At 66.1% G+C, this 109,302-nt stretch carries 123 protein-coding genes, 2 tRNA genes, 1 other RNA gene and 3 pseudogenes (1 of these 129 only partly in view); 54 read left to right on the top strand and 75 right to left on the bottom strand.

Translation table 11 applies throughout. The features are described 5' to 3' along the window. The 5 genes from DTA15_RS26565 to DTA15_RS26585 all read right to left on the bottom strand — a co-directional run. Window positions 1-976: iron chelate uptake ABC transporter family permease subunit (locus tag DTA15_RS26565; RefSeq protein WP_146774348.1), on the bottom strand; the 976-nt coding region annotated here is incomplete at its 3' end. Next, entirely contained in the window at window positions 973-1,821 is an 849-nt protein-coding gene (locus DTA15_RS26570; protein WP_006486076.1) for an ABC transporter ATP-binding protein, read from the bottom strand. The genes DTA15_RS26570 and DTA15_RS26565, both read right to left, overlap by 4 nt. Beyond that, window positions 1,821-2,828 (bottom strand): TauD/TfdA family dioxygenase, encoded by a 1,008-nt coding sequence (locus DTA15_RS26575; RefSeq protein WP_006486082.1) that lies wholly within the window; start codon window positions 2,826-2,828, stop codon window positions 1,821-1,823. The genes DTA15_RS26570 and DTA15_RS26575 overlap by 1 nt, the downstream gene beginning before the upstream one ends. Window positions 2,829-2,873: 45 nt before the next feature. After that, window positions 2,874-3,116 carry an MbtH family protein gene (locus DTA15_RS26580; protein WP_006476052.1) on the bottom strand — a complete coding sequence of 81 codons (243 nt, stop codon included), beginning with the start codon at window positions 3,114-3,116 and terminating at the stop codon, window positions 2,874-2,876. Between the two features lie 85 nt (window positions 3,117-3,201). Continuing rightward, the gene (locus tag DTA15_RS26585) at window positions 3,202-3,870 is read right to left on the bottom strand and encodes an RNA polymerase factor sigma-70 (RefSeq protein ID WP_006486089.1); all 669 of its coding nucleotides are present in this window, start codon (window positions 3,868-3,870) and stop codon (window positions 3,202-3,204) included. A gap of 293 nt (window positions 3,871-4,163) precedes the next feature. Between DTA15_RS26585 and DTA15_RS26590 the strand changes: the two genes are divergently transcribed. Both DTA15_RS26590 and DTA15_RS38705 read left to right on the top strand, forming a co-directional pair. Continuing rightward, the gene (locus DTA15_RS26590; protein WP_006491479.1) at window positions 4,164-4,409 is read left to right on the top strand and encodes a hypothetical protein; all 246 of its coding nucleotides are present in this window, start codon (window positions 4,164-4,166) and stop codon (window positions 4,407-4,409) included. A gap of 46 nt (window positions 4,410-4,455) precedes the next feature. Beyond that, entirely contained in the window at window positions 4,456-4,593 is a 138-nt protein-coding gene (locus DTA15_RS38705) for an HHHH-motif protein (protein WP_006486072.1), read from the top strand. Window positions 4,594-4,668: 75 nt separating this feature from the next. Here DTA15_RS38705 and DTA15_RS26595 read toward each other — a convergent pair whose 3' ends face one another. Next, the gene (locus tag DTA15_RS26595; RefSeq protein ID WP_006486069.1) at window positions 4,669-6,048 is read right to left on the bottom strand and encodes an ATP-binding protein; all 1,380 of its coding nucleotides are present in this window, start codon (window positions 6,046-6,048) and stop codon (window positions 4,669-4,671) included. Beyond that, window positions 6,045-6,710: a response regulator transcription factor gene (locus DTA15_RS26600; protein WP_006486077.1), complete on the bottom strand. Its 666-nt coding sequence runs from the start codon at window positions 6,708-6,710 to the stop codon at window positions 6,045-6,047. Before DTA15_RS26600 ends, DTA15_RS26595 begins: the two co-directional genes overlap by 4 nt. A 293-nt stretch (window positions 6,711-7,003) precedes the next feature. On the opposite strand from DTA15_RS26600, the gene DTA15_RS26610 reads away from it, so the two are divergent. After that, on the top strand, window positions 7,004-7,531 hold the full coding sequence (locus DTA15_RS26610; protein WP_006486086.1) for a DedA family protein: 528 nt from the start codon (window positions 7,004-7,006) through the stop codon (window positions 7,529-7,531). Window positions 7,532-7,573: 42 nt separating this feature from the next. Continuing rightward, complete coding sequence (locus DTA15_RS26615; RefSeq protein ID WP_006486085.1) at window positions 7,574-8,338, top strand: class I SAM-dependent methyltransferase; 765 nt, start codon at window positions 7,574-7,576, stop codon at window positions 8,336-8,338. A gap of 178 nt (window positions 8,339-8,516) precedes the next feature. Here DTA15_RS26615 and DTA15_RS26625 read toward each other — a convergent pair whose 3' ends face one another. The 9 genes from DTA15_RS26625 to DTA15_RS26665 all read right to left on the bottom strand — a co-directional run bounded on the left by DTA15_RS26625 (window position 8,517) and on the right by DTA15_RS26665 (window position 21,504). Then, entirely contained in the window at window positions 8,517-9,866 is a 1,350-nt protein-coding gene (locus tag DTA15_RS26625) for a hypothetical protein (RefSeq protein ID WP_006486079.1), read from the bottom strand. An 84-nt stretch (window positions 9,867-9,950) separates the two neighbouring features. Beyond that, window positions 9,951-10,976, bottom strand: coding sequence for a fimbrial protein (locus DTA15_RS26630; RefSeq protein ID WP_006486070.1), 1,026 nt, complete (start codon window positions 10,974-10,976; stop codon window positions 9,951-9,953). After that, window positions 10,973-11,719: a fimbrial biogenesis chaperone gene (locus tag DTA15_RS26635; protein ID WP_006486088.1), complete on the bottom strand. Its 747-nt coding sequence runs from the start codon at window positions 11,717-11,719 to the stop codon at window positions 10,973-10,975. The genes DTA15_RS26630 and DTA15_RS26635 overlap by 4 nt, the downstream gene beginning before the upstream one ends. 15 nt (window positions 11,720-11,734) lie before the next feature. Beyond that, window positions 11,735-14,221 carry a fimbria/pilus outer membrane usher protein gene (locus DTA15_RS26640; RefSeq protein WP_012492600.1) on the bottom strand — a complete coding sequence of 829 codons (2,487 nt, stop codon included), beginning with the start codon at window positions 14,219-14,221 and terminating at the stop codon, window positions 11,735-11,737. An 89-nt stretch (window positions 14,222-14,310) separates the two neighbouring features. Further along, window positions 14,311-14,823 (bottom strand): fimbrial protein, encoded by a 513-nt coding sequence (locus DTA15_RS26645; protein WP_006486075.1) that lies wholly within the window; start codon window positions 14,821-14,823, stop codon window positions 14,311-14,313. 523 nt (window positions 14,824-15,346) lie between these two features. After that, window positions 15,347-15,583 (bottom strand): hypothetical protein, encoded by a 237-nt coding sequence (locus DTA15_RS38710; protein ID WP_020979812.1) that lies wholly within the window; start codon window positions 15,581-15,583, stop codon window positions 15,347-15,349. A 102-nt stretch (window positions 15,584-15,685) separates the two neighbouring features. Further along, window positions 15,686-17,146, bottom strand: coding sequence for an efflux transporter outer membrane subunit (locus DTA15_RS26655; protein ID WP_034178594.1), 1,461 nt, complete (start codon window positions 17,144-17,146; stop codon window positions 15,686-15,688). Next, window positions 17,146-20,286 carry a multidrug efflux RND transporter permease subunit gene (locus DTA15_RS26660; protein WP_006487247.1) on the bottom strand — a complete coding sequence of 1,047 codons (3,141 nt, stop codon included), beginning with the start codon at window positions 20,284-20,286 and terminating at the stop codon, window positions 17,146-17,148. The genes DTA15_RS26655 and DTA15_RS26660 overlap by 1 nt, the downstream gene beginning before the upstream one ends. Window positions 20,287-20,301: 15 nt before the next feature. Then, window positions 20,302-21,504: a MexX/AxyX family multidrug efflux RND transporter periplasmic adaptor subunit gene (locus DTA15_RS26665; RefSeq protein WP_006487246.1), complete on the bottom strand. Its 1,203-nt coding sequence runs from the start codon at window positions 21,502-21,504 to the stop codon at window positions 20,302-20,304. A gap of 151 nt (window positions 21,505-21,655) precedes the next feature. Between DTA15_RS26665 and DTA15_RS26670 the strand changes: the two are divergent. Beyond that, a pseudogene (locus DTA15_RS26670) lies at window positions 21,656-22,302 on the top strand (TetR family transcriptional regulator). Window positions 22,303-22,640: 338 nt separating this feature from the next. Next, window positions 22,641-23,906, top strand: coding sequence for a M23 family metallopeptidase (locus DTA15_RS26675; RefSeq protein WP_012492598.1), 1,266 nt, complete (start codon window positions 22,641-22,643; stop codon window positions 23,904-23,906). A 162-nt stretch (window positions 23,907-24,068) separates the two neighbouring features. Here DTA15_RS26675 and DTA15_RS26680 read toward each other — a convergent pair whose 3' ends face one another. The 18 genes from DTA15_RS26680 to DTA15_RS26775 form a co-directional block, all read right to left on the bottom strand. Next, entirely contained in the window at window positions 24,069-24,794 is a 726-nt protein-coding gene (locus DTA15_RS26680; protein ID WP_006483962.1) for an amino acid ABC transporter permease, read from the bottom strand. A gap of 2 nt (window positions 24,795-24,796) precedes the next feature. After that, window positions 24,797-25,519, bottom strand: a complete 723-nt coding sequence (locus DTA15_RS26685) for an amino acid ABC transporter permease (RefSeq protein WP_006483961.1) — start codon at window positions 25,517-25,519, stop codon at window positions 24,797-24,799. A 94-nt stretch (window positions 25,520-25,613) separates the two neighbouring features. Beyond that, window positions 25,614-26,429 carry an ABC transporter substrate-binding protein gene (locus tag DTA15_RS26690; protein WP_006483955.1) on the bottom strand — a complete coding sequence of 272 codons (816 nt, stop codon included), beginning with the start codon at window positions 26,427-26,429 and terminating at the stop codon, window positions 25,614-25,616. Window positions 26,430-26,886: 457 nt separating this feature from the next. Further along, a complete protein-coding gene (locus DTA15_RS26695; RefSeq protein ID WP_006483959.1) occupies window positions 26,887-28,191 on the bottom strand; it encodes an MFS family transporter in 1,305 nt (434 codons plus the stop codon). Window positions 28,192-28,423: 232 nt separating this feature from the next. Continuing rightward, complete coding sequence (locus tag DTA15_RS26700) at window positions 28,424-30,103, bottom strand: SpoVR family protein (RefSeq protein ID WP_006483958.1); 1,680 nt, start codon at window positions 30,101-30,103, stop codon at window positions 28,424-28,426. Next, a complete protein-coding gene (locus tag DTA15_RS26705) occupies window positions 30,100-31,368 on the bottom strand; it encodes a YeaH/YhbH family protein (RefSeq protein ID WP_006483957.1) in 1,269 nt (422 codons plus the stop codon). The genes DTA15_RS26700 and DTA15_RS26705 overlap by 4 nt, the downstream gene beginning before the upstream one ends. 125 nt (window positions 31,369-31,493) lie before the next feature. Continuing rightward, window positions 31,494-33,416: a PrkA family serine protein kinase gene (locus DTA15_RS26710; protein ID WP_006483964.1), complete on the bottom strand. Its 1,923-nt coding sequence runs from the start codon at window positions 33,414-33,416 to the stop codon at window positions 31,494-31,496. Window positions 33,417-33,967: 551 nt separating this feature from the next. After that, a complete protein-coding gene (locus DTA15_RS26720; RefSeq protein WP_020979830.1) occupies window positions 33,968-35,734 on the bottom strand; it encodes a methyl-accepting chemotaxis protein in 1,767 nt (588 codons plus the stop codon). A 291-nt stretch (window positions 35,735-36,025) separates the two neighbouring features. Further along, window positions 36,026-36,955: a ribokinase gene (rbsK, locus tag DTA15_RS26725; RefSeq protein ID WP_006495210.1), complete on the bottom strand. Its 930-nt coding sequence runs from the start codon at window positions 36,953-36,955 to the stop codon at window positions 36,026-36,028. Next, window positions 36,952-37,983 (bottom strand): LacI family DNA-binding transcriptional regulator, encoded by a 1,032-nt coding sequence (locus tag DTA15_RS26730; protein ID WP_006484167.1) that lies wholly within the window; start codon window positions 37,981-37,983, stop codon window positions 36,952-36,954. The genes rbsK and DTA15_RS26730 overlap by 4 nt, the downstream gene beginning before the upstream one ends. Window positions 37,984-38,017: 34 nt before the next feature. After that, a complete protein-coding gene (locus tag DTA15_RS26735; RefSeq protein WP_006484124.1) occupies window positions 38,018-39,037 on the bottom strand; it encodes an ABC transporter permease in 1,020 nt (339 codons plus the stop codon). Beyond that, the gene (locus tag DTA15_RS26740; protein WP_006484138.1) at window positions 39,034-40,647 is read right to left on the bottom strand and encodes a sugar ABC transporter ATP-binding protein; all 1,614 of its coding nucleotides are present in this window, start codon (window positions 40,645-40,647) and stop codon (window positions 39,034-39,036) included. Before DTA15_RS26740 ends, DTA15_RS26735 begins: the two co-directional genes overlap by 4 nt. Before the next feature lie 145 nt (window positions 40,648-40,792). Beyond that, window positions 40,793-41,743 carry a sugar ABC transporter substrate-binding protein gene (locus DTA15_RS26745; RefSeq protein ID WP_006484190.1) on the bottom strand — a complete coding sequence of 317 codons (951 nt, stop codon included), beginning with the start codon at window positions 41,741-41,743 and terminating at the stop codon, window positions 40,793-40,795. Between the two features lie 727 nt (window positions 41,744-42,470). Beyond that, window positions 42,471-43,397: a CysB family HTH-type transcriptional regulator gene (locus DTA15_RS26755; protein WP_006484201.1), complete on the bottom strand. Its 927-nt coding sequence runs from the start codon at window positions 43,395-43,397 to the stop codon at window positions 42,471-42,473. 75 nt (window positions 43,398-43,472) lie between these two features. Beyond that, a complete protein-coding gene (locus DTA15_RS26760; RefSeq protein ID WP_006484184.1) occupies window positions 43,473-44,531 on the bottom strand; it encodes a sulfate/molybdate ABC transporter ATP-binding protein in 1,059 nt (352 codons plus the stop codon). A 13-nt stretch (window positions 44,532-44,544) separates the two neighbouring features. Beyond that, window positions 44,545-45,489, bottom strand: a complete 945-nt coding sequence (gene cysW, locus DTA15_RS26765) for a sulfate ABC transporter permease subunit CysW (protein WP_006484215.1) — start codon at window positions 45,487-45,489, stop codon at window positions 44,545-44,547. Beyond that, complete coding sequence (gene cysT / locus DTA15_RS26770; protein ID WP_006484116.1) at window positions 45,486-46,379, bottom strand: sulfate ABC transporter permease subunit CysT; 894 nt, start codon at window positions 46,377-46,379, stop codon at window positions 45,486-45,488. The genes cysW and cysT overlap by 4 nt, the downstream gene beginning before the upstream one ends. A gap of 123 nt (window positions 46,380-46,502) precedes the next feature. Beyond that, complete coding sequence (locus tag DTA15_RS26775) at window positions 46,503-47,540, bottom strand: sulfate ABC transporter substrate-binding protein (RefSeq protein WP_006484165.1); 1,038 nt, start codon at window positions 47,538-47,540, stop codon at window positions 46,503-46,505. 264 nt (window positions 47,541-47,804) lie between these two features. Between DTA15_RS26775 and lexA the strand changes: the two genes are divergently transcribed. The 3 genes from lexA to DTA15_RS26795 are packed head-to-tail and all read left to right on the top strand — an operon-like array spanning window position 47,805 to window position 49,563. Beyond that, window positions 47,805-48,452, top strand: coding sequence for a transcriptional repressor LexA (lexA, locus tag DTA15_RS26785; RefSeq protein ID WP_006484226.1), 648 nt, complete (start codon window positions 47,805-47,807; stop codon window positions 48,450-48,452). A 26-nt stretch (window positions 48,453-48,478) separates the two neighbouring features. Continuing rightward, window positions 48,479-48,814 carry a hypothetical protein gene (locus DTA15_RS26790; protein ID WP_006484149.1) on the top strand — a complete coding sequence of 112 codons (336 nt, stop codon included), beginning with the start codon at window positions 48,479-48,481 and terminating at the stop codon, window positions 48,812-48,814. A 29-nt stretch (window positions 48,815-48,843) separates the two neighbouring features. Next, window positions 48,844-49,563, top strand: a complete 720-nt coding sequence (locus tag DTA15_RS26795; RefSeq protein WP_006484209.1) for a DUF2939 domain-containing protein — start codon at window positions 48,844-48,846, stop codon at window positions 49,561-49,563. Between the two features lie 87 nt (window positions 49,564-49,650). Here DTA15_RS26795 and DTA15_RS26800 read toward each other — a convergent pair whose 3' ends face one another. Continuing rightward, window positions 49,651-50,148, bottom strand: coding sequence for a universal stress protein (locus tag DTA15_RS26800; protein ID WP_006484144.1), 498 nt, complete (start codon window positions 50,146-50,148; stop codon window positions 49,651-49,653). Between the two features lie 330 nt (window positions 50,149-50,478). On the opposite strand from DTA15_RS26800, the gene nodI reads away from it, so the two are divergent. Together nodI and DTA15_RS26810 are read left to right on the top strand one after the other, a co-directional pair. Continuing rightward, window positions 50,479-51,393: a nodulation factor ABC transporter ATP-binding protein NodI gene (gene nodI / locus DTA15_RS26805; RefSeq protein WP_006484213.1), complete on the top strand. Its 915-nt coding sequence runs from the start codon at window positions 50,479-50,481 to the stop codon at window positions 51,391-51,393. 6 nt (window positions 51,394-51,399) lie between these two features. After that, window positions 51,400-52,233, top strand: coding sequence for an ABC transporter permease (locus DTA15_RS26810; RefSeq protein ID WP_006484127.1), 834 nt, complete (start codon window positions 51,400-51,402; stop codon window positions 52,231-52,233). Window positions 52,234-52,270: 37 nt separating this feature from the next. Here the strand turns inward: DTA15_RS26810 and DTA15_RS26815 are convergent, their stop codons facing one another. From DTA15_RS26815 to DTA15_RS26830, 4 genes are all read right to left on the bottom strand, one after another. After that, complete coding sequence (locus DTA15_RS26815) at window positions 52,271-52,693, bottom strand: hypothetical protein (RefSeq protein WP_006484198.1); 423 nt, start codon at window positions 52,691-52,693, stop codon at window positions 52,271-52,273. Window positions 52,694-52,794: 101 nt separating this feature from the next. Next, window positions 52,795-53,853 carry a permease gene (locus DTA15_RS26820; protein ID WP_006484180.1) on the bottom strand — a complete coding sequence of 353 codons (1,059 nt, stop codon included), beginning with the start codon at window positions 53,851-53,853 and terminating at the stop codon, window positions 52,795-52,797. Continuing rightward, window positions 53,850-54,980 carry a tRNA 2-selenouridine(34) synthase MnmH gene (gene mnmH, locus DTA15_RS26825; protein ID WP_006484185.1) on the bottom strand — a complete coding sequence of 377 codons (1,131 nt, stop codon included), beginning with the start codon at window positions 54,978-54,980 and terminating at the stop codon, window positions 53,850-53,852. The genes DTA15_RS26820 and mnmH overlap by 4 nt, the downstream gene beginning before the upstream one ends. Window positions 54,981-55,044: 64 nt before the next feature. After that, window positions 55,045-55,998: a LysR substrate-binding domain-containing protein gene (locus tag DTA15_RS26830; RefSeq protein WP_006484145.1), complete on the bottom strand. Its 954-nt coding sequence runs from the start codon at window positions 55,996-55,998 to the stop codon at window positions 55,045-55,047. Between the two features lie 162 nt (window positions 55,999-56,160). Here DTA15_RS26830 and DTA15_RS26835 point away from each other — a divergent pair, with 162 nt between their 5' ends. After that, entirely contained in the window at window positions 56,161-57,582 is a 1,422-nt protein-coding gene (locus tag DTA15_RS26835; RefSeq protein WP_006484163.1) for a M20 family metallopeptidase, read from the top strand. Between the two features lie 35 nt (window positions 57,583-57,617). Then, window positions 57,618-58,904 carry an MFS transporter gene (locus DTA15_RS26840; RefSeq protein ID WP_006484153.1) on the top strand — a complete coding sequence of 429 codons (1,287 nt, stop codon included), beginning with the start codon at window positions 57,618-57,620 and terminating at the stop codon, window positions 58,902-58,904. Between the two features lie 77 nt (window positions 58,905-58,981). On the opposite strand, the gene DTA15_RS26845 is transcribed toward DTA15_RS26840, so the two are convergent. Both DTA15_RS26845 and DTA15_RS26850 read right to left on the bottom strand, forming a co-directional pair. Then, entirely contained in the window at window positions 58,982-60,034 is a 1,053-nt protein-coding gene (locus tag DTA15_RS26845) for an NADP(H)-dependent aldo-keto reductase (protein WP_006484151.1), read from the bottom strand. 147 nt (window positions 60,035-60,181) lie between these two features. Beyond that, a complete protein-coding gene (locus DTA15_RS26850; RefSeq protein ID WP_006484216.1) occupies window positions 60,182-60,619 on the bottom strand; it encodes a PaaI family thioesterase in 438 nt (145 codons plus the stop codon). A gap of 187 nt (window positions 60,620-60,806) precedes the next feature. Here DTA15_RS26850 and DTA15_RS26855 point away from each other — a divergent pair, with 187 nt between their 5' ends. Together DTA15_RS26855 and DTA15_RS26860 are read left to right on the top strand one after the other, a co-directional pair. Further along, window positions 60,807-61,295 carry a winged helix-turn-helix transcriptional regulator gene (locus DTA15_RS26855; protein WP_006484121.1) on the top strand — a complete coding sequence of 163 codons (489 nt, stop codon included), beginning with the start codon at window positions 60,807-60,809 and terminating at the stop codon, window positions 61,293-61,295. Between the two features lie 343 nt (window positions 61,296-61,638). Then, window positions 61,639-62,262 carry a phospholipase D family nuclease gene (locus DTA15_RS26860; RefSeq protein WP_006484133.1) on the top strand — a complete coding sequence of 208 codons (624 nt, stop codon included), beginning with the start codon at window positions 61,639-61,641 and terminating at the stop codon, window positions 62,260-62,262. Between the two features lie 160 nt (window positions 62,263-62,422). Here DTA15_RS26860 and DTA15_RS26865 read toward each other — a convergent pair whose 3' ends face one another. Then, window positions 62,423-62,641, bottom strand: a complete 219-nt coding sequence (locus DTA15_RS26865; protein ID WP_006484186.1) for a hypothetical protein — start codon at window positions 62,639-62,641, stop codon at window positions 62,423-62,425. A 264-nt stretch (window positions 62,642-62,905) separates the two neighbouring features. On the opposite strand from DTA15_RS26865, the gene DTA15_RS26870 reads away from it, so the two are divergent. Further along, window positions 62,906-63,877, top strand: coding sequence for a GGDEF domain-containing protein (locus tag DTA15_RS26870; protein WP_006484192.1), 972 nt, complete (start codon window positions 62,906-62,908; stop codon window positions 63,875-63,877). A gap of 77 nt (window positions 63,878-63,954) precedes the next feature. On the opposite strand, the gene DTA15_RS26875 is transcribed toward DTA15_RS26870, so the two are convergent. The 4 genes and pseudogenes from DTA15_RS26875 to DTA15_RS26890 all read right to left on the bottom strand — a co-directional run bounded on the left by DTA15_RS26875 (window position 63,955) and on the right by DTA15_RS26890 (window position 65,422). After that, window positions 63,955-64,428, bottom strand: coding sequence for a VOC family protein (locus DTA15_RS26875; protein ID WP_006484195.1), 474 nt, complete (start codon window positions 64,426-64,428; stop codon window positions 63,955-63,957). Window positions 64,429-64,587: 159 nt separating this feature from the next. Continuing rightward, window positions 64,588-64,812 (bottom strand): annotated as a pseudogene (locus DTA15_RS26880) (hypothetical protein); the annotation flags it as partial. Window positions 64,813-64,824: 12 nt separating this feature from the next. Next, the gene (locus DTA15_RS26885; RefSeq protein ID WP_006484170.1) at window positions 64,825-65,073 is read right to left on the bottom strand and encodes a hypothetical protein; all 249 of its coding nucleotides are present in this window, start codon (window positions 65,071-65,073) and stop codon (window positions 64,825-64,827) included. 40 nt (window positions 65,074-65,113) lie between these two features. Next, window positions 65,114-65,422 (bottom strand): hypothetical protein, encoded by a 309-nt coding sequence (locus DTA15_RS26890; RefSeq protein ID WP_006484174.1) that lies wholly within the window; start codon window positions 65,420-65,422, stop codon window positions 65,114-65,116. A 183-nt stretch (window positions 65,423-65,605) separates the two neighbouring features. On the opposite strand from DTA15_RS26890, the gene DTA15_RS26895 reads away from it, so the two are divergent. Both DTA15_RS26895 and DTA15_RS38385 read left to right on the top strand, forming a co-directional pair. Further along, complete coding sequence (locus tag DTA15_RS26895) at window positions 65,606-66,349, top strand: DUF695 domain-containing protein (RefSeq protein WP_012492591.1); 744 nt, start codon at window positions 65,606-65,608, stop codon at window positions 66,347-66,349. A 404-nt stretch (window positions 66,350-66,753) separates the two neighbouring features. Further along, window positions 66,754-67,104, top strand: coding sequence for a hypothetical protein (locus DTA15_RS38385; protein ID WP_006484222.1), 351 nt, complete (start codon window positions 66,754-66,756; stop codon window positions 67,102-67,104). A 28-nt stretch (window positions 67,105-67,132) separates the two neighbouring features. Here the strand turns inward: DTA15_RS38385 and DTA15_RS26900 are convergent, their stop codons facing one another. Further along, window positions 67,133-67,528 (bottom strand): hypothetical protein, encoded by a 396-nt coding sequence (locus DTA15_RS26900; RefSeq protein WP_006484118.1) that lies wholly within the window; start codon window positions 67,526-67,528, stop codon window positions 67,133-67,135. Window positions 67,529-67,829: 301 nt separating this feature from the next. On the opposite strand from DTA15_RS26900, the gene DTA15_RS26905 reads away from it, so the two are divergent. Next, a complete protein-coding gene (locus DTA15_RS26905; protein ID WP_006484172.1) occupies window positions 67,830-68,294 on the top strand; it encodes a plasmid fertility inhibition factor family protein in 465 nt (154 codons plus the stop codon). An 85-nt stretch (window positions 68,295-68,379) separates the two neighbouring features. On the opposite strand, the gene DTA15_RS26910 is transcribed toward DTA15_RS26905, so the two are convergent. The 10 genes from DTA15_RS26910 to ssuD all read right to left on the bottom strand — a co-directional run bounded on the left by DTA15_RS26910 (window position 68,380) and on the right by ssuD (window position 74,990). Next, window positions 68,380-68,895 carry a GNAT family N-acetyltransferase gene (locus tag DTA15_RS26910; protein WP_006484175.1) on the bottom strand — a complete coding sequence of 172 codons (516 nt, stop codon included), beginning with the start codon at window positions 68,893-68,895 and terminating at the stop codon, window positions 68,380-68,382. 521 nt (window positions 68,896-69,416) lie between these two features. Next, on the bottom strand, window positions 69,417-69,665 hold the full coding sequence (locus DTA15_RS26915) for a DUF6566 family protein (protein WP_006484196.1): 249 nt from the start codon (window positions 69,663-69,665) through the stop codon (window positions 69,417-69,419). A 219-nt stretch (window positions 69,666-69,884) separates the two neighbouring features. Then, window positions 69,885-69,960: transfer RNA gene (locus DTA15_RS26920), tRNA-His, on the bottom strand. Window positions 69,961-70,014: 54 nt separating this feature from the next. After that, window positions 70,015-71,001, bottom strand: coding sequence for a tRNA dihydrouridine(20/20a) synthase DusA (gene dusA / locus DTA15_RS26925; protein ID WP_006491499.1), 987 nt, complete (start codon window positions 70,999-71,001; stop codon window positions 70,015-70,017). A 127-nt stretch (window positions 71,002-71,128) separates the two neighbouring features. Further along, a complete protein-coding gene (locus DTA15_RS26930; protein ID WP_006484161.1) occupies window positions 71,129-71,374 on the bottom strand; it encodes a hypothetical protein in 246 nt (81 codons plus the stop codon). Window positions 71,375-71,429: 55 nt separating this feature from the next. Then, the gene (locus DTA15_RS26935; protein ID WP_006484168.1) at window positions 71,430-71,627 is read right to left on the bottom strand and encodes a hypothetical protein; all 198 of its coding nucleotides are present in this window, start codon (window positions 71,625-71,627) and stop codon (window positions 71,430-71,432) included. A gap of 144 nt (window positions 71,628-71,771) precedes the next feature. After that, entirely contained in the window at window positions 71,772-71,987 is a 216-nt protein-coding gene (locus DTA15_RS26940; RefSeq protein WP_006476104.1) for a TOBE domain-containing protein, read from the bottom strand. A gap of 57 nt (window positions 71,988-72,044) precedes the next feature. Continuing rightward, entirely contained in the window at window positions 72,045-73,007 is a 963-nt protein-coding gene (locus DTA15_RS26945) for an ATP-binding cassette domain-containing protein (RefSeq protein WP_006484157.1), read from the bottom strand. Next, on the bottom strand, window positions 73,004-73,816 hold the full coding sequence (gene ssuC, locus DTA15_RS26950) for an aliphatic sulfonate ABC transporter permease SsuC (protein ID WP_006484131.1): 813 nt from the start codon (window positions 73,814-73,816) through the stop codon (window positions 73,004-73,006). The genes DTA15_RS26945 and ssuC overlap by 4 nt, the downstream gene beginning before the upstream one ends. A gap of 16 nt (window positions 73,817-73,832) precedes the next feature. Beyond that, window positions 73,833-74,990 carry an FMNH2-dependent alkanesulfonate monooxygenase gene (gene ssuD, locus DTA15_RS26955; RefSeq protein ID WP_006495307.1) on the bottom strand — a complete coding sequence of 386 codons (1,158 nt, stop codon included), beginning with the start codon at window positions 74,988-74,990 and terminating at the stop codon, window positions 73,833-73,835. Between the two features lie 341 nt (window positions 74,991-75,331). Between ssuD and DTA15_RS26960 the strand changes: the two genes are divergently transcribed. Continuing rightward, a complete protein-coding gene (locus DTA15_RS26960; RefSeq protein ID WP_006484223.1) occupies window positions 75,332-75,760 on the top strand; it encodes a hypothetical protein in 429 nt (142 codons plus the stop codon). Window positions 75,761-75,892: 132 nt separating this feature from the next. On the opposite strand, the gene DTA15_RS26965 is transcribed toward DTA15_RS26960, so the two are convergent. The 3 genes from DTA15_RS26965 to DTA15_RS26975 are packed head-to-tail and all read right to left on the bottom strand — an operon-like array spanning window position 75,893 to window position 77,918. After that, a complete protein-coding gene (locus DTA15_RS26965; protein WP_006484164.1) occupies window positions 75,893-77,047 on the bottom strand; it encodes an enoyl-CoA hydratase/isomerase family protein in 1,155 nt (384 codons plus the stop codon). Window positions 77,048-77,078: 31 nt separating this feature from the next. Beyond that, window positions 77,079-77,411: a DMT family transporter gene (locus tag DTA15_RS26970; RefSeq protein ID WP_369718844.1), complete on the bottom strand. Its 333-nt coding sequence runs from the start codon at window positions 77,409-77,411 to the stop codon at window positions 77,079-77,081. Window positions 77,412-77,420: 9 nt separating this feature from the next. After that, the gene (locus DTA15_RS26975; protein ID WP_006484123.1) at window positions 77,421-77,918 is read right to left on the bottom strand and encodes a heme-degrading domain-containing protein; all 498 of its coding nucleotides are present in this window, start codon (window positions 77,916-77,918) and stop codon (window positions 77,421-77,423) included. A gap of 197 nt (window positions 77,919-78,115) precedes the next feature. Here DTA15_RS26975 and DTA15_RS26980 point away from each other — a divergent pair. The 7 genes from DTA15_RS26980 (at window position 78,116) to DTA15_RS27010 (ending at window position 83,397) form a co-directional block, all read left to right on the top strand. After that, window positions 78,116-78,192: transfer RNA gene (locus DTA15_RS26980), tRNA-Met, on the top strand. A gap of 174 nt (window positions 78,193-78,366) precedes the next feature. Continuing rightward, a complete protein-coding gene (locus DTA15_RS26985; protein ID WP_006484214.1) occupies window positions 78,367-78,912 on the top strand; it encodes an NUDIX hydrolase in 546 nt (181 codons plus the stop codon). Window positions 78,913-78,923: 11 nt separating this feature from the next. Next, window positions 78,924-79,688 (top strand): leucyl/phenylalanyl-tRNA--protein transferase, encoded by a 765-nt coding sequence (aat, locus tag DTA15_RS26990; RefSeq protein ID WP_006484147.1) that lies wholly within the window; start codon window positions 78,924-78,926, stop codon window positions 79,686-79,688. A 33-nt stretch (window positions 79,689-79,721) separates the two neighbouring features. Next, entirely contained in the window at window positions 79,722-80,552 is an 831-nt protein-coding gene (locus tag DTA15_RS26995; protein ID WP_006484143.1) for an arginyltransferase, read from the top strand. A 98-nt stretch (window positions 80,553-80,650) separates the two neighbouring features. Further along, entirely contained in the window at window positions 80,651-81,688 is a 1,038-nt protein-coding gene (locus DTA15_RS27000; protein WP_012492588.1) for a quinone-dependent dihydroorotate dehydrogenase, read from the top strand. Between the two features lie 99 nt (window positions 81,689-81,787). After that, complete coding sequence (locus DTA15_RS27005) at window positions 81,788-82,582, top strand: cystine ABC transporter substrate-binding protein (protein WP_006476115.1); 795 nt, start codon at window positions 81,788-81,790, stop codon at window positions 82,580-82,582. Window positions 82,583-82,704: 122 nt separating this feature from the next. Continuing rightward, window positions 82,705-83,397, top strand: coding sequence for an amino acid ABC transporter permease (locus DTA15_RS27010; protein WP_006484207.1), 693 nt, complete (start codon window positions 82,705-82,707; stop codon window positions 83,395-83,397). Between the two features lie 51 nt (window positions 83,398-83,448). Here DTA15_RS27010 and DTA15_RS27015 read toward each other — a convergent pair. The 15 genes and pseudogenes from DTA15_RS27015 to DTA15_RS27080 all read right to left on the bottom strand — a co-directional run. Continuing rightward, a pseudogene (locus DTA15_RS27015) lies at window positions 83,449-83,769 on the bottom strand (oxidoreductase); the annotation flags it as partial. Between the two features lie 208 nt (window positions 83,770-83,977). Then, window positions 83,978-85,210 carry a phage head morphogenesis protein gene (locus DTA15_RS27020; RefSeq protein WP_006484205.1) on the bottom strand — a complete coding sequence of 411 codons (1,233 nt, stop codon included), beginning with the start codon at window positions 85,208-85,210 and terminating at the stop codon, window positions 83,978-83,980. Beyond that, a complete protein-coding gene (locus tag DTA15_RS27025; protein ID WP_006484136.1) occupies window positions 85,211-85,471 on the bottom strand; it encodes a hypothetical protein in 261 nt (86 codons plus the stop codon). It abuts the gene before it with no gap. A gap of 44 nt (window positions 85,472-85,515) precedes the next feature. Further along, entirely contained in the window at window positions 85,516-87,051 is a 1,536-nt protein-coding gene (locus DTA15_RS27030) for a phage portal protein family protein (protein ID WP_012492587.1), read from the bottom strand. Beyond that, a complete protein-coding gene (gene terL, locus DTA15_RS27035; RefSeq protein WP_006484219.1) occupies window positions 87,041-88,657 on the bottom strand; it encodes a phage terminase large subunit in 1,617 nt (538 codons plus the stop codon). Before terL ends, DTA15_RS27030 begins: the two co-directional genes overlap by 11 nt. Window positions 88,658-88,663: 6 nt before the next feature. Beyond that, window positions 88,664-89,161, bottom strand: a complete 498-nt coding sequence (locus DTA15_RS27040) for a DUF1804 family protein (RefSeq protein ID WP_006484211.1) — start codon at window positions 89,159-89,161, stop codon at window positions 88,664-88,666. 3 nt (window positions 89,162-89,164) lie between these two features. After that, complete coding sequence (locus DTA15_RS27045; RefSeq protein ID WP_227743223.1) at window positions 89,165-89,440, bottom strand: hypothetical protein; 276 nt, start codon at window positions 89,438-89,440, stop codon at window positions 89,165-89,167. An 11-nt stretch (window positions 89,441-89,451) separates the two neighbouring features. Continuing rightward, the gene (locus tag DTA15_RS27050; RefSeq protein ID WP_012492586.1) at window positions 89,452-89,676 is read right to left on the bottom strand and encodes a TraR/DksA C4-type zinc finger protein; all 225 of its coding nucleotides are present in this window, start codon (window positions 89,674-89,676) and stop codon (window positions 89,452-89,454) included. Beyond that, entirely contained in the window at window positions 89,666-89,809 is a 144-nt protein-coding gene (locus DTA15_RS38715; protein ID WP_006484200.1) for a hypothetical protein, read from the bottom strand. Before DTA15_RS38715 ends, DTA15_RS27050 begins: the two co-directional genes overlap by 11 nt. Then, the gene (locus DTA15_RS27055; protein ID WP_006484148.1) at window positions 89,781-90,242 is read right to left on the bottom strand and encodes a hypothetical protein; all 462 of its coding nucleotides are present in this window, start codon (window positions 90,240-90,242) and stop codon (window positions 89,781-89,783) included. The genes DTA15_RS38715 and DTA15_RS27055 overlap by 29 nt, the downstream gene beginning before the upstream one ends. Beyond that, entirely contained in the window at window positions 90,239-90,910 is a 672-nt protein-coding gene (locus tag DTA15_RS27060) for a transglycosylase SLT domain-containing protein (protein ID WP_006484177.1), read from the bottom strand. The genes DTA15_RS27055 and DTA15_RS27060 overlap by 4 nt, the downstream gene beginning before the upstream one ends. Continuing rightward, window positions 90,907-91,281 carry a putative holin gene (locus DTA15_RS27065; protein ID WP_006491508.1) on the bottom strand — a complete coding sequence of 125 codons (375 nt, stop codon included), beginning with the start codon at window positions 91,279-91,281 and terminating at the stop codon, window positions 90,907-90,909. The genes DTA15_RS27060 and DTA15_RS27065 overlap by 4 nt, the downstream gene beginning before the upstream one ends. 141 nt (window positions 91,282-91,422) lie before the next feature. Beyond that, on the bottom strand, window positions 91,423-92,031 hold the full coding sequence (locus DTA15_RS27070; RefSeq protein WP_012492585.1) for a hypothetical protein: 609 nt from the start codon (window positions 92,029-92,031) through the stop codon (window positions 91,423-91,425). Continuing rightward, window positions 92,024-92,557 carry a hypothetical protein gene (locus tag DTA15_RS27075; protein WP_006484125.1) on the bottom strand — a complete coding sequence of 178 codons (534 nt, stop codon included), beginning with the start codon at window positions 92,555-92,557 and terminating at the stop codon, window positions 92,024-92,026. Before DTA15_RS27075 ends, DTA15_RS27070 begins: the two co-directional genes overlap by 8 nt. A gap of 54 nt (window positions 92,558-92,611) precedes the next feature. Beyond that, entirely contained in the window at window positions 92,612-93,082 is a 471-nt protein-coding gene (locus DTA15_RS27080; RefSeq protein ID WP_012492584.1) for a helix-turn-helix domain-containing protein, read from the bottom strand. An 81-nt stretch (window positions 93,083-93,163) separates the two neighbouring features. Between DTA15_RS27080 and DTA15_RS27085 the strand changes: the two genes are divergently transcribed. The 27 genes from DTA15_RS27085 to DTA15_RS27210 all read left to right on the top strand — a co-directional run. After that, window positions 93,164-93,355, top strand: a complete 192-nt coding sequence (locus DTA15_RS27085) for a DNA-binding protein (protein ID WP_006484183.1) — start codon at window positions 93,164-93,166, stop codon at window positions 93,353-93,355. Beyond that, window positions 93,352-94,404: a hypothetical protein gene (locus DTA15_RS27090; RefSeq protein ID WP_012492582.1), complete on the top strand. Its 1,053-nt coding sequence runs from the start codon at window positions 93,352-93,354 to the stop codon at window positions 94,402-94,404. Before DTA15_RS27085 ends, DTA15_RS27090 begins: the two co-directional genes overlap by 4 nt. Window positions 94,405-94,473: 69 nt before the next feature. Further along, the gene (locus DTA15_RS27095) at window positions 94,474-96,069 is read left to right on the top strand and encodes a Mu transposase C-terminal domain-containing protein (RefSeq protein WP_006484178.1); all 1,596 of its coding nucleotides are present in this window, start codon (window positions 94,474-94,476) and stop codon (window positions 96,067-96,069) included. 9 nt (window positions 96,070-96,078) lie between these two features. After that, the gene (locus DTA15_RS27100) at window positions 96,079-97,071 is read left to right on the top strand and encodes an AAA family ATPase (protein WP_006484208.1); all 993 of its coding nucleotides are present in this window, start codon (window positions 96,079-96,081) and stop codon (window positions 97,069-97,071) included. A gap of 7 nt (window positions 97,072-97,078) precedes the next feature. Beyond that, window positions 97,079-97,267: a hypothetical protein gene (locus DTA15_RS27105; protein ID WP_006484199.1), complete on the top strand. Its 189-nt coding sequence runs from the start codon at window positions 97,079-97,081 to the stop codon at window positions 97,265-97,267. Continuing rightward, window positions 97,264-97,569, top strand: a complete 306-nt coding sequence (locus DTA15_RS27110) for a hypothetical protein (protein ID WP_006484217.1) — start codon at window positions 97,264-97,266, stop codon at window positions 97,567-97,569. Before DTA15_RS27105 ends, DTA15_RS27110 begins: the two co-directional genes overlap by 4 nt. Further along, on the top strand, window positions 97,556-98,143 hold the full coding sequence (locus DTA15_RS27115) for an HI_1489 N-terminal domain-containing protein (protein WP_006484204.1): 588 nt from the start codon (window positions 97,556-97,558) through the stop codon (window positions 98,141-98,143). Before DTA15_RS27110 ends, DTA15_RS27115 begins: the two co-directional genes overlap by 14 nt. After that, on the top strand, window positions 98,140-98,766 hold the full coding sequence (locus tag DTA15_RS27120) for a DUF3164 family protein (protein WP_006484130.1): 627 nt from the start codon (window positions 98,140-98,142) through the stop codon (window positions 98,764-98,766). The genes DTA15_RS27115 and DTA15_RS27120 overlap by 4 nt, the downstream gene beginning before the upstream one ends. Window positions 98,767-98,776: 10 nt before the next feature. Then, a complete protein-coding gene (locus tag DTA15_RS27125; RefSeq protein ID WP_006484203.1) occupies window positions 98,777-99,169 on the top strand; it encodes a hypothetical protein in 393 nt (130 codons plus the stop codon). A 62-nt stretch (window positions 99,170-99,231) separates the two neighbouring features. Then, the gene (locus DTA15_RS27130) at window positions 99,232-99,504 is read left to right on the top strand and encodes an HU family DNA-binding protein (protein WP_006484135.1); all 273 of its coding nucleotides are present in this window, start codon (window positions 99,232-99,234) and stop codon (window positions 99,502-99,504) included. Then, window positions 99,504-99,571: hammerhead ribozyme type II (locus DTA15_RS27135), an RNA gene on the top strand. Before DTA15_RS27130 ends, DTA15_RS27135 begins: the two co-directional genes overlap by 1 nt. A 9-nt stretch (window positions 99,572-99,580) precedes the next feature. After that, a complete protein-coding gene (locus DTA15_RS27140) occupies window positions 99,581-100,414 on the top strand; it encodes a hypothetical protein (RefSeq protein WP_006484140.1) in 834 nt (277 codons plus the stop codon). Further along, window positions 100,411-100,578: a hypothetical protein gene (locus DTA15_RS38720; protein WP_006484220.1), complete on the top strand. Its 168-nt coding sequence runs from the start codon at window positions 100,411-100,413 to the stop codon at window positions 100,576-100,578. Before DTA15_RS27140 ends, DTA15_RS38720 begins: the two co-directional genes overlap by 4 nt. After that, a complete protein-coding gene (locus tag DTA15_RS27145; RefSeq protein WP_006484225.1) occupies window positions 100,578-100,898 on the top strand; it encodes a hypothetical protein in 321 nt (106 codons plus the stop codon). Before DTA15_RS38720 ends, DTA15_RS27145 begins: the two co-directional genes overlap by 1 nt. A 1-nt stretch (window position 100,899) precedes the next feature. After that, window positions 100,900-101,340: a regulatory protein GemA gene (locus DTA15_RS27150; protein ID WP_006484158.1), complete on the top strand. Its 441-nt coding sequence runs from the start codon at window positions 100,900-100,902 to the stop codon at window positions 101,338-101,340. Then, entirely contained in the window at window positions 101,337-101,735 is a 399-nt protein-coding gene (locus tag DTA15_RS27155) for a hypothetical protein (protein WP_006484119.1), read from the top strand. The genes DTA15_RS27150 and DTA15_RS27155 overlap by 4 nt, the downstream gene beginning before the upstream one ends. A 213-nt stretch (window positions 101,736-101,948) precedes the next feature. Continuing rightward, window positions 101,949-103,094, top strand: coding sequence for a hypothetical protein (locus tag DTA15_RS27160; protein WP_006484117.1), 1,146 nt, complete (start codon window positions 101,949-101,951; stop codon window positions 103,092-103,094). A 45-nt stretch (window positions 103,095-103,139) separates the two neighbouring features. After that, the gene (locus tag DTA15_RS27165; protein WP_006484162.1) at window positions 103,140-103,496 is read left to right on the top strand and encodes a DUF2190 family protein; all 357 of its coding nucleotides are present in this window, start codon (window positions 103,140-103,142) and stop codon (window positions 103,494-103,496) included. A 50-nt stretch (window positions 103,497-103,546) separates the two neighbouring features. Further along, window positions 103,547-104,494 carry a hypothetical protein gene (locus DTA15_RS27170; RefSeq protein WP_006484206.1) on the top strand — a complete coding sequence of 316 codons (948 nt, stop codon included), beginning with the start codon at window positions 103,547-103,549 and terminating at the stop codon, window positions 104,492-104,494. 74 nt (window positions 104,495-104,568) lie between these two features. After that, a complete protein-coding gene (locus tag DTA15_RS27175) occupies window positions 104,569-104,958 on the top strand; it encodes a hypothetical protein (protein ID WP_006484139.1) in 390 nt (129 codons plus the stop codon). Then, the gene (locus DTA15_RS27180; protein ID WP_006484126.1) at window positions 104,955-105,458 is read left to right on the top strand and encodes a phage protein Gp36 family protein; all 504 of its coding nucleotides are present in this window, start codon (window positions 104,955-104,957) and stop codon (window positions 105,456-105,458) included. The genes DTA15_RS27175 and DTA15_RS27180 overlap by 4 nt, the downstream gene beginning before the upstream one ends. Beyond that, window positions 105,455-105,886: a phage virion morphogenesis family protein gene (locus DTA15_RS27185; protein WP_012492580.1), complete on the top strand. Its 432-nt coding sequence runs from the start codon at window positions 105,455-105,457 to the stop codon at window positions 105,884-105,886. Before DTA15_RS27180 ends, DTA15_RS27185 begins: the two co-directional genes overlap by 4 nt. Beyond that, complete coding sequence (locus DTA15_RS27190; RefSeq protein ID WP_006484182.1) at window positions 105,886-106,488, top strand: phage protein Gp37; 603 nt, start codon at window positions 105,886-105,888, stop codon at window positions 106,486-106,488. Before DTA15_RS27185 ends, DTA15_RS27190 begins: the two co-directional genes overlap by 1 nt. Continuing rightward, entirely contained in the window at window positions 106,472-106,750 is a 279-nt protein-coding gene (locus DTA15_RS27195) for a hypothetical protein (RefSeq protein WP_006484122.1), read from the top strand. The genes DTA15_RS27190 and DTA15_RS27195 overlap by 17 nt, the downstream gene beginning before the upstream one ends. 43 nt (window positions 106,751-106,793) lie before the next feature. Further along, complete coding sequence (locus DTA15_RS27200; protein ID WP_006484128.1) at window positions 106,794-108,272, top strand: tail sheath protein; 1,479 nt, start codon at window positions 106,794-106,796, stop codon at window positions 108,270-108,272. A 45-nt stretch (window positions 108,273-108,317) separates the two neighbouring features. After that, the gene (locus tag DTA15_RS27205; protein ID WP_012492578.1) at window positions 108,318-108,689 is read left to right on the top strand and encodes a hypothetical protein; all 372 of its coding nucleotides are present in this window, start codon (window positions 108,318-108,320) and stop codon (window positions 108,687-108,689) included. Between the two features lie 82 nt (window positions 108,690-108,771). Then, window positions 108,772-109,302 carry the 5' portion of a phage tail assembly protein gene (locus DTA15_RS27210; RefSeq protein ID WP_006484197.1) on the top strand. The gene runs 24 nt beyond the window's last position, so only the first 531 of its 555 coding nucleotides appear in the window; the start codon lies at window positions 108,772-108,774; the stop codon falls past the right edge of the window.

A 109,302-nucleotide genomic window follows, 5' to 3' on the forward strand; every position in this document is an offset into this window, starting at 1 on the left:
GCGCGATCGCGACGCCGGTCGACAGCGTCGCGTCGAGGCCCGACGCGAGCACCGCGCTGTCGGTGACCAGCACCAGCGCGCCGCCGGCGAGCGCCGACAACGGCACCAGCACGCCGAGCCGCGCCGCGCGCGCGCCGCGCACCTGGCGCAGCAGGTTCGGCGCGACGAGGCCGACGTACGACAGCGGGCCCGCGATGCTGACGGCCACGCTCGTGAACGCGACCGCGACGATCGTCGCGGTGAGCCGCGTCGCATCGACGCGCACGCCGGCCGCGGCCGCCGCATCGTCGCCGAGCGCGAGCGGATTCAGCGGCCGGATCACGAACGGCAGCGCGGCGAGCGGCACGACGAGCCAGCGCGCGGCGAGCGCGAGGCCCGTCGCGCCCGGCTGGTACAGGCTGCCGTTGGTCCACAGCGCGGCGCCCGCGATGTTCTGTTCGAAGAACGCGAGCACGAGCGTCGACAGCGCGGCGAACAGCAGCATGCACACACTGCCGGCAAGCACGAGCCGCAACGGCGTCGCGCGCCAGCCACCCGCCGCGACGATCGCGCACGCAGCCGCCGCGAGCCCGCACACGAACAGCAGCGGCACCGACGCGACGCCGGCCAGCGCCGGCACCAGCATCGCCGCGAGCAGGCCGAGCTGGGCGCCGCCCGTCACGCCGAGCAGGTCGGGCGATGCGAGCGGATTGCGCGTGAGCGACTGGAACAGCGCGCCGGCGATGCCGAGGCAGCCGCCCGCGACGAGCGCGGCCGCGACGCGCGGCAGATTGAGGTCGAACAGGAACACGTGCGCGAGCGACGCGGCATCGCTGCCGGGCGCCGCGCCCCACCACACGCGCAGATCGGGAGCAATCCGCAGCGCCGCGAGCAGCGCGATCAACGCGACGAGGCCGCACGCAATCGCGCCGGCCCGCCCCGTCGTCGCCCCCTTGCCGGTCGCCGCGAGGCGCTTGCGCATCGCGAACGTCGTCATACCGCGAGATCCCGGTCGAAGACGGCGGATGCCTGCGGCGCGCCGTCGGTCGACGGTCCGTAGGCCGGTACGCACATCGGCGCGCCCGTCTGCGGATGCGCGAGCTTCAGCATCTCGACGCCGAACGCCGCGCGCAACCGCGCCGGGTCGAGCATCGCGTCGGGCGTGCCCTGCGCGACGAGACGGCCCGCGCGCATCAGCACGATCTCGTCGCTGTACGCGGCCGCCTGGTTCAGGTCGTGCAGCACCCACACGATCGTCAGTCCGCGTGCGCGGTTCAGCGCACGCAGCGCATCGAGGATGTCGAGCTGGTGATGAATGTCGAGATAGGTCGTCGGCTCGTCGAGCAGCACGATCGGCGCCTGCTGCGCGAGCGCCATCGCGATCCACGCGCGCTGGCGTTCGCCGCCCGACAGCGCGCCGACGTCGCGCTCCGCATCGTCCGCGAGGCCGCTCGTGTCGAGCGCTTCGTCGATCGCCGCCTGATCGGCCCGCGACAGGCCGCGCAGGAAGCCGCCGTACGCATAGCGCCCGTACGCGACGAGCTCACGCACCGTGAGGCCCGACGGAATCTGGTTGAACTGCGCGAGCATCGTCAGCTCGCGCGCGAGCGCGCGACGGCGAAACGACGCGAGCGGTCGGCCGTTCACTTCGACATGGCCGGCACGCGCGGGTTGCAGGCCCGCCAGCGTGCGCAGCAGCGTGCTCTTGCCGCAGCCGTTCGGTCCGCACAGCGCGGTCACGCGGCCGGCCGCGATCGACAGGTCCAGCCCGTCGATCACGACATGGTCGCGATATCCCACCGACAGCCCGCGCGCGGCAAGCGCGGCGGTACTACGCGTCATCAATCCTCCGTTCGGTCGCGCGGGACCGTGTAACTCTGCGCCATCGCGACGACGACCTTGCGCGGCCCCTCGAACGGGTCGCGGGCATGCGCGGTCAGCATGTTGTCGAGCATCAGCACGTCGCCGGTGCGCCACGGGAACACGATGCGCTGCTGGTCGAGCACGCCGCGGATCTGCGCGAGCGCGTCGGCTTCCAGCGGTTCGCCGTCGCCGTAATACACGTTGCGCGGCACGTTCTCGAGCCCGACCGCGTCGACGAGCGCTTCCTGCATGTCGTCGTCGAGCGCCGACAGGTGAAACAGGTTCGCCTGGTTGAACCATACGCGGTCGCCGGTGCGCGGATGACGCGCGACGGCCTGGCAGCGTTCGCGCGTGCGCAGCAGCAGTTCGCCGTCGTCGTCGGTGCGCCACGCGCATTCGATGCCGCGCGCCGCGCACATCCGCTCGACCTCGGCCGGCTCGTCGGTGCCGAACGACTGCTGCCACGGCAAGTCGAGCCCCTGCCCGAAATTGCGCACGTACAGCAGTTCGCGCTTCTCGAAGCGCGCGACGAGCGCCGGATCGAGCGCGCGGTACACGGCACGGCTGTCCGCGATCGGCGTCGCCCCGCCCTTCGGCGCGGCAAGCGCGCAGTGGAACCAGATCCGCAGCGGCCATTCGCGCGTGTACGACTGCTCGTTGTGCAGCGGAATCGCGCGGTGCGGCGGGTATTCGGTCGACGTGTAGACCGCGCCTTCGACCTGGCTACGCGGCGTCGACGCGTATTCATAGCCGATCAGCGGATCGCCGAACGAGGCCGCGAATTGCTGGAACGCATCGATCGACGGCACGTGAAAGCCCGTGAACAGCACGCCGCCCGCCCGTTCGAGCGTGTCGGCCGCGATCTCGCGCGCCAGCGGCGCGACGTCGTCGATCGACATCCCGTCGTTGCCGCGCGGCGACACGACGGTGGGCAGCCCCGGCTCGATACGCAGGTCGTCGAGCGTCGGCAACGAAAGCAGGGTCATGCAACGTCCTCTTCAGGTGGCGCGCCGCACACGCGGCGCAGCAGGTCACGACGCGCGCGTCGCGCGCTCGCCGTCCATCGCGCGGCGCAGGCTCGCGGGGCGCATGTCGGTCCAGACCGTCTCGATGTGCGCGAGACAGTCGGCCTTCGGGCCGCTCACGCCGACTTCGCGCCAGCCGGCCGGCACCGGCCGGAACGTCGGCCAGATCGAATACTGTTCTTCGTCGTTGATGACGACCGTATAGACGAGATCGTCGGTGTCGGCGGAAGGCGTCGGGGCTTGCGTCATGATCGGAAATCGCTGGGCGGTTGAAGGAGGCGAAGCGGCGGATTCGGCCGCTCCTGTCTGATAGACGGTTGGCCGGCGCGTTTTTTTACCGCCGCCGCGCGCGACCGCCCAGGAACACCGGACAGGCGACGCCGCGATGGCACGCGTCGAGGCATTCCGCGCAGTGGCGCTCCGCGTCGCGCACCATGAAATGCACGAGCGTCTGCGACACGTTCAGCGCGCGCGCCGCGGTCTGTAGCGTTTCCTCGCGCAGCCGCACCATCTCGAACGCCGCGCGGCTGCGCGCCGGCAGGTCGTCGAGGGCGGCCCACACGCGCCGCAGCGTGTCGCGCGTCATCAGCGCGGCTTCCGGCGTCGGCTCGGGCGACGGCACGTCGAAGCCGTCGTCCTCTTCCGTGTGATAGACGTTTTCGAGGTTTTGCCGACGGCACGCATCGATCGACGCGTTGCGCACCATCCGCGTCACATAGGCGACCGGCTGGCGCACCGCGTCCTGGTTCGGGAATTCGACGAGCTTCACGAACACGTCGTGCACGACGTCTTCCGCGCGGCTCGCGCAGCCGACGAAGCCGCGCGCGACGTTGACGAGCATCGCGCGATGCGAGATCAGCACGTCGAGCAGCGCGCCCTGCGCGCGGGGCTCGGACGCCCGGCGCGCACGCGGCGCGGCGCGCGGCGGCAGGTCCGGATAACTGCCGAGGAACGGGTTTGCCGCTGCCGCCGCCGGTCGGTCGAGCACTTCCGCCATGGCCATCGATCTGCTCCGTCAAATTCCGAGATAGCGCAATTTAACGTAAACGCAAATCATTCTCAATCCGATTACAGGATGACCCTTTCGGTTGTCAGGATTTGTCTGAACAATGATCCGAATCGTTGCCGGAGCGGACATGGGTGCGTCTGCGCCGCGCGGACGGTTCGCACGGCGCCGACGCATGCTTTCATGTTCCTGACGAACCGCCCGCCCGTGTCATCGGCGGTAGCAACTTCTTACCACGTGAAATTTTGGGGGCTCGTACGATCGACCTGCCGTTTCCAAGGGAGAACGACATGAAAGCCATCGTGTTATCCGCAGTCATGGTGGGCGCGCTGTCGAGCGTGATGCTCGCCGGGTGCGTCGCCTACCCCGGCCCTGCCGAAGTCACGATCGGCTGGCATGGCGATCGTTACTGGGACGGAAATCGCTACTGGGAGCGCCGCGACTGGGAAGCCCGGCATGCCGGCCCGCGTGACGACCGCGACCGCCGCGACGATCGCCCGGATGACCGCCGCGACGATCAGCGGCCGCAGTGGTGATGCCGCGACGCGCCCTTGATCCATCATTCGACGACAGGACCTCGACATGAAGACGCTACTGAAAACCCTTACCGCCGCCGCCATGGCCGCTGCCATACTCGCGCCGGCCATCGCCGAAGCGCATCCGCACCGCGTGTGTCACTTCGAGCATCACCATCACAAGGTGTGCCGCTGGGTGCGTTGAGCGTCGCGCCGCCGATGCGAACAAGCGCCGCTTGCCGGCGCTTTTTTCGTTGCGAACGCCAGGCGGCGTCCGCCGCTAATCCTGCCATCGCTCCGGCGCGAGCCAGATCGGGAACGACAGGATCACCGCGAGCCCGTGCCCGTCGATACCGGCCGTCACGTCGACGGCTCCGCCATGAGACTCGGCGATCCGCGCGACCAGCGACAGGCCGATGCCGCTTCCCGGCTGCGCGGTGCCCGGCACCCGGTAAAAGCGTTCGAAAATCCGCTCGCGCTGGTCGACCGGCACGCCCGGCCCGTCGTCCGCGATCCGCAGCCTGACCCGCCCCGCCTCCACGGCGCCATCGCACGTGATCTCGACCCGTCCGCCTTCACGGCCGTAACGCAGCGCGTTGTCGATCAGGTTGCGCACCGCGATCGCGATTTCGTCGAGATCGCCCCACACGCATACCGGCTCGACCGCCACCCGCACCGTCTGCCGGCGCGCATGCGCGGCCGCATCAAAGTCGCTCGCGATCAGCGCAACGAGCCGCGCCAGGTCGACCGGCCCGTGCTGCTCCGCACGCGAGCCGGCATCCAGCCGCGCCAGTTCGAGCAATTGCGCCGACAGCCGCGCGCTGCGCTCCACGCCCGTTGCCAGCCGGCGCAGCGCGGCGTCCTTGTCCGCCGGACTGTCCGCCCGCAACGCCACTTCCGCCTGCGCCGACAATGCCGCCAGCGGAATGCGCAACTCGTGCGCCGCATCGCCGATGAAACGGCGCTCGGTATCGACGGCCTGACTCAGCCGCGCGAGCAGCCGATTGAACGATTCGACGAGCGGTCGAAGCTCGCGCGGCAGCGTCAGCAGCGGCAACGGCGAGAAATCGAATGCGGCCTTGTGCTGGATCGCCCGCTGAACGTCGCGCACCGGCCCGAACGACCAGCGGATCCCCCACCAGATCGCCACGCCCAGCATCGCGAGCATCACCGCCGTATTGAACAGGCCGAGCTGCACCGCATTGCTGGCCTTCTCCTGCCAGGTCGTGGCCGGCCCGCCGGTCTGCACGTGAATCCGGCCGGTCGAACCCGACAGCGAATAGACCCGCCAGATCTCGTCGTGCGCGATCCCGCGCCCGGCGCTCACGCCGTAGCCGTCGCGCATGTCCGGCTTGAGCGCCGGCCCCGGCGCATCGGCGCTGTGCATGACGTTGCGGCCGTCGACCCAGATCTGGAACGCGACGTCGTATTTGCCGTATGCGGCTTTCGGCGCCACCGCCTGCGCGCGCACTTCCGGCAGGCGATCGATCGTATCGGGCAACGACAACAGCAGCAGTTGCGCGGCGCCCTCGAGCAAGCCGTCGCGCCAGCCGCGCTGTTCGCGCCACAGGGCGATGCCGAGAAACGCGCCCCAGCCGGCCCAGAACACGACGACCGTCGCCATCACGGTCGCGAGCAGGCGGATACGCAGCGACCTCATGCTGTGCCCTCCCCGATGCGATAGCCGAAGCCGTGCACCGTCACGATCAGTTCGTCGCCGAGCTTGCGCCGCAGTTGATGGATGTACACCGCGATCGTGTTGCTTTCGATTGCGCCGTCGTTGCCGTACACGCGCTCCTCGAGCTGCGCGCGCGTGACGACTCGCCCTTGCCGCTCCATCAGCGCGAGCAGCGTCCGGTATTCGTGGATGCTCAGCGCGACCGGTTCGCCGGCGCGCGTGACTTCCCGGCGCGCCGGATCGACGTGGACATCGCGGCAAACGAGCCGCTCCGACACGCGGCCCTGGCTGCGGCGCGTCAGCGCGCGAAGCCGCGCATAAAGCTCGTCCAGCTGGAACGGCTTCACGAGATAGTCGTCGGCGCCGGCGTCGAGGCCGCGGATACGGTCGCTCAACTGATCGCGCGCGGTCACGATCAGCACCGGCGTCGCATCGTAGTTCGCGCGCATCGCGGCCAGCAGCGTGAAACCGGATGCGCCCGGCAGTTGCAGGTCCAGCAGCACCGCGTCGTAGTCGTGCCCGACGAGCGCGAGCCGTGCCGCCGGCACGTCGGCCGACCAGTCCGCGCGCCAGCCGTTCTGCGCGAGGCCGGCCCGCACGGCGTCGGCCAGCATCACATCGTCTTCCACCAGCAGGATATGCATCGGTATCGCTCCTCGAATGGCGAGGTCGCCAGCGTGACGGACCGCGATTAAAAACTTCTTAAAGCCGAAGGGCCACGATGCGTGTCGATCGCCGCATTGCCGGCGCCCTGCATCCGGCGCTTTCCCGAGAGGCCCGCCATGACCGTGTTCTGTTGTTCGATTCCGTTGCTGCGATGCAAGACGGCGCGGCGCCCCCCCTTCGCGCCGGGCCGGTACGGGCCATTCTGGCATGGAAGACCGCACGCGTCGTGCACGTTCCGCGCGTCGTGCACGCGTCGCACGGGAGCGGTGCGATGAACCAGTTCGCCACGCTCGTTCCGTTCGGCCTCGCGCTGAGCCTGGCCAGCGCCAACAGCATCGTCTGCCTCGCCGGGCTGTCGCTGATCGAACGGCTGATTCCCGTGCTGCCGTCGCACGTGCTGCTCGCGATGATCGGCGTCGCCGGTGCGCAAGGTGCGTGGACCTTGCCGGAAGCGATCGTCGTCACGGTGCTCGGCAGTTTCGCCGGCTGCCTCTTTCATTACGCGCTCGGCAATCTGTGGCCGGAAGACGGCGCGCTGACCCTGCTGCGCCGCCTCGCGCCGCTAGGCAGGATGCAGCCCGCGCGAATCGACGCGCTGATCGAAGGTATCCGCGCGCGGCCCACGCGGCTCGCCCTGTGGTCGCAACTGGTGCCGTTCGTCCGGCTCGTCGCGCCGGCGCTCGCCGGATTGCTGGAAACGAGCTTCACGCGTTTCGCATCCGGCGCCGCGGCCGGCATCGCGCTATGGAACACGCTGTTCATCACGGCCGGCTATCTCGCCGCGCAAGCGGCCGCCTAGCCGCGCCCGTCATTGACCGATCGATCCACCAGGAGCCTGCCGATGCGAATCCCCGAATGGATGCTGTTTCTGCGTACGTGGTTGCGCCATCCGCGCCGGGTCGGCGCCCTCGCGCCATCCGGCCCGGCGCTCGCCGCGCTGATCACCGCGCATGTCCCGCGCGACGGCGCGTCCGTGATCGAACTCGGGGCGGGCACCGGCGTGTTCACGCGCGCGCTGCTCGCGCGCGGCGTCGCGAGCGACCGGCTGGTGCTCGTGGAAGCCGACCCTGCGTTCGCGAACGCGCTGCGGCATCAGTTTCCCGCGTTGCGGGTGATGCAGATGGACGCGGCCCAGCTCGGGATGACCGGCGACTTCTTCGGCGGGGAGCGCGCGCATGCGATCGTGAGCGGGTTGCCGCTCGTCGCGATGCCGGTCGAACGGGCCGTCGCGATCGTGCACGGCGCGTTCGTGCGCCACCTGGCTGCCGGTGGCGCGTTCTATCAGTTCACCTATGTGCCGCGCTGCCCGATTCCGGCGCGCTGTCTGGAGGCGATGCGCATGCGCGCCGTCCGGATCGGCGTCGCGTGGATGAATTTTCCGCCGGCCTTCGTGTACCGGTTCGAACGGCTCGACGACGTGGACGGCCGGCACCGGGCTCGTGCGCGGCCGTCGCTGGAGAGGGTTGTCGACGCAACGGCTTTGCGTGGTCGGGACGCGACCCGGCGCCCCGGCGCTGTCGTGCTGTCCCCGAGCGAGGTGCCGTGCGTTGGTTCGGGCCGTGCCGATTCGCATCGGCAGATAAACAGCCGAGCCGTCGAACTGTGAGCGCGGCCACCATGGCCGCCGCACTGCCCGCGCCGGCCATCGGGGAAGCGCAACCGCACTGCGTGTGCCGCAGCGAGCATCACGGGCGCAAGGTGTGCCGCGGCGATGCGGTAAACAAAACGAGGCGCCGTAAAACGGCGCCTCGTTTCATCGCTTCACCTGCATGCGACCCTGCTCGCTAGCGCGCGGCCGGCAACAGCAGCCGGCACGACGCGAGCCGCGCCGGGATGACGGGCAGGCGGCAGGCGCTTCGCTGCATCGCTGCCTTCGGCTGCGCAGCCAGCATGCGCGACACCGCCATCGCCTTCGGCTGCGTCGCCCGCGCCCGCAACGCGTCGGCCCCCGGGCTCGCCGGCCGCAGCGCGCGCAGTGTCGCCGCATCGATGTGCACTTGCCAGAACTGCGGCCGGTAGTCGGGATCGCCGTCGCGATAACCCTGCCCCGTGATGGTCTGCCCGTCGGGGCTCACGCCGATCACGTTGACCAGGTTCAGCGTGCCGGCCGACAGGCCGGCCGCTTCGAGCAACGCAACGAGGCTGCGCATGCCGCTTTGCGGCGTCCACACGAAGACGCGCGCGACACCGGTCTGCCGGTTGCCCGATTCGCCGATGACAACCCGCCCGTCCGTGCTGATCGACGACGCATGGCTATTGTCGTCGCCGTCGAGAAAACCGAGCCGCTGGATGTCGTCGCCGCCGTTCGTCCACAGCACGGCCTCCGAGTCGACCCGTTGCCCATCCGGCGTGACCACCAGGGTGCCGAGCGCGCCGGCGATCGTCCGTTCGTCCTCGGTCACGCCACGGGCCAGATCCATTCTGGCCACGCCCGCGTTGATCGTCGGCAACAGTCGTTCGCCGGCTCGTTCCGACCAAAGAAGCGCACGCGAGCCATACACGCCGTCGACATTGCCGGCGAACCCGACTGCCGCGTTCCCGGACGAGGTCATCGCGAGCAGGTGCACGAGATAGTCGCCGCCCGGCGGCAACTCGCGAAAACCCCTCGGCTGGTCCCACATGAACCGTGCATTCCGGCCGCCGGTCGTCGTCAGGCTGCCCGCCATCCTCGTGCCGGCGAGGTTCGCAACGTCAACCGATGCATCCCGGCCCGCCGTATCCGGAACGAGTTTCTGCGTGCGACCGTCGCCGGGCCATCGCACCGCCCATCGATCGAGGTTGCTGCTGTCCGTCTCGCGCGCACTGATCGACCCGCCGATCACCTGCCCATCGGCCGACACCGTCCGTGCCTGCGAGTCATAGGCATTCGCCGGCGCGGCCAGCCGCTGCCAGCCCGTCGCGGCCGACCACGAGAAGGCCATCGAGCCACCGGGCTGCGCTTCGCTCCAGTAGGAACCGATGATCGTCTTGCCGTCAGCGCTGACGGCATTGCCGTCGTACCGCACGTCGCGCGGCCCGCCCAGGTCGCCGATCACGGTCAGCGAATAACCGCCGGCCGATACCGTCTGCGCGTGAACCGCGCTCGTCGCCGACACGGCCAGCACGGCCGCGACGACATTGCGTCTCGGATGCATCCCCTTCTCCTCCGTCCGTACATCAATGAAAATCCGGTACAGGCAGCATGTTGCGCGGTGCACGCCGCTCATGCCGCACCACGCTCAATACAGGAAAATCCGGATCGTTGCGGCCGCGTCGAACGGCCCGATCTTCGGTGGTCCGAACGACTTGAGCACCGCATCGAGCATCACGGTCTGATTCGCAACGTTGGCCGCGAATTGCGTGAGCGTGAACTGCTTGTTGAAGTCGATCGGCTTGCCCTGGCTGTCCTCGAGACCGATTCCGAAGTTGCTGTCCTTCGCCGGCACCAGCAAACCGTTCTGCACGGCGCCCTTGGTCGCCTCGAAATAGCCGTCGACGCGAATCGGAATGCTGCATTTCTTCGACAGCGACAACGAGAACCGCCGACGCGGCACGGCAGGCAGGAAGCCGTTGCCGGTAGTCTGCACCTGACCGAAATTGACGATGCCGGGCTCGGGCGTCACCAGCACGTCGACGAGGCAGGGTGTCGGCTTCAGACGCGACAACCCGCTCAACCGGTACTGGAAACTCGATCGAGCCGCGTTGAGGCCGCCCTTGCCGTCGAACTGGAAGACCGCATAGATATCGTTCGGCGGCTGCATCCATTGGCCCTTCTTGCGCACCACCACCTGATAGGTGATGCTGAGCGGCACCTTCGGGCACAGCCCCCGGTCGAAGTTCCACTGCGAACACGTGCCGACGGTGGTGGTGGTTTCCACGCGCGCGCCCGGTCCGCTGCCCAGGCCGAAATAGTCGCGGCCACCATAGCGAATGCCGATCTCGAGCCCCCAGGCGGCGGGATCCTGCGATCTCGGGTTCGCGTAGAAGTAAACCTGTTCGGCAAAGTTCAGTGCGGCCCCGCCGTAGTCCTTGTAGCAGTACCCCGTCGTCGTGCGTGGCGGCGATACCCAGATCACGTATCCGTCCGGCGCATCCGTCGGATACGATGCGACGCCGCCGATCGGCTCGGTGAGCGAATCGGCGCCGCCGTCGGCCAGGCAGCGCAGCGCCCACGCCGGCTGCGCGACCGCGATCAGCATCGCGAGCACGGCCCAGCGCAGCCACGTCGCGAACGGCGACACGCGTTGTTTCGCGCCCCCGCTCATTTCTTCACGCTCTTGCACGCACCAGCCTCGCACGCATACTCGACCGCCACCTGGCCGCCGTAGTCGTCGATGTGCGTGACGAACAGCGTCGACGGCGTCGCGGCCTTGAACGGCACCTCGGCCGTGCTCATCGGGCTCACCATCGTCGGCTCGATCGGCACCGGCGTCTTCTGCGTGCCCGCGCTCACGTCGACCACCGTCACGTGGTAAGGCGTCGGGTTGTCGAACACCAGCTTGTGCGCGGCCGCATCGACCCGCAGCGTCATCGGCAGCGTCCAGTCCTCGTCGCGCGCGGGCTGCGCGGCCTTCGGCCGGTAGAACAGCTTCATCTGCGTATGCAGCGCGATCTGCAGCGTGTTCGGCGTGTCGGTCTTCGGCGGCACTTCGCGGATGTTCAGGTAGAACACCGTCTCGCGATCGGCCGGCAGTTGCGCACCGGGCAGCTTCGCGATCCGCAGCACGTTGCGCTCGTTCGCCTCGACCCGCTGCAGCGGCGGCACGACCATCAGCGGCGACGTGATCTTGTTGCCCTTCGCATCCTCGAGCCACGACTGCACGAGATACGGATACGTCGTGCTCTTGTTGGTGATCGTGACGATCGCGGCCTGCTCGCCTTCGTTGAAGATCACACGCGTGCGATCGGGCACGATCGCCGCCTGGGCGGCACCTGCCAGCATCGCGCCGACGGTCGCGAACACGCCCAGCGCGCGCCGCGGGAAAGAACGGGAAAAGGAATGCTTCATCGTGGATCCGTGAAATCATCGTTCGGCCCGCGCGGCCGCTGCATGCGACTCGCCGGGCGGCTGGCACGTCATCGGAATCGGCGTGCCTTCGAGTTGGAGCTGGTTCGGCAGTGCGGCGATCGTGCAGAGCGTGCGTTCGCCCGCCCGCACCGCCAGCGTGGATTTCGGCTGAACCTGGGTCAGGAACGCCGCGCCGGCTTCGCCGACGATGCCGAGTTCCTTGCCGTTCGCCGCGTCCTGCACCGACGCCCCGAACGGCAGCGGCTTGCCGGCCGCGTCGGTCAGCGTCAGGTACAGGTTGCTGCCGCGCGCGGCGGAGAACTTCACGAAGCCGATCGCGCCGTCGGTCAGCACCATGCGCTGGATCGGGTTCGTCACCTGCACTTCGAGCGGCAGCTTCTCGACGTTGACGGTCGCGTCGTACACGTTGTACGGCGAGATGCCGTCGAGCACCGCGTAGCCGCGCGAATCGGTATGCGTGAGCGTGCCGGACAGCGGCACGTCGGGCACGCCGTCGGTCGACACCAGCAGCCGCGTGTCGCCCGCATTGCCGTTGGCGTGCGCGGACACGCCGTACTGCGTCGCGACGAACGAGCCGTCGACTTCGAGCGACGCGGCCGCATACGCGTTGGCGAGCGTCGATGCCTGCGCGGTCAGCTGATACGCCGACGAGCGCTGGCGGTAGCTCGCGTTCGCCGACGCGCGTCCGTCGGTCGCGCCCGCGTTGATCTGGTAGGTGCGGCCATTCGGATCGTCGTAGATGTAGCCCGCGTTCACGCTCGTGCTGCCGCTGCCCGTCGTCAGGTTCGACGTGACGGTGTGACGCCCGCCGATCGGCAACGTCGCGGTGACCGAGACCTGGTTGCCGCTTGCGCCCGCGCTCTGCGTGCGGAAAGCCGACACGCTGACGTTCAGGTTGCGCAGCGTGCCGATCGAAAACGCGCGCGTCAGCGTGAGGCCGACGCGCTGCTCGTTCGCACGTTCCCAGTAGGTCGTCTGGTCGTACGAAAAATAGGTCGACGTGTCGCCGAAACGCTTCGACAGCGTCGCCGAGTAGCGCTGCTTGCTGTTGGCGAGGCCGTATGCGGTCGGGTCGCCGGAGAACTGTGCGAAGTTCGTGTATTCGCGCTCGGAGAAGCGGTAGCCGAAGAAGCGCACGTCGGCATCGAGCCCGTCGAAGTGCTTCGAATAGTTGATGCGATACGAGTTGCCGTTGCGCGTCGCGCCGTTCCACCACAGCTTCGCCCGCGCATGCGTGACGTCGGCCGACACCGCGCCGAACGCGCCGAAATCGCGACCGACGCCGAGCGCGATCGACGTGTAGCCCGACGCGGCGATGAAACCGCCATACGCCGTGACGTCGAACGGCAGGCCGTACGCGATTTCGCCGAAGCCGAAGAACGGCGTGATGCCGGCGCCGCCGAACAGGCGCGGCTTGCCGACCGCGGCCTTGTAGCGCAACTGCCCGGCGCGCGCGAGGAACGGCACGGCGGCCGTCGTCACCTGGAAGCGCTGCACGCTGCCGTCTTCTTCCTCGACCGCCACGTCGAGCGTGCCCTGCACGCTCGTGTTGATGTTCTGCAGCGCGAACGCGCCCGGCGACACGCGCGTCACGTACAGCACGCGGCCGGCCTGCGACACCGTCACGGTCGCGTTGGTGCGCGCGACGCCCGAGATCAGCGGCGCATAGCCGCGCAGCGACGGCGGCAGCATGCGATCGTCGCTGCGGATCGACGCGCCCGTCAGCGCGAACGTGTCGAAAATGTCGGAGGTCAGGTAGTCGTCGCCGAACGTCACCGTCGACTGGATCGATGGCAGCGCGCGAAACGCATACAGCCGGCTGAAGCGGAACGTCCGGTCCGCGTACGCCGTGTTACCCACGTTCGATTGCGCCTGATAGTCGCCGCGAAAGCGCCACGCATCCCAGTTCGCGCCCACCGTCCCGTAGGCCTGGATCGCATTCGTCTGTCCGCCGCCCGCACCGAAGTTGCGGTTCGTGTTCGCGATCACGCGGTAATCGAGCATCGCCCCCGGAATGCCTTCGGACCAGCGCGCCGGCGGCAGGTAGGTCGAATCGGTGAATTCGAGCGCGGCCTGCGGAATCGTGATCTTGAGCCGCCCGTCGCTTTTCAGGTAACGCACGGTCGCGCCCTCGATCGCGCCGAGGTCGACGCAACGCCCGCCCTGGAAGCGCGGCAGATCCTTCACGAGCGACGGCTTCAGCCCGAACTGCGCGACGAGCTCGGGCCGCAGGCACGGCTTGCCGGCGCCCGACGCGTCGACCGCGATGAATTCGATCGCTTGCAGCCCGTAGAACAGGTCGTTGACCTGCACGTCGAGCATGTACTCGCCGGGCAGCGTGAAGTCCGCCTGCGAGAACTGCGACAGGTCGACGTTGCTCGTTCCGTCGATGTCGAGGAACGACGAATTGAATTCCGTCGCCTGGCTCTGGCTGCCGACGACCAGCACGGAGACGCAAAGGAAGGAATGTCTGATTCGCACGCGGCGCTACCGAGAGTCCAGGGAGAAGGAAAACGGGAGGAAAGAGGAAGGAGGAAGGGATGCATGCACCCCTCCTCCGGTACGGACGCTTACTGGTAGCGGACCGTGAAGTTCGCGACGCCGTCGGCGGTACCCGGCGTCACGCCGGCTGCCGTCGCTTCGTACATCGCCGCGAAGCGTGCGGTGTTCGTGCCGTTCTGCAGCAGCGTCGGCGCCTTCTGCTCGGCGCCGTTGTCGAGGTATTCGCCCGACGCGGCTTGCAGGCGGATGCCGACGTTGGTGGCCGAACCGATCGTGGCGAGCAGCTTCGGCTGGCCGGCGCTCGACGTGCCCGTGAACGTGAAGTACGCGTTCTGCGCGATGCTGGTGTCGCAGTCGGTCAGCTTGATGTCGAACGACACCGGGTCCGACTTGTCGCCGGCCTGCTTGAACTTGTTGGTCGGCACCTTGCCGAGCTGCACGGTCTGGTTGACCGAGTTCGAATCGATGCCGCATGCGCCCGCGACGATCTCGCCCGTGAAGTTGATCGTGCCGGTGCCCGCTGCGAAGGCCGAGGTGGACAGGGCCGCGAGTGCGACAGCGGTCAGGATGGATTTTTTCATGACGTTTCCCGTAAGGAGTGCAAATGGAATGGACGACGTGACGGACACAAACGGCAGCGCATGGTGGCTCCCGTCCGACACGAGGCGGCATTATCGAGATAACCATGAAAGATTTCTGTAAATCATTGTCAAATGATTCTGACAATGTTCGATTCCGCACTCCAAAACAGCACTCTTTCTTTTGAATTTACAATCCCAAAATTTTTATCCGCAGTCCTTTTTTATTTTCCGGAACCGATTGAAGATTAAGGGAATTTCTTGCCGATAATCGTCGCCACCCCCGCTCTCCCTTGCCGGCATTGGCTCATGCGGAGCCACCACTCAAAAGACAAAACATTGTCCTGCGCCGCCATCGTTGCCCGATTGCAACACGAATATCGACTCATTTTCAACTGACAGGAAATTAAAGACGGCATTTCATCAATACAGATTTATCGCGCAAACGATTGCGAAAAGCATACAAACGTTTTACCGCGACATTTTGCCGCCACCATTAATTCCAATACATTGATTAATTCTTTCGTCAATTGCCGATCTTGAATCGCATGCATGCGCGGTCGCCGGAACGCGGCTGGCGTGCCGGATTGGACGGGATGAAAACGACGAAGCGCCGCGCATACGTTTGCGCCGGCAGGTGACACGATCGACCCACGGATGCGGGGCGCCGCGAAAGCAGCGCCGCCGCCCCGCCGAGCGATGAAAGAGCGGAGAGCGGGTGCGCTGAACAGCGAAAGGAAATGCCGACGATGATCGGCGGCATGGCGGGCACGGCACGCCCTGTTGAAATGGCGGCCGCACGTAGAATCGCGCGGCCGCCGTCGTGTTGCCTGGCACGCTGCCGTGCCACGCAACACATCGCCGATTACACGGAAGCCGCGGCCTCCGCCGTTGCCGGCGCCCAGCCGCCGCCGAGCGCACGGTACAGCGCGATCGCGTTCGCGAGCCTGAGCTGCCTGAGCCGGATCAGCTCCTGCCCCGACTCGTACGTGCTGCGCTGCGCGTCGAGCAGTTCGAGATACGTCGCGACGCCGCCCGCATAGCGACGCTCCGCGAGCTTCAGCCGCGCGCCGTCCGCCGCATACACGTCCTGCTGCGCGGCAAGCTGCCGGTCGATCCAGTCGCGCGCGGCGAACGCATCGGCCACTTCGCGAAACGCGGTCTGTACGGCCTTCTCGTATTCGGCGACCGCGATGTCCTTGCGCGCGTGCGCGACGTCGAGGTTCGCGCGATTGCGTCCGCCCGCGAAGATCGGCAGCGTGATGCGCGGCGCGAACGTCCACACGCTCGTGCCGGCCGCGAACAGGTTCGAGAACGCGTCGCTCACCGAGCCGTAGTCGGTCGTCAGCGCGATGCGCGGGAAGAACGCCGCACGCGCCGCGCCGATGTTCGCGTTCGCGGCCTTCAGCCGTGCCTCGGCCTGCCGGATGTCCGGCCGTCGTTCGAGCAATTGGCTCGGTGCGCCCGGCGCCACGGGCGCGATCGACAGCGTGTCGAGCGCGGTCGCGTCGTCGGGCACGTTGCGCGCGAAATCGCCCGCCAGCAATTGCAGCGCCCGTATGGCCTGCGCATGCTCGCGCTGCAGCGCGGCCTGCGACGCGCGCGCGGACGCCACCAGCATCTCGGCCGAGCGCAGCTCGATCGCGTCGCTCGTGCCCGCGGCATAGCGGCGTTGCGTGAGCGCGGCCATCCGCTCGCGGGCTTCGAGCGTACGCTGAGCGAGCGCCAGTTGCTCGTGCAACGATCGCTCGGAAACATACGCGCCCGCCACTTCGGCGATCACGCCGATGCGGACCGTGCGCTGCGCGTCGGCCGTCGCGAAGTATTCGGCGAGCGCCGCGTCGGACAGGTTGCGCACGCGGCCGAACAGGTCGAGCTCGTACGCACTGACACCAACGCCCGCGCGATACAGCCCGCTGATCGCGCTTTCGCGCACGACCGGGTCGTACTGGCGCGCGCGTTCATAGCCGAGATTCGCATCGACCGACGGCATCCGGTCCGCGCGCTGCACGCCATACAGCGCGCGCGCTTCGTCGAGCCGGCCGGCCGCGATCCGCAGATCGCGGTTGTTCGCGAGCGCCGCGTCGATCCACGCCTGCAGCGCCGGATCGGTGAAATACGCATGCCAGTCGTCGAGCAACGCGGCATCCTGCGCCGCGGCCGGTTCGGCCGCCGATGCCGTGCCGGCGTCGACCGGCGCATAGGTCGCCGGCACCGGCGCGGCCGGACGCTCGTAACGCGGCGCGAGCGAACAGCCGGCAAGCGCCAGCGCGGCGGCCAGCGCGACCTGAACCCGCAGCGCGCCGCGTGCATTCAGCGCAAACATCATGGTTGCGAACCCTCCATCGTCGTCGGCTGCGCGCCGCCGCGTCGGCGCGGGCCGACGTCGAACAGGCGGCCGACGATCACGAAAAACAGCGGGACGAGGAACACCGCGAGCACGGTCGCCGTGATCACGCCGCCGAGCACGCCGGTGCCGATCGCCATCTGCGCGCCGGACGCGGCGCCCGACGCGAACGCGAGCGGCAGCACGCCGACGCCGAACGCGAGCGACGTCATCACGATCGGCCGCAGCCGCAGGCGCGCGGCCTCGAGCGCGGCGTCGACGAGCGACATGCGCTGCGCGACCAGATCCTTCGCGACTTCGACGATCAGGATCGCGTTCTTCGCGGACAGCCCGATCGTCGCGATCAGCCCCACCTTGAAATAGATGTCGTTCGGCATCATCCGCAGCGTGACGCCGAGCACCGCGCCGATCACGCCGAGCGGGACGACCAGCATCACCGCGAACGGAATCGACCAGCTCTCGTAGAGCGCCGCGAGCGCGAGGAACACGACGAGCACCGACAGCGCGAACAGCATCGGCGCCTGCGCACCCGACAGCCGCTCCTCGAACGACTGCCCCGACCACGCATAGCCGATGCCGGCCGGCAGCTTCGCGGCGATCCGTTCGATCGCGCTCATCGCCTCGCCGCTGCTGTGGCCGGCCGCGGCCGAGCCGTTGATCGTGAACGACGGATAACCGTTGTAGCGCGTGAGCTGCGGCGGCCCGAGCGTCCAGTGCAGCGTCGTGAACGCCGCGAGCGGCACCATCTCGCCGCGCGCGTTGCGCACGCGCAGCTTCTTCACGTCGTCCGGATCGAGCCGGTGCAGCCCGTCGGCCTGCACCATCACGCGCCGCACCTGCGTGCCGTGCATGAAGTCGCCGATATAGTCGGAGCCGAACATCACCGCGAGCGTCGTGTTGATCTCGTCCATCGACACGCCGAGCGCGGACGCCTTCGCACGATCGATGTCGAGCTTCAGTTGCGGCGCGTCCTGCGTGCCCGCGAACATCAGGTCGGTGAGCGCGCGATCCTTGCCGCCCACCGCGAGCAGTTGCTCGCGCGCGGCGCTGAACGTCGCGTAGTCGAGCCCGCCGCGGTTCTGCAGCCGGAAGTCGAAACCGCTCGACGAACCGAGATCGGGCAGCGCCGGCGAGTTCATCGCGAACACGGTCGTGTTCGGCGTGCCCGCGAAACGCTCGTTGATGCGCGCGACGATCGACTGCACGTGATCGCGCTCGGCCTTGCGCTCCTTCCAGTTCTTCAGCGTGACGAAGATCATCCCGCCGTTCGGCCCTTCGCCGTACAGGTTGAAACCGCCGAGCGCATACGTGTAGGCGGTCGGCTCGTCGCGGCGGATGGCCGACTCGACTTCGCGCACGCTCTGCATCGTTTCCGCGAGCGGCGTGCCTTGCGGGCGAATCACCATCACCATGAAGTTGCCCTGGTCCTCGTCCGGCAGGAACGCGGTCGGCAGTTGCGTGAGCATCAGCGCGGCGGCCGCGGTCAGCGCGCCGTACACGACGAGCCAGCGCACCGGCTTCTTCAGCATCGTGCCGACCCGCGTCGCATAGCGCTGCGTCGCCCGCGCGACGAAACGGTTGAACCAGCCGAAGAAGCCCCCCTTCTCGTGATGGTCGCCGGACACCGGCTTGAGCAGCGTCGCGCACAGCGCGGGTGTCAGCGACAGCGCGAGGAAGGCCGAGAAGCCGATCGACACCGCGAGCGACAGCGCGAACTGCCGGTAGATGTTGCCCACCGCGCCGCCGAAGAACGCCATCGGCACGAACACCGACGTCAGCACCACGGTGATCCCGACGATCGCGCCGCTGATCTGTCGCATCGCCTTGACGGTCGCGTCGTACGGCCCGAGCCCTTCCTCGACCATCAGTCGCTCGACGTTCTCGACGACGACGATCGCGTCGTCGACGAGGATGCCGATCGCGAGCACCATGCCGAACATCGTCAGCACGTTGATCGAGAAGCCGGCCGCATACATCACGCCGAACGTGCCCGCGAGCGCGACCGGCACGACCAGCGTCGGAATCAGCGTCGCGCGCAGGTTCTGCATGAACAGGAACATCACGAGGAACACCAGCACGCCGGCCTCGATCAGCGTCGTGACGACCTTGTTCATCGATACGCGCACGAACGACGACGTCTCGTACGGGATCTGGTATTTCACGCCCGGCGGGAAGTACGCGGACAGCTCGTCCATCGTCGCGCGCACGCGCTTCTCGGTGGACACCGCGTTCGAGCCCGGCGCGAGCTTGATCCCCATTCCGGTCGCGACCTTGCCGTTCACGTACGACGGATAGTTGTAGTCGTTGCCGCCGAATTCGACGCGCGCGACGTCGCGCAGGAACAGCGCCGAGCCGTCGGGCCGCGCGCGCAGCGCGATCGCGCCGAAATCGGCCGGCGTCTTCAGCGGTGCGTCCGCGAACACGGTCGCCGCGATCGGCGCGCTGGCCGGCACCGCGCTGCGGCCGATATCGCCGATCGTCACGCGCGCGTTGTGCGCGCGCACGGCCGACGCGATGTCCGACGCGGTGAGGCCGTGCCCGGCCATCTTCACCGGGTCGGGCCAGATCCGCATCGCATATTCGGCGCCCCAGAACTGCACCTTGCCGACGCCCTCGACGCGGCGCAGCGCCTGCACGACGTTCGCCGACGCGTATTCGCCGAGCTGTACGTCGGTCATCCGGCCATCGTCGGACGTCAGCGACACGACGAGCTGGATGTTGTCGGCGGCCTTCTCGACCTGGATGCCGTCGCGGCGCACGGGCTCGGGCAGGCGCGCATCGACGGTCTTCAGCCGGTTCTGCACTTCGACGGCCGCGAGATCGGCGTTCACGCCCTGCTTGAACGTCAGGTACAGCGACGCCGCGCCGGCGCTGCTCGTCGCGGACGTATACAGCAGCCCCGGCGCGCCGTTCATCTCGCGCTCGATCAGCGCGGTCACCGATTCCTCGACGACCTGCGCGGACGCGCCCGGGTACGTCGCATAGATGCTGACGACGGGCGGCGCGATGTCCGGGTACTGCGCGACGGGCAGCGCGCGAATCGCGAACAGGCCGCCCAGCATGATGAAGATGGCGATCACCCACGCGAAGACGGGGCGATCGATGAAGAAACGTGCCATGTTGGTTTGAACCGGTCAGGTTTGACGGGCGGCCGCCTGCGAAGCGGCCGCGGGCGGCGCCGCCTTCGACGACGGCGCTTTCTCGACGGGCTTGACGGCCGTATCGGGCGCGAACTGCGCGGCGTCGTCGACGATCACGCGCTCGCCGCCCGCGAGGCCGCGCGTGATGCGCCAGTCATGGCCGCTCATCTGGTCGGCCGTGACCTCGACGTCCTTGACCTTGCCGTTCGCGCCGACGACACGCACCGACGTGCGGTCGGCCGTGCGCAGCAGCGCGTCGCGCGGCACGAGGATCGCCCGCTGGTCGACCGCCGTGTCGAGCGCGATCCGCACATACGCACCCGGCAGCAGCTCGCGCTCCGGATTCGGGAACAGCGCGCGCATCGCGACGGTGTCCGTCGTCGGATCGACCGCAAGATCGCTGAACAGCAGCTTGCCCTTCAGCGGATACGCGGTGCCGTCGGCGCGCAGCAGCGTCACCGCGACGTCGTGCTGCGCGATGCCCGTCGCGCGCCCGCTCTTCACCGCGCGACGCAATGCGTCGACGTCGGCGGCCGGCTGCGAGAAGTTCACGTAGATCGGATCGAGCTGCTCGACGGTCGTGAGCGGGGTCGCCTGGTCCTGCCCGACGAGCGCGCCCTCGGTCACGAGCGCGCGCCGTGCGCGGCCCGCGATCGGCGCGGTGACGGTCGCGTAGTCGAGCTGCAGCTGCGCGCGCGCGAGTTCGGCTTTTGCCGATGCGACCTCGGCCTTCGCCTGCGTATCGGCCGCGACGGCCTCGGTGTGGTCGCGCTCGCTCACCGCGCGATCGCGCACGAGATCGTCGTAACGGCGACGCTTGTCGGTCGCGGCGAGCGCGGCGGCCTGCGCCTTCGCGAGCGCGCCCTGCGCGGCGTCGCGTGCGGCCTTCAGCGGCGCGGGATCGATGCGGAACAGCACCGCGCCCTGCTTCACTTCCTGGCCTTCCTCGTAGGTACGGGCGGTGACGATGCCCGCGACCCGCGCGCGGACTTCCGCCTGCCGGTAGGCGTCGAGCCGGCCCGGCAGTTCGACGGTCATCGGCACGGCCGTCGGGCGCACCGTCACGACGGTGGCCTGCTTCGCGGTCTCCGGCGCGGCGTCCTTGTCGCCCTTTCCGCATCCGGCCACGGCCAGCAGGGCCGCGAGCGCGAACGGCGCCAGCCGCATGCGGCGCCACAGGGTGCGTTTGTTATTCATGTTCTGACCTCGGATCATTCGCCGCCGATACAATGCGGCGGCTCAGGGTGGCCGATTATAATCAGTCACGACTGATTAAATACATGCTGTTTCAATCTGACCGACACACTGTCTCAATAAAACGACAGCGAACTGTAAGGAATTTCACGACATGGCCCGCAAGACCCGGGAAGAATCGCTCGCCATCAAGCACCGGATCCTCGACGCCGCCGAGCTCGTGCTGCTCGAAAGAGGCGTCGCGCAGACCGCGATGGCGGACCTCGCCGAGGCCGCCGGATGTCGCGGGGCGCCGTCTACGGCCACTACCGCAACAAGATGGAAGTGTGTCTGGCGATGTGCGACCGCGCGTTCGCGCGCACGTCGGAAGGCTTCGACGCGGGCGACGGCCTGCCGCCGTTCGCGACGCTGCGCCGCGCCGCGTCGCACTACCTGCAGGAATGCGGCGAGCCGGGGCCGATGCAGCGCGTGCTCGTGATTCTCTATACGAAGTGCGAGCAAAGCGAGGAGAACGGCGCGCTGCAGCGGCGCCGCATGCTGCTCGAGCTGCAGATGCTGCGGATCACGAAGGCGCTGCTGCGTCGCGCGATCGCCGCCGGCGAGCTCGCCGCCGATCTCGACGTGCATCTGGCCGCCGTTTATCTGGTGTCGCTGCTCGAAGGCGTGTTCGCGTCGATGATCTGGACCAACCGGCTGCGCGGCAACCTGTGGAACGACGCCGAGGCGATGCTCGACGCCGGCTTCGATGCCGTCCGGACCTCCGCCGCGCTGCGCGGACGCGCGCAAAAATTGCCGGGCTGACGAAAATCGTCGTAACAAATGCTGATTTAACCCGACTTACCGCACTGCGAAACGAATGAGCTGACCCCCTTTAAAATTTTTAACGTTTTGCGGAACATCGGTAGACTGACGCTGTCATCTTTCTTTAGCGTCTTCGTGATAACCGGGTTCGACCCGGTAGGCACGCCGCCGTTCGAAGCGGGCACTGCCCCGCAGGTTGGGTCGAACGGAAACGACACAGGCCCCTGGCGGGGCCTGTTTTGTTGCACGCCCGCCGCCCGCCCCGTCGCCGTTCGACGGTGTGCCGCCGGCGGCCCCCGCCCACACCCCTTTGAACCGCTTTCCTGGATGTGGACACCTTGGTCAAGTCTGTCGCAACCCCTGATGCCGTCGCGCCCGGTCGCGCGCAGCGCGCCGTGCGCGCGCTCGTGCCGGCCGCCGTGCTCGGCGCCCTCGCCGCATTCGGCCTCGCCGCCGCGCTGCCGGCCGTGTCGCAACTGCCGGGCGCCGTCGACTCGGGCACGGCCGCACTGCCGCAGCGCGTGCTGTCCGATACGCCGTTTCCCACCGCGCAGCATTTCGTGACGAGCGAGCTCGCCCGCGCGATCGGTGAGCGCAACGAACACCTCGATCGCAACGATCGCAGCCTGCAGCCGGGCCTGTTCGCGCCGCTCAGCGCGCATCGCAACGACATGCTCGGCTATGCGAGCCTGTTTCAGTTCGCGGCGCCCGACCACCAGCAAGGCATGCGCGCCGGCGACATCGAACTCACGCTGTCCGATACGCTGAACCGTCTCGACGTGCCGCCCGAGGTGCGCATCCAGCTCGGCGATCTCGTCACCGGCAAGGTCGCGATGCGCGCGAGTGCGCAGCGCGGCGACTATTACCGCGTCGCGTTCGACACGCACGACGGCACGCCGCGCCTCACCGCGCTCGAGCTGCGCGTCGCCGGCCGCACGTTCGGCGCGATCTGGTTCCGCGCGCCGGGCGCTGAGCACGGCGCGTACTACACGCTCGACGGCTCGCCACTCGAAGCCGCCGCGTTCACGATGCCGGTCAAGTGGACGCGCATCAGCTCGTTCTTCGGCGAGCGCATCCATCCGCTGTCGCAGGCGATGGCGTTCCATACGGGCGTCGATCTCGCCGCGCCGAGCGGCACGCCGGTCGATGCGGCCGCCGACGGCGTCGTGTCGTTCGTCGGCACCGATCCGGGCGGCTATGGCCGCTATGTGATCGTCGATCATGCGGACGGCTATTCGACCTACTACGCGCACCTGTCCGCGTTCGCTCGCGGGCTCAAGACCGGCGAAACGGTGAAGCAGGGGCAACGTATCGGTTCGGTCGGGATGACGGGTGCGGCGACCGGCCCGCACCTGCATTTCGAGGTGCGGGTCGCGAACGATCCGGTCGATCCGCTCGTCACGCTGGCCAGCGCGCAGACGGCGCTGTCGGACATGCAACTCACCGCGTTCCGCCAGGAAGCCGCGCAATGGCGCTTGCGCCTCGCGTCGATCAATACGACGCCGTTCGCGTTCACGCAGAACGACGGGCCGCTGTGGGGCGATTTCGCGACCGGCCCGTCGACGCTGCGCGCGGTTTTCGATACGCACTACAGCGCGTCATGACGCTGACGTCCTGAAGCGTCCGGGCACCTCGGCCTCATCGGCACCACCGCGCGCGTCGCCGCTCGAATCACGGCGACGCGGCCCGCTGAGGATGGTCGCCCATCATCCATCTTCATCACCGAAAGCGCGCGCACGCATTGGACGCGGCTCACCGGCCCACCGTTACCGTGCGGGTTCCGTGCGCTCGGCCGTCGCCTGCGTCGCACGTTGCGTGCGCGGCCCCCGCGACAGCAGCCACCGCGCCGCGCCATCGAGCGACGTGCACAGCACCAGATAGATCAGCGCGACGAACAGGAAGATCGGCGCCGGATACACCATCAGCCGGTTGTTCACCTGCGTCGCGACGAACGACAGTTCCGGCACACCGACGATATACGCGAGCGACGTGTCCTTCACGAGCGCGACCCACTGGTTGACGAACGACGGCGTCATGATCCGGATCGCCTGCGGCAGCAGCACGTAGCGCACCGTCTGCCAGCGCGTGAGCCCGAGCGACAGCCCGGCCTGCCATTGCCCGTCGCCCGCCGCGACGATCCCCGCATGCACCGCATGCGCGAGATACGCGCCGCCGATCAGCGCCAGCGCGCACACGACCGTCGCGAGCCCCGGCACGTCCATGTGCAGCAGCACGGGCATCAGGAAATACGTCCAGAAGATCAGCATCAGCACCGGAATCGCGCGGAAGAAGCCGATGACCGCGAGCAGCAGCATGCGCGCCGGGCCGCGCGCGAGCGCCATCGCGACGCCGAGTGCCACGCCGAGCACAGCCGACGCGACTGCGGACGCGAACGCCAGCACCAGCGACAATGCGGCGCCGCCGAGCGGGCCGTCCGGAAACGCGCCGACCAACAGGTACGGCAGATTCGAGAGCAACAGCGAAAGATCCATCGTCAGCGTCCCGCTCCGAGCCGGTCGCGCCATTGCGTGGCCGCATACGCGCCGGCCTCGATCGCGGCCACCGCCGCGACGTACAGCACGGTCGCGACACCGAACGCGGCGAAGGTCTGGAACGTCTCCGTCTCGACCTGCCGCGACGCATACGACAGCTCGGCCACGCCGATCGCCATCGCGAGCGACGAGTTCTTCACGAGATTCATGTATTGGCCGAACAGCGGCGGCAGCGCGATGCGCACGGCCTGCGGCAGCACCACGTAGCGCAGCGACTGCATCGGCGTGAGGCCGAGCGCGGCCGCCGCGTCGTGTTGCGCGCGCCGCACGCCGCGCAAACCGGCTTCGCATTCCTCGGCGACGAAGGCAGCCGTATAGGCGCTCAACCCGACCCAGCCCGCCACGAATTCGAACGACGGCCACGCGAGCGTGACCGGGCCCACGCTCACCGCATGGCGCGCATTGAGCCACGCGATCCACGTATCGGGCAGCAACGACGCGACGCCGAAATACCAGAACAGCAACTGCACGAGCAGCGGCGTGTTGCGGAACGCGACGACGTACGCGGCAGCGACCGTGCGCGGCGCCCTGCCGCGCGCATGCCGCATCACGGCGAGCAGCAACCCGCCGACGGTCGCTGCGACGGCCGACGCGGCCGCGAGGCCGAGTGTCAGCAGGAAACCCTGCCAGAGCCAGGACAGATATTTGGGAGCCAACCCGAGCATGCTGGGGAGCGCGCACGACACGCGCGGTCGGATGAAAACGAAAAGCGCCGCGCGGCCGAGGTTCCGGCCAAACGCGGCGCGCGTGCGGCAGCGGTCAGGTCTTGTCGCCGATCCGGAAAATGCGCGTGAGCGGCGTTTTCGTCGTCGGCCCGAACCATGCGTCGTAGATCTGCGTCGCGCGGCCGTTCGCCTCGAGCCCCTTCAACGTATCGTTGACGAAGCCGAGCAGGCGCGTCTCGCCCTTCGGCACGCCGACGCCCATGTAGTCGTTCGAGATCGTGAACGCCGGGATCTCGTAGTTCTGCTTGTCGGGCACGTTCGCGAGCAGGCCGATCAGTTTCGGGCCGTCCTGCGTGATGGCCTGCACGTTGCCGGCGCGCAGCGCGGCGAACGCGAACGGCGTGTCGTCGTACGCGACGATCGTCGCCTTCGGGAATTTCTCGCGCAGCGTGATTTCGTTGGTCGTGCCCTTGTCGGCGCCGACGCGCAGGCCGTTCAATTGGTCGGCCGATTTCAGCACGCCCTTCTTCGCGAGAAATTGCTGGCCCGACGAGAAATACGGGATGCTGAAGTCGACCTGCTTCGCACGCTCGTCGGTGATCGTGAAGTTCGCGAGCACGAGGTCGACCTTGCCGGACGTCAGGAACGGGATGCGGTTCGCGGGGTTGGTCGGTTGCAGCTGCAGCTTCACGCCGAGCTTGTCGGCGAGCGCCTTCGCGTAATCGACGTCGAGACCGACGATGTGATTGCTTTTCGCGTCGACATAGCCGAACGGCGGATTGCTGTCGAACGTCGCGACGCGCAGCACCCCTGCCTTCTTGATGTCGTCGAGACGGTCCGCATGGGCGGCGGTGCCTGCGGTAACGAGCGCGACTCCGATGAGCCACGTAGCGAGCGTGTTGATTTTCATGAGCACGACCTGATTTGTTATGGAGGCCGCCGCGGATCGCGCGGCGGCACGGTTCGAAGAACATCGCGACGGAGTGTGTCGTCGCGAAGCCGCTAACGTATCAGCGCGTGCGGCGAATCCGAACCAACAAATGGTGCTTTGCTCTGCGGGTTTCGTGATGAAGCAGACGGGCTGCGGGCACGCATTGCCGCCGCGCAAAAAAAGACGCCCGCTGCACGCAGCGGGCGCGAATCCCAGTCAAGGAGGTGTCACACGAACTACGCAGTCAGATTAAGGAAATCGGCCGCCACGGACAACGAATCGATTTCCATATCGATATGACGCGGCGCGTTCATGCCGGCACCTGGCCTGTCGAGCCGCGGGTGCCGTCACATGCGCGATTGCACGTCGCAAAAAAAACGTCCCGCCAACCGGCGGGACGTTCGTCATGATGCGAGTACGCGCGACGCGCGGCCGATCACGGCTCGTGACGCAGATACCCTTCCTTGCTCGGATCGCGCATCCGCCACGACACGATCAGCGAGATCGCGCACAGCGCGGTCACGTACCAGTAGAACGTTTCCTCGCTGCCGATCGACTTGAACCACAGCGCGACGTACTCGGCCGAGCCGCCGAAGATCGCGTTCGCCACCGCGTACGACAGGCCGACGCCCATCGCGCGCACCTCCGGCGGGAACATCTCGGCCTTGATCAGGCCGCTGATCGACGTGTAGAAGCTGACGATCGCCAGCGCCACCGTGATCAGCACGAACGCGGCCACCGGGCTCGTCACACCCTTCAGCGCATGCATCAGCGGCACCGTGCCGATCACCGCGAACGCACCGAACAGGATCATCGACGTGCGGCGGCCGATCTTGTCCGACAGCGCACCGAACACCGGCTGCATCAGCATGTAGACGAGCAGCGCGACGGTCATCACGTTGCTGGCCGTCTTCGCGTGCATGCCGGCCGTGTTCACGAGGTACTTCTGCATGTACGTCGTGAACGTGTAGAAGATCAGCGAGCCGCCGGCCGTGAAGCCGACCACCGTGAAGAACGCCCCCTTGTGCTGCCACACGCCGCGGATCGTGCCCGCGTCCTTCTTGTCGCGCGATGCGCTCGTCGACGTCTCGTCGAGCGACTTGCGCAGGTACAGCGAGATCAGCGCGGCCGCCGCGCCGACCACGAACGGAATGCGCCAGCCCCACGCTTTCAGCTCGCCGGCCGACAGCGTCTGCTGCAGGATCACGAGCACCAGCAGCGCGCACAGCTGGCCGCCGATCAGCGTCACGTACTGGAACGACGCGAAGAAGCCGCGACGGCCTTTCAGCGCCACTTCACTCATGTAGGTCGCACTCGTCCCGTACTCGCCGCCCACCGACAGGCCCTGGAACAGGCGTGCGACCAGCAGCAGCGCCGGCGCGAGCGCGCCGATCTGCGCATAGGTCGGCAGCACCGCGATCACGAGCGAGCCGCCGCACATCATCAGCACCGAGATCATCATCGCCGCGCGACGGCCATGACGGTCGGCGATGCGGCCGAACAGCCAGCCGCCGATCGGACGCATCAGGAAGCCGGCCGCGAACACGCCGGCGGTGTTCAGCAGCTGCGTCGTCGTGTTGCCGCTCGGGAAGAACGCCGGCGCGAAGTACAGCGCGCAGAACGAGTAGATGTAGAAGTCGAACCATTCGACGAGGTTGCCCGATGAGGCGCCGACGATGGCGAACACGCGTCGCCGGGTGTCATGCGCGGACAGCGCAGCTTGGTCGGTCTGGACGTCCATGGGTTGGTCTGTTCCTTTTAGTGCTTTCTGGGCGAGACGGCCGGGGCCGCCGCGTGCGGTCGCACGTGGCACCGGTTCCGGCGCACGGCGCTACGGGATTTTAGCGAAATGTAAAGTAACAAGCGCTCCGGGTTCGTCCGGATGTAGAAAATTTTTCTCTTGCCACGCGTTCGTCATATGAAAACGCCAGCCCGCAGGCTGGCGTCCGATGCAAACATTGTCGACGCGACGATCACACGCGCACTTCCGGCGGCACGTAGCGGCACTCGTAGCGCTTGCGCACGGTGCCGGCCTCGTCGACGCTCTCCAGGTACACGTCGAACTGCCAGAGCCGCGCCATGTGCTTGAGCACTTCGTCGCTGTCGTTCGACAGATGGCGGTTGTCGGTCATGAAGTGGCGCAGCGTGAGGCTGCGGTCGCCGCGCGTGTTGACGGCCCACACCTGGATGTTCGGCTCGCGGTGATGGATGTCGTACTGCCGAGACAACGCCTGCCGCACGTACTGGTAGCCGGAATCGTCGTGGATCGCCGATACCTCGAGCGAATCGCGCATGTCGTCGTCGAGCACCGAGAAGAGCCGCATCTCGCGGATCAGGTTCGGCGACAGGTACTGCGCGATGAAGCTCTCGTCCTTGAAGTTGCGCATCGCGTAGTGCATCGCCGGCAGCCACGGCGTGCCCGCGATCTCCGGAAACCACTTGTAGTCTTCCTCCGTCGGCGCTTCGCAGATCCGGCGGATGTCGCTCATCATCGAGAAACCGAGCGCATACGGGTTGATCCCGCTGTAGTACGGCTTCGTGACGGGCGGCTGGTAGACCACGTTGCTGTGCGAGTGCAGGAACTCCATCATGAAGCCGTCTTCCAGCTTCCCCTGGTTGTACAGCGTATTGAGCAGCGTGTAGTGCCAGAACGTCGCCCAGCCTTCGTTCATCACCTGCGTCTGCCGTTGCGGATAGAAATACTGGCCGATCTTGCGCACGATGCGGATCACTTCCCGCTCCCACGGTTCGAGCAGCGGCGCATTCTTCTCCGCGAAATACAGCAGGTTCTCCTGCGGCTCGGGCGGATAGCGGTCCTCCTGCTCCTCCGTGAGCTCGGGCTTCTTGCCCGGCAGCGTGCGCCACAGTTCGTTCACCTGCGACTGCAGGTACGCCTCGCGCTCGCGCCGCAGCGCCGCTTCCTTCGACAGCGACGGTTTCTGCGGCCGCTTGTAGCGGTCCACGCCGTAATTCATCAGCGCATGGCACGAGTCGAGCAGTTCCTCGACGCGATCGAGGCCGTAGCGCTCCTCGCATTCCGCGACGTAGTTCTTCGCGTACACGAGGTAGTCGATGATCGCGTGCGCGTCGGTCCACAAGCGGAACAGGTAATTGCCCTTGAAGAACGAGTTGTGCCCGTACGCCGCGTGCGCGATGACGAGCGCCTGCATCGTCATCGTGTTCTCTTCCATCAGATATGCGATGCACGGGTTCGAATTGATGACGATTTCGTAGGCGAGGCCCATCTGGCCGCGACGATAGCTCTTCTCGGTCGCGAGAAAGTGCTTGCCGAACGACCAGTGACGGTAGTTGACGGGCATCCCGACCGACGCATACGCATCCATCATCTGCTCGGCGCTGATCAGTTCGAGCTGGATCGGGTAGATGTCGAGCTCGTATTGTTCGGCGACCTGCGAGATGTGCGTGTCGTATTCCTCGAGCAATTCGAACGTCCAGTCGGACGGGCACGGCAGCGGCTTGCGTTCGGCAACGTTCATACGCGCTTCCTTTTGCCCGGAACCGGGCAAGTCGGCGGCCGGCGGCGACGGTTCGGCCTGCCCGTGTTGCTGCGGTGCGGCAGGACCGGCCGTGTCGTCGCCGGAAGGGCGCGGCTCGTAGCCGCGCGACTCGTTGTGCAGATGGCGGGTCGTCATGACATTTCCACCTGCTTTTCGAACAATTCGCGAAACACCGGGTAAATGTCCGCAGCCGATTCCACTTTTTTCATCGCGAGATGCGGTTGCGACAGGGCCAGTTGCGCGTATTCCAGCCACAGATTCTGCTCTTCCGGCGCGACCTGGATATACGCGAAGTAACGCGTCTGAGTGAGGATATCCTCTTCCAGGATTTTGCGACACTTGGGCGAATCGTCAGTCCAGTTGTCGCCGTCGGACGCCTGCGCGCCATAGATGTTCCACTCGGTCGGCGAGTAGCGCTCGCTCATCACCTTGCGCATCAGTTCGAGCGCGCTCGACACGACGGTGCCGCCGCTTTCGGTCGAATGGAAGAAGGTGTCCTCGTCGACTTCCTCGGCGCGCGTGTGGTGGCGAATGAACACCACCTCGATGCGCTCGTAGTTGCGCTTGAGGAACAGGTACAGCAGGATGAAGAAGCGCTTCGCGAGATCCTTGCGCTGCTCGTCCATCGAGCCGGATACGTCCATCAGGCAGAACATCACGGCCTGGCTCGACGGTTGCGGCTGCTTCACGCGATTGATGTAGCGCAGGTCGAACGGATCGATGAACGGAATCCGCCAGATGCGCCCTTTCAGATGATGGATCTCGGCCTCGAGCGTCGCGATTTCGGCGCGGCGGTCTTCGGGGTCGTTCTTCAGCGCTTCGAGCTGCGCCTCGAGCTCGCGCAGCTCGTTGACGAGCGGCGAGCCGAGCGCGATGCGCCGGCCGAGCGCGCTGCGCAGCGAACGCACGACGTCGATGTTGTTCGGCGTGCCTTCCGCCGACCAGCCCGCGCGCACGTTCTTCCAGCTCGGCACCGTCAGCAGGTGCGTCTTCACGAGGCGCGGCAGTTCGAGGTCGTCGAAGAAGTACTGCATGAACTCGTCGCGCGACAGCTCGAACACGAAGTCGTCCTGCCCTTCGCCCTCGTTGCTCGCCTGACTGCCTCCGCCACCCGAGCCGCCCTGCGGACGCGGGATCTTGTCGCCGCGCACGTAGTCCTCGTTGCCGGGGTGCACGTACTCGCGACGCCCGCCCGGCGCGTGCCGGAAATTCGGCTCCGCGATGTCCTTGCGCGGGATCGTGATGCTCTGCGTGCTCTGGATATCCTTGATGCTACGGTCGCGCACCGCGTCAGACACGGCACGACGAATGTAGTTCTTGACGCGACGCAAAAAGCGTTCGCGATTGGCGATGCTCTTGTTCTTGCCGGCCAGCCTGCGGTCGATGATTTGATGAAGCACTCCCGGTCTCCCGCTCGAAAGTCGATACGCCGGGACGCTCGCCGCACATGCCGTCTGCCGTCATGCGGGCGGCGTCTCTGAAAGCGCCCGTACGGACTCGCCGTACGGGCACGGTACCGCGCGCGTCATGACGACTTGCGCACGCGCAGGTACCAGTCGCAAAGCAGCCTCACCTGCTTCGGCGTATAGCCCTTCGCGACCATCCGGTTCACAAAGTCCTCATGCTTGCGCTGCTCCTCCGCCGAACCCTTGGCGTTGAATGAAATCACCGGCAACAGTTCCTCGGTGTTCGAGAACATCTTCTTCTCGATCACGACGCGCAACTTTTCGTAGCTCGTCCACACGGGGTTCTTGCCGGCGTTCGCCGCCCGGGCGCGCAACACGAAGTTCACGATCTCGTTGCGGAAATCCTTCGGATTGCTGATCCCGGCCGGCTTCTCGATCTTCTCCAGCTCCGCGTTCAGCGCGGCGCGGTCGAAGCTCTCGCCAGTATCGTGATCGCGGAATTCCTGATCCTGGATCCAGAAGTCCGCATACGTGACGTAGCGATCGAAGATGTTCTGGCCGTATTCCGAATACGACTCGAGATACGCGGTCTGGATCTCCTTGCCGATGAACTCCGCGTAGCGCGACGCGAGCACGTCCTTCACGAACGACAGGTACTTCTGCTCCGTTTCCGGCGGGAACTGCTCGCGCTCGATCTGCTGTTCGAGCACGTACATCAGGTGCACGGGGTTCGCCGCGACCTCACTCGTATCGAAGTTGAACACGCGCGACAGGATCTTGAACGCGAAGCGGGTCGACACGCCGGTCATCCCTTCGTCCACGCCCGCGTAGTCGCGATACTCCTGGTACGACTTCGCCTTCGGATCGGTGTCCTTCAGGTTTTCGCCGTCGTACACCTGCATCTTCGAGAACAGGCTCGAATTCTCCGGCTCGTGCAGCCGCGACAGCACCGAGAACTGCGACATCATCTTCAGCGTGCCCGGTGCGCACACGGCCTCGGCGAGCGACGAGTTGCGGATCAGCTTCTCGTAGATCTTGATCTCTTCCGACACGCGCAGGCAGTACGGCACCTTCACGACGAAGATCCGGTCGAGCAGCGCCTCGTTGTTGCGGTTGTTGCGGAACGCCTTCCATTCCGACTCGTTCGAGTGCGCGAGAATCACGCCGTCGAACGGAATCGCGCCGAAACCTTCGGTACCCTTGAAGTTGCCTTCCTGCGTGGCGGTCAGCAGCGGGTGCAGCACCTTGATCGGCGCCTTGAACATTTCGACGAATTCGAGCAGGCCCTGGTTCGCGAGACACAGGCCGCCCGAGTAGCTGTAGGCGTCGGCATCGTCCTGCGCATACTGTTCGAGCTTGCGGATATCGACCTTGCCGACCAGCGACGAGATGTCCTGATTGTTCTCGTCGCCCGGCTCGGTCTTCGCGATGCCGACCTGCCGCAGGATCGACGGATAGCGGCGCACCACGCGGAACTGGCGGATGTCGCCGTTGTATTCGTGCAGGCGCTTGACGGCCCACGGACTCAGGATGCTTTTCAGGTAGCGGCGCGGAATGCCGTACTGTTCCTCGAGGATCGGACCATCCTCGTCGTAGTCGAACAGCCCGAGCGGCGATTCGTTGACGGGCGAGCCCTTCAGCGAATAGAACGGCACGCGCTCCATCAGTTGCTTCAGGCGCTCGGCGATCGACGACTTGCCGCCGCCCACCGGGCCCAGCAGATAGAGGATCTGCTTCTTCTCTTCAAGGCCTTGCGCAGCGTGGCGGAAATACGCGACCACCTGCTCGATCACCTCCTCCATTCCGTAGAACTCACGGAATGCCGGATACACCTTGATGACCTTGTTCGCGAAGATCCGCGACAAGCGCGGGTCGTTGCGGGTATCGATCTGTTCAGGTTCCCCGATTGCTTCCAGCATGCGTTCACCAGCCGTCGCGTACGCGGATGGATCGTTCTTGCAGAGCGCGAGATACTCCTCCAGCGAGAGCTCTTCCTCTCGCGTTTTTTCGAAGCGGTTCGCGAAGCTGCTGTAAATATCCATGCTACCTCCCTCGCCTGAGTCTGAAGACGTGCCTGCCTTCGTATGACTGCGCAGAAGCAAGCGCGTTCGAATTCATCCTAAACCCTTTCTTATTTTTTTTCACGAACTCTTCGTATGAAGTTCGTCATTCTCGACAACACCGCTTGGACAACGCATTTCGCCGTTTTACAATTGATCTCCCGAGCCGCAGAAACTGCATCCGCCGCGTCTCGTCGAACATCGAAACGTCTCGTGCGTTGGACACCGCCGACGTCGCCACTTCTCCCCTTCATCCCTATACGTTCGAGCAGTCGCGTGCGATGACACGCCGCGCGCACCGTTACAAATTTTTTTCGCAGTCCCTTACGGACATACCCGTACGACGAGCGCGGGAACATGACGTGCACGCAGCGCGTTCCTGCGTCTCCGTCGACCGGCGACGCGCACTGCACGCGACGACGCACGATCGATCGTCCGCGCTGTCACATTTCGTCCGTTGCGGAAACGACGACGCCCGCTGATCGCGGGCGTCGTTCGTCACCAAATGGGGATAGATACACGGCGCGCGCCGATCAGAACGTCTCCCAGTCGTCGCCGCCGGCGGTCGCCGCAGCCGGCGCGGGCGCGGCCGATGCGGCGACAGGCTGGCGCGCCGGCATCGCGGCAGGCGCGCGTTTCGGCGCGGCGTCGCGTTCGACGCGCGCGGCAGCCGGTGCAGGCGCCGCGACCGGCGCGGCAGCCGCGCGCGGCGCATGACGCGCCGCAACCGCGACGGCGGTGCCCGCGCGCGCCGTTTCGTCGTCGAGCTGGAATACCGCCGCCGTTTCGCGCAGGCGCGCCGCCTGTTCGTCGAGCGATTGCGCGGCAGCCGCGGCTTCCTCGACGAGCGCGGCGTTCTGCTGCGTGACCTCGTCCATTTGCGCGACCGCACGCGCCACCTGGTCGATCCCGCCGCTCTGCTCCTCGGACGCCGCCGCGATCTCGCCCATGATGTCCGTCACGCGCTGGACCGCGCCGATCACGTCGCTCATCGTGCGCCCGGCTTCGTCGACCAGCGTCGAGCCGGTCCGGATACGTTCCACCGACGCGTCGATCAGCGCCTTGATTTCCTTCGCCGCGCTCGACGAACGCTGCGCGAGGCTGCGCACTTCGCCCGCGACGACCGCGAAGCCGCGGCCTTCCTCGCCCGCCCGCGCGGCTTCGACGGCCGCATTCAGCGCAAGAATGTTGGTCTGGAACGCGATTCCCTCGATGATCGCGATGATGTCCGCGATTTTCGCCGAGCTGTCGTTGATTTCGCCCATCGTGCCGACCACCTGGCCGACCACCGTATTGCCCTTGTTTGCAATCTCGGACGCGTTCGCGGCCAGCGAGCTTGCCTGGCGCGCATTGTCCGCATTCTGCTTCACGGTGCCGGTCAGCTGCTCCATGCTCGACGCGGTTTCCTGCAGCGCCGCCGCCTGCTCCTCGGTACGCGACGACAGGTCGATGTTGCCGGCGGCGATCTGGCGGGCCGCGGTCGCGATCGACTCGCTGCCGCCGCGCACGGTGCGCACCGTGTCGACGAGCCCGCGCTGCATCCGCGCGAGGCCTTCCAGCAACTGGCCCATCTCGTCGCGCCGGTCGACGACGATCGGCCGGCGCAGGTCGCCCGCGGAGATCGCGTCGAAATGCGCCAGCGCGTCGGCGATCGGGCGTCCGATCGCGCGGCTCAGCGTCAGCCACGACAGCACCGCGGCGCCGATGCCGGCCAGCAGCACGACGATCGACAGCGCGCGCATCGTCTCGAATACCGATTCCGCCCGGTCGAAGCGCGCCTGCGCATCGGTGAACTGGAAGGTGCGCAGCGCTTCGCCGGCCACGGCCAGCTCGTTATAACGCGCCTGGAGCTGCTTCGCGCCCTCGCCGATCCGGTCGTGATCGCCGGCCGCGACCGCACTCCCGAACGCGTCGCAGCTGTCCTGCAGCACCTTGCGCCGGGCGGCGACCTCCTGGGCGAGCCGGTCCTCGTCCGCGCCGCGCGGCAGCGCCAGGTATTTCTGCCACCACGCGTCGGACTGCACGCGCATCGCGCGGCTGCGCTCGACGGCCGCCGCCGAGTCGGGCGTGCCGGCCAGCAGCGCCGCCCGGTCGAGTGCGAGACGCTCGCGCGCGGCGAACATTTCCGAGACCGCCACGTTGACCGCGCTCGGCATCTGGTTCGTGAAAATTTCGCGCGTCGAATCGTTCGAACGCGTCATCCCGTACAGACCGAGCACGCCGGTGATACCCAGCAGTACCGCCAGAAACGCCATCGTCAAACCGATGCGCGCACGAATCGTCAGGTTCCTGAACACCATCATCCATCCTGTGTTGCGTCGTCATGAACGGGCCAGGCCCGTTGGCTCGAAGCATTGCTTCACTCGGTGCATTTACGACCGTGCGGCGCATAACTTGATGGTTTTCGCGTCATTATTTCGAATTATTCGTCTGTTTATTACAGACGACTGAATAATTGACGCAATTCGGGGCGGGATGGTGAAGCGGGCAGGAAAGGCGCGCCGGCACGCGAACGCGTTGCCGGCGGCGCGAGCGGCCGGCTCGTGCGACGAACCGGCCGCGTGTCGGAATTTAGAACCGCGGATCCGACCCTAGTCGGCCAGTTCGGCGCGGGTCGGAATTGACGGCTGCGCGCCCGCGCGCGTGACCGACAGCGCCGCCGCGCGTTGCGCGAAGCGGATGGCCGCGTCGACGTCCGCGCCGGCCGCGAGCCGCGCGGAAAAGCCGCCGATGAAGGTGTCGCCGGCCGCCGTCGTGTCGACGGCCTGCACGACCGGCGCCGGATAATGCCGCGCGGCGCCGTCGGCCGTCAGCGCGAGCACGCCGCGCGCGCCGAGCGTGACCAGCACGTTGCGCGCGCCGCCGGCTTGCAGCGCCCGCGCGGCGGCCTCGGCCTCCGCCGGATCGCGCACCGGCAGCCCGGTCAGCGCGGCCGCCTCGACCTCGTTCGGGATCAGGTAGTCGACGAGCGGCAGCCAGCCCTCCGGCAACGGCGCGACGGCCGGAGCCGGATTGAGCACCACCGTGCGGCCGAGCCGGCGCCCGGCCGACAGTGCCGCGAACACCGCGTCCGGCGGCGTCTCGAGCTGGCAGATCAGCACGTCGGCCGCCGCCAGCGCGGCTTCGTGCCGCGTGATCGTGTCGGTCGTGACCTCGCCGTTGCCGCCCGCGACGATCACGATCGCGTTCTGGCTCGCGTCGTCGACGACGATCAGCGCGACGCCGGTCGACGCCGACACGCTGGTCGCGAGCCCGATGCAGTCGATTCCCTCGGCCTCCAGGCCCGCGCGCAGTGCCGCGCCGTGCGCATCCGCGCCGACGCAGCCGATCATCGTGACCTGCGCGCCCAGCCGGGCCGCGGCGACGGCCTGGTTGCCGCCCTTGCCGCCCGCCGCCTGCGCGAACGCATGCCCGGCGAGCGTTTCGCCCGGCAGCGGCAGCCGCGGCGCCCGCACGACGAGATCCATGTTGAGGCTGCCGACCACCGTCACGCGGCCGGCGCCCGGTGCGTTCGCCGTCATGCGCGACCGCCCGGTGCGGCCGGCTCGCGGTAGACCGCCGTCGATTCGCGCAGCACGAGGCGCGGCGACACGACGCGACGGCGGCTCGGCACGGCGGTCGAACCGCCGCCGATCCGTTCGATCAGCGTCTGCGCGGCCATTTCGCCGAGCGCGCGCACCGACTGGCCGACCGTCGACAGCGCCGGATACGTGTAGCGGGAAAATTCGATGTCGTCGAACCCGATGATCGAACAGTCGTCGGGCACGCGCATCCCGCGCTCGGCCGCCGCGCGCAGCGCGCCGACGCCCATCAGGTCGTTGCCCGCGAAGATCGCGCTCGGCCGCACCGATTCGAACAGCCGCGATGCCGCGTGATAGCCGCCCAGGCACGAGAAATCGCTTTCGGCGATCGCGCCCGGCACGATGTCGACCCCGCGCTCGGCCATCGCACGGATGAAGCCGTGCACGCGCATCGCGCTGACGGCGGTGTCGGTCGGCCCGGTGATGCAGCCGATCTTCGCGTGCCCGAGTTCGAGCAGGTGGCGCGTGGCCAGGTACGCGCCGCGTTCGTGGTCGATCTGCACGAGATCGGCCGCGAGCCCCTCGATGTTGCGGTCGACGACGACGAGCGGCGCGTGCGTGTCGGCGAGCGTCTGCGCGAGCACCGCATCCTCGCCCGCCGACGCGACGATCAGCCCGTCGATGCGCTTTTCCTGCAGCACGCGCAGGTAGTTGCGCTGCTTCACGGGATCGTCGTCCGAATTGCAGAAGAACACGCAATAGCCGTTGGCCGCGCACTGATCCTCGATACCGCGCGCAAGCTCGGCGAAGTACGGATTCGTGCTGTTCGGCACGACGAGGCCGATCGTCGCCGTCGCCCGCGCCTTCAGCGAGCGCGCCACGGCCGACGGCACGTAATTCAGCTCGCGGATCGCGCCCTCGACCTTCGCACGCACATCCGCGGACACCGGCCGCGAATTGTTCACCACGTGCGAGACGGTCGTAAACGACACGCCCGCCATGGCCGCCACATCCTTGATCGTCGCCATTTCCCGTTTCTCTCTGGTCTGTTCTGTCTGTCTTCTACCGCACGCGTGCGCGCCGGCTGCGATACGTATCGAGCACGACCGCCACCACGATCACCGCGCCCGTGATGATCCGTTTGGTCGGCTCGTTCGCACCGATCTGCGCCAGCCCAGCGGCCAGCACGGAGATGATCAACACGCCGAAGAACGTGCTGATCACCGAGCCGCGCCCGCCCATCAGGCTCGTGCCGCCGATCACGACGGCGGCGATCACCTGCAGCTCGAGGCCCGCGCCCGCGTTCGGATCGGCCGCCTCGAGCCGCGAAATCTGGAACAGCGACGCGAGCCCCGCGAGCGCGCCCATCAGTGCGAATACGAGAATTTTATACGGCCGCGGGTTAACCCCCGCAAGTCGCACCGCTTCCTCGTTCGTGCCGATCCCGACCAGATAGCGTCCGAACACGGTGCGCGTGAGCACGAACTGGGCCGCGATCATCACCGCGACCGCGATCAGGAATGCCGGCGAAATGCCCAGCGCGATCGGGTTCGACAGGAAATCGAACGCATCGCCGATATACGCGGTGCGCGAATTCGTCAGCTGGTACGCGAGGCCGCGCGCGGCCTCCAGGACGCCGAGCGACACGATGAACGACGGAATCCGCCAGCCGACCGTGACCGCGCCGGTCAGCGCGCCCGTCGCGGTCGCGACCGCGATCCCGATCAGCGCGGCCGGCAGCGGCCCCCACTGCCATTTCAGCGCGGCGACGCTGACCATCGACGCGGCCAGCGCGAGCACCGAGCCGACCGACAGGTCGATCCCGGCGATGATCAGCACGAAGGTCATTCCGACCGACATCACGACGAGATCGGGAATCTGGTTCGCGATCGTGCTGAACGTGTCGTAGGTCAGGAAATGCGAACTCAGCACCGAGAACAGCGCGATCATCGCGGCCAGCGCGCCGGCCAGCCCGAGATAGTTCGACAGGCCGAGCCGCGTGCCGGACAGCGTGCGCGCACGGCGCCCCGTCACGTCCTGCTGCGCGCCTGCGTCGGTCGGGGATACGGGAGGCTGGGTCATTGCTGTGGTCCTGTCGTCGAAGTGCCCGGAGCGGCGCCGTGCGCCTGCCCCGCGTCCGGATGCTGCATGGCCGCCCCCGGCGTCTCGCGGCCGAAGCCGGCGAACGCCGCGGCCAGCAGCGCATCCTGGGTCCAGTTGCCGCGCTCGAACACGGCGGTCATGCGGCCGGCCGACATCACGCCGATCCGGTCGCAGATCAGCATCAGCTCGCGCAGGTCGCTCGATACGACCACGAGCGCGCGGCCTTCGCGCGCGAGCGCGCCCATCAAAGTGTAGATCTCGAATTTGGCGCCGACGTCGATCCCGCGGGTCGGCTCGTCGAACAGCAGCACGCCCATGTCGCGCGCGAGCCAGCGGCCGATCACGACCTTCTGCTGGTTGCCGCCCGACAGCTCGCCGACCGGCTGCGCCGCCCCGTGCGTGCGGATTCGCAGCGCGTCGATCTGCTGCTCGGCCAGCGCCGTTTCGCGCCCCGAATCGACGATGCCGCCACGCGCGAGCCGGTCGAGCTGGCCGAGCGACACGTTCGCGGTGATCGACTGCGACAGCAGCAGCCCTTCGCCCTTGCGATCCTCGGTGATCAGCGCGATGCCGTGCTTCACCGCGTCGACGGGCGACGCGATCCGCGCCGGCTTCAGCGGCTGGCCGACGGCGATCGTGCCGGCATCCGGCGTATCGGCGCCGTAGATCAGTCGCAGCAGCTCGGTGCGCCCCGCGCCGATCAGCCCCGAGATGCCGAAGATCTCGCCCGCGCGCACCTCGAGCGACACGTCGCGCACGGCCGTCCCGCGCGTGAGGCCCGATACGGCGAGCCGCGGCGCGCCGAAACGACGTTCGCCGAGATCGATGTGTTCGCCGATCTCGCGCCCAACCATCAGCGTGACGAGCCCGTCGGACGTCGTCGCCGCCATGTCGCCCGCATGCACGAGCCGGCCGTCGCGCAGCACCGCGACGCGCTCGGCGACGCGCGCGAGCTCTTCGAGCCGGTGCGAGATGTAGACGATCGCGACGCCGCGCGCCTTCAGCCGGTCGATCTGCTCGAACAGCAGCTCGACTTCGCGCGCGGTCAGCATCGCGGTCGGCTCGTCGAGGATCAGCACGCGACAGTCGCCGATCAGGTTGCGCGCAATCTCGACCATCTGCTGGTGGCCGATGCCGAGCGCGCCGACCGGCGTATCGGGATCGACCGCGTCGAGCCCGACCTGCGCCATCGCGGCGCGGGCGTCGTCGCGCAGCCGCGCGCGGTCGATGATCCCGAAGCGCCGCGGCAGGCGGTTCAGGAACAGGTTTTCGGCGACGGTCAGCGTCGGCAGCAGGTTCAGCTCCTGCATCACCATGCGCACGCCGAGCGCCTCGGCCTGCGTGCGGCTCGCCGGCGCATAGGCCTCGCCGCCGAGTTGCATCGTGCCGGTGGTCGGGTCGACGAGCCCGCCGATGATCTTCGACAGCGTGCTCTTGCCGGCGCCGTTCTCGCCCGTCAGCGCGAGCGCCTGGCCCGCGTCGAGCGTCAGCGTGACGTCGGCGAGCACGGGTTCGGCATAGGTTTTGCCGATGCCGGATACGGACAGCACGGGATGGGCTGAACGGGAGGGTTGGAAGGTCGGTTCCATCGCGATCCTGGTTGCGGCCGCGCGCACGGGGCGCGCGGGTATGACGCTCACAAGTGCATGTGCATGCAGTGGCCGTGATCGCGCTCACACCGGATAACGGCCGCCGCGCCGGATTCTTGAGGGCAGCGGCCGCACCGGGGCGGCGTTACTTCGTCACGAGATCCACCGGCGTCTCGACCACGCCGGACATGTCGGCCTGCTTGCGATGCTCGGCGATCGCCTTGAGCGCCGTGTCGATGCCGAACACGGCCTGCTTCGCCGCGTACTGGTCGGCGGTCGCGAGCACGCGGCCGTCCTTCAGCATCGGCTTGATCGCGTTGATGTTGTCGTAGCCGACCACGAGCACCTTGCCCTGCTTGCCGGCCGCGCGCACGGCCGACACGGCGCCGATCGCCATGTTGTCGTTACCGCACAGCAGCGCCTTCAGGTTCGGGTATTCGTTGAGCATCGCGGCGGCCACCGCATTGCCCTTGTCGATCTCCCATTCGCCCGACTGCACCGACACGACCTTCATCCCGCCCGCCTTCATCGCGTCCTGGAAGCCGGCCGTGCGCTGCTGCGCGTTGGTCGTCGTCGACACGCCTTCGACGATGCCGACCTGGTCGCCCGCCTTCAGCCGCTTCGCGAGGTAGTCGCCGATCTTGCGCGCGCCCTTGCGGTTGTCCGGGCCGACGAACGGCACGTTCAGGTTCTTCGACTTCAGCACGTCGGGGTCGAGCCGGTTGTCGATGTTCACGACGATGATGCCCGCGTCGACGGCCTTCTTCACGACCGGCACGAGCGCCTTCGAATCGGCGGGTGCGATCACGATCGCGTCGACCTTCGAGACGATCATCTGCTCGACGATGCGGATCTGGTTCGCAGTGTCGGTTTCGTCCTTGATGCCGTTGGTGATCAGGTCGAACTGGTTCGCGTTGTGTTTCTGGTATTCCTTCGCGCCCGTTTCCATGGTCAGGAAGAACTCGTTGGCGAGCGACTTCATCACGAGCGCGACCTTCGGCTTGCCCGCCGATTGCGCGTGGACGGCCGGTGCGGCGGCCACCGCGACGGCGGCGAGCGCGGCGGTCAGGAAGCGACGGCGAAAGCGGACATTCATACACATCTCCTGGCGACTGGCCCGAAGGGCCGGATTGTTGTTTGACTGTTGTTTTAATGTGAGCAAACGTTTGCGCCACACTACCCGGGCAATGGCCATCGATGCTGCTGTCGGTACCACGGAATGGAAGCGAGGCAGACGGCCGACTGCCTGGCGCGTGCTGTCGTTGACGCGCCACCGCCGGCGGGAGGCCGGCGGAGTGAAGGCTATGCTGTACCGATTCGCTTCGGCGCGCAACCTGTCTGATCAATATTTAAGGGTTTATTCGGAGCGCGCGAGCGCGCTTCACGACGCGCAAATACGACACTCGCGATGCCGACGGCGGCTCGCCGGAGCGCTTCGCAGGCGGCTGGCCAGCGAGGAAGCGGATCGTTCCGGACAACGCGCTCGCGTCGACGGTCGGCACGAAGCTCGGCCGCATTCGCCGTCGCGACATGTCGTCGACCGTGACGGAACCGCGCGGCGATTCGCACACGCGCGGCCTTGTGAATGAGGACGACTGCCGATCGTGCGTTCCGCGCCGAGGCCCGGCGTTGCAGGTCGTTCTTGTTTTTCTGTTGGTCGGAAACATGGGGCGATCGTCGCCTGGCGCGGGATCGCTCGGCGGGTGCTTCAGCCGTGATGGCGGCCATCGCCTGTCGCGCCCGGCGCCGTATGCGGCACCGCACGCGGGGTGCAAGTCGCGCCATCCGCGGCAACGGCCCGGACGGCGCGCGACGTGCACCGGTCAAACGGCTTCGCGCAACAGCCCGGCGATTTCCGCTTCGTTCAGGTGCGGGGCGAACATTTCGATCAGCCGGTACGCGTACGCACGCAGGAACGCGCCCTTGCGCAGCCCGACCCGCGTCGTGCTCGCCTCGAACAGGTGCTGCGTATCGAGCGCGACGAGCCCCGTGTCGCGCTGCGGATCGTAGGCCATCGCCGCGACCACGCCGATCCCCATCCCGAGTTCGACGTAGGTCTTGATCACGTCCGCATCGATCGCGGTCAGCACCACGTCGGGCACGGCGCCCGCCTGCGTGAACGCCTGGTCGATGTGCGAGCGGCCCGTGAAGTCCTGGTCGTACGTGATGATCGGGTATTCGGCGATCTCCTCGAGCGTCAGGTTCTCGCGGCCGACGAGCGGGTGGCCCTTCGGCACGACGACCGTGTGGTGCCACGAATAGCACGGGAACGTGACGATGTCCGGATAGCGGTCGAGCGCCTCGGTCGAGATGCCGAGATCGGCCTCGCCGTTCAGGATCATCTGCGCGATCTGCTGCGGGCTGCCCTGGCGCAGCGCGAGATGCACCTTCGGGAACACGTCGGTGAACTGCCGGATCACCTTCGGCAGTGCGTAACGCGCCTGCGTGTGCGTCGTCGCGACGACGAGGTGGCCGCTGTCCTGATCGGCAAACTGGCGCGCGACGCGGCGCAGGTTCTCGGCGTCGAGCAGCATCCGCTCGATCAGCTGGTGCACGGCCTTGCCGGGCTCCGTCAGCCCCGTCAGCCGCTTGCCGCGCCGGATGAAGATGTCGACGCCCAGCTCGTCCTCGAGATCCTTGATCTGCTTCGACACGCCCGACTGCGACGTGTACAGCACGTTCGCGACTTCCGTCAGGTTCATGTTCTGGCGCACCGCTTCGCGCACGAACCGCAATTGCTGAAAATTCATGGGTATGCCTCTTAGGCTGTCGTTGTTTGATTGTCGAATCGGAGCGATGCCCGCCCTCTGCCCTGCATTGTCTCGTCAACGCGCGGGAAATACCCGCACGGCGCGCGGCACGGCCGTCGCACCGTCGCCGACCTGCAGCGACAGCGCCCGCCATGCGTCGCGGTCGAGTTCCGCCTCGAGCGCGCCGCCCGCGCGCGCCTCGAGCTCCACGCGCACCGAACCGCCGAGCGGAATCACGCGCCGCACGTCCACCGCGATGCCGTCGCGGTGCCCTTCGCCCGCCGGCCACAGCTGCAGATCGTGCGGCCGCACGTACGCGTGCGCGGGGCCCGCGAAATCGGCGTCGACCTCGATCGGCGCGGCCGCGCCTTCCGCGACGAAGCCGCGCCCGGCAACCGTGCCCGGCAGCCGGTTCGCCGCGCCGAGGAACTCGTACACGAACGCGCTTTGCGGATGATCGTAGACGTCCTGCGGGCTGCCGACCTGCTCGACGTGGCCGCGATTCAGCACGACGATGCGATCGGCCACTTCGAGCGCCTCTTCCTGGTCGTGCGTGACGAAGATCGTCGAGATGTGCAGGTCGTCGTGCAGGCGACGCAGCCAGCCGCGCAGCTCCTTGCGGACCTTCGCGTCGAGCGCGCCGAACGGTTCGTCGAGCAGCAGCACCTTCGGCTCGACCGCGAGCGCGCGGGCGAGCGCGATACGCTGGCGCTGCCCGCCCGACAGCTCGGACGGATAGCGCTGCGCGAGCCAGTCGAGCTGCACGAGCTTGAGCAGCTCGTGCACCTTCTCGCGAATCGCGGCTTCCGACGGCCGCTCGCGGCGCGGCTTCACGCGCAGCCCGAACGCGACGTTCTCGAACACCGTCATGTGGCGGAACAGCGCGTAATGCTGGAACACGAAGCCGACCTGGCGGTCGCGCGCGCCGACCGACGCGACGTCGAGCCCCTGCAGCACGACCTGGCCGGCGTCCGCGTGCTCGAGGCCCGCGATCACGCGCAGCAGCGTGGTCTTGCCGCAGCCGGACGGGCCGAGCAGCGCGACCAGTTCGCCGGGCGGAAAGTCGAGCGACACGTTGTCGAGCGCCGTGAAATCGCCGAAGCGCTTCTGAAGGTTACGGACGGTGATACCCATTCTGGTTGCCTCTTTACGATTTCGACGAAACGGCGGCGACAGGGCCGGCATGTGCGGGAACGGCGTCGTGCGTGTCGGCCAGTTCGGCGGCGAGGTGACGCTCAGCGAGCAGCTTCAGCGCGAGCGTGACGAGCGCGAGCAGCGCCAGCACCGACGCCACCGCGAACGCCGCCGCGAAGTTGTATTCGTTGTACAGGATTTCGACGTGCAGCGGCATCGTGTCCGTCACGCCGCGGATGTGGCCCGACACGACCGACACCGCGCCGAACTCGCCCATCGCGCGCGCATTGCACAGGATCACGCCGTACAGCAGGCCCCACTTCACGTTCGGCAGCGTCACGCGGCGAAAGATCTGCCAGCCCGACGCGCCTAGCACGCGCGCGGCCTCTTCCTCGTCGGTGCCTTGCGCCTGCATCAGCGGAATCAGCTCGCGCGCGACGAACGGGAACGTGACGAAGATCGTCGCGAGCACGATGCCCGGCACCGCGAAGATGATCTGCACGTCGTGCCCCTGCAGCCACGGCCCGAGCCAGCCCTGCGCGCCGAACAGCAGCACGTACACGAGGCCCGAGATCACCGGCGACACCGAGAACGGCAGGTCGATCAGCGTCGTCAGCAGCGCCTTGCCGCGGAATTCGAACTTCGCGATCGCCCACGATGCGCACACGCCGAACACGAGGTTCAGCGGCACCGCGATCACGGCGACGGTCAGCGTCAGTTTGATCGCCGACCATGCATCGGGATCGGCCAGCGATTCGAAATAGAAGCCGACGCCCTTGCGCAGCGCCTCGACGAACACCGCGGCGAGCGGCACGACGAGGAAGAACGCGAGGAACGCCAGCGCGATGCCCGTGAGCAGCCAGCGCACGACGCGCGACTCGCTGACGGGATCGAGCCGCTTCGCGGCACGCGCGGCGGGTGACGGGGTTTTCAGCACGACGGTGGCCTCCTGGCTCATTGCTGGCCTCCTGCTGCGACGGCGGCGACAGCGGCGGGCGCCGGGCCGCTCGCGCCCTTGCTCGTCCGGCGCTGCAGATACCACTGCAGCGTGTTGATCAGCAGCAGCATCAGGAACGACACGACCAGCATCACGACCGCCAGCGCGGTCGCGCCCGCGTAGTCGTACTGCTCGAGCTTCGTGATGATCAGCAGCGACGTGATCTCGGATTTCATCGGCACGTTGCCGGCGATGAAGATCACCGAGCCGTATTCGCCCAGCGCACGCGCGAACGCGAGCGCGAAACCGGTGAGCAGCGCCGGCAGCACGGCCGGCAGCACGACGCGGCGGAACGTCAGCCAGCGCGACGCACCGAGGCACGCGGCGGCCTCTTCCTGCTCGCGCTCGAAATCCTCGAGCACCGGCTGCACGGTGCGCACGACGAACGGCAGCCCGATGAAGGTCAGCGCGACCAGCACGCCGGCCGGCGTGAACGCGATCTTGATGCCGAGCAGCGCCAGATACTGGCCGACCCAGCCGTTGGTCGCGTAGACGGCCGCGAGCGAGATGCCGGCCACCGAGGTCGGCAGCGCGAACGGCAGGTCGACGATCGCGTCGACGAGGCGCTTGAACGGGAACGTGTAGCGCACCAGCACCCACGCGACGAGGAAGCCGAACACGGCGTTGATCAGCGCGCCGCCGAGCGCGGCCGAGAACGTCAGCCGGTACGACGCGAGCACGCGCGGCGACGTGACGGCGGTGACGAACTGGTCCCACGACAGCGTCGCGGTCTTCAGGAACGTGGCGGCGAGCGGAATCAGCACCACGAGGCTCAAATAGGCCACCGTGATGCCGAGTGTCACGCCGAAACCGGGCAGCGCGCTCGGCTTGCGAAAGGTGTACGTCGTCATCGGATGCTCTTGCTGGGTCGATGCTGCTCACGGGTCCGACGCAAACGCCGGCGCAGTGAATCGCGCCGGCGGGCCGTCGGGGATGCGGCGCGCTGTCGTGGCGCGCCGCTTGTCGTTATGGCGTTACTGCGGCTTGTAGATCGAGTCGAACACGCCGCCGTCCGCGAAATGCGTCTTCTGCGCATTCGTCCAGCCGCCGAACGTGTCGTCGACCGTGTACAGCTTCAGCTTCGGAAACTGCTTGGTCAGCTCCGCCGACACGTTCTTCGAACGCGGCCGGTAGTAGTTGCGCGCGGCGATTTCCTGGCCCTGCGGGCTGTACAGGAAATTCAGGTAGGCCTCGGCCAGCTTGCGCGTGCCTTTCTTGTCGACCACCTTGTCGACCACCGCGACGGGCGGCTCGGCCAGGATGCTCACCGACGGCACGACGATCTCGAACTTGTCGGTGCCGAATTCCTTGACCGACAGGAACGCCTCGTTTTCCCATGCGATCAGCACGTCGCCGATCCCGCGCTGCACGAAGCTCGTCGTCGCGCCCCGCGCGCCCGAATCGAGCACGCCTGCGTTCTTGTAGAGCTTCGTGACGAATTCCTTCGCCGTCTGCTCGTTGCCGCCCGGCTTGTGCAGCGCGTATGCCCAGGCGGCCAGGTAGTTCCAGCGCGCGCCGCCCGACGTCTTCGGGTTCGGCGTGACGATCGAGATGCCCGGCTTGGTCAGGTCGTCCCAGTCCTTGATCCCCTTCGGATTACCCTTGCGCACCAGGAACACGATCGTCGACGTGTACGGCGACGCGTTGTCGGGCAGGCGCTTCTGCCAATCTTTGGCCACGAGCCCCTTGTTCGCGAGCGCGTCGATGTCGTAGGCGAGCGCCAGCGTGACGACGTCGGCCTGCAGGCCATCGAGCACCGAGCGCGCCTGCGCGCCCGACCCGCCGTGCGACTGCTTGAAATTGACCGTTTCGCCCGTCTTCGCCTTCCACTCCTTGCCGAACGCCTGGTTGAAATCCTGATACAGCTCGCGCGTCGGGTCGTACGACACGTTCAGGAAAGTCGTATCGGCCTGGGCATGCGTCACGACGCCCAGCACCGCCGCCGCGCCCAGCGCGAGTGTTGCGATCAGGCGGCCCACTCCGCCCACCAGCCCCGTGTTGCGCTTCGCCATCCTTGGTTCTCCAGTGTTGTCGGTATTGCGATGTCGGGCCAGTCTATCGAACGGGTTACATGATTAAAAATAATCGTTCCTCATTTTTTAATACTCAAAAGTGCTAACGCAGACGGGATGGACGGTTGCGGCGGATAAACCGGCGTCCGGGCGTCGCGAAATCGCGCCGGAACCGGCGCGATCGCGTCGAACCTCAAGTAACACTTGAAATTCACCAGGTACTGTATAAAAATACAGCTCACTGTCTATCCATACAGTTGAGCCATGACCAAACTCACCGCCCGTCAGCAGCAAGTGTTCGACTTGATCCGTCGCGCGATCGAGCGCTCCGGATTCCCGCCCACCCGCGCCGAGATCGCGGCCGAACTGGGCTTCAGCTCGCCGAACGCGGCCGAGGAGCACCTGCGCGCGCTGGCGCGCAAGGGCGTGATCGAGCTGGCCGCCGGTGCGTCGCGCGGCATCCGGCTGCTCGGCGTCGACGACGCCCCGCACCAGTTCACGCTGCCGCACGCCGCGCTGATGCAACTGTCGCTGCCGCTCGTCGGCCGCGTCGCGGCCGGTAGCCCGATCCTCGCGCAGGAGCACATCTCGCAGCACTACGCGTGCGATCCCGCGCTGTTCACCAGCAAGCCCGACTACCTGCTGAAGGTGCGCGGCCTGTCGATGCGCGACGCCGGCATTCTCGACGGCGACCTCCTCGCCGTGCAGAAGCGCACGGAAGCGAAGGACGGCCAGATCATCGTCGCGCGTCTGGGCGACGACGTCACGGTCAAGCGCCTGATGCGCCGGCCCGGCGGCCTCGAGCTGATCGCGGAGAACCCGGATTACGAAAACATCTTCGTCAAGGCCGGCAGCGCGGATTTCGCGCTGGAAGGCATCGCCGTCGGGCTGATTCGCTCGGGCGAACTCTGACATTCCGTCTCGCTCAGGAGAACATCATGGAACGCCTTGCCCGCCTGCTGCCTTTCCGTCAATTCGGTCGCCTGCGTCATCTGCGCGGCCGCACGCCCTGCGCACCGCTGTCCGCGGCGGCGCCTGTGCATGAAGAAGTCGCAGTCGAACGGCAGGCGTCCCTGCTGCCGTCAGCGCTGCCCGCGTTCGCGCGGGTATCGCTGAACGCCGGTCTGAATCACGCGGAACCCGCACGCCGCGCGCCGGTGCGCGTCTATCACGGCCGGTCGCGCTTGATCATGGTCGGCACGATCGATGCCGTCTGCCGAATGATCGATCGCTGCATCGCAGAGGAACGATCGGCCACGCCGGGCGGTCTCTGATTGCGGAACCTTCCCGCACCGGAGGCAACGTGACCGAATCGCCGCGCCGCACAGGGCGACTCAAGCCCCTACTGATCGTCGCGCTGATCGTCGCCGTCATTGCGGCGCTCGGCTATGCGTACGCGTCGCCGTATGTCGCGCTCGGTCGCCTGAAATCGGCGATCGATGCGCGCGATGCGCAGGCGATCAGCGAGTATGTCGACTTTCCATCGCTGCGCATCAGCCTGAAGCAGCAGGTCACGGAAGAGTTGATGCGCCGGATCGACGCAGTGAAGAAGAACAACCCGTTCGCGGTGATCGGCGCGCTGATCGGGTCCGCGTTGATCGGTCCTCTGGTCGATGCGTACGCGACGCCGGAAGGCGTTGCCGCGCTGATGAGCGGAATGCCGCCGCGCGGCAATCCGGGCGAGCGTCCGCCTGAGTGGTCGAATCAGCCGCCGGCAGGCAATGCCCCCGGCACCACGCCTGCCGCACCGCCCGCCAATCCGGCGCCGGCAAGTGCGGGGGTATCGGGCAGCAACGCGGTCGCTTCGGCGGCATCGTCGCCGGCGCCCGCACCTGCCGCACCGGCCAGCCCGAGCGAAGCCACGCAAGCGCCGCACCAGCAGCAAACCAGCGCGGGCTACCGAAATATCGATGAATTCGTCGTGACGTATCAGCGCAGTGCCGACGGCACACGCTATGCGGCGATCTTTCACCGCTTCGGGCTGTTCTCGTGGAAATTGTCCGGGATCGACCTGCATGCTTAGCAGGCCACTCTGGACGCCTGCCGTGCTGATGCAGCGCGGTGCGTGACCGGCACGCATCGCCGGTCACGCAGTCGTCCAGTCTTTAGATCATTTGCCGTTCGCCGTGGCCGCCTCACGCTCGCGCGCGATTTCGGCCTTCTGCTCTTCCGCCGACGAACACGCCACCAGGATGCTGCAGTTCACGCGATCGAGCAGTTGCGTATTGCCCGACCCCATCCACCATCTCGACAATCCGCTGCGGCACCGGTGGCCGACGACGACGAGGTCGACTTTCAGCTCCGACGCGAGATTCGCGATTTCGTCGATCGGATACCCGAACGCGAAATGGCCTTCGGCCTGTACGCCGCGCTCACGCAGCCAGTTCACGCCTTCCTGCAGGATTTCGCGCGCGGTTTCCTCGAAGCGGCCGCATGCGACATCGGTCAGCAAACCTGCACTTTGCGCAATGCTCGAACGCATGTCGACGACCGACAGCAAATGCGTTTCGGCCTTCAGGTCCATTGCGAGATTGGCCCCGCAGCGCAGTGCCTTGCGCCCTTCGAGCGTGCCGTCGTAACACAGCAAAATCTTGTTGTAGCTAGCCATGAGACCTCCCTATCGCGACAACGAGCCTACGCATTCATCATGGTGCGCCGCAATTCAGGACGCAAGGGATGGAAAACGCTGATTCGCCCCGCGCGGCGCGTGCGCGATGATGCGGTGCACGATCGGTGCGCGCTTGCATCGCACCGGGCAGGCATGCCCTGAAGCGATGCAGCCGATGCACTAGAATGGCCCGTTCATACTCCAGCGGGCCACCGTACGCTGGCGTCGTGCGCTTCGGTCATGCCCATGTGACACGCATCCGTCCGATCCGTTCGCAAACCGGCCACGCTCGGGCAACGGAACGCGCCCGCTTACAACGACAACCTGCCCATGTCCGTCGCACCGATCGATTTCCGCAACGTCGAAAAGCGCTATGGCGACAAGCTGGTCGTCAACGGTCTGTCCTTCAACGTGAAGGCCGGCGAATGCTATGGCCTGCTCGGGCCGAACGGCGCCGGCAAGACCACGACGCTGAAGATGCTGCTCGGCCTCGCGCACCCCGATGCCGGCACCATTTCGCTATGCGGCGAACCGGTTCCATCGCGGGCGCGACATGCACGCCAGCGGGTCGGCGTCGTCCCGCAGTTCGACAATCTCGACCCCGACTTCACCGTACGCGAGAACCTGCTCGTCTTCAGCCGCTATTTCGGGATGTCGGCGCACGCCGCACGCACGCTCGTGCCGCCGCTGCTCGAATTCGCGAAGCTGGAAAACAAGGCCGACGCGAAGGTCGGCGAGCTGTCGGGCGGCATGAAGCGCCGCCTCACGCTCGCCCGTGCGCTCGTCAACGATCCCGACGTGCTGGTGCTCGACGAGCCGACGACGGGCCTCGATCCGCAGGCGCGGCACCTGATGTGGGAGCGGCTGCGTTCGCTGCTTGCGCGCGGCAAGACGATCCTGATCACCACGCACTTCATGGAAGAAGCCGAGCGGCTGTGCGATCGGCTGTGCGTGATCGAGGAAGGCCGCAAGATCGCCGAAGGCGCGCCGCATGCGCTGATCGAATCGGAGATCGGCTGCGACGTGATCGAGATCTACGGGCCCGATCCGGCCGCGCTGCGCGACGAGTTGTCGGCGTTCGCGAAGCACACGGAGATCAGCGGCGAGACGCTGTTCTGCTATGTGAGCGACCCCGAACCGCTCAGCGCGCGCCTGAAGGGCCGCGCGGGGTTGCGCTATCTGCATCGGCCGGCCAATCTGGAAGATGTGTTCCTGCGGCTCACGGGCCGCGAAATGCAGGACTGATCGACCATGGACGTCCGCAACTATTCCGCCACCACGCCATCGGCCCCGCCGCGCGAGTCGCGCTTCGCGATCGCGATGCCCGCGAACGCGAGCAACTGGATCGCCGTCTGGCGGCGCAACTATCTCGTGTGGCGCAAGCTCGCGCTCGCGTCGATGTTCGGCAATCTCGCCGATCCGATGATCTACCTGTTCGGGCTGGGTTTCGGACTCGGCCTGATGCTCGGCCATGTCGACGGCGTGTCGTATATCGCGTTCCTCGCGGCCGGCACGGTCGGGTCGAGCGTGATGATGTCCGCGAGCTTCGAGTCGATGTATTCGGGTTTCTCGCGGATGCACGTGCAGCGCACGTGGGAAGCGATCATGCACACGCCGCTCGCGCTCGGCGACATCGTGCTCGGCGAGATCGTGTGGGCGGCCAGCAAGGCGATGCTGTCAGGGGGCGCGATCATGCTGGTCGCGGGCGGGCTCGGCTACGCGCAGTTTCCGTCGATGCTCGCGGTGCTGCCCGTGATCGCGCTGGCCGGCCTCGCGTTCGCCAGCATCGCGATGATCGTCACGGCGCTCGCGCCGTCCTACGATTTCTTCATGTTCTATCAGACGCTCGCGCTGACGCCGATGCTGCTGCTGTCCGGCGTGTTTTTCCCGATCACGCAGTTGCCGCCGATCGCGCAGCACGCGGCGCGGGCGCTACCGCTCGCGAATGCGGTCGAGCTGATCCGGCCCGCGATGCTCGGCCGGCCGGCGACCGACATCGCGCTGCACGTCGCGGTGCTCGCCGGCTACGCGGTCGGCGGATTCCTGCTGTCCGCGTGGCTGTTCCGGCGGCGGATGATGCGCTGACGGCCGGCGCACCGGGCGCCGGCTTCATGCGACGACGTTACTCGTCGTCGTCGCTCCACGGAATTTCGACGTCGGTCAGGAACGCGACGGTCGCGAGCGGGCCGCCTTCCTGGCGGCCGAGCTTGCCGTCCGCGCGATGCCATTCGACGCGGAACTGCGTACCCGGATCGTCGGCCACCAGATACACGGTGCGCAGTTCTTCCTTGTCGGCTTCGTCCACCGGACCGTCGAACGACACCAGCATCTTCTGCGGCCACAGGCCGTTGACCGGATCGTAGATGCGATCGCCTTGCGGAATGTCGATGCTGGCCTCGACACCGATCGTTGCGGAGGCCTCGATGATCATCGTGCCGAGCGCTTGCAGCACGGCAGTCGCCCGCGCGGAATTGGCCTGGCGGATCGCGAGATCGCCGCGCGTCAGCGCCTTTTCGAGTCGAGGATGAATCTTCGGTTGGGTCATGCGTTTTCCTGTTTGCTTCTTGTAAAGGGCGCCGCACGCGTGAAGCGGCGGCGCCGGATGAATACGACGACGGCGCGCGACTGGCGCGCCGTTTGCGTGCGTCAGAACCCGAACGCGATCGCGAGCAAGCCGCTCGCGATCCCGAACACGACGACGAGCGTCGCGACGATCGCCAGCATGGTCGGCTTGAACGAACGCGCGAGCATCGCGAGCGACGGCACGCTGATCGGCGGCAGCGTCATCAGCAGCGCGGCGGCCGGACCGACGCCCATGCCGAGCGACAGCATCGCCTGGATGATCGGCACCTCGCCGGCCGTCGGAATCACGAACAGCATGCCCGCGACCGCGAATGCGACGATCCAGCCGAGATGATTGCCGATGTCCGGGCCGATATGCGGAAACAGCCACGCGCGCGCGGCGCCGAGCAGCAGCACGAGCACGATGTATTCGGGCACGAGCCGCACGGCCATGCGCGCGAGCAGTTTCATCCAGCGGACGAACGGATTGCCGGCCGCGGCCTGTTCGGCAGCCAGCGCGGCGAGCTGGGCATCGTCGATATTGCGGTCTTCAGGACGCGCGATGCGGTTCAGCAGGTAGCCGATCCCGAACACCATCGCGATGCCGAGCACGAGGCGCAGCGCGCTCCAGTGCCAGCCGAGCACGAAGCCCATGAACACCAGCGCGGCCGGGTTCAGCACTGTGTTGCCGAGCCAGAATGCGACCGCGCCGCCCGGCGATGCATGACGCGCCCGCAGCCCCGCGACGACCGGCGCCGCGCAGCACGTGCACATCATCCCCGGCAGCGACAGCAGCCCGCCCGCGGCGACACTGCCGAACCCGGTGCGGCCGAGCACGCGCGCCACCCAATGCGCGGGCAGCAGCGCCTGCACGGCCGAGCCGAGCAGCAGGCCGAGCACCATCGCCTGCCAGATCGCCTTGCCGTATGCCCACGCGTAGTCGAGCGCCGCCTTCAGCGACGGCTCGGGGGCCGCCGCCGACGTACCCATCAGGATCGACTGGCCGATCGAATGGTGCTCGGCGGCAACGAACGCCTTGTTGTAGTACGGGAACCATTTCACATAGAAGAGCCCCGCGACCGCGATCAGCAGGAAGGTCATCCAGCCGAGGGCGGGACTGGGTTGGGTGCGTGTGGTCGTCATCGTGTGGTGAACGTCGATTGGTCTTTGTCGGTTTCGGATGTCGCGCCGCCAGCAAGCGCGGCCGATGCCGGCAACCCGGCGCGCGCGAGTTCGGCCAGCAGCATGCGCGCCTGATCGCGCACGTCGGCCGCGTTGGGCCGGAACGTGAACGTCAGCGCCCGGTTCGGCTTGTCGTACGTCGCACGGTAAGTGCGCGCGTAGGCGGGATCGTAATGCTTGTCGATCAGCTCGGTGAACAAATCGGCCCGCGCGCCGGCATCGATCAGCCCCTTCCAGCGCGTCACCTCTTCGCGGCTGTGCAGCCCGATCAGCCGATGAAGCTGCGCCTTGAACGCGTCCGGTTCGTCGAACAGGTGCGCGTAATCGTCCAGCAGGAACGCGATCCGCTCGTCGTGGGCCGCTTCGACCTGCACCCACGGGCCCGCATGAAACGCTTCGATCAGCGCGATCGGCAACTGCACGAGCCCGATCCGGCGGCTTTCCGACTCGACGAACACCGGCCATTGAGGGTCGAAACGCCCGAGCGTCTCGACGAGCCCCGAATCGAACCCTTTCTGCGCCGGCTGCGGCTTGCCCGGTAGCGCGCCGAGCAGCGAACCGCGATGGCACGCGAGCGCTTCCAGGTCGAGCGTCTGCGCGCCGACGTCGCGCAGCGCGTTCAGCAGGCGCGTCTTGCCGCACCCCGTGTGGCCGACCAGCGCGATGTAGCGAAAGCGCGTCGGCAGCGACGCGAGGGTCGCGCACACCGACTGGCGGTACGCCTTGTAGCCGCCGTCGAGCTGGCGCGCCTTCCAGCCGATCAGGTTGAACCAGGTCGTCATCGAACCCGAGCGCTTGCCGCCGCGCCAGCAGTAGATCAGCGGCCGCCAGTTGCGCGGCCGGTCGGCGAAGGTCGTGTCGAGATGGCGCGCGATGTTGCGCGCGACGATCGCCGCGCCGACGCGCGTCGCCTCGTACGGCGACACCTGGCGGTACATCGTGCCGACGAGCACGCGCTCTTCGTTGCTGAGCACGGGCGCGTTCAGCGCGCCGGGAATATGGTCCTCGGCGAACTCGAGCGGCGTGCGCACGTCGATGATCTCGTCGAACTCGCCGGCGCGATCGAGGGTGACAATCAGGTTCTTCAATTTGGCGTCGAACAGGGGCGATGCGGCTCGTGGAGCCGCATGGGCACGGAAGGCGGATTGACGATTATCTCACGGGCCGGCGTCCCGGGCCGCGCGCGGTAGTCCGCGGCGGCGAGGCGGCCTGCATCGCGTCGATCAGGTGGTCGCGAAATGCACGCACCGACGCGGGCAGATCGCGCCCCGCCATCGTCTGTACCTGGATGCTGCGTTCGCGCAGTTGCGGGTTCGTCACGGGCACGACGACGAAGCCGTCCGCATCGGAGCGATCGCGCACCGACAGCAGCCCCGTGAACATCACCGCGCCCGTGCGCCGTGCGTAGCCGTACATCGCCGCGGTATTGTTGCTCGTCAGTTCGGGCTCGAGCAGCAGCCCGTCGAGCGCGCACGCGATGTCGATCAGCTGGCGCACCGTCGTGCCGGCCTCGGGCAGCACGTGCGCGTGGCGCGCGACATCGGCGAGCGACACCGCGTCGCGCGTCGCGAGCGGATGATCGTGCCGGACCAGCGCAAAGACGGGCGCGCGCTCCGTGTGGTCGACACGCACGCCCTTCTCCGGCGCGAGGCTGAAGGTCAACGCGATGTCCGCGTCGCCGTCGCGCACGCGCCGCGTCGCATCCGCCGGCGACACGACCCACACGGTGAAATCGACGCCCGGGTGGCGCGCCTTGAAGCTCGCGAGCACGCCGGGCAGGAAGTCGATCGCGAACCCTTCCGAGCATGCGATCTTCAGCAGGCTGCCGTGCAGCGCGTCGAGCCCGCCGATGTCCTTCATCACGTGCTCGGCCTCCAGCAAGCTGCGCTGCGCGAACGCCAGCAGCCGCTCGCCCGCTTCCGACAGCGTCATCCCGCGCGGCCGCCGCTCGAACAGCGGCGCGCCGAGCTCGCTCTCCAGCTTCGCGATCTGGCGGCTGATCGCCGACACGGCCACGTGCAGCCGCGCGGACGCGTCGCTGATCGAGCCGGTACGCGCCACCTCGACGAAATACCGCAACGCCAGCCCATGCAGGAAAGCCGCCATCGTTCTGTCTCCGCGCCGCATCCGGCCGCGCTGCTTTGCCTTTTCGGCAAAGAAAGGTTCGAAATTCGATCATTGTGACAAAAAACCGGGCTTTCTAGAATCGATCGCACTTCACGTTGCGTGCACGGCCCGCGCGCAGCGGAACCACACGGGAGACACGCTTTGAGCCGTACCGCCGCCATCCAGCACGCGCTGAACCAGTTCGAATCCGGTGCGTTCTTCGCAATCCTGAGCCGCCGCGTCGGCCTGCGCACCGAAAGCCAGGAAAGCGGCGGCCACGCCGCGCTGCGCGCCTATCTGACCGACGAGATCGCGCCCGAGGCCGCCCGCCTCGGTTTCACGTCGCGGATCGTCGACAACCCCGTCGACGGCGGCGGCCCGTTCCTGCTCGCGTCGCGCCACGAAGACGACGCGCTGCCGACCGTGCTGATCTACGGCCACGGCGATGTCGTGCGCGGCTACGACGCGCAGTGGCGCGCGCCGCTGTCGCCGTGGACGCTCACGGCCGACGGCGACCGCTGGTACGGCCGCGGCAGCGCCGACAACAAGGGCCAGCACACGATCAACCTGGCCGCGCTGGCGAGCGTGCTCGATGCGCGCGGCGGCCGGCTCGGCTTCAACGCGAAGCTGCTGATCGAGATGGGCGAGGAAACCGGGTCGCCGGGCCTCGACGCGCTGTGCCGCCAGGAGCGCGACGCGCTCGCGGCCGACGTGCTGATCGCCTCCGACGGCCCGCGCATCGCCGCCGCGCGCCCGACGGTATTCCTCGGCTCGCGCGGCTCGGTCAATTTCACGCTGAGCCTGCGCGCCCGCGACGGTGCGCATCACTCCGGCAACTGGGGCGGACTGCTGCGCAACCCGGCGATCGTGCTCGCGCATGCGCTCGCGAGCCTCGTCGACGCGCGCGGCGCGATTCGCGTCGCGGGGCTGCGCCCGCCGCCGATCCCGGCCGCCGTGCGCGACGCGCTCGCCGATCTTGCGGTCGGCGGCGGCCCCGGCGACCCGGCGCTCGACGCCGATTGGGGCGAGCCCGGCCTGTCCGCGGCCGAACGCGTGTTCGGCTGGAACACGTTCGAGATCCTCGCGTTCAAGGCCGGCAATCCGGAGCATCCCGTCAACGCGATCCCGCCCGCCGCGTATGCGCACTGCCAGTTGCGCTTCGTCGTCGGCACCGACTGGAAGGCGCTGCATGCGCACTTGCGCGCGCACCTCGATGCGCACGGCTTCGCCGACGTCGAGATCGACGTCGAACGCGGCGCACCGGCGACACGCGTGCCGCCGGACGATCCGTGGGTGCGCTGGGCCGTCGCGTCGCTCGCGCGCACGACCGGCAAGAAGCCCGCGATCCTGCCGAATCTGGGCGGCACGCTGCCGAACGAGGTGTTTGCGGACACGCTCGGGCTGCCGACGCTGTGGGTGCCGCACTCGTACCCGGCGTGCTCGCAGCACGCGCCCGACGAGCATCTGCTCGCGAGCGTCGTCAGCGAGGGGCTGCAGATGATGGCCGGCCTCTTCTGGGATCTCGGCGACGACGCGCCGCCCGTTCGCCGCGCGGCATCCGCCGCGGCCGGCGCCGCCCTGTAACGCGCTTCGCCCCTTTCACGGGACCTGCACACACGATGAATACGACCACCCTGACCTCGCAGGACGCCGCGCGCCCCGGCGCCGCGAAGATCCGGCGCATCATCTTCGCGGCGTCGATCGGCAACGCACTCGAATGGTTCGACCTGATCGTCTACGGCTTCTTCGCGGTGACGATCGCCAAGCTGTTCTTCCCCGCCACGAGCGAAGCGACGTCGCTGATGCTGACGCTCGGCACGTTCGGGCTGTCCTATCTGATCCGGCCGATCGGCGGCTTCGTGCTCGGCGCGTACGCGGACCGCGCGGGCCGCAAGGCGTCGCTGCTGCTGTCGATCGCGATGATGATGGCCGGCACGCTGCTGATCGCGCTGATGCCGACCTATGCATCGATCGGCATTCTCGCGCCGCTCGGGATCATGCTGTCGCGGCTGATGCAGGGCTTTTCCGCCGGCGGCGAATTCGCGAGTTCGACCGCGTTTCTCGTCGAGCACGCGCCGCAGCGGCGCGGCTTCATGTCGAGCTGGCAGTTCGCGAGCCAGGGCCTCGCGACGCTGCTCGCGTCGGGCTTCGGCGCGCTGCTGACGGCCACGCTGACCTCCGCGCAACTCGAAAGCTGGGGCTGGCGCGTGCCGTTCCTGTTCGGCCTCGCGATCGGCCCGGTCGGGCTGTACATCCGCCGCTACGTCGACGAAGGCGTCGAGTTCAAGACGCAGGCGCGCTCCGAAGCGCCGGTGCGCGAACTGTTCGCGGACCAGAAGCTGCGGCTGCTGCTGTCGGTCGGCGCGCTGGTGATCTCGACCGCGATCAACTACATGATCCTGTACATGCCGACCTACGCGATCAAGCAGCTCGGACTGCCTGCGTCGACCGGCTTCGCGGCGACGCTCGCGACGGGCTTCGTGCTGACGCTCGTCACGCCGGTCGTCGGCCATCTGTCCGACCGCACCGGGCGGATCCGCATGATGGCGGTCGCGGCCGTGCTGATGCTCGTCACCGTATGGCCGACGTTCGCGTGGCTCACGCGCCACGCGTCGTTCGCGACGATGCTCGCCGCACTCGTCTGGATCGGCGCGCTGAAGGCGATGTACTGCGGCGCGCTGCCGGCGCTGATGGCCGAACTGTTCCCGGCGCAGACGCGTGCCACCGGCCTCGCGGTCAGCTACAACACCGGCGTCACGCTGTTCGGCGGCTTCGCGCCGTTCGTCATCACCTGGCTGATCAGCACGACCGGCAACCGGCTGTCGCCGGCGCTCTATCTGATGGGATGCGCGCTGCTGAGCCTCGCCGCGCTGTTCGTCGCGCGCACCCGGCTGAAGATGCGCTGACGCGGAAAACGACGGCGCAGCGGTGCGCCACCGACGCGGCCCGCCGCGGCATCGCTGCCGCGCGGGCCGCGCGCCGTTTACGGCGCCGGGTTCGGCTGCCGTTCGTGCAATGCGTCGATCTCGGCGAGGACCTCGTCGGACAGCGTCACGTCGATGCTGCCGATGTTTTCCTTCAACTGCTCGAGCGACGTCGCGCCGACCAGGTTGCTGCGCACGAACGGACGGCTGTTGACGAACGCGAGCGCCAGTTGCGCGGGCGACAACCCGTGACGCTGCGCGAGCGCGACGTAACGCGACGTCGCCTCGACGGCCTGCGGCTTGCTGTAGCGCTGGAAACGCTCGAACAGCGTGATGCGCGCGCCGGCCGGACGCGCGCCGTTCTCGTACTTGCCGGACAGCCAGCCGAACGCGAGCGGCGAATACGCGAGCAGGCCGACGCCGTCGCGATGCGTGAATTCCGACAGCCCGTTCTCGAACGTGCGGTTCAGCAGGCTGTACGGATTCTGGATGCTCGCGATGCGCGGCAACCCGAGCCGCTCGGCCGCGCGCAGGAACTGCGCGACACCCCACGGCGTTTCGTTCGACACGCCGATCGCGCGCACCTTGCCGGCCTTCACGAATTCCGCGAGCACGCCGAGCGTTTCCTCGATCGGCACCGTGTACGCGTCGTCGACCCACGGATACGCGGGACGGCCGAACGTGGTCGTGCTGCGATCGGGCCAATGCAGCTGGTAGAGATCGACGTAGTCGGTCTGCAGGCGCTTGAGGCTGCCGTCGAGCGCTTCGGTGAGGTTCTTGCGGTCGAACTGGTTGCCCTCGCCGCGAATATGGCGCGGATTGTGCGGCTGCCGCGCCGGCCCGGCGATCTTCGTCGCGAGCACGATACGGTCGCGCTGCGCGCGATGCTGCGCGATCCAGGTGCCGATGTATTGCTCGGTGCGGCCCTGCGTGTCGGGCTTCGGCGGCACCGGATACATCTCCGCGGCGTCGATCAGCGTCACGCCCTGCCCGAGCGCGTAGTCGATCTGCTCGTGCGCGTCGCGCTCCGAATTCTGCTCCCCCCACGTCATCGTGCCGAGACCGATCAGGCTGACCTCGATGCCCGAATCGCCGAGTGTGCGGTATTCCATGCTGTTCCTGTCGCGTCGGTGGAAAGCAGGAACGCTATCACATTGAAGCGCGTGCTTCAGATGGGCCCCGCACACGCTTACAAGCGGCCTTCGGTGCTGCCCCATGCGCTTCGCGCGCCGCCTGGACGGGCGCGTCGCCGCCTTCCGTCACTGCGGCCGCTGGATGAAGCAGGTCGCCGATGCATGCGCGACGATCTTGTCGTCCGGCGTCTTCAGCGTGCCCTCCGCGACGCCCAGCGAACGCGACAGGTGAATCACGCGCCCTTCCGCGATCAGGTCGACGTCGCGCGGCACGGGCCGCAGCATTTTCACATGCAGATCGACGGTGCCGTAACCGACGCCCGCATCGAGCATCGAATGCACCGCGCACCCGGTGACCGAATCGAGCACCGTCGCGGCGAACCCGCCGTGCACGCCGCCCAGCGGGTTCAGGTGCCGGCCGTCCGCCCGCGCCGAAAACTTCACGTAACCGAGCTCGACGTCGAGCGGACGCATCGGAATCGTCTCCGAAATCGACGCAAGGGGCGCGTCGCCCGACACGGCGGCACGCAGCAGATCGAGGCCAGACAGGGAAAGCGGATTCATCGGGTTGTCTCCGGGTTGAAAGCGCGTCGCCGCGCGAGTAAGTTCTAAATTGGAACTCAATATTGTCAACGATGCCGGCGGTTGTCAACGCGACTGCGCCCGTTGCCGCCGAACGCGGGTTCTATAATCGAACCCGCTATTTCGCTGAACCGCCGCAAGACCGCCGCATGAGGCAAGAGACTCGACGATGAAATGGGATGACATCGGCACGCTGAACTGTTCGGTCGCGCGCGCCCTCGCCGTGCTCGGTGACCGCTGGACCATGCTGATCCTCCGCAACGCATTCCTCGGCAGCCGCCGCTTCGATGCGTTTCAGGCGCAGCTCGGCCTGACGCGCCACGTGCTGGCCGAACGGCTCGCGCGGCTCGTCGACGAAGGCGTGCTCGTCAAGCGCGCGTATCAGGAACGCCCGCCGCGCTTCGAATACCGGCTGACGGAGAAGGGCCTCGACCTCTACCCGGCCCTGCTCGCGCTGATGGCGTGGGGCGATCGCTGGAAGGACGACGGCCAGGGGCCGCCGGTGCAACTGCGTCACCGGACCTGCGGCCAGCTGATGCACGCGGTGACCGTATGCTCGGCCTGCGGCGAACCGCTCGACGCGCGTGACGTGCAGCCCGAGCCCGGGCCCGGATGGATCGCGTCCGACGGGGCTGAGGCGCCTGCAGCCGGGGATTGACGATCCGCTGCGTGCGCGGATGCCTGTCTGATTGATGCGTCCGCCGGACATACGCTTGGGCCACAGGCCGCAAGGCGTCCGGGCCCGACCGAGCGGGCGCGCGTTGCTCGCACGCGAGTGAGCGGCAACGGCAAGCGCAATCGCATGCCATCGCCAGCCCTGTTCCGTATCCGTTAATTGATCGCCCCGCGCGCACGCACGGACTGCGCAACGCAACTTCGCATCACCCTCTCCCCCCCTGCCGATCATCGCGCGGACCATCGCTTCGCATCCGCACGTGACCGGGCCGCCACGCGTGCGTTACACTCTCGGCCCGCTGTCTCGAAATTATTCGCTGTCCAAGATGTTGTCGCGCAATCGCCTCGCTGCCGCCTGTCTCGCCGCTTCCCTGCTCGCCACACCCTTCGCCGCCCTCGGCAAGACGCAAAGCGAATCGCTGCTCCAGCAAGCGATCGATCTCGTGTCGCGATGGCTGCCGGCCCCCACTCACGAAGCCCCCGCGACCCAGGTCGTCGAATCGGCCTTCTCGCCCGACGGCGGCGCCGAGGCGCTCGTGCTGAAAGCGATCGGGGCGGCGCGCAGCTCGATCCGGGTCGCCGCCTACTCGTTCACGTCGCCGCCCGTCACGCGCGCGCTGCTTGCCGCCAAGCGCCGCGGCGTCAACGTCGCGGTGGTGGTCGACGACAAGGGCAATCGCGCGAAGAGCAGCAAGCAGGCACTGAACCTGCTCGTCAACGCGGGCATCCCGACGCGCACGATCGACGCCTATGCGATCCATCACGACAAGTACCTCGTGATCGACGCCGAGCACGTCGAAACGGGGTCGTTCAACTACAGCGCGTCGGCGGCCAGCCGCAATTCCGAGAACGTCGTCGTGGTCTGGAACAATCCGCAACTCGCATCGCGCTACCTCACGCACTGGCAAAGCCGCTTCGACCAAGGCACGCCGTACCGCTCCAGCTACTGACGCACGACACGCGCGTTCGCCCGACGCTCGACCGCTCGCATGCACGCTACCGTATTGCGGATGATCGGCGAGCGCGGCGCGATGTTCAATTCGGCCCAATGGCCAGCCTGCCGCCTCGCGAAACGCCCGTCACGCGCGACACCGCCGCGTTCGAAGGATGTCAGGCACCCCGCCCGGTCGCGATGCCGACGTGCGCGCCCGGCACACAGCGATTCGCGTGCCCGTCCGCACTGCTTGCCGAATTCGCCGCGAGACCATGGTCGCCCATCGGCAGCGCACTGCGCACGCAATCGGTACTGAACGTCAGCGTGTTCTGCACCAACGGGTAAAGGAGATACAGCGCAAACGCGAGATAGCCCGCGTACAGAATTCGAACCATGGTGTGCGATGGGAGATGACGAACGATTGGACTCGTCCTGTTTACGGCAGCGCGACGCGCAAGCTTGAGGTATCGCCGGTCCGATCGCGCATCGCGACGCAACACGGGCCGATGACACCCGCTTCTTGCCGCATCTTCCCTGCGCCTCACGAACCCGATCGCCGCCGCCGCGGTTTGCAGCGTGGCGATGCATCGCGGAATGCGCGATACTGTTCGACGGACGACCCATGACCGGCCCGACGGCCGGGACAAGAGACAAGGCCCATGCAAATCGCACCGAAACCGGCCGACGAGGCGACCCGGCTCGATACGCTTCATTCGCTCTCGATCCTCGACACCCCGCCCGAAGAGCGCTTCGATCGTCTGACGCGCCTCGCGCGACGACTGTTCGATGTCCCGATCGCCCTCGTCAGTCTCGTCGACGAGAATCGCCAGTGGTTCAAGAGTCGTGCGGGCCTCGACGCCACGCAGACGCCGCGCGACGTGTCGTTCTGCGCGCACGCGCTGCTCGCGGGCGATACGATGGTGATCCAGGATGCACTGAACGACGATCGCTTCCACGACAACCCGCTCGTCACCGGCGCGCCCGGCATCCGCTTCTACGCCGGCCGGCCGCTCACCGCACCGAACGGCGCGCCCATCGGCACGCTGTGCCTGATCGATACGCGGCCCCGCTCGCTCGAACCCGACGAACTCGCCCTCCTCGGCGATCTCGCCCACATGACCGAGCGCGAGATCGCCGCGCTGCATTTCGCGACGACCGACGAGCTCACGCAGCTCACGAACCGGCGCGGCTTCGAGATTCTCGCCCGCCACGTGCTGCGCCTGTGCGATCGCGTCGGCCGTCACGCCGTGCTGCTGTTCTTCGACCTGAATGGTTTCAAGGCGATCAACGACCGCTTCGGCCACGCCGAAGGCGATCGCGCGCTCAAGGCGTTCGCCGACACGTTGACGGGCGCGCTGCGCGACAGCGACGTCATCGCCCGGCTCGGCGGCGACGAGTTCGTCGTGCTGTTGAGCGCCACCGATCCGGCTGATGTCACCGAGCCCGTCGAACGCGTGACGCAGGCGCTCGCGCAGCGCAACGCAGCCGACGCACGCGGCTACGCGATCCGCTTCAGCGTCGGGCACGTTGCGTACGATCCCGCACGCCATCTCACCGTCGCGGACCTGCTCGCATCAGCCGATCGCCGGATGTACGAGCACAAGCAGCGCGACAAGGCGGCCGGCGCGTAACCGCGGACGAGTCGGCAGGCGCGACGGGATCAAACCGCCGCGCGGCCGCTTCTCCGCGGTCGTGCCAAGACGTCGGTTCAACTGCCGCAGGGCGGCGCGCTGGCCATCGCGTCCGCGATCTGCTCGGGTGTCAGATCGCGCTGATGCGTCGCCAGCGACCAGCGATGCCCGAACGGATCCTCGACCTGCCCGTAACGATCGCCCCAGAACATGTCGGCGGCCGGCATCGTCACCGTCGCGCCGGCCGCGACCGCCTTCGCGATCGCCGCATCGGTGTCCGGCACGTACAGATGCAGGCAGACCGGCGTGCCTTTCAGCGCCTTCGGCCCCAGCGCACCGTGCTCGGGCATTTCATCCACCAGCATCAGCGTCGAATCGCCAATCGCGAGGCACGCATGCGCGAGCCGGCCGTCTGGCATCGCGAGGCGAAACTGTTCGGTCGCATTGAATGCGCGCTTGTAGAAATCGATCGCTGCGGTGGCGCCCGCACAGATCAGATGCGGGGTCAGCGTGCGCATCCCTTCCGGGATCGGCTTGACGGACGTGGGCATGGTGTCGCTCCTTCAGTCGGTTGTCGTATCGAAAATCGGGACGGACGCGCGATGCGCACGCCTCCGATGCTACGACGGACGACGCCGACGAAAATCGACACGGCGCCCAGGATTTTTTTGCTTGCTGACGGACGGGAGCACAGGACGCCGCGTCAGGCGTCATCGGCCCGTTCGATCGGCCGGCTCGCCCGGCTGGCCGAATCGACGGCGGCACGCCTCCAGCAACTCGGCCACCGCGTCGAGCGGAAGATCGGCAAACCGTGCGATCGGCAGCATCACGCCAGCCGGCACCTTCGCGCGCGCCGAATGCGCGGAGAATTGATAGCCGATGTAATGATTACCGGCGACGCTGGTGACCCGGAATGCCGTGACGTCGCGCCACGGCGCCGACACCGGTCAGTTGCATACCTTGACGGTACCGTTGGTCGTGCATTGGCCCATCGCCCAATGGCTCTGCCCCGCCAGATGAGGCGCGACGCCGATGCCGCGAATCGGCGCGGCCGGCGGAGACGATGCAGGAACGGTCGCCGACGCGGTCTCGGGTGACGGTTGCACGGGCGCAGGCCCGGATGCGGTCTGGCAGGCGGCAAGCGCCAGACACAGCGCGACGGCCAGCGGGACGATGGCGGATCTGGACAGGGTCATGAGCGCGCTCGCATGATGCGTTCTGGATACCGGCCCGCAGTCAGATCTGCGGCAGATCGCGCAACGTGCGCGACTCGCTCGTGGCATCGATGTCGAGTTCGATGCCTTCCGATGCATCGCGATACAGCACGCGTTTCAGCCTGGGCCCGGTTGCGGTGGCATCCGTTGCCGAGAAGATCGCGCGGACATCGTTACCGGACGCGAGCGCGCGCGCCACGTCGGCCACCGGAGCCTCGCTGGGCGTCGACGCCCACGAGCGATCGGCCGGGTTCACGGCCGCCCAGCGCACGTGCGTCACGCGCGCGCTGAGCGGATCGATTCGGACACCATTCACCGCAAACGTCGACATCGGCCTCTCCTTTGAATTTTTGCGGCTCGTCGCATGCATCCGGCCGACTGTGAACGGCCCGGATCCCGCCTGCGCAGCCAGCACGGCCTGCGATCATGTGCGCTGCGCCGGCCGACGCGATTTTCGATGATACATTGGGACGCTTTGCAACCGTCAACAGACAATCGTGTACGGGAGAAACACATGAGCGACGCCTGGGGAACCTTCCCTGCCAGAATGGGCGACCATCAGGCTTTCATCAGCTTCAACCACGGCTTCGCGGAAATCGCCGAAGGCGATCCGCGCACGTCGCTGCTCAGCGTGCGCGTCCCCTTTGCGCATCCGTCGCCCGAAGGTTTGCCGACCGGCGACGAATTCGCCGATCTCGCGAAGATCGAGGATCTGCTCGACGCCGCGATCACCGCGAAAGGCGGCGTGCAGGTCGGCCGCATCACCGTCGACGGCAACCGGGATTTTCTGTTCTACGTACCGTTCGACGAAGAGGCCGCCGCGGAGATCGTCGACTCGCTGGCCGACCAGACGGCCTATGCGCTTCAGTACGCGCATCAGGACGATCCCGACAAGACGACCTACTGGCAGACGCTCTACCCGACCGACGACGACTGGCAGATCATGCGCGACATGCGCACGCTGGATGCGCTGCGGCAGCAAGGCGACGTGCCCGACGTGAGCCGGCGCGTGATGCACTGGGCGTATTTCCCCGACCCGAGCGACGCGCATCAGTTCGCGGACTGGGCCGAAGCGAAAGGCTATCCGGTCGAATCGGTCGCGCCGACCGAAGACGGCAAGTCGGCGGTACGGTTTTCGCACGAAGGCACGATGACGCTCGCCGACATCACGCACCACACGATCGCGCTCAATCGCGAGGTGCGCGCACTCGGCGGGGACTACGACGGATGGGAAACCAGCGTCGAACAGGCGGGCTGAGCGGAGCGCCATGCCCGCGGCGCGTGATGTGACGTAATGTGACGTCACACGCCATCTGACGCAAAAAACATCCCGGCAGCGTGGTTGCGCGCCGCCGGGATCAAGGCATCGCCGGCAAAAACCGGCGATGGGCCTGAGGGTTCGCTCAGGCACGAGGAAAGCGATGCGTACGGATCAGGCGAACGGATGTCGGGGTGCGAACGAGTGCCGTTGCGCCGCCCGCCGGACGCCTGTCCGGTTCCGCCGACGCAACCTTCCGGCGTCGGGGGGCAAAAAGCCCCCGCTCCTGCGCGAGCGAGCGGGGAAATGGTTGACCGGGCCGGGGAAGAACGGTCAACCGGTCAAATTGTGATCGCGGGCCGTGCGACGGTCTGTGCGGCAACTCACCCTTTAGTAACAATGTGATGGCGACCGGCATGCGCGCGTACCGGCGAATATCGTCACGATTCAAGCGCCGCGCGCGGCTTGCCGGCTTCGCCGACGAGGAACCGGCCGACAGCTTCTTCGCAGCTGCCGCTGTCGTACCGCATCGGAGTACAACCTGTCAGGCCGGCAACAGTCGTCATTGCGCCGGCGTCGACAGCGTTCGTTTTTTCATTTCGGTGTTTTATTTTGTTTTAATTCAAGTGGAATTTTCAGCCCGGGGCGCAGTTTCCGGTAAGTCTCGGGTATTGTCAAAGCAGGATTATTCTATTTTTTTATGCGCGATGATTTTCGCCTCACTTTTTTCGTGCGGAATTTCGCGCCTACAATGATCTGCGTCACGAAAACGCGATTTCTTCGCTACAGCGAACCAGTGGAAAACCAGTCGGCAACCATATCGATCCAGTCGAGATTGCTGACGATTTCAATGGCGGCGTCGCCGACCATTGCGGCTGTCGACACATCTGCGGTCACCACGCCGGTTGCCACCGCGCTCGCCTTCGCAATTCCGGTCGATGCGACGGGCCCGGGATCGGCAAGCCGCTCCAGCCACTCGACGATATTGGCGCGTGCGTCTTCCTCATCCGTGAAATCATTTCGCGCCAGGAACCGATCGAACACGATCCACCCGAGCGTCTTGTTTCGCTCCTCGGATTCGAGTTGCCGGTCGACGACGGCGACACGGCCGGACTCCGTGATGTCGAGCGTTGCGGTGAAACGGTAATCGAGATATTCGATCTCGAGTTTCGACGACATGGCTTCTCCGCTCAATCTGCCCTCTCGATTTCGATGATGCCCGGCGCGTCACGTGCTTTGCGACACAATGTGAAGCTTGCGTGAATTTCGCGCAGCGCATCATTTTCGCTGGCAGTATCGCGATATTCTCGCGACCTGTCGATATGGACCATCCACGTATGGCCGCCCAGATGCTTTTTTGCCGTGCCGGTTGGGTCGTCAAGCGCTCCGTTTTCCTGTTTCCGGTATCGACCTGCTCCGCAGCCGCAATCGCGCTGCTAAACTCGGATCACAAAGACCGCTTGCGCCACCAGAGGAAATAATGACGCTCGCTCACGCACGACAAAGCGGCGTAGATGTCTGGATCGTCCAGCTTCCCGGGCACGCGCCCTATGCCTATACGCACCTCAAGCGGGTATTCGCGTCCGACGACTCGCGGCATCGGGTCGTGACGATCGACCTGAAGAAGCTGCTGGCCTGCGCCGACCGCGACACCACGGACTATGTGCTGCCATCGGTTCAGTACTGGGCGCCCGGAAAAGCCGCGGGCATTCGCGAATTTCTCGATCCGGACCGGGACCGGATTCCGGACATGCCATTCATCACGTTTCGCGAGACGAGAACACGAACGTTGCTCGGCCTTCCCGGCCTGTCGAAAGTCGGCGTCGCATCGTTCCGTAACGGCCAGCATCGTGCGCGCTATCTCGCGTATGCCGGTGCGACCACCTTGCCCGTCGAAATCCACGAGACCGAAGCCGATTTGCTTGTGCGGTATTGCGGCGAATGACGCCAGGCTGTCGCCCGATGTGAATGCATCGTGGCCAAGCGCGCTTGCACTCGCGCGCGGCCGCTCGCGTCGACGCCGACAAGCCTCACGCCTGGATCGCGTAAATCCGGTCGGTGACTTCCGTCTGGCCGATGCGACTCGTTTCGACATCGATCCATTGCCAGCCGTTGTGCTCGTAGAATCCGATCGCACGCACGCTGCCGTCCAGCACCTGCAGATGGACCTTGTCCACGCCGATCGACCGGGCCCACGCGCGAACGGCTTCGATCATGCGCTTGCCCGTGCCGCCGCCGTGATGCGCAGGATGGACGTGCAGGCAATCGAGCAACACGCCACGCGCCGGATCGACGGGGCGCTCGGCACTGACGAAGCCGACGGGCTCGCCGTTCGCCTCGGCAATCAGCACAAGGCCCCACTCGTTCTCGTTGCGGTCGAGATACTTGCGCCATCGGACCGCGTGCTCCGTCGGTACCTCGTCGGACAGATAGCCGGCCGGAAGGATGTGGCTATAGGCGGTTTGCCAGCTCAGCGTATGCAGGCGAGCGATGTGATTCGCGTCGTGCGGCGTCGCGGCGCGCAGTGTGGTCCGTGTGTCCGGCATCGGTAGCAACTCCTTCTGCTGTTCGCTTGATCGGCATGCGTCGTCGCAAAATATACCGTGCTTTGTGAAATGCCTTTCGCCGGGTTCGTTGTCGGGGCGCCGGCACTGCGGGCAAAAAAAATCCCGACACCGTCATCGGTCATCGGGATCGAACGGCCCTGCAAAGCATGAGGGCACGAGGAAGGTCACACATTACACGCATGTAAGACTGTTGCGCTTTGTCGGTTTGCGCCAAGCCCCTGTCCTATTCCGCCAATCAGCTGGTTATGAGCGGCCGTAAACGAAAAAAGCCTGCTCGCGTGTGGCGCGAGCAGGCAAGAAAACGGATCAGCATTCGAGGCACGAGGGCTGTCCAGGAAAGATAACGGCACGGCGCGCGGGAACCTTAGAGGGGAAAGCTAGCGTCGCAGGCAAAGTGGCGTGAACGTTGTTGGCGCAACGACACGGGAACACGATACGAAGCAGGCTGGGGCGTCGCCATCTCCGTCATCCACGTCGGCGATGCCGGACAAGCGGTGCCGTCAGTCGATACCCCGTTGCGCGTTGCGCAACGATTGCACGAGCGCGCGCCCGATTTCGATACCTGCCCGCGTCGCCTCGTCCGAGGTCTCATATTCGGTAGCGAAGTCATATCGCCGGGGCGATTCGATTCCGTCTTTGCGAACCCGCACGTTCGCCATCCACGTGCTGCCGGGTGCCGGCTGCACGGACTCGACGATGATTTCGTAACCGTCGAATACATCGCGATGGCATTCGATTCTTTTGTGCATACGGTGCCCCTCACATGCGCCTGATGTTGCTGCCGCGCAAGCGCGCTTTACGCAATCGTTCTTTTGGAGAACGAGGCCGAAATGGCATCGTGGTCGATTCGTTGAATACGGGATGCTACTTCGTTAAAGACGCCGTGACCAAGACACACATTGGCTGTGTCCGAACGCCAGAAAGCAAAAAGCCCGGCTCAACGAACCGGGCTTTTTGCTTGAATTTGTTGGGGTGGCTGATGGGACTCGAACCCACGACGACAGGAATCACAATCCTGGACTCTACCAACTGAGCTACAGCCACCACTGATATTGCTTGCTTCGTTTCGCTGTTTTGTTTCAGCAGCGAAGAACAAGATTATACGAACACTTTTGAATCTTGCAAAGCCTTTTTTTCAAAAATTTCTTCGGCTTCGTTCAGATGCGCGCGCGCCTCGTCGAACACGGCCAGATCGCCGCGCGCCAGCTTCTTGTTGTCGGACAGCACGCGACGCCAGCCACGCGCGCCCGGCATGCCGCGATACAGCCCGAGCGCGTGTCGCACGATCGCACCGAGGTAGGTGCCACGCTTCAGCTCGGCCGCGCAATACGCGATCAGTTGCGCTTCAGCCTCTTCGCGCGTCGGTACCGCTGCGGTGGATCCGTAGAAGCGCGCATCGACTTCCGCCAGCACGTACGGGTTGTGATACGCCTCGCGGCCGAGCATCACGCCGTCGACGTGCTCGAGATGCTGCGCGACTTCATCGAGCGTCGTGATACCACCGTTGATCACGATCTCCAGCGACGGAAAATCGCGCTTCAACCGATACGCATAGTCGTACTTGAGCGGCGGGATCTCGCGATTCTCCTTCGGCGACAGTCCCTTCAGGATCGCGTTGCGCGCATGCACGACGAACGTTTCGCAACCAGCCTCGGCCACCGTGCCGACGAAGTCGCGCACGAACGCGTAGTCCTCGACCGCATCGACCCCGATCCGGTGCTTGACCGTCACCGGCACCGCCACCGCATCGCGCATCGCCTTCACGCAGTCGGCCACGAGTTGCGGCTCGTTCATCAGGCATGCACCGAACGCACCGCGCTGCACGCGCTCGGACGGGCACCCGCAGTTCAGGTTGATTTCGTCGTAGCCCCACTGCTCGCCGAGCTTTGCGGCGCGCGCGAGATCGTCCCGCTCGCTGCCGCCCAGTTGCAGCGCGATCGGCGATTCGCTCGGCGTGAACGCAAGATGCCGCTGGGCATCGCCGAACAGCAGCGCGCCCGTCGTGATCATCTCCGTATACAGCCACGTATTGCGCGTCAGCGTGCGGTGGAACGACCGGCAATGGCGGTCGGTCCAGTCGAGCATCGGCGCGACGGATACACGGCGGGGAGGAAGCGAGGACGGAACGGACATGGAATTCGGGTACAGGCCAGACGGCACGGAAACAACCCGATATTTTACCGCAATACCGGCGATGCCCGCCCGACACGCGCTACCCGCCGCCGAGCTCCGCATCGACCGCCCGGCGCGCCTCGTCGAACACGCGCTCGATCACGCGCCGTTCGGTGAGCAGCATCCCGTCGACCTTGACCCGCCGCCAGCCGATCCGCACGGCATCGCCCTGCAGCACGCGATAGTGCGCGTGCTCGCCGTCCCAGACCTGCTCGGTTTTCACCTCGATCTCGAAGCCGCGGTACGGCTCGCTGAAATCGCCGAGGTCGCTGCCTCTCGGTTCCATCGCACGCTCCGTGGCGACGCCGCGCCAGGCCGCCCGCGCGGCCGGCGCCGCGCGCTCAATCGTATTCGTCGGACAAAAACGACCGGCCATCGGCCGTCAGGTCGACCCGGTCAGCCGTCGCCTGATAGATCAGTCCGTCATTCAGCAACGCATAGACGACGTCATCGAACGCGGCAGGAACCGGCCGGCTGTCGCCGAACTGGTCGATCCATTTCAGCGCCTCGATGGCTTCGGGGGAAAGGATGGGGGTCATGCGTTGGCCTCCGGCATCGGTGTCGTTCCATCCTAGCACTTCGTCAGGAAGTCGAATACCGAGGCAAACGCGCGGCGCGAACGCCAATGCGGCGCCGGCAGGCACGCTGCCCGCCGACGCCGCACGGGTGCGCGGCACATGCGCTCAGAGGCGTGCGATCGAGACTTCCGTCGACTTCACGAGCGCGACGACTTCGGCGCCGACCTTCAGTTCGAGTTCGTCCACCGAACGGGTGGTGATCACCGACGTGACGATGCCGAACGGCGTCTCGACGTCGACTTCGGAAACCACGGACCCGCGAATGATCTCCTTGACCTTGCCCTTGAACTGGTTACGTACGTTGATTGCAGTGATGCTCATCGGGATGATCGCTCCGAAGAAAAAAGTCTCAGAACGGGCGGCCGGGGCCGCCCGGAATTAAACGGCCCAGCGGATCTGCCCGACCGGTCGAACCTTGTCTGCTTGATGCTCGGCGTCGTGATCGGCCGCGCCGGGGCCGCCGGCGAGCACGCGTTTCAGCACGCGGTCCTCCAGCGCCGCGAATGCGGCCGACGCGCGGGCACGCGGCCGGTCGAGCGGCACCGACTGGTCGAGCGCCACCCGCCCCTGCTCGATCAACAGGATGCGGTCGCCGAGCGCAACGGCCTCCTGCACGTCATGCGTGACGAGCAGCGCGGTGAACCGATGCTCGCGCCACAGGCGCTCGATCAGCGCATGCATTTCGATGCGGGTAAGCGCGTCCAGCGCGCCGAGCGGCTCGTCGAGCAGCAGCAGTTGCGGCCGGTGCACGAGCGCGCGAGCGAGGGCGACGCGCTGCCGCTGCCCGCCCGACAGTTGCGCGGGCCAGTCGTTCGCGCGCTCCAGCAGCCCGACTTCGTCGAGCACCGCGCGGGCCTGGTCGCGCGCGCCGCGGCCGAGGCCCAGCATCACGTTCTGCAGCACGGTCTTCCACGGCAGCAGGCGCGCATCCTGGTACATGATCCGCGTATCGAGCGCGCCGCCGCCCTCGCCGCGCGTCACCAGCGTGCCGCTGCTCGGTTGCTCGAGTCCCGCGACGAGACGCAGCAGCGTCGATTTCCCGCAGCCGCTGCGGCCGACGATCGCGACGAAGCTGCCGCGCGCGATGCCGAGTTCGACGTCGTCGAGCACCGTGCGGGCGCCGAAGCGCTTGCTGACGCCCGACAGCGTGACCGCGTCGTCGGGCGCCGGGCTGCCGCCCGCGCGCCGCCGCGCAAGCGGCACGACCGATGCGCTGCCGTCACGTTCGAGGATCGCCGCGTCGCGCGCGTCGCCGTCCGCGACGCGGGCCTGCGCCAGTTCGGCCTCGAGGTCTGCGCCGGCGAGCGGGCCGTAGGCGGCCGCCGAAGTCGTCGCATTCATGCTTTTGCTCCTGATTGATAGGCGGGGTGCCAGCGCAGCGTCACGCGCTCGAGCCATTTCGCCAGCACGTCGGCCAGCTTGCCGAGCACCGCGTACAGCAGGATGCCGACCACGACCACGTCGGTTTGCAGGAATTCACGCGCGTTCATCGTCATGTAGCCGATGCCCGACTGCGCGGAAATCGTTTCCGCGACGATCAGCATCACCCACATCAGCCCGAGCGCGAAGCGCACGCCGACGAGGATCGACGGCAACGCGCCCGGCAGGATCACGTCGCGGTACAGCGCGAAGCCGCGCACGCCGTAGCTCTTCGCCATCTCGATCAGGTTCGCGTCGACCGAGCGGATCCCGTGATACGTATTGATGTAGACGGGGAAGAACACGCCGAGCGCGACGAGGAACAGCTTCGCCTTCTCGTCGATGCCGAACCACAGGATCACGAGCGGGATCATTGCGAGCGCCGGGATGTTGCGGATCATCTGGATCGTCGAGTCGAGCGCGACCTCGGCAGCCTTCGACAGCCCGGTCGCGAGCCCCAGCGCCAGGCCGACGCCACCGCCGATCGCGAAGCCGAACAGCGCACGCCACGTGCTCACTTTCACGTTTGCCCACATTTCGCCCGACGTCACGAGCGACCAGGCCGCGCGCACGACCGCCACCGGCTCGGGCAACACGCGGGTCGACAGCCAGCCGGTGCGCGCACCGACCTCCCACACCACCAGCAACACGAGCGGCACGAGCCACGGCGCGACGCCGCGCCATGCGCGGGCGGCCACGGCGACGCCGGTCGTCGACGGTTTCGTTGTCATCGCAGGCCTCCGTCGCTCAGCTCTGGCTCGTCTTCGGCAGATAGTTGTTGCCGACGATCTCGCCGAACGGCCCCGACAGCGGACCGGCCGCCTTCTCGACGCCCTTGCCCTTGATCAGCGGGAACACGAGTTCCGCGAAGCGATACGACTCCTCGAGGTGCGGATAGCCGGACAGGATGAACGTTTCGATGCCGAGATCCGCGTATTCGCGCATGCGTTCCGCGACCTGCTCGGGATTGCCGACGAGCGCCGTGCCGGCGCCGCCGCGCACGAGCCCCACGCCGGCCCACAGGTTCGGATAGACCTCGAGCGCCTCGCGGCCGCCGCGCTTGCCGCCGTGCAGCGCGGCCATCCGGCGCTGGCCTTCCGAATCCATGTTCGCGAACGCCTTCTGCGCACGCGCGATCGTGTCGTCGTCGAGCCGGCTGATCAGCCGCTCGGCGTCACGCCATGCCTCGTCCTCGGTCTCACGCACGATCACGTGCAGGCGGATGCCGAACTTGATCTTGCGGCCGCGCGCGTCGGCACGAGCGCGAATGTCGGCGATCTTCTTCGCGACGGCCTCGGGCGGCTCGCCCCAGGTCAGGTAGGTATCGATGTGATCGGCGGCGATCGCGTGGGCGGCCGGCGACGAACCGCCGAACCACAGCGGCGGATGCGGATGCTGCACGGGCGGATAAAGCGCCTTGCCGCCCTTCGACTGCAGGTGCTTGCCGATGTAGTCGAACCCGTCGTTGTCGTGCGATGCGGCGAGCAGCCCGCGCCAGATGTTCAGGAAATCGTCGGTGATCTCGTAGCGCGTGTCGTGATCGGCAAAGAGGCCGTCGCCTTCGAGCTCGGCTGCATCGCCGCCCGTGACGACGTTGATCAGCAGGCGGCCGCCCGACAGGCGGTCGAACGTCGCGGCCATCCGCGCGGCCAGCCCCGGCGAAGCGATGCCGGGGCGCACCGCGACCAGGAACTTCAGGCGCTGCGTCGCCGGAATCAGGCTCGATGCGACGACCCACGCATCCTCGCAGGAACGGCCGGTCGGCAGCAGCACGCCGTCGTAGCCTAGCGTGTCCGCCGCCACGGCGACCTGCTTGAAATAATCGTAGTCCGCGGCGCGCGCGCCTTCGGCCGTGCCGAGATAGCGGCTGTCGCCATGCGTGGGAATAAACCAGAACACATTCATCTGCTGCTCCTGCTTGACTGTCACTGCCGAAATTTGAAAAAAACGTCGCCCTGCTCGCGTCGCGGAGGAGCGACGCATGCATGGTGTGCATTCGAATCGGGATGGCTCGCCGGTCAGGCCGTGCAGCGGGCGAGGACGCGATCGCACGGCTGTTTCTGAGGAATCAGTCTAGGGATCGGTACAGGGCTTTGGAACGATTTTTTTGAGCTTAGGTTTTCCGCTTTCGTGATTAGCACGACGCTGGAGCGAATATCGCCGCGGCCGGGCCCTATAATGGCGCACCTATCCGAATAACTCCGCGCATACGGCTTCGGCCGTGCGCGCCTGCGGTGCACTCATCGATGCAGAAAGTCATCCTGCCCTTCCTGTCCGGCTTCCTGGCCGCACTGTTCTTCCGCGAGGCCACGCTCGCCCTCCTCCACACGGCCGACCTGATCGCCGCAACCGGCTTCTCGACACAGCCGTTCGCGCCGCTCGGCATTCCTGAATTTGTCGCGAATGCGCTGATCAGCGCGTGCTGCGCGATTCCGATGGCGTGGTTGTTGCGCGTGTCGCCGGAACGCGAAGCATCGTGGATCGGCGCGCTCGTGTTCGGCGGTATCGTGCTGACGGCCGCCCGCGTGTTCGCGATCGATCCGCTGCGCGGCATCTGGCCGTCGGGCAACATGATGCCGGTACTCGCGGCCGGCTTCGCGGCGAATGCGGTGTGGGGCTTCGGCGCGCTCGTGTTCATGCGCGCGTTCATGTCGGACGACGCGGGCGACGAGTAACGCCGACGCGGGCGACACACCCTTCGGGGTCGGCCCGGCCGACATCCCTGCAAAAAGGCCGCGTGCATGTGCACGCGGCCTTTTCGTTTCTGCGTCGCGCGTCGATCGGCCGCGCGGTCGGGCTGAGCGGCGTCAGTCCTGCAGCTTGCGCAGCGGATGCGTGTCGGGCGTCCACGGGCTGTCGAACATCGCAAGCACGTCGGCGCGATCGACGTCGGCGGCCGACTTGAAACGCCACACCGGCTGGTGATCCTTGTCGACGATCAGCGCGCGCACGCCTTCGATCACGTCGCCGCGCGCAAACGTCGAGCGCGTGAGATCGAGATCGCGCCGCAGGCAATCGGCCATCGTTGCGCCACGCGCGCGTTCGACGACTTCGAGCGACACGGCCATCGACAGCGGCGACAGTTGCTCGCGCATCGCGTGGGTCGCCTTCTCGCCCCACCCGTCGACCGCCGCGCAATCCTGCTCGGCGTCGAGCGATGCGAGGATCGCGTTGATGTCCGGCTGCGCGAAATGCCGATCGATTCCGGCGCGCGCATCGGCGAGCGCCGACGTGTCGGGCGTCGGCACGACCTTGTGCGCGGCGGCCGCCTCGGCCACGCACGCGACGGCCTGCGCACCGCTGTCGATGCGCGCGCCGCGCAGCGTATCGAGCAGTGCCGGCAGCGCGGCATCGGGCAGATAGACGTCGGCAAGTTGCGCGTACAGCGCGCCGGCCGCGTCGAGCGTCGCGCCGGTCACCGCGAGATAGCGGCCGATCGCGCCGGGCGTACGCGCGAGAAACCAGCTCATCCCGACGTCCGGGAACAGGCCGATGCGTGTTTCGGGCATCGCCATCTTCGTCGAGTCGGTCACGACGCGCAGGCCGCCGGTATGCCGCGCCGCCTGCGAAATCCCCATGCCGCCGCCCATCACGACACCGTGCATCAGCGCGATGTACGGCTTCGGATACGTGAAGATCGCATGGTTCAGCGTGTATTCCTCGATGAAGAACGTATCGACCGCATCGCGGTCGCCGCGCTGCCACGCGTCGTGGAAGAAGCGCACGTCGCCGCCCGCGCAGAACGCGCGCGGATGCGGGCTGTGCACGACGACGGCGACGACGTCGGGGTCGTCGCGCCACGCGTCGAGCGCCTGCTGCATCAGCCGGATCATGCCGACCGACAGCGCGTTCAGCGCCTTCGGCCGGTTCAGTTCGAGAAAGCCGATGCGGTTCGCGACATACGCGCGCACGTCGGGCTGGGGGGATTCGGCGGAAACGGCGGCGGAAGTGGAATCGGTCATGAAAGTCATCCGGCAAACGGCAGTCGCACGCTCAGTGCGCCTGCATCTTCGAGAACAGGTTCAGCACCACGACGCCGGCGATGATCAGCCCGAGGCCGATCACCGCCGGCACGTCCGGCACCTGGCGATAGAGCAGCATCGCGACGAGCGTGATCAGCACGATGCCAGCGCCCGACCAGACTGCATAGATGATGCCGACCGGCATCGTGCGCAACGTGAGCGACAGGCAGTAGAACGCGACGCCGTAACCGGCGACGACGAGCACCGACGGCCAGAAGCGCGTGAAGCCGTCCGCCGCGCGCAGCGCGGACGTGCCGATCACTTCCGCGACGATCGCGATCGCGAGCCATGCGTAACCGGGCAGTTGCATCGCTCAGCTCCTTGCGAGGGCCAGTACCGCGTAGTCGTGACCGAGCTCCGCGCACAGCGCCTCGACGACGAACTCGTGGTCCGCGCGCTGCGGCAGCCCGGACGCGGTGATCGAGCCGATCACGCCGGCGCCGGCGACGGTCAGCGGAAACGAACCGCCGTGCGACGCATACTCGGCGACCGGCAGCCCGTGCTTGTCCGCGAGCGTCGCGCCGGCCTGCTGCATGCGCAGGCCGATCGCGTACGAACTGCGACGGAAATGCGCGACGACGTTGCGCTTGCGGCGCACCCAGTCGGCGTTGTCGGGGGTCGCACCGGCGAGCGCCGCATAGAACAGCGGCTGGCCGAACGTGGCGATGTCGATCGCGATCGCATGGCCGCGCGACGTCGCGAGCGCATGCATCCGGTTGCCGAGCGCCCACGCGCGGGCCGGGTCGAAATGGGGAAACACGAGCGCCTGTTCCTGCGCGCCGATCGATTGCAGATCGTGAGCGATGTCCATGAATCCGTCGATGCAGTAATGAGAGTCGCAACGGCGCCGATGCGATCGCGCAGGGCCGCTGCCGGAATGACGACACAAACCGCTCGATTCTAGCGCACGTGCCCCCACGTACCGGCCCCACAAGCGCCCGCCACGGGATTGTCAGAAAACACTTGCGCACCTCCGGGCAACCCCGTATAATTCATTTCTTCGACGGACGCGGGGTGGAGCAGTCTGGCAGCTCGTCGGGCTCATAACCCGAAGGTCGTAGGTTCAAATCCTACCCCCGCAACCAACCGTCCAGAATTTCGCAAAAAGCCCGGCCTCGCGCCGGGCTTTTTGTTTTCGTGCGTCCGGGCGCGCCGCTCGCGCACTCGCCATTTCGCACGACGTGCCGCTCCACGCGCAGGCGTTCGAGAATGCCGCGGCCCGGTGATACACTCGCATCACCTCGTCCCTTCCACTCGACATGAAATTCTGCTCCGTCTGCGGTCACGAAGTCCTCGCGCGCATTCCTCCGGGCGACAACCGCGAGCGCTTCGTCTGCGATCACTGCGGCACGATCCATTATCAGAATCCGCGCAACGTCGTCGGCACGGTGCCGGTCTGGGGCGACCAGATCCTGCTGTGCCGCCGCGCGATCGAACCGCGCTACGGATTCTGGACGCTGCCGGCGGGCTTCATGGAAATGGGCGAAACGACGGCGGAAGCCGCCGCGCGCGAAACGCTCGAGGAAGCCGGCGCGCGCGTCGAGGTGCAGAACCTGTTCACGCTGCTCAACGTGCCGCACGTGCACCAGGTCCACCTGTTCTACCTCGCACGGCTCACCGACCCGGCCTTCGAAGCCGGCGAGGAAAGCCTCGAAGTGAAACTGTTCGACGAAGCCGACATCCCGTGGGACGAGATCGCGTTCCCGACCGTCAGCCAGACGCTGCGCTTCTTCTTCGCCGATCGCGCCGCCGGCGACTACGGCGTGCACACCGGCGATATCTTCCGCTCGCTGCGCAACGGCTGAGCCCCGCTCCCATGGTTCCCTGGCTCGGCCCGGACGATCCGTTTCCGTCCATCGAACGCGCGCTCGGTCCCGCGACCGGCGCGCCCGGGCTGCTCGCCGCGAGCGCCGACCTGCTGCCGTCGCGGCTCATCGACGCCTACCTGCGCGGCATCTTCCCGTGGTACTCGGACGGCCAGCCGGTGCTGTGGTGGAGCCCCGACCCGCGCATGATCCTCGTGCCGGCCGAATTCAAGGTATCGCCGTCGCTGCGCAAGACGCTGAAGCGCGTGCTGCGCGAGCCGGACTGGGAAGTGCGCGTCGATCACGACTTTCCCGGCGTGATGCGCGCCTGCGCGCAAGCGCCGCGCCGCGGGCAGCGCGGCACCTGGATCACCGCCGAGATCATCGACGCCTATACGTCGCTCTACCGCTCCGGCAACGCGCACAGCATCGAGACGTGGCACGACGGGCGCCGCGTCGGCGGCCTGTACGGCGTGTCGTTCGGCCGGATGTTCTTCGGCGAGTCGATGTATGCGGACGTGACCGATGCGTCGAAAATCGCGCTGGCCACGCTCGTCGCGCACCTTCGCGAGCAGGGGCTGGAGATGATAGACTGCCAGCAGAATACGTCGCATCTAGCGTCGCTCGGCGGCCGCGAGATCGCACGCAAGGCCTTTGTCGCTCACGTGCGCAGCGCGGTAGCCGAACCGCCGATTCCGTGGCAGTTCGACAAGCGCGTGCTCGCCGCGCTGACGAGCCCCGCCGAAACGGCGGCGCCCTCCGGGACCGAGCGCTAGCGCGGCACTCCTTCCCTGCATCGAGAGCTGCCCATGACTCACCCGACTGAGCTGCCGCTTTCACCGCTTTCGGCGCTGCAATTCTATGCAACGGCGCCCTATCCGTGCAGCTATCTGGACGGCCGCATCGCGCGCTCGCAAGTCGCGACGCCGAGCCACCTGATCAATTCCGACATCTACACCGAGCTCGTGAAGGCCGGCTTCCGCCGTTCGGGCGTCTTCACGTACCGCCCGTACTGCGACGGCTGCCGCGCATGCGTACCGGTGCGCGTGCCGGTCGGCGAGTTCGCGCCGACGCGCACGCAGCGCAGGATGTGGAAGCGGCACCGCGCACTCGTCGCGACGGTCTCGCCGCTGCACTACGACGAAGAGCACTACGCGCTCTACATGCGCTACCAGTCCGCGCGCCACGCGGGCGGCGGCATGGACCGCGACAGCCGCGACCAGTACGAACAGTTCCTGCTGCAAAGCCGGATCAACTCGCGCCTCGTCGAATTCCGCGACCTCGACGCACCGGGCGGCGAACCCGGCAAGCTGCGGATGGTCAGCATGATCGACATCCTCGGCGACGGGCTGTCGTCGGTCTATACGTTCTTCGAGCCCGACGACCGGCACACGAGCTACGGCACCTACAACATCCTGTGGCAGATCGAACAGGCGAAGAGCCTCGGGCTGCCCTACGTGTACCTCGGCTACTGGATCCGCGAGAGCCCGAAGATGGCCTACAAGGCGAACTTCCATCCGCTCGAAGGGCTGATCGACGGCCGCTGGAAGACGCTCGATCCGGAGCGCGTCGACCTGCCGCCCGTCGACGCGGCGCTGGCGCGCGCGCCGTTGCCGGGTGGGCATTCCGGCTCGGGCTGATGCACGCCGCGGCGGCTACGAAGCGAAGCGCGCCCGTGCCGCGCAACTCCCGGTAAAATAGCGGGTTGTCATTCATTCCGGCCGTCCGCCCAATTCCCGTGTTCAGTTCCCTCTACCCGCTGGCCCGCGCATCCCTGTTCAAAATGGATGCGGAAGACGCTCACCACCTTACGCTACGCGCGCTCGGCGCGGCCGGCCGCACGGGCCTCGCCTGCGCGCTGTCGGCCCGCGTGCCCGACGCGCCGCGCACCGTGATGGGGCTCACGTTCCGCAATCCGGTCGGCCTCGCGGCCGGCCTCGACAAGGATGGCGCAGCCATCGACGGCCTCGCGGCGCTCGGCTTCGGCTTCATCGAAGTCGGCACCGTCACGCCGCGCCCGCAGCCCGGCAATCCGCGCCCGCGGATGTTCCGGCTGCCGCAGGCCGAGGCGCTGATCAACCGGATGGGCTTCAACAACCACGGCGTCGACCAGTTCGTGAAGAACGTCCAGGCCGCCCGCTATCGCGGCATCCTCGGCCTGAACATCGGCAAGAACGCCGACACGCCGATCGAGCGCGCCGCCGAGGATTACCTGTACTGCCTCGAGCGCGTGTACCCGTTCGCGAGCTACGTGACGATCAACATCTCGTCGCCGAACACGAAGAACCTGCGCCAGTTGCAGGGCGCGGGCGAGCTCGACGCGCTGCTCGCCGCGTTGAAGGACAAGCAGCAGCGCCTCGCCGACCTGCACGGCAAGCTCGTGCCGCTCGCGCTGAAGATCGCGCCCGATCTCGACGACGAGCAGGTCAAGGAAATCGGCGACACGCTGCTGCGCCACAAGATCGAAGCGGTCATCGCGACCAATACGACGCTGTCGCGCGCGGCCGTCCAGGGCCTGCCGCATGCGGACGAAGCCGGCGGCCTGTCGGGCCGCCCGGTGTTCGACGCGTCGAACGAAGTGATCCGCAAGCTGCACGCGGAAGTCGGCAACGACGTGCCGATCATCGGCGTCGGCGGCATTTTCTCCGGCGAGGACGCCCGCGCGAAGCTGGCGGCCGGCGCGGCGCTCGTCCAGCTCTATACCGGCTTCATCTATCGCGGTCCGGCACTCGTGTCGGAATGCGTGAAGGCGATCGCCCGCGAACGCACCGCGTAATATAGCCATAAGCAAACTATATTTAGTCATCGATAGCATTTTTGCTATCATCGGCGCATGACCAAAACCATTGACCCCGACAGGGCAAGGACACACACGATGAAATTTTCGCTGCTGAAGAAGCTGCTGGTGGCCGGCGTGATCGGCACGTCGTTCGCTGCGGCGACCGCGCACGCGGCCGACCTCCTCGACCAGGTCAAACAACGCGGCACGCTGCGGGTCGGCCTCGAAGGCACGTTCCCGCCGTTCAACTCGAAGAGCCCGCAAGGCGAACTCGTCGGCTTCGACGTCGACATCGCGAAGGCCGTCGCGGCGAAGCTCGGCGTGAAGGCCGAATTCGTGACGACCGAATGGAGCGGGATCATCGCCGGCCTGCAGGCCGGCAAGTTCGACGTGATCGCCAACCAGGTCGGCATCACCGACAAGCGCAAGGAAACGCTCGACTTCTCGCCGGCGTACACGTACTCGTCCGCGCAGCTGATCCAGCGCAAGGACGACACGCGTCAGTTCAAGTCGCTGGAAGACCTGAAGGGCAAGAAGCTCGGCGTCGCGCTCGGCACGAACTACATGGACATGGCGAAATCCGTGCCGGGCATCGACGTGAAGACGTACCCGGGCGCGCCCGAGTACCTGCGCGATCTCGCGGCCGGCCGCCTCGACGCCGCGCTCAACGACCGCCTGATGCTCGCGTACCTGACGAAGAATTCCCAGCTGCCGCTGCGCCCGGGCGCGAACGTCGGCTCGGCGAACCCGTCCGGCATCCCGTTCAAGAAGGGCAACCCGAAGTTCCAGAAGGCGATCGACGACGCGATGGCGCAACTCGAGGCCGACGGCACGTTCACGAAGATCTCGGACAAGTGGTTCGGCATCGACGTGACGAAACCGATCAAGTAAGCACGCCTGCATTTCCCGCCTGACGGCGGGCCGGAAAGGGTGGCATCCGCAACGATGCCGCCCTTTGTTTTATTGGTCCGGTTTATGATTGCGCTTTCGCGCACGCATTCGATTCGTATTCCATGTCGACAACGTCCCTGCTCGTCCAATCGCTGCCGGTGCTCGCCCAGGGTGCCGTACTGACCGTCAAGTTCGCCGTGCTGTCGATGGTGTTCGGCCTGCTTGGCGCGGTCGTGCTCGCGATGATGGGCATCCGGCAAAGCGAGGCGCTCGACGGCTTCGAACGCATCTGGGTCAACGCGCTCGCGTGGCTGGCTCGCGCGTATGTGAGCCTGATGCGCGGCACGCCGCTGCTCGTGCAGATCTTCGTCATCTATTACGGGCTGCCGAGCCTCGGCATCTCGCTCGACCCGACGCCGGCCGGCGTCATCGCGCTGTCCGCGAACGTCGCCGCGTACATGTCGGAAAGCATGCGCGGCGCGATCAACGGGATCGCGCGCGGCCAGTGGCTCGCCGCGTACAGCCTCGGGCTGTCGTGGGGGCAGACGCTGCGCTACGTGATCGGCCCGCAGGCGCTGCGCATCGCGGTGCCGAGCCTGTCCAACAGCCTGATCAGCCTGATCAAGGACACGTCGCTCGTGTCCGTGATCACCGTGACCGAACTGCTGCGCAGCGCGCAGGAAGTGATCGCGGCGACCTATCAGCCACTGCCGCTCTATCTCGCCGCCGCGGCCGTGTACTGGATCCTGTGCCAGATCCTCGAATGGGTGCAGCGCTGGTACGAAAAGCGCCTGTCGCTGCCGTCGCGGCACTGAACCACGCAGTCGCGCCGGGCCGCGCTCGCGGGCCCGGCCCCTCCGTCCCGCCTATTCGCCCGAATAGCGCACGCCGAGCACGGCGCGCGCCGCATCGGTCATCGCGATCATCTGCCGCGAATGATCGTGCGTCATGATCGGACTTTCGGTTTCGCCCGCGCGCAGCAGGTCGCAGAAATGCGCGGTTTCGTAGTTCAGCCCGCCGCCTTCGACCGGCGCATCGAGTTCGACGGTGCGCCCGTCCGCGTAGCGGATCGTCGCACGCGCGGGGTTCCACCACTTCTCGTGAATCGTCACGTGACCGCCCGCCGCCGCGATCAGCGCGTCGCCGCGCCCCATCACGTCGAGCCCGCAAAAGAGCTGCGCGATCCCGCCGAGAGGGGGGACGTTTAGTTTGAGATAGTCAGGGAAGGCAAAAAAAGGCCAAAAAAGCCCGGAAAGCCTTGTCTGTCGGGGTTCGGGCTGTGGATAACCCAGAATTGGCAATCGACGTTTAATTTGACCCAAAAGTTGCCAAAAATCGGGGCGGATTTAGGCAGAAATTCGTCCAACACCCGCCCGAATCCCGTCCATCGATCGGTCAAAGTGCCCCGCTGACGACCCGATACCGTGCCGACGACACGTCCGCGGCGTCCATCGTCCCCACTTCGATACCCGTCCCGCTCTGGTTGCCGTCCGATACCTGGTCGACGCGCAGTCGAATCACCGGAACCTTGCCGCCGATTTTCCCGTCCGGAACCAGAATCACCAGCGGCGTCGCGCCGGTATCCGCCGTGTCGACCAGCACCGCCTTGTAATCCCACAACAACGCAGGCAACCGATTGAGCCAAGATCGCGGCCAGCTTGCCAGCGGCGCTTTGTAGCCGGCTGGCGCAACGGCCTCATCTACCGCCGGCTGTGCGACCACAACCAGGGACTCAGTTGTATACGTCGGAAACTCCTGGGCGATGACGGCAGGCAGTTCCGCCTCCATGAATCCGACGACAACAGGTTCGGCCGGCTGCAGCGGCGTCACCGGTTTGTCGAGCCAGTTGCGCCAGCGCTGCGCCATTGCTTCGCGGTACTCCAGCCCGACCGAATTCATGACGGCATTGTTCTGCATGTCGACCGGCAGGCTCGCCAGTTTCTGACCGAGCGCCATGTCGGGGCCGAGCCACGACTGGCCGACGTTGTGATCCCAGCCAGGATCAATGCCGACCGGTACGCGGTCGGTCACCTCTCCATCCGCGTTCGTCACCAGCCGATAGCGCACGTCCGGCTCATACGACGGCTGTTTTCCCGCCGCCTTCATCTCGGCCTCGGAATACGAGCGAGTCGTACACCGGCAACCCCAACCACACGGCGGATAGTGTGTGCGCCAGAAACCCGACGTGACCGGCAGAAGCGTGCCGTTCCAGGCGCGATGCTGCGGTCGAGTGCGACTATCGAGCACGGCGCGATACTCGAGATACGGGCGCCGATCGGCATTCTCGACGATCTGTTGCCACCGGCCAGCCATGTACGCCGAATGCATGTTCGCGCGGTAAATCAGCTCAGTGCGCCAACCGCGCTTGCCGCGATACGTCCAACCGGAACGCTGGACCGTTTCATCGAAATCCTTGCGAAACTGCGCGAGCGTCGTTCCGGATTCCATCGCACGTACCAGCGACGCGTGGATATCCCTGACCACATCGAGCGGCGTGCCTGCAACAGTGAACTGGGTGGCATGCATCGAGCCGAGCATGTCGTTCCAGCGCTCGGTTTCCACCGGCACCTTGCTGCGAAGGTTGGCGAGCGCGTTTTCGGCCTGTACGCCGAACGGTTGGACAGCCATTTACGCGCCTTCCTGCTGCAGCGTGCCGAGCAGAACCAGCACGATGCCGGACAGCGCAAGTCGGCGTAGATCGTCATCCAGTGCCAGCAGTACTTCGTCCGGAATCGGCATGTCGGTGTCGCTCGCGCGATGCGCGCACGCGCCAAAAGCCATGATTTCGGAAGCCAGCTTTAGCGGCGAGCTGGTCGGCGTGTTCAGTGCTGCCGAAAGCGCCACGATCTTGTCGCGCAGGTCGTGTTGTTCTGCCGTGAGAGTCGACATTGTTGGCTCCTTTGAAGGCCCTATAAAACGTGTTTGAACGGCATTCAATCGGCCGCTTCCGTATCCTGGTCGACGTATCCCTGCGCGAACGACCATTGAAGTGCCTGCCGCATGACTCCGATCAGCTCGGCGTTATCGATCTCGCCGACGAGCTTCGTCAACTCGGTCTGGATCTCGGCCAGCGATCGTCCGTCGCGCTCGGCTTGGTCGAGCATCCGCGCAATCGGCTCGATGACAGCCGCTTCCAGCGCCGCATCCGCCGCGTCGGCCGCCGATCGCACGCGCACGTCCTCGGCCTGCGCCGACTCGATCAGCACGGCGTCGTCAGCAGCAGCGAATTCGGCAGCCGGCGCTTGCTTCGGTGCGGGCAGAAGCGCGTCAGCGTCATCAGCGGCCTGCGGGATGTTCAGTTCCTCCAGCATCGCCTTGCGAGACGGCCGCGCACCCATATTCGCCGCGATCTGATACGTTTCCGCGCGATCCTTGCCTGCCGCGTTGATCTGGAAAAACTCCAGCTCGGGCGACGGCACGTCCTCGCCAAAATTGAACGTCGTGATCCACCGGAAAATCTGCGACATCGACGCCGACGCGATGTCTCGGTCGGAATCGTTGATATCGCTCTGGCGCTTCATTGCCGTTTCGGTTGCGGCCCGTGCACCGACGTTCTGCAGCTCGGCGATCATCGCCTGACCGGTGAGGCACTTCGACATCTCGCGGTTCGCCGCGTTGATGAGCGATTCTTGCGGCAACATCGAGCCCGACGTGTTCGCGACCAGCAATTCAACACTGGAGCCCTCCGGCACGACTGCATAGCCGCTGTCGATCATCGCTTCGATCGCTTGCGCCAGTTGATCCTGCTCGGCTTCCGACGCGCCGAGCCCGTACCGCGCGACCGGCCACGGCAAGCCGTGGCGCTCACAGAATTTCACGAAGTACTTCCAGCCGCCCGTCTTGAAGGTCCACGGCCAGAAACACCCCGACAGCAGCGGCGAACCGTACGGATTCGACATCGTGGCTACGTGCCGGGACACAATGAATCGATACGGATCTTCGACTACGGCGCCCACCGGCTCTGCGCGCGTCTTGAGCATCAGCTGTGCGTCGACGTCAAATCCGAACCGTCGATTCGGCCGATCGATCACATTGACCGGGACGACGAAGCCTTCCCAGGCATCCCACACCAGCTCGTGGACGCGGTAGCCGGTGAAAATCGCGCTGAGCATTTGCCACATGATTTCCAGCCAGTCGGTCACGACCGCATTCGGCCTGAAACCTTGCATCCACCGCTCGCACAGGTCGCGCGCCTGCTGCGCTTTCGCGTCATCTTCTGCCCACGTCACGACGCGATAGTCCATACCGCGAAACTCGCCGCGAATCGATCGAATCTCGCCGATGACGTGTGCATCGGCCATGATCGAGGCATAGACCGTGTCGGCGACGCCCATCGCGCGCAGCACCGGGTCTGGGTTCGGCAGCATGTGCAGCCGGCCGAAGAAATAAGGATCGGTGTCGGCTGCTGCGGCCTGCTGACCGAACACGCCGCGCACCGATCGAACCAGTCGTTTGATATCAAGAACCATAAACGGATACCTTTCGCTTGCCTGATTTGATTCGTGGGATGACCGAGCCGAGGCCGGAATAGGCCAGCATGTACAGCATATGCAACGCGTCCGGGCCGTCGTCGTGATCGGCTTCCGGATAGTGGGTCAACTGCTCGACGAGCACTGTCTGGCTCTTGTGCAGGCGAACCGTGCCGTTCGCGCAGTGCGGCTGAAGAGACAGAATCCGCAGGTCTTTGTCGTCGCTGGAGCGGATGCCGCGCGCCGGAACCGGGATCATTCGCTTTTGTGAACGTTCGACCAGCACATCCTTGAAGAACTCCTGGAACTGGATGATCTCGATGCCCCATACCAGGCAACCGTATTGCTCCTGGAACGCGATAATCGTTTCGATCTGGAGGTTGGGCAACATGCGTGCGATCTTCGCTTCCACCACATCGAGCACACCGGTCTTGCGGTTGAGGCCACCGACCAGGCACGCACACGGGTCACGGCCCTTGTTGTGCTTGCCCATCGACGGATCGTGTGCACCGAAGAAAATCCAGGCGTCGGACGGATGCACCCAGTACACCAGCTTCTGGAACGGCGCGTTCTCGCTATTGGTCGGATCGTTCTGATATTCGCAATCGAACGCGTGGTGATCGTTCGCGCGAATCTTCATCAGGCGCAACAGCGGGCGCATGGCCGGCCACGATACGACAGCGCCATCGTCCATTTCAGCCTTGCGCTGCGCATAGAACGCGTCGCATGCTTCCTCGCCTTCATTCAGGAATACTTCTTCCCACTTTTCCCACAGATCCAGCCGCTTCGGCCACTCGATGATGGCGCGGAATTTATGCGACTCCCATAGCGGGCTGCGATGCACGCGGTTGGCCACGCCGTCGTAATGCAGAATCGTGTTGAGGTAGATGATGTCCATCGAGCCGTCCGGCGGACCGAGCGGCATCACGACCTTTTTGACCCAGCGTTCAAGCTTGTCGCGCTGGGTCTTCTGCTGCACGTTCTCGTCGTTCTCGATGTCGTCGAGCAACACCAGGTCAGGCCGAAACGGGCCATGCCGAATACCGCGCATCCGCTTGCCCGAGCCGAACGCCTGCAGCTTGATGTCGGTTGCCGTTAGCGCAACGCCGACGTTCCAAACGCGCCCCTTGCCGACGTGTTCGGGAAAGTCCATCGCGAGCCGCGGATTGTCGGTCAGCTCGACCTTGATCGCCTCCAGCATCATCTGCGCCTGGTCGCTGCTGTCCATCACGATCGGGATGAATTTCTTCGCCTGGCGGATGATGCAAAGCAACGTAAAAACCTGCGTAACCAACGTTGATTTCGCTTCGCCGCGCGGTGCCGAAAGATTGATGAGCTTGCCTTGCTTTGCGGCGATGCGCGGCGGCAGGTTGTCGAAGCACCAGTCGTGAAAAACGGATGATTCGACCGCGTTGCTGTAGTGCGGGAAGTAGGTCTGAAAGAAGAAGCGATAGTCGCCCGAGAACACGCGCATACGCCGCTCCAGGCGCGCGTCTTCGTCCACCGCGAATCCGTCGCACGCGGCATCGATGAGGCGGCGCTGGTCGTCGGTGAATGCCATCAGCTCCTTCAGGAACTGTTCGGCGGCGTTGGATTTCTTTGCCATCGTGGATCAGGAATATTTTTTCGCGACTTCCTGGCCAAACTCTTCCAGGTACGCAATGAAGCGCGCGTGCTCTTTCGGATACTTCGTCTGGACGAACGACGCGAAGTCGCGCAGCACATCCATGCAGATCGACAGCGTAGCGAGCTTCGGATTGGAGCGGCCGGCCGCGTTCACCGTCTTGATGAAGCTGTCGGACAGGCGCGCGAGAATGTCGGCCTTCTGCACCGGCTGCAGCTTCTGGTTGTTCTTCAGCTCTTCGAGCATTGCAAGGAACTGCACCGACATTTCCTCGACGACCTGGCTAGTCATGTTGTCGATGTTGGTGCGGGACATGCGTTGTGCCGACCGCGCGATGTCCCAATCGTCGCCCGCCTCCTTCGAAGCGCGCTTCCAGTTGCGTGCGGTCTGGTACGACACCTTGCACACGTCTGCGGCCGTCGTCAGCGGCATGCCCTGCAGGTATTTCGCACGCAACTGGTTGCGGACCTTTTGGTCGTGGGCCATGCGTCAACCCTTGGTTGCGAAGTAACGCACGACTTCAACCAGCGCCGTCATCGCGCCACCGGCTACACCGCCGAGTCCAGCCGTCTTCGCCATCAGCTTGCCGTGATCGCCCTCCAGCGTCTTCACGCGATCTTCCAGACCGTCGATGCGATCGGACACGGTCTGTTTCAGATCGTCGATACGTTGATTGGTCGCCTGCTGACCGTGCTGCACCATTTCGCGGATACCGCGCAGCTCGCCCTGGATGTTGCCCAGCGCCAGCAGCAGCTTGTCGTTCAAATCATTACCAGTCATCGCGGATACCCTGTTCTCCGTTGCTCAAACCGTCCCTGGCATTCGGTGCAGCGTGTCGCATATGGCACGCATGCGCGTCGAGCGGCGGGGATCGGTTCGCCGCATTCGACACATTCTTCGGCGCCCGCGCCGTGGCACTGCGCGCGGGCAAGTTCGATCGCTACATCACGCTGCATCTGTTCGATTTGCTGTGCCAGCTCGAACTCGCGTTCATTCATCATCGTTATCCATCAACAGAAAAGGCGCGCATCCACTGGGCATCGAGTCGATCGCCGCGAGCACGCCACAAAACCGCGCTGCCAGGCCGTAGTACAGCCGCGCAACGTCACGGTGGTTCGCTTCCAGGTCCGGCATGCGGCCGCTCGCCGGCTGCGGCAGCGTGTCCGGCGCTCGCGTCAGATTGGGCGGTGGCGGCACTCGCAAAGGGTCCGGCGTTGGCGGTACGCCAGCGCTGCAGGCGGACATCAGGCAGCACGCAATCGTCAGCAGGTGCAGGCGGGTCATGACGGGCATCCTCATCGAGCTGGTGGAAGTAGCGGTCTACGCGCTGGACGCTCGCGTCTGCGCGCTGTCCGGCCTGTTGTCCGCGTTTGATATCGCGGTCGATCCGCTTGATGTCGCCTTGGTATGCGCGCTGCGCCGCTGTCGCGTTGTCACGCGTCGCGGCGCTCTTACCGTTGGCGCGGCCGATGAAGTACGCGGCGCCGTGCGTCGCGATCAGCACGACCACGACTGCGGCGCCGATCGCGCGCAGGTAGCGCGCATCAAGTTCCGGAAGATCGATCATGGCGTGCAGCTCCCGATTCCCCAGCCGGCGCGAACGTACAGCGGTTCGTGTTGCTTCAGGATGCGGCGCGGATAGTCAGCGTTCTCGCGCTGGTTGCCGGGCGCGATGCCCGGATTGATGTCGCACGTCTTGCCCAGGCAATACTGCGGTGACGTGGACAGCTTCTGGCGCTTGTAGACCCATCCCAAGCCGCCGTTGTAGCCGCTCAACGCGAACGCCATGCGCTCGCATGGGTTGGCGGCCTTCACGCGGTCGTACAGGTGCTTGTCGTACGTGACCAATGCACGCATTGCCCAGGTCGGGTTGTACGGATCGTTGTCGCGCAGGCCGGGATATGCACCGCTAATCCAGCCTGCTGTCGACGGCATGAACTGCGCCAAGCCTTCCGCACCTACCGGGCTCTTTGCGTTGGCCCGCCAGCGGCTTTCCTGATGGATCTGTCCGGCGAACGTTGCGACCGGCGCTTCGAGCCCCCAGACGAGCTGCGCCTGGCGCCGTAGATCGAGCCGATAACGGGCAGCGTCGGCGGGCACCTGCGCGTGGGCCGACGAGGAAAGCACCAGCGCGACGATCACCAGGACGGCGATCGCGGCCACAGAAAGGGCCAGCGCGCGAAGCGTTCGGATAATGTCGTCGCGCAGCGCGCGCAGGATCGCATCGAGAATCATGCTGCGAGGCCCACGCAAATCAGGCTGGCAGCGACGATGATCGCGCGGCGCAAACTCGCTGCCTTGAACAATTCCGCGTGCACGCGAGGATCGAGCGCGATTTCGCATTCGAATTCGCTCAGTTCGGCGCCAGCCATGTCGACTTCAACTTGATCCAGAGTCGGCACAAATTCGTGCGGCCGCGCGTACGGAAAAATGAGGCGATCGAGCCAGTAGCCGCCCCAGCCGCCAAGCGACATGAGGTGTGCTTTGTAGAACGTGACGGACAGCAGCGGATCGGACTGCCGGGTGGTATAGGCGAGGATCGCCAGCACGATGCTGGCGACGAGCCAAACAGTAAGACGCGGGGATTTAAGACGGGAAACCTTCACGAGGAGCACTCCAATAACTGGGTGCATTCGCGACGGCGGCACCCGTAACCTGATGAGGTTTCAGGTTACGGATTAGGGATCAAGCAGGCTTTATGAAATGTTTCACCAACGGGAGCCGAAAACTAGAACCAGCTTTTTACTTCACGATTTCGAGACGCTGTCATCATCACATCGCCAAAGCATCTTGTCTTGCTCAGCGGGCTTCAGTAGCGCTTCCGGCTCACAGTTCCGGCGCGGGGCGGAAGCGCTCTTCGAGGTCTGGATGAACACCTGCGGTTTGGGCGGATTCTGTAACTGTCGATCGCAATCGCTGATGTTGTTCTGGTAGGCCTGTATGCTCTTTTCGGCCCATTGCTTCCGATCTGTTTCCGATATGGAGCGAATCGTTTCTTCAATAGCTTGACCTGCTGAGAGACCGAGCATGGTGCACCATCCAAGCGGTTCGGACATCGGTTTCCCGAACAAATCCGATGCTTGTCCGGCCAGTTTGATATTTTCCATTCCAGATTTCAGCGCATAGGCATCGGGTGGGGTAAACGCGTTCGGGTCGGAAAGGAACCTCGACATCAATTCGGTGGTGTGATTCATCGATCTCACGATGGCGTCGCGAAATTTCTGCGCGTTGTCTCGTTGTTCGCGATACTGACGGATCTCTTCAGCGTTGTTTCCTACGACCGTTTGAGAATCGCCACAAGCGCTCAACGCCAACAGCGCGAGGCAGCTCGATATCGTCCGGGCAAGTTTAAGCATTTCGCGCTTCCCAATACGATTGCCATTTTGTCATCGCGAATGCGAGCGTAGCGCGTAACTCCCAAGCTGTCATATTTCGCAGCATCTCACGATTGAAATTGGTGCGACTGAATTCCAATGTCGCTACTTTGACGTGAGGAACGATAGCCCAGATTCGCATCACCTGAGCAATCATTGCGTCGTTCGACAATTCCCGACCAAATGCGCAGTTACGCCATCCATTGAGATACACGTTCGCGCGCGGGAACATGTCGGCGATCATTTCGTCGACACTCTTCACGCCCAGATGTGTGTTGAGGGACGCCCGTACCAACTTCGTCGTCACAAGCCCGGCTTCGGCCGCGACTACTTCTTCCGCCCACGCTGATAGCTGCGCGCGTTCTTCGCGCGACAGCCGTTCAACGGCCTCTGCCGGTGGCGCGTCTGACTGCAGCACCTGCGTAATCGACAAATCACCGGCAACTTGAATGATGCCGAACCCCGATGCGCTCATTGTGCCGAGCGTTTTCCCCGATTTTGTTGCCATGCTTTACATATTCCCTCGATGCCGTCGGCAATTGTCTTGAGCATCAATTGGACTTCATTTTTTGCCCGTGCGAATACGCACTCGACTGCCGACCTGCGTGATCCCACTTCCACTCGCGACCATGTTTCCGTCGCCTTGAACACGGTGCCCCCCACCGGATGGAGTCGGATCGTCCACCGATCCTGCCTGGGTCTCCGGGAGAAATGCCACGACCATAGCCGCCAACTGTGCGGGCGTAACCGCCATGTTGGCAGCCGAAACCATCGTGAAAGCCTTCTCCACCGCCGACTTTACCGTATCGACGGCAAACCCGGAATGTGCTGCACGTTGCCCAGTGACCACGTATTGGATGTCGACACCATGCTGCGCGATGGCCGCCAAATATATGGAATCTGGTGAACGTTTGTTTGTCTCGTAGTTACCTTGTGTTGTCTTTGTTACGCCCGCAACGTCCGCAAATGCACTCTGGCTAAGGTTGAGACGGGTTCTTTCCTCGCGCAGACGCGCACCTACGTTGTTTTCCATGGTCGGCCTCTTGCATGGCCAACGTTTGTTTGCTATTGTGCTTCAAACGTTGTCCATATGGTTGTCAATTGCGGAGCAAATATGACAGGTGAAGCCGTCAAGCGCAAGCTGCGCGAACAGGGAAAGACCATCAAAGAGTGGGCGCAAGAGCACGGTTACGACTACGTGCTGGTCTCGCGCGTCATCCGTGGCGTCCAGAAAGCCAACTACGGCAAGGGGCATGATGTAGCGGTTGCCCTGGGCATGAAGAAGCCTGGGGAGGTGGATGCATGAGCACGTCCGCCAAAAAGTCCCGGCCGACCTCCGAGGTGGTTGCTGCCGCGCATGCAACAGCGAATGCCGTCGTTCCTGCGAATGGCAAATCACCGGTGTCCGGTAATTTCGCGTTCACCGCACAAGAGGCAGACCTTGCCCAGGCACTGGGGATCGACCTTGACGCGCCGATCGTCGACCGCCTGGAACGCGCAGTCGACCGCGTCAACCGTGCTACCAGGTTCGTTATTGAGGCTGGAACCCTCCTGCTGAGTGTTCGGGCCGACTGCGCGCACGGGGAATTCCTTCCGGCGCTGGAAGAACGCGGGATTCCGCAGCAACGTGCGTGCGAGCTGATGTCGTATGCCAAGTTCGCGGCGAGCTTGTCTGGCAGTGACCGCGATCGTGTCTTGGCACTGCCCAAGATGAAGGTGCTTGAACTGGCGAAGGCCGACCCCGAAGTCCTGCAAGACCTGTTCGAAGACGACGCGAAGTTCGGCGAGCTGACCGCGCTGTCCGTGCGTGATCTGCGCGTCGCACTGCGCGATGCGAACGCGAAGCGGACTGACCTTTCCACCCGTAACGAGAAGCTTGAGCGCGAGCGCGACCGCCTGCAGGAAGAGCTGCGCGTGCTGCGCGAAGGCCGCGTCAAGACCGGCGGTGACGTTCCGGTCGTCGTCCAGGACATTCGCCTGGAGTGCGCGGCCCTGCACAAGAAAGCGCTGATGGCGGTCGAGGACATCGGCCGGCTCGGCCGCGAGTTTCTGACGAATGGGCTGCCCGACGATTCCGAGTGGAATACCCCCGTCATCCGGCACCTGTACGGCTCGCTCACGGCGCTGCACGCGGTCATCGGCGGCCAGATCGCCGACATGCACCGCAGCTTCGGCGCATTGCTGAACGGTGAACAGTCCGTTCTCGATACGTTCTCGCCGGATGAGGCCACGCGCTGCGCGCTCGAATACCGCGCGCTGATCCAGGAGCACGACCACGAGGCCAAGGCGCGCGAGTGGGAACGCGAAATGGAGCGCCCTCGACGCGGCCGTCCGCGCACCGCCCCGACGAAGTAATCCATCCATCCGACCGACTACCGCCCGACCAGGTGCGATATGCGATCCGTACTCTTGAAATCCGACATCATGACCAGCCAAGTTCCGGCTGCGCTCAACAGCGATCCGTGGCTGATCGCCACCGAAGCGCAGCGGCAGACGGCTGAGCTGCGCTTCCAGCTGATCGGCCCCGGCGTGCAGCTGATCCAGGCCGGCGCCAGCGTCAACAACGTTGCGGCGCTGCTGGCCGAGCGCTTGCGCGACACCGATTCGGCCGTGCAAAAGCAACTGCTGGCCCGCCTGGGCGAGGTGCCGTCCGTGTCCACGCTCAAGCGCTGGCTGTCCGGCTACCGCCGCGAAGGCAAGGTCGGCCTGCTGTCGGCCCATACCGGCCGCGTGCGCAAGGATTACGGCTGGGAGCTGCGCGCAACCGCGCTGTACAACCTTCCCAGCAAGCCGACCTACGCAGCGGTCGCGCTGAAGCTGCGCAAAGAGGGATTCGACACCGCGACCGACTCGCGCGTGACGCGTTACTTGAAGTCGCTGCCGGCGACGCTCGGCGAGAACAGCCCGGCCCGCGTCGGCAAACACCTGCACAAGCTGCGGCACCAGAAGTACCAGCCGCGCACGCTCGAACAGATCAAGGTGGGCGACATCTACGCAGGCGACGGCCACACCAGCGATTGCTACGTGGCGCATCCGAACACGGGCGGTCTGTTCCGGCCGGAGCTGACGGCGTTCATCGACATCCGTTCGCGGTACGTGCCGGGCTGGTATCTGTCCGAGTCCGAATCGGCGCTGTCGACCGTGTTCGCGCTGTCGCACGCGATGCAGACCTATGACCACCTGCCGCTGTTTCTCTACCTGGACCGTGGCGCAGGCTATCGCGCCAAGATGCTGAACGACCAGGCGACGGGTTTCTACGCACGTTTCGAAATGGACGTGATCGGCGCGCTGCCGGGCAATCCACACGGCAAGGGCTGGATCGAACGCTGGTTTCGCACCGTGCGTGACCATCACGACAAGTTTTTCGCGGGCGGGCAGTTCTACTGCGGCAACGACATGGCTGCCGAGGTGAATCGCCGTCTGTCCGTCGAGGTGCGTTCGGGCAAGCGTCGCCTGCCGTCACTGGCCGAGTACATGGCGAGCCTGGCGAACTTCATCCACGAATACAACCACACGCCGATGGACGTGCTGGACGGTCGCACGCCGGCCCAGGTGTGGGCGTCGCTCGAACGCAATCCGGTCGTGCTGTCCGCCGAAGCGATCGTCCGGCCGCGCGAGAAGCGCACCGTGCGCCGCCAGATGGTCGAGCTGCACAAGCGCCAGTACTACGCGGCCGAGCTGGCGCTGTACGACGGCAAGTCGCTGACGATCGAATACGACCTGCACGACGACCGCACGGTGTGGCTGTACGACGCGAAAGACCGGTTCGTGTGCCAGGCCGCGATCGTCCGCACTATCGGCGTCGTACCGCAGTCGCGCCTGGAAGAGCAGCGCGAAAAACGCCTGCAAGGCCAGGTCAAGCGGCTGGAACGCAAGGCCGACGAAGCCCGTGCTCGTGCCCAGGACAGCATCACCGTCGACGAACAGCTTGCCCACCTGCCGGACCTCAACGTCCAACCCGTCATCGATCTGGATCGCCCTGGCAAGGGCATCGTGATCGACCTGCTCGACAACGAATAAGGAGTGACCATGACTTCGAAGAACCAAAACGACAACGCCGTGGCCGTTCCGGTCGAGTGGCCCGAGCACTACAGCGAAGCGAACCGGGCCGAAGCAGCCGCCATCGTGGCGCAGCTCGCCGAGATCGGAAAGACGCGCTCGTGGCTCTCGCGCCTGTCGCGCGTCAACGTCGGCACCATGTCCACGGTGCTGAACGGCAAGTACACGACCGAGCCGACGAAGTGGCTGCGCATGATGTCCGATGCGCTGTCGACGTACACCGGTCGCGCGACGATCAACACGATGCCGCACGTCCAGACGAGCGTGTCGCAGCTCGCAAATGTCGTGTGCGACCGCGCCCGGAAGTACCGCAATTTCGGCGTGTTGACGGGCTTCGTTGGTGTTGGCAAGACGGACGCCGTGCGCCAATACAAGGAACAGAACAGCCACACCATCATCATCGAAGCCAACCCGAACATGTCGCCAGCCGTGATGCTCGATGAGCTGCTGACGGCATCGTCGGCCCCGATGGCGCGCACGCTCGATGCCAAGTTTGCGTCGATCACCGAGGCACTGACGGGCACGACGTATCTCATCATCGTCGACGAAGCCGAAACGATGATGCCGAGCTGCCTGCACTACCTGCGCCGCATTCGCGACAAGGCCGGGATCGGCATCGTCCTGGTCGGCACCGATCGGCTGCTGCAGCTCATCAAGCCCAGCTACGGCCAGTTCGATCAAATCCGCTCGCGCGTCGGTTTCTGGCCGCAGGTCGTTCGCGGTGTCTCGCGCGAGGATGCAGACGCGCTGGCGCAGGCTGCGCTGGATGACCAGGGCGAGCTGTCCGGCGAAGTGCTGGACGCACTCTGGCACTACTGCCGCGGCTCGGCCCGGATGCTCATCGAGAACTTTATTCCGGCGCTGCGCGACTACGGCCTGAAGAAGAACCACGATCTGTCGGCCGATCTGGTGCACGCGGTCGCACGCGACGCGCTGCTGCTCGGCGACCAGCGCAACGCGTGAGGCCATCATGACGAATCAAACCGATTCCCACATCACGATCCGCCATACGGCCGGTCGTACCACCGTGCGTGCCACGGGACGCTATGCGCGACCGTTCCTCGACGCGCTCGCGAACGGTGCGCCTTCCGGCGAGGCCGCCGCATTCTCGGCGTGGCTGACGTTCCAGCCGCGTACAGCCAGCGAGGTGACGGCATGAAGCGCCTGCCCAATCTGACTGCCGGGCCGGTGCTGGCCGAGCTGCTGTCGGGCCTGCGTCGCGTGCGTGCCGAGCTGCGTCGCCTGGTCGTACGTGTTCGCGCGCAGTGCCAGCTGCGCCGCATTGATCGCGACGAGCGGCGTGCGGCGCGTGACCTCGACTGGATGCGCCGCGAGCTGGACCGCACGCAGACGAACTTCACGTTGCTCCAGGGCGCGTATGCGAATCAGCGGCGCGCGCTCTACCGTCGCTTACAGGACACCGCCGTCGAGCGCACGGGAGGCAGCAATGCCGCTTCCTGAAGTCGTTTGCCCGAACTGCCGCGCCCGCATGAGCCTGGACGTGATCCTGGCCGACGACAGCATGCGCGACATCGTAATGGCGCTCGCCGACATTCATCCGGCCGGCGAAACGCTGGTCAAGCCGCTGCTGCGCTATCTCGGCCTGTTCGGGCCGCGCAAGTCGCAGATGGCATGGGGCCGCATGGCTGCGCTGATGCGCGAGCTGGTGCCCGAAATGCGCGCGGCACAGGTGAGCTGGAACGGGACCACGTACGCGGCACCGATCGACACCTGGGCGGCGGCGCTGGCATACGCCGTCGACCAGGCGCACGCCGGGAAGCTCGATTTGCCCCTGAAGTCGCACGGCTGGCTTCGATCGGTGATGGCCAGCCGAAGCGCCCGCGCGGCTGGACGAGTCGAGGATGCCCGAGAAGCGCAGCTGCGCGGCGTGTCCGGCACTGGAACGGTCGAAGAGCGGCGAACGCCAGTGCCGCCCGAGCCCGGCCCGATACACGTCGACGCCACGCTGCCGAAAGCTGAAATGCCCGCACACATCCGCCAACAACTGAAGCTGAAACCAAGGAACCCATCATGACCGAGCAGACGATTGAAACCATTCCCGCCGGCTACCGCAAGAACGCGCGGGGCCATCTGGTGCCGGAAGCCACGATCCGCGACATCGACCTGGAACGCGATGGCCTGGTGCGCGAGCTGATCGTCGCTGTGAAGGCGCAGCAGGCTGCGCTGCGCAAGCTGAAGGAGCGCGCATTCGGCGACGCCAACGCGTTCATTTCGCTGTCGGCCGACAAGTACGACGTGAAGATCGGCGGGGCCAAGGGCAACGTGACGTTGCATTCGTTTGACGGTGCGCTGAAGGTCGTCATCCAGCGCGCGGAAAACATGTCGTTCGACGAGCGCCTGCAGGCGGCGAAGACCCTCATCGACGAGTGCATCAACGAATGGGCGCGCGGCAGCGATCCGAAGATCCAGGTGCTGGTTCAGCAGGCGTTCGAGACGGACAAGGAAGGCAAGATCAACGTCGGCCGCGTACTTGCGCTGCGCCGCTTGGAGATCACGGACGACAAGTGGCAACGCGCCATGCAGGCGATCGGCGAGTCGGTGCAGGTCGTCGGCACGAAGACGTATATGCGCTTCTACGAGCGCGTCGAGGGCAGCGAACAATACACGCCGATCAGCCTCGACTTCGCGTCGCTGTGAGGGGCTGGCCATGCACCTGCTCAATTTCCAGCTGCAGTTCGAGCCGCTGATAACCGGCGGCTACAAGCCACACACCATCCGTGCGAAACGTGCGGATGGCCGCGACCCGGAGCCCGGCGACGTGCTGCGCATGTACGTCGAGCAGCGCTCGCCGCGCGCTCGGATCATCGCGCAGGAAGTCTGCGAATACGTGTCGGACATCCAGATTCTCCCGCCGCTCGGCGACCGCGTGCCGCAGGTATTCGTCGGCGCACGGTTGCTGGACGAGCTTGACGCGGAAGCGCTGGCCCGCGCCGATGGCTTCGATGGCTGGCGCGACATGGTGGCGTACTTCGCCGACCGGTACGGCCTGCCGTTCACCGGAAACCTGATCGGCTGGAACCGCACGCCGTCGTACGTCTGATTGCAGTAACGCCCGCCGCGAGCGCTTCGCGGCTACCTACCTCAACCAGGAGAAACACCCTCATGAACAAGTCGCAACTCATCGACGCCGTGGCGAAGAACGCCGAGCTGACGAAGGCCCAGGCGGCTCAATCCGTCGAAGCCGTGCTGAACGCGATCCAGCTCGGCCTGCAGGAAGACGGCGACGTGGCGCTGTCGGGCTTCGGCACCTTTGCCGTGGCAGCGCGCAAAGCACGCACCGGCCGCAATCCGGCGACGGGCGAATCGATCCAGATCGCCGCCAGCAAGGCCGTGAAATTCAAGCCCGGCAAGGCACTGAAAGACGCCGTGAACTGATGCGAAACGCCCGCGCGAGCGGGTGTCTATCCGGCGTGGTGGCCGGGTACTGACGATGCAGCCGAGGAACCCCAAAATGACGAAAAATGAACAGAGCGTGACGGGCACGCACTCACCGCAGCAGGTCGCCGCTGACCTGTTTCGCATTGGCGAGAACCCGAATTTGCCAGCGTGGCAATACCCGGTGCTGCAGCGGGCAATCGGACTGCTGGCGTCTCCTGTCGAGCAGTCCGCAGCAGCGCAAGTCGAAGAAATGATTCGCTTCTGCCCCGAGTGCGGTCGGCTCGCGGATATTCCGGTCGGTTACGAAGCGTGCTGCCCGGACTGGTCGGAAGCGCGGATGGTCCCGAAGCGCTTCGCGGAACTATGCGCGGAGACGTTCAGGCTTTGCGTCAGCCGGCCGGGTCTGAATTCGGCATCCTCGCCTGCGGACAAGCGGGCTGCGTTCAGCTCCGACGATCTAGATTTCGCACCGGACGCGCAGCATACGGTCGCGGATATGGCGAACATCGGCTATGCGTTGCTTGAACAGATTGTGCGAATGGTGCCCGGCTATAGCTGGAACGACTCGCCGGTCGAGATCGTCAGCGACCTCATCAACGAGCGCGACGAAGCCCGAGCTTCCACTACCAACGAGCCGGAGGCCGAGGGGTTCACCTACGCGACCAAGCAGGCGACAGCGTGTGCATCGTGCGGCGAGCATAAGCACACGCCTCTTCGCGTTGATCGGATGGGCGGCTACGTTTGCCTGACGTGTATCGATCACGAGCTGGACCGTTCCGTGGCGTTGGCCGACGACCAGCGTGCTGCCGTCGAATTCGCGCTCGGCGCGTGCGCGGGGCACGTTTCCGGCGAGCGTCATGTGCCAGCGCTCGAATCGTTGCTGTCTGCCACGCAGGAGGCACGATGACGCTTGTTCGTTACGTCGTGATAGCGCTGTCTGCCGTTGGCGCAGCGGTCGTCGCGGCGATGCTGCTCGACGGCTTGGGTATCGGCCACGTTCGCATCTACTTCGGTGCCGATCCGCTCGTGTGCACCGTGCCCACCGAAACCTCGCGGGGAGTGACACTGTGATGGACGTGAAGATCTTCTATGAGGTCGTCGATGGCGAAGAAGTGGAAACGGTGCGCGGCGATAGCATTCGACTGCCGTACACCGACGCTTCGTTCGGCATGCACGCGGACTGCGACACCTGGGGGCGAGTCGTCGGCTGGACCGTCACGCACCTGCTGTCCGGAGCACCGGTCGGGACGGGCCGCACGCGGGACGCGGCATTCGCAGCCGCCATCGCGTACGTCGAGCAAAACAAGCCGCACCTCGCGTCGATGTTTGCGAACGCCGCTCAGGCCCGTGTGTTACTCGAGCACCTGCAACGTAAAGCGGAGGCCCGCTGACATGGCGCTGTCCACAGATCCGTCGAAGCGCGACAGCCAGATGGTTCGCCTGAAGGCGATGAAGGCCGGCATGAGCGAAGACCAGTACAAGGATTGGCTTCTGGCGCACTTCGGCGTGCGCTCGGCCACCGAGCTGTCAGCCAAGCAACGTCGCGAGGCGCATGCACGGCTGCACAAGCTGCTCGACTCGATGAAGCCGCAGGCCGCTGCTGGTGCATGGAACGAACCGCAGCTGCGCAAGCTGTCCGCGTTGTGGGCGCAGCTCGCGATGTGCGGCGCGGTGCGCGTGAACACGGCCGAAGCGTTGGAATCGTGGGCGACAGGTCGCATTCCGACGCTTGCCGCGCTGCGCTTCGCCCGAGCCGACCAGCTGCAGTATCTGATCGAAGCCGCGAAGAAATGGTTGCTTCGCGTGCAACCTGATGCCGAAACGACCGCATGAATACGCCGCCCCTCATCAACCGTGCTGCGCTGCCCGAGCTGCTGCGCGAACTCATCGACTGCGTTGGTGAGGCGGCTGCGTTCGCGCTGATCGACTGGCGCGGCGGCGCATATCTGTCGGTGCCCAAGCGAGTCGATCCGCAGCACATGCTGGTCGAGCACATTGGCCCAGTCGCGTTCGTCGCCCTGGTCGAGCGCTTCGGTGGCGAGACTGTCATGCTGCCGAAGAAGGACGCCGTGACGCGCCAGCAACGGCATCAGATCGTTCGCCAGCTCCGCATGGAACGGCTCACGGTCGACCAGATCGCGATCCGCACCGGGTACACAATGCGCCGCGTGTTCCAGATACTCGGCGAGCATCCCGCAGAACCGTCCAGCGGCGACCTGTTCGAGTGATCGCCGCCCCCTCCAGCCAGACCCTTTTCAAAAAGCGCTGAAACGTCATCAAAAACCGCTGATGACCTGTTGGACGACTCTACGGTCGTCCGACCCCGCCAACGGCTCCTAGGCCGTTTAAATCCGTCTCCCTCCCAGATCGCCACAGAGAACCATTTGCTTGTGAAATGGTTCACCATTTTTTCCTGTTCCGCGCCCCGCAGACTGCGAGGCATGGACACGACCACTTCTCCCCAAGCCAAGGGCCTCGCCAACTGGATCGAGGTGTTTCGCGCCGGCAACCATGTTGCAGCTGACGGGCGACCAATCAGCTTCTCGCGCGCCGATCTCGACCAGATGGTCGAGAATCACGCGCTTGGCGCAGCGCCCGCCGTGCTCGGTCATCCGAAGCACAACGATCCGGCCTATGCCTGGACGGCCGAGCTGAAGCGCGACGGCGATCTGCTGTTCGCGCGCTTCGAAGACATCAACCCGCAGTTCGAAGCCGGCGTCGAGTCCGGCGCGTACCGCAATCGTTCCGTGTCCGTGTTCAAGGACCAGCAGCGCGGCTGGCGCGTGCGCCATGTCGGCTGGCTCGGCGCAGTCGCACCTGCGATCGACGGCCTGCGGCCGGTCGAGTTCGCGGACGGCCAGGAGTTTTTCGAGTTCGCCGCGCCCGGTGTCACGCAGCTCGGTTGGGGGCTTGAAACGGCTGCCCGCCTGTTCCGTAGTGTTCGCGAATGGCTGATCGGCGACCGTGGCCAGGACGTGGCCGATGCCGTGGTGCCCAACTGGCAGATCGATTCCATCGAAGAAGCTGCGCGTGCGGCAAACGACGTTGAGCCCGTCGTCGCAGCTTCCGCTTTTTCTCACCCCGGAGGTAACGACGTGACCATCACGCAGCAAGACCTGGACCGTGCGCGCCAGGAAGCCATGACTCGGGGCCGCGAGGCCGCAACCGCTGAATTCAGCCAGCGCATCGCCGATGCCAACGCCCGTGCCGAAACCATCGAAGCCGAGCGCCGCGCCGAACGCATCTCGACGCAGATCGCTGGCTGGGTCAAGGAAGGCCGCGTGCTGCCCGCCGAACAGTCCGGCTTGGCCGAGTTCATGGCGCAGATTGAAGCCGGCGGCCAGTCGTTCGAATTCGCCGCCAGCAACGGCACCGTGAAGAAGACGCCCGCGCAGTGGTTCGCCGAGTTCATGTCGGCACGCGCGCCGGTCGTGAAGCTGGGCCAGCGCGACATCGGCGACGCACAGACCGATGCCACCGACCCGCAGGCGATCGCGAACGCGGCCACCGAGTTCATGAAGAGCCAGTCCGACAAGGGCATCACGGTGTCGTACGCCGACGCCGTGCTGCATGTCAGCAAGGGCTGACGCTCGCTGGAACGCCTTTTACCGACACCCTGACAGAGGATTCACATGCTGACCAACAAACGCATTCTGGTTGCGAACTACGTCGCATCCGCCGCGCTCGGCGCGCGTCTGCTCGCCGCATACGGCGACGCGGACGATCACGCAACGGCGCCGACCGGCGCGGCTGGCGAAAAACTGCTGGGCGCCACGACCGATGTTGGCGCGGCTGCGGGCGAGCGCATCGACGTCGTGCTGCTCGGCCCGACGCCGGTGGTGTACGGCGCGGCCGTCACGCGCGGCGACCGCATCAAGGCCGACGCCCAGGGCCGCGCCATCCCGGCCGCCGCAGGTGACGCATCGATCGGCGAAGCGCTGCTGAGCGGCGTCGTCGGCGACATCGGCTCGGTGCTCATCGGTCGCTGATCGCGACGATAACCGGCCACCCCTCGAATCACTCTATACCGGAGCTATCCATGCCCAGTCCGTTTCCGATCGATCCGCAGTTGACCGCCATTGCAGTGATCGTGCGCAACCAGGCGATGATCGCCGATCAAGTTCTGCCGCGCACGTCGCCGCTCGCGAAAACGCAGTTCGCATACCAGTACTACCCGCCGGCCCAACAGTTCACTGTTCCGGACACGAAGGTCGGCCGTCGCTCGCAGGTCAACCAGGTCGAGTTCAACGGCGAGCGCCTGCAGGCCGAAACCGAGGACTACGGCCTGGATCATCCGCTGCCGCAGACCGACATCGACAACGCGCCGAACAACACGAGTCTCGAAGCGCTCACGACCGAGATGCTGGCCGGCCTGATCCTGCTGGATCGCGAAATTCGTGTGTCCCGTACGGTCTTCGATCCGGCGACGTACAAGGGCAATGCGGAGAACGTCGCGGCAACCGATCGTTTCGACAACCCGAACAGCGATCCGCTGGAATTCCTGCTCGACGTGCTCGACCGCCCGATCATGCGCCCGAACGTCGCGGTGCTCGGTCAGTCGGAGTGGCGCGCGCTGCGCACGCATCCGGTGATCGCGAAGGCAGTTCACGGCAATGCTGGCGACAAGGGCGCGGCCACGCGCGAGCAGGTCGCCGAGCTGCTGGAAATTGACCAGATTCTGGTCGGTCGCGCTCGCGTGAACCTGTCGAAGCCGGGCCAGCAGGCCAAGATCGCGCCGGCCTGGAGCGGGGGCATGTCGCTGCTGTACCAGGACACCGCAGCGGCCAAGGTCGCGGGCGTGGTCGACGGCGCCAACGTGACGTTCGGCTTCACGGCCGAGTACGGCACGCGTATCGCGGGTGCCCAGTTCGACGACCGCATCGGCCTGCGTGGCGGTCGCCGCGTGCGTGTTGGCGAATCCGTCAAGGAAATCGTCTGCGCGCCGGAGCTGGGTTTCTTCCTGAAAGACGTCATCACGCCGGCATAACAACCGCGAGAGAGCGCCAGCGACCCCGGCCGACGTGGATGTGCGGCGTCGGCCGGGTGCAGGCAAGAGAGATCATGAGCGAGAAAACCTATGAAGTGCTGGAGCCCGTTCGGATTCATCGCAAGTCGCGTGCTGTGGGTGCGTTCGTTGATGCGCACCCCGATCACGTCCGCGACCTGGTGCGCAGCGGCGTGCTGCGCGAAGTCGGTGCCACAGGCGGAGATCGGACGGCCGGCAACGGTTCGCAGCTCGAAGCCGACACCAGTTCCGGCACCGCGATGGACGCTTCCCAGTCGAGCACGTCGGCTGGGAGTGAAGGTGCCCCGCAAGGTGGCGAAGGCACGAAAGAGCCGGTGAGCGAAGCCGCGAAAGGCCCCGTCGCTCCGCCCGCCACGAAGTCCGCGAAGACCAGCGCGACGCAGCCTGCTGCGAAGCGCGGTGCCGCCTCGAAGGGCCGCAAATGAGCGCGTACGCCACGCTGACCGAGTACGTGCAGGAGTTCGGCCTGGAAGAAACCAGCCAACTGCTGCGTGATGAGGAAAGCGAGCTGCTCACGCCCGAGCTGCTGCGCGAAGGCGTCGCCGGCGAGTACGCGCCCGATCGCACCGACGATGAGCGTGCTACGTGTGACCAGGCGATGGCCCGCCTGACTTCCATGCTGGCGCAGTCCAGCCGGTTCATGGATGGCTATCTGCGCGCCAATGTGCGGCTCCCGCTGGACCAGGCCGACATCGACCAGACGCCGCTAAAAACCTGCTGCCTGTCGCTCACGCGCTGTTCGCTGCAGGACGATCCGGACAACGCAACCGAGCAGCAGGAAAAGCGCTGCAAGTACTGGAACGATTGGCTGCGCGACGTTTCGACCGGCAAGGTGCGGCTGCTGCCGCCGCCCGCCGCGAGCGGCCGCCGCGTGCTGTGGGGCAAGGTGCCGAGCGCCTACAACTGGGATAGGTACGGGAAATGAACGGCGTTTCGGTGCAATGGGCATTCGACGACAGTTCGATCCGTCGTCACCTGGCTGCAATCGGTGGCGCGACGTTCGATCGTGTTCGCCAGGACATTGGCGAATACATGCTCGGTCAGATTCAGGATCGCTTCGACTATCAGCAGCTTTGGGACGGTTCGGCCATGCCGCAGTCGCGCGCGGCGACTGCGCGTGGTGGGAAGACGCTGATCGATACGACCCGGCTCTACAAGAGCTACGTCTATCGCCTGGTCAGCGGTGGGCTCGAAATCGGCAGCAACGTTGTGTATGCCCGCATCCAGCATGAAGGCGGCGATGCTGGTCGCGATCATTCGGTGCACATCGATGCCCGGCCTGTGCTTGGTGTTAACGAGCGCGACGCCAACGTGATCGGCGACATGCTGCTCGACGCGGTGAGGATGATGTGATGGCGCACGCACTGATGTCCACGGCGATTCTCGACGCGATGAAGGATGAAATCCGGGCGCGCATGGGATCGCAGTTCAAGACGGTCGAGGACTACGGCGGCCAGTTTGACGAAGAGGAAGTGTCGTCGAAGTCGTTTGTTGCACCGGCCGCTTTCACGACGTGCCTGGGATGGCGCAAGTCGCCAGCCAGTGGGAAGTACCTGGGCAGCAAGTACGTGTGGGAAGCGCGCTTCGCGGTCTTCATTGTCACGAAGAGTGCAACGCGGCCGCAGCGCATGCGCGACGCGATGGTCCGCGCCGAAGTGCTGTCACGCGTGTTCCAGTCATGGGTCTATCCGCAATGCACCGGTCGACCCGAAGGGCTGATGGCCGAGAACCTATACAACCGGAAGCTCGACGCCAAGGGGCTGACGGTCTGGATGGTTGCGTGGTGGCAGGAAGCCGAGTTCGAAGGCGTTCCGGCAACCGCCGATCTGCCGGAGCTGGAAGTGGTCGACATCACGAGCGATCCGACCATCGCGCCGCAGACCACGCCGGGCGAACTGCCCGATCTGATCGTCGAGCATGAAATCAAGGGAGTGAGATATGGCAGTGAAACCTAAGACCGGCGCAGGTGTCGCCGATGCAACCGGTGACGTGGCGACCGATTACGACGTTGCCGTGACGACGACCAGCTCGAAGAGCATGCCCGCGCCGCGTATGGGGCAGTTGATTACGGTTGTGGCCGGCCCTGGTCGCCACGTCGTCAACCGCGAGTTCGGCGGCGTCTACAGCGAGACCGATGCGATGCCGGCCACCGTCAACCCGCGCATCCTGCGGCTGCTGGACGATGAAGACCTGATCCGTCAGGCCGACGCGCAATAACGGGCCAAACGCACTTTCAACGACCATTTAAGGGACATTCGACATGCTGCCGAACCTGCTTTCCGTCAACTTTCTCGTGCCGTTCGTCGCACACAAATTCGATGCCAGCAAGGCGATTCGCGGCCTGGTCGGTATGCCGCGTAGCGTGCTGCTGATCGGGCAGGCCAATCCGCCTGCCGTTGTCGACCTCACGAAGCGCCATCGCATCACCAGCGAGTCCGACGCCATCGCGCTGCTCGGCGAAGGTTCGATGCTGCTCGCGATGTGGCGCATGGCGAAGAGCAACGCCGATCTGGGCATCCCGATCGACGTGGTGATCGTCGCCGACGACGCTACCGCGATCGCAGCAACGGGCAAGGCCACGATCACGATTGCCGGCGAACATTCGGCCGGCGAGCTGCCGCTGTATATCGGTGGCACTCGCGTACGCATCGGCGTCACCGTGAACGACACCGCGCAAACGGCCGCGCTGAAGATGGTCAACGCGATCAACGCGATTCCTGCTCTTCCGGTTACTGCGGCCGTCGGCGCTGCTGCTGGTGAAATCTCACTGACCTGCCGCTGGAAGGGAGCGACGGGCAACAGCATCGACATGCGCGGCACGTACTACGCCGACGACTCGGTGCCGCTCGGCGTCGGCCTGACGATCACGCCGTTCTCCGGTGGCGCGGTGAATCCGGACATCACGCCGGTCATTCCCGCCATCAAGGGGATCGCGCCGACCGAGTATGCGATGCCGTACACCGACAGCACGAACATGGGCATCCTGGAGGAAGAGCTGAATCGCCGCTGGGAGTTCGACAACATGAAGGACGGCCAGGCCGTGACCGTCGTACGCGGCACCGAAGGCGAAGTGTCCGCATGGCTGTCACCGCGCAACAGTCCGATGTGCCACACGATCTGCGTCACGCGCGACCTGACCAACCCGTGGGAAACCGCAGCGGCCGCAGCGGCCGCCATCGAGAGCCATTGCGCCACCGACCCGGCATTGCCGTTCACGGGCGTGGCGTTGACCGGCTACGTGGCTGCACGGCTGGAGGATGACTGGGAGGTCGAGCAGCGCAACAACATGCTCGTCGCGGGCGGCTCCGTGCTGGAGTCGATGGAAGACGGCACCGCGAACATCCTGCGCATGGTGACGAACTACACGAAGAACTCGGGCGGTGCCGATGACAAGAGCTGGCGCAATCTGAACTGGGTCAAGACGCTTTCGTACTTCCGCTGGTTCACCGTGAACGTGTTCCAGACGCGCTATCGCGGTTACAAGCTGGCGGAGTACATGGTCGACCCGATTCCCGGCCAGAAGATCATGACCGCCGCGCTGGGCACCGACATCATGCTCAACAACTATGAGCAGTTCATCTCGGCCGGCCTGTTCCAGAACATGGAGTACTACAAGCAGACGATGCAGGTCGAGGTCGACGGCACGAACGGCAAGCTGAAGATCATCGACCAGCCCGTGCTTGTCACGCAGCACTACCAGACGGAAATCACGAGCGAGTTCGTCGCCGGCCACGTCTGATCGGTCAGCGTTTTCCGCATTTTTCGATATTCAAGGGAGTGAAACATGGCTTGCGATAGCGAACTTTTCCGGGTGGACAGCTTCACCGTCGACGGCGAGGAATGGCCGTTCACCGACGACAGCGCGACGATCGAGGGCGCGGCTGGTTTCGAGCGTGACATCTCGCCATCCTCGAACGGCCAGGACTACACGACCCGTAAGCGCGTGCAGCGCCTCATCAAGATGAAGCTGCAGTTCACGGGAGCGAAGACGCCCGACGACGTCAGCAAGGTCTGCGAAGCCCAGATCGTGATGACGAACCTGCATACCGGTCGACGTGTGCGGGCCGGCAAGTGCTCGTTCATGAGCATGGGCGAGATCGGCACCGGGCCGGTCGACGTCCAGTTCGCGGTGCTCACGCCGTTCCAGTGGCTGTAACGATCCGCTGAAGTCTCACCTCGGAGGCAGGATTTTTCCTGCCTTCGGCGCATTCAGACCTACCATTTCTGAGATTCCCACCATGAACAAACAGGACATTCATGTCATCACGTTGGTCGACGGTCTGCGTTCGCAGGTCGGCGACAAAGAGGTGCGCTATCGCACCGTGCGCCTTCGCGAGACGACCGTTGCCGACGAGTATGTCGCGATGCAGTTGGCCGAGCGCGTCGTCGACGTGAAGGGCAAGCCGACGCTGTTGGTGTCGGACGATCTTTATCGCATCGCGCTGACGATGCGGCATTGCGAACGCTTCCAGTGCGCCGGCCTGGACGACATCCAGCTCGAGCTGCTGACGCTGGAAATGTTCGGGCGCCTGTCACCGCTCGACCTTGCGCGAATCGAAGAGCGCTGCGTGCTGGTGGATTTGGCCGCCCAGTATCGCCACGGCCTGATCACGAAGGATGCGTTCGATTCGATGCTCGCCGACTCGACCAATTCGGAGAGCGCCGGCCCGCGATCCGAGGGCCAGGCTGCAGAACTGGGAGACGCTGGCGCGGCAACTCAGTCTGGCCCTTCGATGCTCGCTGACTTCGCTGCGCGAGATGCCCAAGGT

It is taken from the genome of Burkholderia cenocepacia (assembly GCF_900446215.1).
GTDB lineage: Bacteria > Pseudomonadota > Gammaproteobacteria > Burkholderiales > Burkholderiaceae > Burkholderia > Burkholderia cenocepacia.

Bases quoted from the DNA above. Each gene is read 5' to 3' on its own strand.
- DTA15_RS26570 (WP_006486076.1), bottom strand. From the start codon at position 1,821: ATGACGCGTAGTACCGCCGCGCTTGCCGCGCGCGGGCTGTCGGTGGGA.
- DTA15_RS26575 (WP_006486082.1), bottom strand. From the start codon at position 2,828: ATGACCCTGCTTTCGTTGCCGACGCTCGACGACCTGCGTATCGAGCCG.
- DTA15_RS26580 (WP_006476052.1), bottom strand. From the start codon at position 3,116: ATGACGCAAGCCCCGACGCCTTCCGCCGACACCGACGATCTCGTCTAT.
- DTA15_RS26585 (WP_006486089.1), bottom strand. From the start codon at position 3,870: ATGGCCATGGCGGAAGTGCTCGACCGACCGGCGGCGGCAGCGGCAAAC.
- DTA15_RS26590 (WP_006491479.1), top strand. From the start codon at position 4,164: ATGAAAGCCATCGTGTTATCCGCAGTCATGGTGGGCGCGCTGTCGAGC.
- DTA15_RS38705 (WP_006486072.1), top strand. From the start codon at position 4,456: ATGAAGACGCTACTGAAAACCCTTACCGCCGCCGCCATGGCCGCTGCC.
- DTA15_RS26595 (WP_006486069.1), bottom strand. From the start codon at position 6,048: ATGAGGTCGCTGCGTATCCGCCTGCTCGCGACCGTGATGGCGACGGTC.
- DTA15_RS26600 (WP_006486077.1), bottom strand. From the start codon at position 6,710: ATGCATATCCTGCTGGTGGAAGACGATGTGATGCTGGCCGACGCCGTG.
- DTA15_RS26610 (WP_006486086.1), top strand. From the start codon at position 7,004: ATGAACCAGTTCGCCACGCTCGTTCCGTTCGGCCTCGCGCTGAGCCTG.
- DTA15_RS26615 (WP_006486085.1), top strand. From the start codon at position 7,574: ATGCGAATCCCCGAATGGATGCTGTTTCTGCGTACGTGGTTGCGCCAT.
- DTA15_RS26625 (WP_006486079.1), bottom strand. From the start codon at position 9,866: ATGCATCCGAGACGCAATGTCGTCGCGGCCGTGCTGGCCGTGTCGGCG.
- DTA15_RS26630 (WP_006486070.1), bottom strand. From the start codon at position 10,976: ATGAGCGGGGGCGCGAAACAACGCGTGTCGCCGTTCGCGACGTGGCTG.
- DTA15_RS26635 (WP_006486088.1), bottom strand. From the start codon at position 11,719: ATGAAGCATTCCTTTTCCCGTTCTTTCCCGCGGCGCGCGCTGGGCGTG.
- DTA15_RS26645 (WP_006486075.1), bottom strand. From the start codon at position 14,823: ATGAAAAAATCCATCCTGACCGCTGTCGCACTCGCGGCCCTGTCCACC.
- DTA15_RS38710 (WP_020979812.1), bottom strand. From the start codon at position 15,583: ATGCCGCCGATCATCGTCGGCATTTCCTTTCGCTGTTCAGCGCACCCG.
- DTA15_RS26655 (WP_034178594.1), bottom strand. From the start codon at position 17,146: ATGTTTGCGCTGAATGCACGCGGCGCGCTGCGGGTTCAGGTCGCGCTG.
- DTA15_RS26660 (WP_006487247.1), bottom strand. From the start codon at position 20,286: ATGGCACGTTTCTTCATCGATCGCCCCGTCTTCGCGTGGGTGATCGCC.
- DTA15_RS26665 (WP_006487246.1), bottom strand. From the start codon at position 21,504: ATGAATAACAAACGCACCCTGTGGCGCCGCATGCGGCTGGCGCCGTTC.
- DTA15_RS26680 (WP_006483962.1), bottom strand. From the start codon at position 24,794: ATGGATCTTTCGCTGTTGCTCTCGAATCTGCCGTACCTGTTGGTCGGC.
- DTA15_RS26685 (WP_006483961.1), bottom strand. From the start codon at position 25,519: ATGCTCGGGTTGGCTCCCAAATATCTGTCCTGGCTCTGGCAGGGTTTC.
- DTA15_RS26690 (WP_006483955.1), bottom strand. From the start codon at position 26,429: ATGAAAATCAACACGCTCGCTACGTGGCTCATCGGAGTCGCGCTCGTT.
- DTA15_RS26695 (WP_006483959.1), bottom strand. From the start codon at position 28,191: ATGGACGTCCAGACCGACCAAGCTGCGCTGTCCGCGCATGACACCCGG.
- DTA15_RS26700 (WP_006483958.1), bottom strand. From the start codon at position 30,103: ATGACGACCCGCCATCTGCACAACGAGTCGCGCGGCTACGAGCCGCGC.
- DTA15_RS26710 (WP_006483964.1), bottom strand. From the start codon at position 33,416: ATGGATATTTACAGCAGCTTCGCGAACCGCTTCGAAAAAACGCGAGAG.
- DTA15_RS26720 (WP_020979830.1), bottom strand. From the start codon at position 35,734: ATGGTGTTCAGGAACCTGACGATTCGTGCGCGCATCGGTTTGACGATG.
- rbsK (WP_006495210.1), bottom strand. From the start codon at position 36,955: ATGACGGCGAACGCACCGGGCGCCGGCCGCGTGACGGTGGTCGGCAGC.
- DTA15_RS26730 (WP_006484167.1), bottom strand. From the start codon at position 37,983: ATGGCGACGATCAAGGATGTGGCGGCCATGGCGGGCGTGTCGTTTACG.
- DTA15_RS26735 (WP_006484124.1), bottom strand. From the start codon at position 39,037: ATGACCCAGCCTCCCGTATCCCCGACCGACGCAGGCGCGCAGCAGGAC.
- DTA15_RS26740 (WP_006484138.1), bottom strand. From the start codon at position 40,647: ATGGAACCGACCTTCCAACCCTCCCGTTCAGCCCATCCCGTGCTGTCC.
- DTA15_RS26745 (WP_006484190.1), bottom strand. From the start codon at position 41,743: ATGAATGTCCGCTTTCGCCGTCGCTTCCTGACCGCCGCGCTCGCCGCC.
- DTA15_RS26755 (WP_006484201.1), bottom strand. From the start codon at position 43,397: ATGAATTTTCAGCAATTGCGGTTCGTGCGCGAAGCGGTGCGCCAGAAC.
- DTA15_RS26760 (WP_006484184.1), bottom strand. From the start codon at position 44,531: ATGGGTATCACCGTCCGTAACCTTCAGAAGCGCTTCGGCGATTTCACG.
- cysW (WP_006484215.1), bottom strand. From the start codon at position 45,489: ATGAGCCAGGAGGCCACCGTCGTGCTGAAAACCCCGTCACCCGCCGCG.
- cysT (WP_006484116.1), bottom strand. From the start codon at position 46,379: ATGACGACGTACACCTTTCGCAAGCCGAGCGCGCTGCCCGGTTTCGGC.
- DTA15_RS26775 (WP_006484165.1), bottom strand. From the start codon at position 47,540: ATGGCGAAGCGCAACACGGGGCTGGTGGGCGGAGTGGGCCGCCTGATC.
- lexA (WP_006484226.1), top strand. From the start codon at position 47,805: ATGACCAAACTCACCGCCCGTCAGCAGCAAGTGTTCGACTTGATCCGT.
- DTA15_RS26790 (WP_006484149.1), top strand. From the start codon at position 48,479: ATGGAACGCCTTGCCCGCCTGCTGCCTTTCCGTCAATTCGGTCGCCTG.
- DTA15_RS26800 (WP_006484144.1), bottom strand. From the start codon at position 50,148: ATGGCTAGCTACAACAAGATTTTGCTGTGTTACGACGGCACGCTCGAA.
- nodI (WP_006484213.1), top strand. From the start codon at position 50,479: ATGTCCGTCGCACCGATCGATTTCCGCAACGTCGAAAAGCGCTATGGC.
- DTA15_RS26810 (WP_006484127.1), top strand. From the start codon at position 51,400: ATGGACGTCCGCAACTATTCCGCCACCACGCCATCGGCCCCGCCGCGC.
- DTA15_RS26815 (WP_006484198.1), bottom strand. From the start codon at position 52,693: ATGACCCAACCGAAGATTCATCCTCGACTCGAAAAGGCGCTGACGCGC.
- DTA15_RS26820 (WP_006484180.1), bottom strand. From the start codon at position 53,853: ATGACGACCACACGCACCCAACCCAGTCCCGCCCTCGGCTGGATGACC.
- DTA15_RS26830 (WP_006484145.1), bottom strand. From the start codon at position 55,998: ATGGCGGCTTTCCTGCATGGGCTGGCGTTGCGGTATTTCGTCGAGGTG.
- DTA15_RS26840 (WP_006484153.1), top strand. From the start codon at position 57,618: ATGAATACGACCACCCTGACCTCGCAGGACGCCGCGCGCCCCGGCGCC.
- DTA15_RS26845 (WP_006484151.1), bottom strand. From the start codon at position 60,034: ATGGAATACCGCACACTCGGCGATTCGGGCATCGAGGTCAGCCTGATC.
- DTA15_RS26850 (WP_006484216.1), bottom strand. From the start codon at position 60,619: ATGAATCCGCTTTCCCTGTCTGGCCTCGATCTGCTGCGTGCCGCCGTG.
- DTA15_RS26855 (WP_006484121.1), top strand. From the start codon at position 60,807: ATGAAATGGGATGACATCGGCACGCTGAACTGTTCGGTCGCGCGCGCC.
- DTA15_RS26860 (WP_006484133.1), top strand. From the start codon at position 61,639: ATGTTGTCGCGCAATCGCCTCGCTGCCGCCTGTCTCGCCGCTTCCCTG.
- DTA15_RS26865 (WP_006484186.1), bottom strand. From the start codon at position 62,641: ATGGTTCGAATTCTGTACGCGGGCTATCTCGCGTTTGCGCTGTATCTC.
- DTA15_RS26870 (WP_006484192.1), top strand. From the start codon at position 62,906: ATGCAAATCGCACCGAAACCGGCCGACGAGGCGACCCGGCTCGATACG.
- DTA15_RS26875 (WP_006484195.1), bottom strand. From the start codon at position 64,428: ATGCCCACGTCCGTCAAGCCGATCCCGGAAGGGATGCGCACGCTGACC.
- DTA15_RS26885 (WP_006484170.1), bottom strand. From the start codon at position 65,073: ATGACCCTGTCCAGATCCGCCATCGTCCCGCTGGCCGTCGCGCTGTGT.
- DTA15_RS26890 (WP_006484174.1), bottom strand. From the start codon at position 65,422: ATGTCGACGTTTGCGGTGAATGGTGTCCGAATCGATCCGCTCAGCGCG.
- DTA15_RS26895 (WP_012492591.1), top strand. From the start codon at position 65,606: ATGAGCGACGCCTGGGGAACCTTCCCTGCCAGAATGGGCGACCATCAG.
- DTA15_RS38385 (WP_006484222.1), top strand. From the start codon at position 66,754: ATGGCGACCGGCATGCGCGCGTACCGGCGAATATCGTCACGATTCAAG.
- DTA15_RS26900 (WP_006484118.1), bottom strand. From the start codon at position 67,528: ATGTCGTCGAAACTCGAGATCGAATATCTCGATTACCGTTTCACCGCA.
- DTA15_RS26905 (WP_006484172.1), top strand. From the start codon at position 67,830: ATGACGCTCGCTCACGCACGACAAAGCGGCGTAGATGTCTGGATCGTC.
- DTA15_RS26910 (WP_006484175.1), bottom strand. From the start codon at position 68,895: ATGCCGGACACACGGACCACACTGCGCGCCGCGACGCCGCACGACGCG.
- DTA15_RS26915 (WP_006484196.1), bottom strand. From the start codon at position 69,665: ATGCACAAAAGAATCGAATGCCATCGCGATGTATTCGACGGTTACGAA.
- dusA (WP_006491499.1), bottom strand. From the start codon at position 71,001: ATGCTCGACTGGACCGACCGCCATTGCCGGTCGTTCCACCGCACGCTG.
- DTA15_RS26930 (WP_006484161.1), bottom strand. From the start codon at position 71,374: ATGGAACCGAGAGGCAGCGACCTCGGCGATTTCAGCGAGCCGTACCGC.
- DTA15_RS26935 (WP_006484168.1), bottom strand. From the start codon at position 71,627: ATGACCCCCATCCTTTCCCCCGAAGCCATCGAGGCGCTGAAATGGATC.
- DTA15_RS26940 (WP_006476104.1), bottom strand. From the start codon at position 71,987: ATGAGCATCACTGCAATCAACGTACGTAACCAGTTCAAGGGCAAGGTC.
- DTA15_RS26945 (WP_006484157.1), bottom strand. From the start codon at position 73,007: ATGAATGCGACGACTTCGGCGGCCGCCTACGGCCCGCTCGCCGGCGCA.
- ssuC (WP_006484131.1), bottom strand. From the start codon at position 73,816: ATGACAACGAAACCGTCGACGACCGGCGTCGCCGTGGCCGCCCGCGCA.
- ssuD (WP_006495307.1), bottom strand. From the start codon at position 74,990: ATGAATGTGTTCTGGTTTATTCCCACGCATGGCGACAGCCGCTATCTC.
- DTA15_RS26960 (WP_006484223.1), top strand. From the start codon at position 75,332: ATGCAGAAAGTCATCCTGCCCTTCCTGTCCGGCTTCCTGGCCGCACTG.
- DTA15_RS26965 (WP_006484164.1), bottom strand. From the start codon at position 77,047: ATGACCGATTCCACTTCCGCCGCCGTTTCCGCCGAATCCCCCCAGCCC.
- DTA15_RS26975 (WP_006484123.1), bottom strand. From the start codon at position 77,918: ATGGACATCGCTCACGATCTGCAATCGATCGGCGCGCAGGAACAGGCG.
- DTA15_RS26985 (WP_006484214.1), top strand. From the start codon at position 78,367: ATGAAATTCTGCTCCGTCTGCGGTCACGAAGTCCTCGCGCGCATTCCT.
- aat (WP_006484147.1), top strand. From the start codon at position 78,924: ATGGTTCCCTGGCTCGGCCCGGACGATCCGTTTCCGTCCATCGAACGC.
- DTA15_RS26995 (WP_006484143.1), top strand. From the start codon at position 79,722: ATGACTCACCCGACTGAGCTGCCGCTTTCACCGCTTTCGGCGCTGCAA.
- DTA15_RS27005 (WP_006476115.1), top strand. From the start codon at position 81,788: ATGAAATTTTCGCTGCTGAAGAAGCTGCTGGTGGCCGGCGTGATCGGC.
- DTA15_RS27010 (WP_006484207.1), top strand. From the start codon at position 82,705: ATGTCGACAACGTCCCTGCTCGTCCAATCGCTGCCGGTGCTCGCCCAG.
- DTA15_RS27020 (WP_006484205.1), bottom strand. From the start codon at position 85,210: ATGGCTGTCCAACCGTTCGGCGTACAGGCCGAAAACGCGCTCGCCAAC.
- DTA15_RS27025 (WP_006484136.1), bottom strand. From the start codon at position 85,471: ATGTCGACTCTCACGGCAGAACAACACGACCTGCGCGACAAGATCGTG.
- DTA15_RS27030 (WP_012492587.1), bottom strand. From the start codon at position 87,051: ATGGTTCTTGATATCAAACGACTGGTTCGATCGGTGCGCGGCGTGTTC.
- terL (WP_006484219.1), bottom strand. From the start codon at position 88,657: ATGGCAAAGAAATCCAACGCCGCCGAACAGTTCCTGAAGGAGCTGATG.
- DTA15_RS27040 (WP_006484211.1), bottom strand. From the start codon at position 89,161: ATGGCCCACGACCAAAAGGTCCGCAACCAGTTGCGTGCGAAATACCTG.
- DTA15_RS27050 (WP_012492586.1), bottom strand. From the start codon at position 89,676: ATGATGAATGAACGCGAGTTCGAGCTGGCACAGCAAATCGAACAGATG.
- DTA15_RS38715 (WP_006484200.1), bottom strand. From the start codon at position 89,809: ATGCCGGACCTGGAAGCGAACCACCGTGACGTTGCGCGGCTGTACTAC.
- DTA15_RS27055 (WP_006484148.1), bottom strand. From the start codon at position 90,242: ATGATCGATCTTCCGGAACTTGATGCGCGCTACCTGCGCGCGATCGGC.
- DTA15_RS27060 (WP_006484177.1), bottom strand. From the start codon at position 90,910: ATGATTCTCGATGCGATCCTGCGCGCGCTGCGCGACGACATTATCCGA.
- DTA15_RS27070 (WP_012492585.1), bottom strand. From the start codon at position 92,031: ATGCTTAAACTTGCCCGGACGATATCGAGCTGCCTCGCGCTGTTGGCG.
- DTA15_RS27075 (WP_006484125.1), bottom strand. From the start codon at position 92,557: ATGGCAACAAAATCGGGGAAAACGCTCGGCACAATGAGCGCATCGGGG.
- DTA15_RS27080 (WP_012492584.1), bottom strand. From the start codon at position 93,082: ATGGAAAACAACGTAGGTGCGCGTCTGCGCGAGGAAAGAACCCGTCTC.
- DTA15_RS27085 (WP_006484183.1), top strand. From the start codon at position 93,164: ATGACAGGTGAAGCCGTCAAGCGCAAGCTGCGCGAACAGGGAAAGACC.
- DTA15_RS27090 (WP_012492582.1), top strand. From the start codon at position 93,352: ATGAGCACGTCCGCCAAAAAGTCCCGGCCGACCTCCGAGGTGGTTGCT.
- DTA15_RS27095 (WP_006484178.1), top strand. From the start codon at position 94,474: ATGACCAGCCAAGTTCCGGCTGCGCTCAACAGCGATCCGTGGCTGATC.
- DTA15_RS27100 (WP_006484208.1), top strand. From the start codon at position 96,079: ATGACTTCGAAGAACCAAAACGACAACGCCGTGGCCGTTCCGGTCGAG.
- DTA15_RS27105 (WP_006484199.1), top strand. From the start codon at position 97,079: ATGACGAATCAAACCGATTCCCACATCACGATCCGCCATACGGCCGGT.
- DTA15_RS27110 (WP_006484217.1), top strand. From the start codon at position 97,264: ATGAAGCGCCTGCCCAATCTGACTGCCGGGCCGGTGCTGGCCGAGCTG.
- DTA15_RS27115 (WP_006484204.1), top strand. From the start codon at position 97,556: ATGCCGCTTCCTGAAGTCGTTTGCCCGAACTGCCGCGCCCGCATGAGC.
- DTA15_RS27120 (WP_006484130.1), top strand. From the start codon at position 98,140: ATGACCGAGCAGACGATTGAAACCATTCCCGCCGGCTACCGCAAGAAC.
- DTA15_RS27125 (WP_006484203.1), top strand. From the start codon at position 98,777: ATGCACCTGCTCAATTTCCAGCTGCAGTTCGAGCCGCTGATAACCGGC.
- DTA15_RS27130 (WP_006484135.1), top strand. From the start codon at position 99,232: ATGAACAAGTCGCAACTCATCGACGCCGTGGCGAAGAACGCCGAGCTG.
- DTA15_RS27140 (WP_006484140.1), top strand. From the start codon at position 99,581: ATGACGAAAAATGAACAGAGCGTGACGGGCACGCACTCACCGCAGCAG.
- DTA15_RS38720 (WP_006484220.1), top strand. From the start codon at position 100,411: ATGACGCTTGTTCGTTACGTCGTGATAGCGCTGTCTGCCGTTGGCGCA.
- DTA15_RS27145 (WP_006484225.1), top strand. From the start codon at position 100,578: ATGGACGTGAAGATCTTCTATGAGGTCGTCGATGGCGAAGAAGTGGAA.
- DTA15_RS27150 (WP_006484158.1), top strand. From the start codon at position 100,900: ATGGCGCTGTCCACAGATCCGTCGAAGCGCGACAGCCAGATGGTTCGC.
- DTA15_RS27155 (WP_006484119.1), top strand. From the start codon at position 101,337: ATGAATACGCCGCCCCTCATCAACCGTGCTGCGCTGCCCGAGCTGCTG.
- DTA15_RS27160 (WP_006484117.1), top strand. From the start codon at position 101,949: ATGGACACGACCACTTCTCCCCAAGCCAAGGGCCTCGCCAACTGGATC.
- DTA15_RS27165 (WP_006484162.1), top strand. From the start codon at position 103,140: ATGCTGACCAACAAACGCATTCTGGTTGCGAACTACGTCGCATCCGCC.
- DTA15_RS27170 (WP_006484206.1), top strand. From the start codon at position 103,547: ATGCCCAGTCCGTTTCCGATCGATCCGCAGTTGACCGCCATTGCAGTG.
- DTA15_RS27175 (WP_006484139.1), top strand. From the start codon at position 104,569: ATGAGCGAGAAAACCTATGAAGTGCTGGAGCCCGTTCGGATTCATCGC.
- DTA15_RS27180 (WP_006484126.1), top strand. From the start codon at position 104,955: ATGAGCGCGTACGCCACGCTGACCGAGTACGTGCAGGAGTTCGGCCTG.
- DTA15_RS27185 (WP_012492580.1), top strand. From the start codon at position 105,455: ATGAACGGCGTTTCGGTGCAATGGGCATTCGACGACAGTTCGATCCGT.
- DTA15_RS27190 (WP_006484182.1), top strand. From the start codon at position 105,886: ATGGCGCACGCACTGATGTCCACGGCGATTCTCGACGCGATGAAGGAT.
- DTA15_RS27195 (WP_006484122.1), top strand. From the start codon at position 106,472: ATGGCAGTGAAACCTAAGACCGGCGCAGGTGTCGCCGATGCAACCGGT.
- DTA15_RS27200 (WP_006484128.1), top strand. From the start codon at position 106,794: ATGCTGCCGAACCTGCTTTCCGTCAACTTTCTCGTGCCGTTCGTCGCA.
- DTA15_RS27205 (WP_012492578.1), top strand. From the start codon at position 108,318: ATGGCTTGCGATAGCGAACTTTTCCGGGTGGACAGCTTCACCGTCGAC.